General features: G+C 53.6%; 92 protein-coding genes. 73 read left to right on the top strand and 19 right to left on the bottom strand.

Annotated elements, in window-relative coordinates:
* Window positions 1–607: 607 nt before the first annotated feature.
* The 7 genes from TJ79_RS18455 to TJ79_RS18490 all read left to right on the top strand — a co-directional run bounded on the left by TJ79_RS18455 (window position 608) and on the right by TJ79_RS18490 (window position 9,944).
* Window positions 608–2,935: a xanthine dehydrogenase family protein molybdopterin-binding subunit gene (locus TJ79_RS18455; RefSeq protein ID WP_040951822.1), complete on the top strand. Its 2,328-nt coding sequence runs from the start codon at window positions 608–610 to the stop codon at window positions 2,933–2,935.
* Window positions 2,932–3,777, top strand: coding sequence for an FAD binding domain-containing protein (locus TJ79_RS18460; protein ID WP_040951823.1), 846 nt, complete (start codon window positions 2,932–2,934; stop codon window positions 3,775–3,777). The genes TJ79_RS18455 and TJ79_RS18460 overlap by 4 nt, the downstream gene beginning before the upstream one ends.
* 3 nt (window positions 3,778–3,780) lie before the next feature.
* Complete coding sequence (locus TJ79_RS18465; RefSeq protein ID WP_040951824.1) at window positions 3,781–4,266, top strand: (2Fe-2S)-binding protein; 486 nt, start codon at window positions 3,781–3,783, stop codon at window positions 4,264–4,266.
* 270 nt (window positions 4,267–4,536) lie between these two features.
* Window positions 4,537–5,031: a sigma-70 family RNA polymerase sigma factor gene (locus TJ79_RS18470; protein WP_337588956.1), complete on the top strand. Its 495-nt coding sequence runs from the start codon at window positions 4,537–4,539 to the stop codon at window positions 5,029–5,031.
* On the top strand, window positions 5,024–5,371 hold the full coding sequence (locus TJ79_RS18475; RefSeq protein WP_040951826.1) for a hypothetical protein: 348 nt from the start codon (window positions 5,024–5,026) through the stop codon (window positions 5,369–5,371). Before TJ79_RS18470 ends, TJ79_RS18475 begins: the two co-directional genes overlap by 8 nt.
* Entirely contained in the window at window positions 5,349–7,682 is a 2,334-nt protein-coding gene (locus TJ79_RS18480; protein WP_040951827.1) for a carboxypeptidase regulatory-like domain-containing protein, read from the top strand. The genes TJ79_RS18475 and TJ79_RS18480 overlap by 23 nt, the downstream gene beginning before the upstream one ends.
* A gap of 180 nt (window positions 7,683–7,862) precedes the next feature.
* Window positions 7,863–9,944, top strand: a complete 2,082-nt coding sequence (locus tag TJ79_RS18490) for a methyl-accepting chemotaxis protein (protein ID WP_081756998.1) — start codon at window positions 7,863–7,865, stop codon at window positions 9,942–9,944.
* Between the two features lie 469 nt (window positions 9,945–10,413).
* On the opposite strand, the gene TJ79_RS18495 is transcribed toward TJ79_RS18490, so the two are convergent.
* Window positions 10,414–10,740, bottom strand: a complete 327-nt coding sequence (locus tag TJ79_RS18495) for an iron-sulfur cluster biosynthesis family protein (RefSeq protein ID WP_040951830.1) — start codon at window positions 10,738–10,740, stop codon at window positions 10,414–10,416.
* Window positions 10,741–10,781: 41 nt separating this feature from the next.
* Complete coding sequence (locus TJ79_RS18500; protein WP_040951831.1) at window positions 10,782–11,636, bottom strand: AAC(3) family N-acetyltransferase; 855 nt, start codon at window positions 11,634–11,636, stop codon at window positions 10,782–10,784.
* Between the two features lie 147 nt (window positions 11,637–11,783).
* Between TJ79_RS18500 and TJ79_RS18505 the strand changes: the two genes are divergently transcribed.
* On the top strand, window positions 11,784–13,394 hold the full coding sequence (locus tag TJ79_RS18505) for a glycosyl hydrolase (protein ID WP_238323066.1): 1,611 nt from the start codon (window positions 11,784–11,786) through the stop codon (window positions 13,392–13,394).
* Window positions 13,395–13,464: 70 nt separating this feature from the next.
* Here TJ79_RS18505 and TJ79_RS18510 read toward each other — a convergent pair whose 3' ends face one another.
* Entirely contained in the window at window positions 13,465–13,893 is a 429-nt protein-coding gene (locus TJ79_RS18510; RefSeq protein ID WP_040951832.1) for a MarR family winged helix-turn-helix transcriptional regulator, read from the bottom strand.
* A 124-nt stretch (window positions 13,894–14,017) separates the two neighbouring features.
* Between TJ79_RS18510 and TJ79_RS18515 the strand changes: the two genes are divergently transcribed.
* Window positions 14,018–14,590: an NAD(P)H-dependent oxidoreductase gene (locus tag TJ79_RS18515; protein ID WP_040951833.1), complete on the top strand. Its 573-nt coding sequence runs from the start codon at window positions 14,018–14,020 to the stop codon at window positions 14,588–14,590.
* Between the two features lie 27 nt (window positions 14,591–14,617).
* Entirely contained in the window at window positions 14,618–14,824 is a 207-nt protein-coding gene (locus tag TJ79_RS18520; protein WP_040951834.1) for a hypothetical protein, read from the top strand.
* A gap of 43 nt (window positions 14,825–14,867) precedes the next feature.
* On the opposite strand, the gene TJ79_RS26835 is transcribed toward TJ79_RS18520, so the two are convergent.
* A complete protein-coding gene (locus tag TJ79_RS26835; RefSeq protein WP_272944754.1) occupies window positions 14,868–15,092 on the bottom strand; it encodes a cysteine-rich CWC family protein in 225 nt (74 codons plus the stop codon).
* 80 nt (window positions 15,093–15,172) lie between these two features.
* Window positions 15,173–16,012: an AraC family transcriptional regulator gene (locus tag TJ79_RS18525; protein WP_040951835.1), complete on the bottom strand. Its 840-nt coding sequence runs from the start codon at window positions 16,010–16,012 to the stop codon at window positions 15,173–15,175.
* A gap of 377 nt (window positions 16,013–16,389) precedes the next feature.
* Between TJ79_RS18525 and TJ79_RS18530 the strand changes: the two genes are divergently transcribed.
* The 14 genes from TJ79_RS18530 (at window position 16,390) to TJ79_RS18595 (ending at window position 35,441) form a co-directional block, all read left to right on the top strand.
* Complete coding sequence (locus tag TJ79_RS18530) at window positions 16,390–17,808, top strand: ABC transporter substrate-binding protein (RefSeq protein WP_040951836.1); 1,419 nt, start codon at window positions 16,390–16,392, stop codon at window positions 17,806–17,808.
* Between the two features lie 88 nt (window positions 17,809–17,896).
* Entirely contained in the window at window positions 17,897–18,865 is a 969-nt protein-coding gene (locus TJ79_RS18535) for a carbohydrate ABC transporter permease (protein ID WP_040951837.1), read from the top strand.
* Between the two features lies 1 nt (window position 18,866).
* Window positions 18,867–19,709, top strand: coding sequence for a carbohydrate ABC transporter permease (locus tag TJ79_RS18540; RefSeq protein ID WP_040951838.1), 843 nt, complete (start codon window positions 18,867–18,869; stop codon window positions 19,707–19,709).
* A gap of 21 nt (window positions 19,710–19,730) precedes the next feature.
* Entirely contained in the window at window positions 19,731–21,215 is a 1,485-nt protein-coding gene (locus tag TJ79_RS18545; RefSeq protein WP_155987952.1) for a glycoside hydrolase family protein, read from the top strand.
* A gap of 22 nt (window positions 21,216–21,237) precedes the next feature.
* Entirely contained in the window at window positions 21,238–22,119 is an 882-nt protein-coding gene (locus TJ79_RS18550) for a glycoside hydrolase family 43 protein (RefSeq protein ID WP_040951839.1), read from the top strand.
* Window positions 22,120–22,151: 32 nt separating this feature from the next.
* Complete coding sequence (locus TJ79_RS18555) at window positions 22,152–23,624, top strand: glycosyl hydrolase family 28 protein (protein WP_040951840.1); 1,473 nt, start codon at window positions 22,152–22,154, stop codon at window positions 23,622–23,624.
* A gap of 191 nt (window positions 23,625–23,815) precedes the next feature.
* Window positions 23,816–25,159 (top strand): response regulator, encoded by a 1,344-nt coding sequence (locus TJ79_RS18560; protein WP_040951841.1) that lies wholly within the window; start codon window positions 23,816–23,818, stop codon window positions 25,157–25,159.
* Window positions 25,156–28,044, top strand: a complete 2,889-nt coding sequence (locus tag TJ79_RS26120) for a sensor histidine kinase (protein WP_052339736.1) — start codon at window positions 25,156–25,158, stop codon at window positions 28,042–28,044. The genes TJ79_RS18560 and TJ79_RS26120 overlap by 4 nt, the downstream gene beginning before the upstream one ends.
* A 73-nt stretch (window positions 28,045–28,117) precedes the next feature.
* A complete protein-coding gene (locus TJ79_RS18570; protein WP_040951842.1) occupies window positions 28,118–29,098 on the top strand; it encodes an alpha/beta fold hydrolase in 981 nt (326 codons plus the stop codon).
* Window positions 29,099–29,334: 236 nt separating this feature from the next.
* Window positions 29,335–31,134, top strand: coding sequence for a sensor histidine kinase (locus TJ79_RS18575; RefSeq protein WP_040951843.1), 1,800 nt, complete (start codon window positions 29,335–29,337; stop codon window positions 31,132–31,134).
* On the top strand, window positions 31,127–32,236 hold the full coding sequence (locus TJ79_RS18580; protein ID WP_040951844.1) for a response regulator transcription factor: 1,110 nt from the start codon (window positions 31,127–31,129) through the stop codon (window positions 32,234–32,236). Before TJ79_RS18575 ends, TJ79_RS18580 begins: the two co-directional genes overlap by 8 nt.
* 101 nt (window positions 32,237–32,337) lie before the next feature.
* Entirely contained in the window at window positions 32,338–33,681 is a 1,344-nt protein-coding gene (locus TJ79_RS18585) for an ABC transporter substrate-binding protein (RefSeq protein ID WP_040951845.1), read from the top strand.
* Window positions 33,682–33,714: 33 nt separating this feature from the next.
* The gene (locus TJ79_RS18590; RefSeq protein ID WP_040951846.1) at window positions 33,715–34,602 is read left to right on the top strand and encodes a carbohydrate ABC transporter permease; all 888 of its coding nucleotides are present in this window, start codon (window positions 33,715–33,717) and stop codon (window positions 34,600–34,602) included.
* A complete protein-coding gene (locus TJ79_RS18595) occupies window positions 34,599–35,441 on the top strand; it encodes a carbohydrate ABC transporter permease (RefSeq protein WP_052339737.1) in 843 nt (280 codons plus the stop codon). Before TJ79_RS18590 ends, TJ79_RS18595 begins: the two co-directional genes overlap by 4 nt.
* Window positions 35,442–35,475: 34 nt before the next feature.
* On the opposite strand, the gene TJ79_RS18600 is transcribed toward TJ79_RS18595, so the two are convergent.
* The gene (locus tag TJ79_RS18600; RefSeq protein WP_040951847.1) at window positions 35,476–36,222 is read right to left on the bottom strand and encodes an AAC(3) family N-acetyltransferase; all 747 of its coding nucleotides are present in this window, start codon (window positions 36,220–36,222) and stop codon (window positions 35,476–35,478) included.
* Window positions 36,223–36,334: 112 nt separating this feature from the next.
* Between TJ79_RS18600 and TJ79_RS18605 the strand changes: the two genes are divergently transcribed.
* Window positions 36,335–37,954: a cellulase family glycosylhydrolase gene (locus TJ79_RS18605; RefSeq protein WP_238323067.1), complete on the top strand. Its 1,620-nt coding sequence runs from the start codon at window positions 36,335–36,337 to the stop codon at window positions 37,952–37,954.
* Window positions 37,955–38,343: 389 nt separating this feature from the next.
* Here the strand turns inward: TJ79_RS18605 and TJ79_RS18610 are convergent, their stop codons facing one another.
* A complete protein-coding gene (locus tag TJ79_RS18610; RefSeq protein WP_040951849.1) occupies window positions 38,344–39,684 on the bottom strand; it encodes a zinc ribbon domain-containing protein in 1,341 nt (446 codons plus the stop codon).
* Between the two features lie 118 nt (window positions 39,685–39,802).
* On the opposite strand from TJ79_RS18610, the gene TJ79_RS26840 reads away from it, so the two are divergent.
* From TJ79_RS26840 to TJ79_RS18720, 24 genes are all read left to right on the top strand, one after another.
* A complete protein-coding gene (locus tag TJ79_RS26840) occupies window positions 39,803–40,096 on the top strand; it encodes an ArsR/SmtB family transcription factor (RefSeq protein ID WP_081757001.1) in 294 nt (97 codons plus the stop codon).
* A gap of 74 nt (window positions 40,097–40,170) precedes the next feature.
* A complete protein-coding gene (locus TJ79_RS18615; protein ID WP_040951850.1) occupies window positions 40,171–41,373 on the top strand; it encodes an MFS transporter in 1,203 nt (400 codons plus the stop codon).
* A gap of 328 nt (window positions 41,374–41,701) precedes the next feature.
* Window positions 41,702–43,135 (top strand): nitrogenase cofactor biosynthesis protein NifB, encoded by a 1,434-nt coding sequence (nifB, locus tag TJ79_RS18620; RefSeq protein WP_081757002.1) that lies wholly within the window; start codon window positions 41,702–41,704, stop codon window positions 43,133–43,135.
* Between the two features lie 58 nt (window positions 43,136–43,193).
* Entirely contained in the window at window positions 43,194–44,072 is an 879-nt protein-coding gene (nifH, locus tag TJ79_RS18625) for a nitrogenase iron protein (protein ID WP_040951851.1), read from the top strand.
* 83 nt (window positions 44,073–44,155) lie between these two features.
* Window positions 44,156–45,097, top strand: coding sequence for a nitrogenase component 1 (locus tag TJ79_RS28465; RefSeq protein ID WP_272944755.1), 942 nt, complete (start codon window positions 44,156–44,158; stop codon window positions 45,095–45,097).
* A complete protein-coding gene (locus TJ79_RS28470) occupies window positions 45,030–45,587 on the top strand; it encodes a nitrogenase component 1 (RefSeq protein WP_272944756.1) in 558 nt (185 codons plus the stop codon). The genes TJ79_RS28465 and TJ79_RS28470 overlap by 68 nt, the downstream gene beginning before the upstream one ends.
* A gap of 31 nt (window positions 45,588–45,618) precedes the next feature.
* Window positions 45,619–47,145: a nitrogenase molybdenum-iron protein subunit beta gene (nifK, locus tag TJ79_RS18635; RefSeq protein WP_040951852.1), complete on the top strand. Its 1,527-nt coding sequence runs from the start codon at window positions 45,619–45,621 to the stop codon at window positions 47,143–47,145.
* Window positions 47,146–47,219: 74 nt separating this feature from the next.
* Window positions 47,220–48,593: a nitrogenase iron-molybdenum cofactor biosynthesis protein NifE gene (nifE, locus tag TJ79_RS18640; RefSeq protein ID WP_238323068.1), complete on the top strand. Its 1,374-nt coding sequence runs from the start codon at window positions 47,220–47,222 to the stop codon at window positions 48,591–48,593.
* A complete protein-coding gene (gene nifN, locus TJ79_RS18645) occupies window positions 48,571–49,929 on the top strand; it encodes a nitrogenase iron-molybdenum cofactor biosynthesis protein NifN (RefSeq protein ID WP_040951853.1) in 1,359 nt (452 codons plus the stop codon). Before nifE ends, nifN begins: the two co-directional genes overlap by 23 nt.
* Entirely contained in the window at window positions 49,922–50,320 is a 399-nt protein-coding gene (locus tag TJ79_RS18650) for a NifB/NifX family molybdenum-iron cluster-binding protein (protein WP_052339738.1), read from the top strand. Before nifN ends, TJ79_RS18650 begins: the two co-directional genes overlap by 8 nt.
* Window positions 50,313–50,795, top strand: a complete 483-nt coding sequence (locus TJ79_RS26125; protein ID WP_052339739.1) for a DUF269 domain-containing protein — start codon at window positions 50,313–50,315, stop codon at window positions 50,793–50,795. Before TJ79_RS18650 ends, TJ79_RS26125 begins: the two co-directional genes overlap by 8 nt.
* A 122-nt stretch (window positions 50,796–50,917) precedes the next feature.
* Window positions 50,918–51,244: a nitrogenase-stabilizing/protective protein NifW gene (locus tag TJ79_RS18660; RefSeq protein ID WP_040951854.1), complete on the top strand. Its 327-nt coding sequence runs from the start codon at window positions 50,918–50,920 to the stop codon at window positions 51,242–51,244.
* On the top strand, window positions 51,241–52,380 hold the full coding sequence (locus TJ79_RS18665; RefSeq protein ID WP_040951855.1) for a homocitrate synthase/isopropylmalate synthase family protein: 1,140 nt from the start codon (window positions 51,241–51,243) through the stop codon (window positions 52,378–52,380). Before TJ79_RS18660 ends, TJ79_RS18665 begins: the two co-directional genes overlap by 4 nt.
* 186 nt (window positions 52,381–52,566) lie before the next feature.
* On the top strand, window positions 52,567–53,934 hold the full coding sequence (locus TJ79_RS18670; protein ID WP_052339740.1) for a nitrogenase component 1: 1,368 nt from the start codon (window positions 52,567–52,569) through the stop codon (window positions 53,932–53,934).
* Complete coding sequence (locus TJ79_RS18675; protein ID WP_052339741.1) at window positions 53,918–55,231, top strand: nitrogenase component 1; 1,314 nt, start codon at window positions 53,918–53,920, stop codon at window positions 55,229–55,231. Before TJ79_RS18670 ends, TJ79_RS18675 begins: the two co-directional genes overlap by 17 nt.
* Window positions 55,232–55,348: 117 nt before the next feature.
* Window positions 55,349–55,666, top strand: coding sequence for a P-II family nitrogen regulator (locus tag TJ79_RS18680; RefSeq protein WP_040951856.1), 318 nt, complete (start codon window positions 55,349–55,351; stop codon window positions 55,664–55,666).
* A 19-nt stretch (window positions 55,667–55,685) separates the two neighbouring features.
* The gene (locus TJ79_RS18685; RefSeq protein ID WP_040951857.1) at window positions 55,686–56,060 is read left to right on the top strand and encodes a P-II family nitrogen regulator; all 375 of its coding nucleotides are present in this window, start codon (window positions 55,686–55,688) and stop codon (window positions 56,058–56,060) included.
* A 61-nt stretch (window positions 56,061–56,121) separates the two neighbouring features.
* Window positions 56,122–56,535: a NifB/NifX family molybdenum-iron cluster-binding protein gene (locus tag TJ79_RS26130; RefSeq protein WP_052339742.1), complete on the top strand. Its 414-nt coding sequence runs from the start codon at window positions 56,122–56,124 to the stop codon at window positions 56,533–56,535.
* Between the two features lie 427 nt (window positions 56,536–56,962).
* Window positions 56,963–57,793, top strand: coding sequence for a nitrogenase iron protein (nifH, locus tag TJ79_RS18695; protein ID WP_238323069.1), 831 nt, complete (start codon window positions 56,963–56,965; stop codon window positions 57,791–57,793).
* Between the two features lie 30 nt (window positions 57,794–57,823).
* Window positions 57,824–59,389, top strand: a complete 1,566-nt coding sequence (gene anfD, locus TJ79_RS18700; RefSeq protein ID WP_040951858.1) for a nitrogenase iron-iron protein, alpha chain — start codon at window positions 57,824–57,826, stop codon at window positions 59,387–59,389.
* Between the two features lie 13 nt (window positions 59,390–59,402).
* The gene (anfG, locus tag TJ79_RS18705) at window positions 59,403–59,825 is read left to right on the top strand and encodes a Fe-only nitrogenase subunit delta (protein ID WP_081757005.1); all 423 of its coding nucleotides are present in this window, start codon (window positions 59,403–59,405) and stop codon (window positions 59,823–59,825) included.
* Window positions 59,826–59,849: 24 nt separating this feature from the next.
* Window positions 59,850–61,238: a Fe-only nitrogenase subunit beta gene (gene anfK / locus TJ79_RS18710; protein WP_040951859.1), complete on the top strand. Its 1,389-nt coding sequence runs from the start codon at window positions 59,850–59,852 to the stop codon at window positions 61,236–61,238.
* A gap of 93 nt (window positions 61,239–61,331) precedes the next feature.
* Window positions 61,332–62,069 carry a type 1 glutamine amidotransferase gene (locus tag TJ79_RS18715; protein ID WP_040951860.1) on the top strand — a complete coding sequence of 246 codons (738 nt, stop codon included), beginning with the start codon at window positions 61,332–61,334 and terminating at the stop codon, window positions 62,067–62,069.
* Window positions 62,050–62,583: a pyridoxamine 5'-phosphate oxidase family protein gene (locus TJ79_RS18720; protein WP_040951861.1), complete on the top strand. Its 534-nt coding sequence runs from the start codon at window positions 62,050–62,052 to the stop codon at window positions 62,581–62,583. Before TJ79_RS18715 ends, TJ79_RS18720 begins: the two co-directional genes overlap by 20 nt.
* A 124-nt stretch (window positions 62,584–62,707) precedes the next feature.
* Here TJ79_RS18720 and TJ79_RS18725 read toward each other — a convergent pair whose 3' ends face one another.
* Window positions 62,708–63,616: an EamA family transporter gene (locus tag TJ79_RS18725; protein ID WP_040951901.1), complete on the bottom strand. Its 909-nt coding sequence runs from the start codon at window positions 63,614–63,616 to the stop codon at window positions 62,708–62,710.
* Between the two features lie 183 nt (window positions 63,617–63,799).
* Between TJ79_RS18725 and TJ79_RS18730 the strand changes: the two genes are divergently transcribed.
* The gene (locus tag TJ79_RS18730) at window positions 63,800–65,188 is read left to right on the top strand and encodes an MATE family efflux transporter (protein WP_040951862.1); all 1,389 of its coding nucleotides are present in this window, start codon (window positions 63,800–63,802) and stop codon (window positions 65,186–65,188) included.
* An 81-nt stretch (window positions 65,189–65,269) separates the two neighbouring features.
* Here the strand turns inward: TJ79_RS18730 and TJ79_RS26135 are convergent, their stop codons facing one another.
* The 6 genes from TJ79_RS26135 to TJ79_RS26140 all read right to left on the bottom strand — a co-directional run bounded on the left by TJ79_RS26135 (window position 65,270) and on the right by TJ79_RS26140 (window position 72,428).
* Complete coding sequence (locus tag TJ79_RS26135) at window positions 65,270–65,746, bottom strand: DinB family protein (RefSeq protein ID WP_162162972.1); 477 nt, start codon at window positions 65,744–65,746, stop codon at window positions 65,270–65,272.
* Between the two features lie 117 nt (window positions 65,747–65,863).
* Window positions 65,864–66,697 carry a carbohydrate ABC transporter permease gene (locus tag TJ79_RS18740; RefSeq protein WP_040951863.1) on the bottom strand — a complete coding sequence of 278 codons (834 nt, stop codon included), beginning with the start codon at window positions 66,695–66,697 and terminating at the stop codon, window positions 65,864–65,866.
* A gap of 2 nt (window positions 66,698–66,699) precedes the next feature.
* A complete protein-coding gene (locus TJ79_RS18745; RefSeq protein WP_040951903.1) occupies window positions 66,700–67,575 on the bottom strand; it encodes a carbohydrate ABC transporter permease in 876 nt (291 codons plus the stop codon).
* A gap of 95 nt (window positions 67,576–67,670) precedes the next feature.
* Complete coding sequence (locus TJ79_RS18750) at window positions 67,671–69,041, bottom strand: ABC transporter substrate-binding protein (RefSeq protein ID WP_040951864.1); 1,371 nt, start codon at window positions 69,039–69,041, stop codon at window positions 67,671–67,673.
* Between the two features lie 286 nt (window positions 69,042–69,327).
* A complete protein-coding gene (locus TJ79_RS18755) occupies window positions 69,328–70,356 on the bottom strand; it encodes a substrate-binding domain-containing protein (protein ID WP_040951865.1) in 1,029 nt (342 codons plus the stop codon).
* Window positions 70,357–70,643: 287 nt separating this feature from the next.
* Window positions 70,644–72,428, bottom strand: a complete 1,785-nt coding sequence (locus TJ79_RS26140) for a helix-turn-helix domain-containing protein (protein ID WP_052339744.1) — start codon at window positions 72,426–72,428, stop codon at window positions 70,644–70,646.
* A gap of 221 nt (window positions 72,429–72,649) precedes the next feature.
* On the opposite strand from TJ79_RS26140, the gene TJ79_RS18765 reads away from it, so the two are divergent.
* The 3 genes from TJ79_RS18765 (at window position 72,650) to TJ79_RS18775 (ending at window position 75,703) form a co-directional block, all read left to right on the top strand.
* Complete coding sequence (locus tag TJ79_RS18765; RefSeq protein ID WP_040951866.1) at window positions 72,650–73,417, top strand: hypothetical protein; 768 nt, start codon at window positions 72,650–72,652, stop codon at window positions 73,415–73,417.
* A gap of 65 nt (window positions 73,418–73,482) precedes the next feature.
* Window positions 73,483–74,820 (top strand): MFS transporter, encoded by a 1,338-nt coding sequence (locus tag TJ79_RS18770; protein WP_052339745.1) that lies wholly within the window; start codon window positions 73,483–73,485, stop codon window positions 74,818–74,820.
* Complete coding sequence (locus tag TJ79_RS18775; RefSeq protein WP_040951867.1) at window positions 74,792–75,703, top strand: polysaccharide deacetylase family protein; 912 nt, start codon at window positions 74,792–74,794, stop codon at window positions 75,701–75,703. The genes TJ79_RS18770 and TJ79_RS18775 overlap by 29 nt, the downstream gene beginning before the upstream one ends.
* A 730-nt stretch (window positions 75,704–76,433) precedes the next feature.
* On the opposite strand, the gene TJ79_RS18780 is transcribed toward TJ79_RS18775, so the two are convergent.
* Window positions 76,434–77,198: a hypothetical protein gene (locus TJ79_RS18780; protein ID WP_040951868.1), complete on the bottom strand. Its 765-nt coding sequence runs from the start codon at window positions 77,196–77,198 to the stop codon at window positions 76,434–76,436.
* A 44-nt stretch (window positions 77,199–77,242) separates the two neighbouring features.
* On the opposite strand from TJ79_RS18780, the gene TJ79_RS27340 reads away from it, so the two are divergent.
* Window positions 77,243–77,398: a hypothetical protein gene (locus TJ79_RS27340; protein WP_155987953.1), complete on the top strand. Its 156-nt coding sequence runs from the start codon at window positions 77,243–77,245 to the stop codon at window positions 77,396–77,398.
* A complete protein-coding gene (locus TJ79_RS18785; RefSeq protein ID WP_052339746.1) occupies window positions 77,373–78,155 on the top strand; it encodes a polysaccharide deacetylase family protein in 783 nt (260 codons plus the stop codon). Before TJ79_RS27340 ends, TJ79_RS18785 begins: the two co-directional genes overlap by 26 nt.
* A gap of 24 nt (window positions 78,156–78,179) precedes the next feature.
* Here the strand turns inward: TJ79_RS18785 and TJ79_RS18790 are convergent, their stop codons facing one another.
* Both TJ79_RS18790 and TJ79_RS18795 read right to left on the bottom strand, forming a co-directional pair.
* A complete protein-coding gene (locus tag TJ79_RS18790) occupies window positions 78,180–79,004 on the bottom strand; it encodes an RMD1 family protein (protein WP_040951870.1) in 825 nt (274 codons plus the stop codon).
* Window positions 79,005–79,013: 9 nt separating this feature from the next.
* Entirely contained in the window at window positions 79,014–79,841 is an 828-nt protein-coding gene (locus TJ79_RS18795; protein WP_040951871.1) for an RMD1 family protein, read from the bottom strand.
* Window positions 79,842–80,576: 735 nt separating this feature from the next.
* Here TJ79_RS18795 and TJ79_RS18800 point away from each other — a divergent pair.
* The 18 genes from TJ79_RS18800 (at window position 80,577) to TJ79_RS26145 (ending at window position 98,888) form a co-directional block, all read left to right on the top strand.
* Window positions 80,577–80,861, top strand: coding sequence for a hypothetical protein (locus TJ79_RS18800; protein WP_040951872.1), 285 nt, complete (start codon window positions 80,577–80,579; stop codon window positions 80,859–80,861).
* A gap of 209 nt (window positions 80,862–81,070) precedes the next feature.
* On the top strand, window positions 81,071–81,826 hold the full coding sequence (locus tag TJ79_RS18805; RefSeq protein WP_040951873.1) for a YveK family protein: 756 nt from the start codon (window positions 81,071–81,073) through the stop codon (window positions 81,824–81,826).
* Complete coding sequence (locus tag TJ79_RS18810; protein ID WP_040951874.1) at window positions 81,807–82,505, top strand: CpsD/CapB family tyrosine-protein kinase; 699 nt, start codon at window positions 81,807–81,809, stop codon at window positions 82,503–82,505. The genes TJ79_RS18805 and TJ79_RS18810 overlap by 20 nt, the downstream gene beginning before the upstream one ends.
* Window positions 82,506–83,132: 627 nt before the next feature.
* Entirely contained in the window at window positions 83,133–84,041 is a 909-nt protein-coding gene (gene galU / locus TJ79_RS18815) for a UTP--glucose-1-phosphate uridylyltransferase GalU (RefSeq protein ID WP_040951875.1), read from the top strand.
* A gap of 56 nt (window positions 84,042–84,097) precedes the next feature.
* Complete coding sequence (locus TJ79_RS18820) at window positions 84,098–84,727, top strand: sugar transferase (protein ID WP_238323070.1); 630 nt, start codon at window positions 84,098–84,100, stop codon at window positions 84,725–84,727.
* Window positions 84,728–84,766: 39 nt separating this feature from the next.
* A complete protein-coding gene (locus tag TJ79_RS18825) occupies window positions 84,767–85,909 on the top strand; it encodes a glycosyltransferase family 4 protein (protein ID WP_081757006.1) in 1,143 nt (380 codons plus the stop codon).
* Window positions 85,906–87,288, top strand: coding sequence for a hypothetical protein (locus TJ79_RS18830; protein ID WP_040951877.1), 1,383 nt, complete (start codon window positions 85,906–85,908; stop codon window positions 87,286–87,288). The genes TJ79_RS18825 and TJ79_RS18830 overlap by 4 nt, the downstream gene beginning before the upstream one ends.
* Window positions 87,285–88,454: a glycosyltransferase family 4 protein gene (locus TJ79_RS18835; protein WP_040951878.1), complete on the top strand. Its 1,170-nt coding sequence runs from the start codon at window positions 87,285–87,287 to the stop codon at window positions 88,452–88,454. Before TJ79_RS18830 ends, TJ79_RS18835 begins: the two co-directional genes overlap by 4 nt.
* Window positions 88,454–89,602, top strand: a complete 1,149-nt coding sequence (locus tag TJ79_RS18840; protein ID WP_040951879.1) for a glycosyltransferase family 4 protein — start codon at window positions 88,454–88,456, stop codon at window positions 89,600–89,602. The genes TJ79_RS18835 and TJ79_RS18840 overlap by 1 nt, the downstream gene beginning before the upstream one ends.
* On the top strand, window positions 89,599–90,171 hold the full coding sequence (locus TJ79_RS18845) for a DapH/DapD/GlmU-related protein (RefSeq protein WP_052339747.1): 573 nt from the start codon (window positions 89,599–89,601) through the stop codon (window positions 90,169–90,171). Before TJ79_RS18840 ends, TJ79_RS18845 begins: the two co-directional genes overlap by 4 nt.
* A gap of 215 nt (window positions 90,172–90,386) precedes the next feature.
* Complete coding sequence (locus tag TJ79_RS18850; RefSeq protein ID WP_040951880.1) at window positions 90,387–91,430, top strand: glycosyltransferase family 4 protein; 1,044 nt, start codon at window positions 90,387–90,389, stop codon at window positions 91,428–91,430.
* Between the two features lie 9 nt (window positions 91,431–91,439).
* Window positions 91,440–92,351, top strand: coding sequence for a glycosyltransferase (locus TJ79_RS18855; protein ID WP_040951881.1), 912 nt, complete (start codon window positions 91,440–91,442; stop codon window positions 92,349–92,351).
* A gap of 5 nt (window positions 92,352–92,356) precedes the next feature.
* The gene (locus TJ79_RS18860) at window positions 92,357–93,721 is read left to right on the top strand and encodes an oligosaccharide flippase family protein (protein ID WP_040951908.1); all 1,365 of its coding nucleotides are present in this window, start codon (window positions 92,357–92,359) and stop codon (window positions 93,719–93,721) included.
* A gap of 104 nt (window positions 93,722–93,825) precedes the next feature.
* A complete protein-coding gene (locus TJ79_RS18865) occupies window positions 93,826–94,791 on the top strand; it encodes a polysaccharide pyruvyl transferase family protein (RefSeq protein ID WP_040951909.1) in 966 nt (321 codons plus the stop codon).
* Between the two features lie 42 nt (window positions 94,792–94,833).
* Complete coding sequence (locus TJ79_RS18870) at window positions 94,834–96,228, top strand: sugar phosphate nucleotidyltransferase (RefSeq protein ID WP_040951882.1); 1,395 nt, start codon at window positions 94,834–94,836, stop codon at window positions 96,226–96,228.
* A gap of 30 nt (window positions 96,229–96,258) precedes the next feature.
* Window positions 96,259–97,593, top strand: coding sequence for a UDP-glucose dehydrogenase family protein (locus tag TJ79_RS18875; protein ID WP_040951883.1), 1,335 nt, complete (start codon window positions 96,259–96,261; stop codon window positions 97,591–97,593).
* 46 nt (window positions 97,594–97,639) lie between these two features.
* Entirely contained in the window at window positions 97,640–97,771 is a 132-nt protein-coding gene (locus TJ79_RS28475) for a hypothetical protein (RefSeq protein WP_272944757.1), read from the top strand.
* 259 nt (window positions 97,772–98,030) lie between these two features.
* Window positions 98,031–98,888, top strand: coding sequence for a hypothetical protein (locus TJ79_RS26145; protein WP_052339748.1), 858 nt, complete (start codon window positions 98,031–98,033; stop codon window positions 98,886–98,888).
* A 1-nt stretch (window position 98,889) separates the two neighbouring features.
* Here the strand turns inward: TJ79_RS26145 and TJ79_RS18890 are convergent, their stop codons facing one another.
* Together TJ79_RS18890 and TJ79_RS18895 are read right to left on the bottom strand one after the other, a co-directional pair.
* On the bottom strand, window positions 98,890–99,258 hold the full coding sequence (locus TJ79_RS18890) for a helix-turn-helix domain-containing protein (protein ID WP_040951886.1): 369 nt from the start codon (window positions 99,256–99,258) through the stop codon (window positions 98,890–98,892).
* A 122-nt stretch (window positions 99,259–99,380) separates the two neighbouring features.
* Complete coding sequence (locus TJ79_RS18895) at window positions 99,381–100,217, bottom strand: patatin-like phospholipase family protein (RefSeq protein ID WP_040951887.1); 837 nt, start codon at window positions 100,215–100,217, stop codon at window positions 99,381–99,383.
* Window positions 100,218–100,400: the final 183 nt, after the last annotated feature.

Below are 100,400 nucleotides of genomic sequence, written 5' to 3' on the forward strand. Positions count from 1 at the left end.
GATGGATAAGAGTGGTCTCAAATAAGTGCCATTAAACCGAGCAGGAAGCGAAGGGCGGTGGATGAATACCTGCAAACATACCGTTATTTCTCTTCCCGCGAGGGGGAGTTTTTGCAATACCTGTAAACTTACAGGTATTTCGAGCTCAAACTCTTCATTCATACCCTTGGGACAAAAATACCTGTACAATCACAGTTATTTCTTCAAATGGGCCAATTTTGCTGATATTACCTGCATTTTCGCAGGTATTCGCCACATCTCGCTGTCCCAAGCCCGATGCAAGATCACGTCCACATGCACCGGCTAAGCTTGTGGTTATGACTTTGGCGGGATTCCGCGAATAGGACAACGTTTTTCTCGAATAGTCTAAATAAGTTGAACGAAAGAAAGGGATGAAGGGAGCGGAGAACCCAGATTGTTCTGGAATAGCCACACATGCCGCTTGATCGTCAGGAGCGAATGTATCGGCGAAGCTGCCTGAACCCAATCATAATCAGATTTTGCAGGGACGGAATCCTTACAGTCTTAAGTTCAACATATATAGAAGGATATTAACGTCGGGTGAAGCTCGGTTTATCGGTCAAGCCGCCAAAGGGGGCGTTAACGGTTGAAGATCGTCGGAGAGGCAGTGCCAAGGCTGGAATCCCGGGATAAAGTGACCGGCTCCGCGCTGTATGCAAACGATATGGAATCTCCCCGTTATCTGCACGGCTGGCTGGTGACCAGTCCATATGCCCATGCGAAGATTGTCTCCATCGATTGCTCCGGGGCTCTTGCCGTCAGCGGTGTGCAGGCGGTGGTTACGGGGGCTGATTACCCCGTGCTAACCGGCCCGTTGCTGGCTGACCGGCCGATTCTGGCGATTGATCGGGTGCGCTATTACGGCGAACCGATCGCAGTTGTGGTGGGGGATACAGAGCGGATCGCCAGATTGGCGGCAGAACGGATTCGCGCCGAGTTTGTTCCTCTTCCGGTCGTTCTATCCCCAACGCGTGCCTTGCAATCCGATGCACCGCTCTTGCATGAGGATTTGGAACATTACCAAAGGTTCAAGAATGTGCGTCCTGTTCCCCATACCAACATTGGCAATTATATAAAAATCCGCAAAGGCGACATGCGCTTGGGTTGGGAGGCGAGCGAAGTCATCGCAGAGGGGATGTTCGCCTTCGACTCCTCCGACCACGCCGCCATGGAGCCGCGCTGCTCCATCGCGGAAGCAATGCCCGACGGGCGGATTGAGATTCAAACATCAACCCAGGATCCTTTTGGGATGAAGCGAGAGTTTGAGCGGTATTTCCATGTGGGGGAATCGCAGATCGTCATCCATGTTCCCCTCGTCGGCGGGGGGTTTGGCGGGAAAGGCTCTACCCAACTGGAGTATATCGCCTATATCGCTTCAAAAGCATGCGGCGGCCGGCCGGTCAAAATCAACAATACCCGGGAAACGGACTTGATCAGCTCGCCCTGTCATATTGGGTTGGAGGCGAAAGTGAAGCTTGGCGCAACCTGTGACGGCAGGCTGATGGCGGCGGAAATTACCTATTTTTTTAACACGGGAGGCTATACAGATACAGGTGCAACCGTTACATTGGCGGGGGCAGTCGATTGTACGGGACCTTATCGGATCGACAATGTGCATTGCGATTCCTTGTGCGTTTATACGAACCACCCTTACGCAACGGCGTTCCGGGGCTTTGGACACTCGGAGGCGCTTTTTTGCACGGAACGGACGATGGATAAGCTAGCGCGGAAGCTGGGCATGGATCCGCTGGAGCTGCGGCTGCGCAATAGCATCAAGCCGGGAGATACATCCCCCACCCAAGCACCTCTCGACAGCAGCAATATTGGCGATTTGCCGCAATGCATCGGGAAGCTGAAGGGGATGATTTCGTGGAACGGCGGGGGAAGGGTGGCCGTAGGGGGAAACAAAATCCGGGCGACAGGCGTGGCCTGCATCTGGAAAAACTCCAGTTCTAGCATCGATGCCGGCAGCGGCGCCATCATAACCTTTAACCACGACGGGACGATGAACCTCAGCGTCGGAGCCATCGAGATTGGGCAGGGTAACCGCACCGCTATGGCGCAAATCCTCGCCCAGCGCATGAATGTCCCGGTCAGCCAAGTTCATGTCAAGATAGAAGTGGACACTGGGATTACTCCCGAGCATTGGAAAACCGTAGCCAGCATCAGCACGATGATGGCCGGACGCGCCGTTTTGGATGCGGCGGAGGATGCCATTGCCGGCTTGAAACGCAATGCTTCTCTTGCATTGAATCGGTCCCCGGATGATCTGGTGGTTGGCTTCGGAAAGGTGTATGTCAAAACCGATCCGGCTATCCACTTGGAGGTTCGGCAGGTAGCTATCGGGTATACGTATCCGAACGGCAGCACGGTGGGCGAGGTCGTTATCGGCAGGGGAAGGTATTTGGCTCACGGTCTGTCCCATCTTGATCCGGAAACGGGAAAAGGCGTCACCGGCGAGCAGTGGACTCTCGGAGCCCAAGCCGTCGAAGTTGAATTCGACCTTCGGGACTGTACCTACCACATTTTGCGGGCGGCATCGGTTTTTGATGTGGGGAAAGTGATTAATGCCGGTACCGCTCGAGGACAAGTAATCGGCGGGATGAACATGGGACTCAGCTTCGCTTCCCGGGAAGCTTTTTTGTTCAACCGGGAGGGGGCCGTGCTGAATCCCCAGCTTCGCACCTATAAAATCACCCGTTTTGGAGAAACGCCGGACTATTTGGCCGGATTTGTGGAAACTCCGTTTCTGAAAGGTCCGTTTGGCGCGCGGGGAGTGGGGGAACATGGCGTCATCGGCATGCCAGCGGCGCTGGCCAATGCATTGTCGGTAGCAGCCGGAGTGGAGCTAGACGGGCTGCCTTTGACACCGGAGTTTATCTGGCGGCGCAAAGGAGGTCGAGAACGGTCATGATTTCCTTTGATTTTGCCTACTTCAAGCCAGGTACGGTGGAGGAAGCGGTGCGCCTTTTTGGGCGGGAGGAGGGAAAAGGGAACAAGCCGCTTTATTATTCCGGAGGCACGGAAATCATCTCGGCGGCCCGTTTGAACCAGGTGCGGCCCGGGGCGGTTATCGATATAAAGGGGATACCCGAATGCCAGGGGATGCATATTCGCGAAGGGGATGGGCAACTGGTCATTGGGGCAGCGGTCCCCCTTACGGCGGTGGCGGAATCGCCTTTCTTCCCGTTGCTCGGCGACACAGCTCGGAGGGTGGCGGATCATACGAACCGCAACAAAATTACTATCGGCGGCAATTTGTGCGGGCAATTTTTTTACCGGGAAGCACTGCTGCCTTTTTTGTTGACGGATAGCCAGGTTGTTTTGGCCGGTCCGGGTGGATACCGCACGGTTCCCGTTCAGCTCGCTTTCAATGGGGGGACGCGGCTTGCGAGAGGGGAACTGCTGGTGCAAATCATCAGCGACTGCCGGTATTTTCATTTGCCGTACGTGACGGTAAAGAAGACGAAAATGGAAGAGATCGATTACCCGCTGGTGCGCGTCGTTGCTTTGAAAACGGAAACCGGCATCCGTGCGGCATTTAGCGGCGTCAGTGCGGTTCCTTTTCGTTCCTTGCGGGTGGAAAAGGTATTGAATGATAGAACGCTGCCCTTGGAGCAGAGAATCGAGCGGGTGATCTTGTCGTGGCCTGTGCCGATTCTGGACGATGTGCTAGGCTCGGCGGCGTACCGCACGTTTGTGTTGCGGAACACGCTATGGGACGTGATGAACGCACTGGAAGGGGGGAGCGCGTGAAGCATGGAGATTCGCGGGATAACGAGAGATGAGATTGAGCTGAACGTGAACGGAACGCGGCGTCCTGCCGTTGTCTGTTCATCGGATACGCTGCTGCGGGTTTTGCGGGAGCAGTTAGGGCTTACGGGAGCTAAAATCGGCTGTGAAAACGGTGATTGCGGGGCATGTACCGTCATTGTCGACGGAGTGCCGATCAAATCGTGCCTGATGCTGGCCGTCGAAGCTCAAGGCTCTACCATCACGACCATCGAAGGATTGCGGGACGCCCCCATTCAACAAGCGTTCATCGAAACGTTCGCTTTTCAATGCGGCTATTGTACCCCGGGGTTTATCATGCTATCTCATGCTTTGATCAACCGCTACCCCGATGCAGACGAAAAAGTCATCCAGGAGTGGCTGCAATCCAACATTTGCCGGTGCACCAGCTATGAAGAAATTGGCGCAGCGGTCCGATCGGTGATGGGCAAGGGTGGCGGCAAAAGTGGCTAATTGGAAACGCCGGTTTGGGCTGAACTTGTTAATGGAAAAAGCGGCAGACAGGGACGAAAGGTCCTGAACTGCTGTTTTTTTTGTAATTGAAAAATGCAGCTCAAATGCCGTTCTCATTAGGGAGAGGGCATTTTTTTCGTTTTCATCTATTGGATTATCTCATTCATGCAACCGAAACGCGTCAAGCCGCATCTATAGGGCAGGAGAGGGGGAGCGGGTCTGGAGCTTTTATCGAGATTAAGTCACGGAGAAGAGGCTGCGCTGCGGGAAGTGATGGCGCAGTACGGCGATTATTTGCTGCGCACCGCTTATCTCCTGCTCAAGGATCGGCAATCGGCCGAGGAGGCGGTTCAAGACGCTTTTGTAGCGGCTTACCGCCATATTGACCAGTTGAACGACGCTGCAAAATTGAAAAGCTGGCTTACGGCCATCACCGTCAACCGCTGCCGCATGAGGATGCGCACTTGGAGCTGGCGGCATCTTATCCCCTTTGATGTTCTTTCCCGATCCGTGTCAGAGGGCAGCGAGGAAGAGCCGGAGGAGATTGTACTGCGGAAAATAGCCGGCAAAAGATTAAGCGATGCCATCCACAAGTTGGATTATCCTTATCGGGAAGCCATTGCTTTATATTATTTCAATGAATGGAGTGTCCAGGAAATCGCGGACCATCTCCATATGAATCCTAACACGGTAAAAGCGAGATTGGCGCGGGGAAGACAGCGTCTGCGGCGTATCTATGAAGAGGAGGGGAAGGGCGATGAGTGAGGAGCGAATGGAGGGGAAGAAACAGCTGGAACAGGAGTTGGCGGGGCTGCACTTTGCGTCGGAGGATGCCGTTATCGGCAGGTCTCATCCGGTGACCCGCAAGGAGCGGCTGCTCGCCTTATGGAACAAGGAACTGGAATTGCCGGCGGTACCCGTTGCGATAGCCGGTTTGCTAGTTGCCGCATTTCTCTTCATCCCCTTTACCAGCGGTTCAACGTCCTCCGTAACGCCGGAAAAGCTGGCTGCGGAGAGGCAGTGGGTGCAGGTGGCCGGCAATATTTACTGGCAGGACGTTTATGAAAGGATGGTGAACCGTTATGCGCATCCGGATCAAGGTTAAGCATTTGGTGCTGCTTGTTGCCATCGTGCTTGTTGCGGTGCCTTTGCTTCGGTTGGCCATTTATCCGGGAAATAAGGCGTTAGGCGGAATCGGAACGGTTTTGTCGCAACACGGTTCATCGGACAAAGAGGCATTGATCCGGGAGATGATCGATTCCCCTGTGGCCAAGCGATGGAAATTAATCCGTAAAAATGTGATTCTACCCGGTATGGATTCGCTGAAGCAAGGCGGTGCTTTTAATGTTTATGTAGGCTCGTCCTCTTCCCAAAGTTCGCAGGGCACTTCAGAGAATGGGGGTCCGGCGTTTACAACCGGGCAAAAGATCCCCCTTCTGGATGATTATGTACGCAATGCTCCTGTCGATGACGATTATGTGCGGGCTGTCCGCCAGTTGTCCGTTTGCTACCTGCTTCAAGGGCATATCGATTTGGCGCTGGATGCTCTGGAAACGGGCAGAGAAAGAATGGAGGGGAGGTCGCAGAGCTATCTTTTGACTCTAGTCGATTTGGATCGGGCGAGCCTTTACGTGCAAGCCGGGCGGATCGGGGAAGCGGAGAAGCTGGCGGATGAGCTCGGAGATGCAAAAGCGTCCGGGGATAACGAAACGCAGCTTCTCGCATTGCGAATTCAACTGCTTCTGAACAAAGGGGAGTGGAAGCAAGCCAAAGAGCGGTTGGAAGAGGCTTATGGAGCGAGGACTGAACGGTCGGATGCTTCGATGCCGATGGGTTCTTCAGACAGCGAGTCTTCAAAGGATGCCAAGTCTGCGCCGGCCCCTTCGGCCAGCCGGGAAGGCCCTGAGTTTCAGGGATATTCCTCCCTTATTCGTATGATCGGTAAGGCTCAGTCGAGCGGTGCAAAAGAGGCTGCCGTCTATTCCGGTACTGTCAAACGCAGTGACGGCGAGTCGGTAGCCGGTGCAGGCGTGTTTCTGCGGCTGGCGGCGGACGTTAACCACAGCGTGATTTCGAGTGAACCGTACCAGACGACGACGGATGCCGACGGCCGGTTTTCTTTTATCGGCGTGGCGCCAGGGAGCTATCAGTTGTACCTGGGACTTACTTTCGACCAGATCAGCGGATGGGTGTGGCCGGTGGATACGGACGAATGGATCGAAGTGAAAGCCGGAGACCGATTGGAGCAAACGGTTGTTTTCCAGCCGCTCATTCAATTGGACTCGCCGGTGAATCTTCAGAAAGTCACCGAACCGGTGATCGATTTTACCTGGGAGCCCGTGAAGGGAGCCGATTATTACGCGTTGGAGCTTGGAATCCAAATTGAAGGCGGCTGGATCGGATCTCCCGCTTTTTCTCATATCCGGGATACCCATTTGCAGGTGAAAGCGGAGGAGCTATACGATATTAAATTCGGCTACTCTGCTTCTTCCACTGAGCCGAATAAAGATCATGCATGGCCGGATATCGATTCGAATTCTTTGTTGGGCTTCAGTAATCCGGATAACCGGTTCTACTGGTCCGTCAAAGCCTATGACGCGGACGGCCATCTGCTGTCTAAAAGCGAAGGATATCGATTGAAGGAGGCGGAGGCCGGCAATTTGCCGCAGTTTTATTTGCGGCAGCGGACGATGACCGAGGCGGATCAACTGGTGAAGAAGCGGCGCTACGAGGAAGCCTTGGCAGCGTACAAATCGGCATATGCCGCCGATCCTGGAGATGCGCACAGCTTGAATATGATTCTCCGGCTGCTGGAGTCCCGGAATTCGTTCAGCGATGCCAAAACGGGAGAAGAGGACCGGCTCCATTACTTGGAATTGCTGACGGAGCTGCGTCCTACCCCAGAGAATTTGGCTAATCTCGCCAGTACCTATTACGAAAAAAGAGATTGGCCCATCTTTAATCGCAGCTACGGGCAATATCTCAAGATTCGGCAAATTGACGATAACGGGTATATGGATGCGATCGGCGCACAGGGTTATTTCAAGCAGAACAAGCTGCCGGAAGCGGAGGCGCAGTTTGCACGATCATTGGCGGCAGATAGAAGCCACCGGTTCATTGGGGCGTATATCGCACTTGCTCTTCGTACTGATCTTACCTTCGACAGGGCTTTGAAGCTTGCGGAGCAGTATCCGGACTACAGTTGGTCGATTGATAACGTGAACCCGCACAAGTGGCCGGAGATGCTGAAAGCCATGCGCCAAGAAGCCGGGGACGACAAGGCCTACATGACCGAGTTGGCCAACCGGATGGATGGCTTCCTCTCCGACAAGCCAGAAACCATCCGGGATTGGCAAGCGCCAAGAGGCCGCAGTGCCATGAAGGATTTTCTGGAGAAGCTGCTTGAAGTCAAATGATAGCGAGAATTGGCAGATAAGGGGCGTCCGTGGTGACGCCTCTTTTTTGCTGTCCGCTAAAACACTACAAAAAATTACTGGCGACTGTAAATTAATAAAGATGAAAGCGCTTAATATAGTGAAAGATTGCCGTAAAATGGGGATGATTCATCCAATACGAGAGATTAGGGGTCTTGTGCAATGGCAAAACCGGCAAGGGCTGCTTTGGTCAAACAACCCAGACGAGTTTCGCTTCGAGTGAAATGGATGGCGTTAATCGCGGGGGCGGTTTTCATTTCGCTGCTTGCTTTGGCGGTCATGCTGTTTGTAACGGTAAAAGCTTCGCTCTCCCATGCCTTTTCTCAGGCAAATGCCGTACAGGTGGAAAGCGCAACGCGGGAGATGCGGATGTTTTCCGAGCAGTATGAAAAACTGGCCGAGCAGATGGGGAAAGAGATCGTTGTCCTGCGCCAGTATTCGGAGAACCAGGATCAAGCCATCGATCAACTGCTCGGCGAAACGCAAGGAAAGGACTCGGCGCTGACGGCGGTTTCGTTTACTTTAGCTGCAACGGGCAAGCAGCATCGCTACCCGGCAACCGGAGATATTGGGGATGGCCGGGAGGAGGCGACATATAAGCTTGTTCAGGCAAGCCATGAGACATCCTGGACGGATGTGCATCAAGACAACGGATCGGCAGATTTGATCGTCTCGGTTGCTGTACCGGTTATGGTTGACGACAAACTGTACGGCGTCGTTGGGCTTAACATCGATTTGAAAGGGATCGGCTCCTTGCGGGAATCCAACGAGAGGTTCGGCAACAACAAGCTGGTGATTTACGACAATCAGGGTTTGATCGTCTCATCTTTCATGTCCGAGATGGAGGGGAAGAATATCGACCCCGAATCCGCCCGGAAACAAGCGGGCATACAGGACGCGATATCCGATCCGGCGAAAATGAAACGTTCCTTCGGCTGGGTCCGGACGATCATGAACGGCAAGACGGATGGAATTCCTTTTTATTGGGAGGGGAGGACCTACACCGGCGAAGTCTCCTACGTATACTCTTTGAACTGGACCGTCGTTTCCTTTGCCGATAAAAAGCAACTGACCGGCAGCCTGTTGGATTTTCTCCAAACAAGCGTTATTGCTCTTGTCATAGGCCTTGCTATCGGTGGGTTAGCGGCTTTTTATATCGCCACGAGGCTGTTAAATACCATCAGGGCATTGCGCTCGACCATTGCTAAAACGGCGGGAGGCGATCTTGTTACTCCTTTCCAATACGACGGGAATGATGAAATCGGGGACTTGGCCACCGATTACAACACCATGCTGCACAGCATACGGGCGCTGATCCGGAAAGTGGATGCCGGTGTTCGATCCGTTGAAATGTCGGCACGTGAAGTGAGTCGCATTGCCGAGGAGAATGCCGTTACCGGAATAGAGGTGGCCCGCTCCACAGAAGAGATCGCCCTGGGGGCGTCCAACACTTCCCTGGAGGTGGAAAAAAGCACGGACGCCGTGTACCGGCTGAACCGGGAAATCGGGGGGCTTAGCGAGCAGTCCAAAATCATCGAGGGGGTTTTGGCCGAATCCGGTGAGCATGTGGCACGTGGTAACGCTCAAGCCGTCAATCTGGAGGTATCGTATGGTCAGGTTGCTTTAGCCTTTGAAGAAGTGACCCGGATGGTGGCGGATTTAAACGAAAAATCGAAATCCATCTCATCGGTTATCCGTGCGATATCGGAAATTGCCAATGAGACCAATATTCTTTCCATCAATGCTTCCATCGAGGCGGCGAGGGCCGGCATCCATGGCAAAGGCTTTGCGGTAATCGCGGAGGAAGTGAGGGCTCTAGCCGGACAGGCAAGACGATCTGCCGAGCAGATCCAAGAGACGATTACCGCCGTATTGACGCAAACGGGCAAGCTGGTCGAAGTGGTTTCCCGCACCAACGCCGTAAATGGTACCCAAAAGCATGCGGTAGCTCATGTCGGAGATGCTATGAAGCAAGTAAATGCATCACTGGAGCGGATGCTGGTTGAGGTGAAAACGGAGATGACGGCCATTGCCGCCATCGAGAGTCAGAAGGAAGTTGTGGCAATAGTCATGGAGAATATCTCCTCCGTCTCCGAAGAGACTAGCGCTTCTGCGCAGGAGATTGCTTCATCGGTAGAAGAGCAGACAGACTCCCTGCAAAAAGTGTCCGGACATGCAAACCGGCTGGTGGAATTAGTGCGCGATCTGAAGGATTCTGTCTCCAAATTTCGGGTGGAGGAATAGGGAAGGCGACGGGGCGAGTCGCGGGAAGGATGAAATAGGCAGAAATAAGGTAGCCGCATCGAGCGTCACTGGTTACAGGAAACCATCGCCTCGTTGGAAGAGTCCACCACGCAAACGGGAAAGTAAAAGGAGACGCCTTGCGGCGTCTCCGACAGGGGAGAATGGTGTTGTGCCGTCTACGAATCATCGTAACGGTCAGAGGGACGGCATTTCCTGGAATTTATGCAGGATTTCTCCCCGACCTGGTGTTTACCGGATGAAATCTTGGATTCTATGTAGGATTTTGCTTGCCAATGCTGATATATAGGGGTAAATCCTACCCTTTTTCCAACATTTCTATTGTTTCCGGTGCTGCCAGCAATCAAATGACTCCTAAAATCCAACATTTTAACGATCCGGGACGCCCATTGGCGTCTTATTTTGCATTGAGGTGGGGGAACTTTTGGCGCCGTTCTTGGCTGTCAGCCGGTCAGGCTGCCGGACGGGTATCCCGTACCCGGATATTGCTGCCGTAAAAGGTACCGTCGCTGGTCAACCGGTAATCGGGATAATCGGTGTTGGCTTCCAGCTTCAGCACATCGTCGAACAAATGGGACTGTCTATTGTCGACGATGAAGGTAAATTCATCCGATTCCACCGGCAGATCGGTGGGATCGGGTTCACCCACGATGAGAACGACCATAATGCCGTTGCAGCCGCAGTCTTCGGTATCGTTATAGATTTTGAAGAAGCCTGGCCGGCTGCCAAGGCTTTCTTGAAGTTTGTCCCGGGTAAAGGTATTAAAATGTACACGCATGATGGATCCCTCCAGTAGATGATTTCGTGTTTATTGCTCCCTTAGGCCCACGCTCCGTTTTCCTGCTTCAGCCGGTGCTCGCCCAGCCATTTGACTGCAAAGTCCACTGCCGCTGCGATATCGAAAAGCTTACAGTCGGCATTGCCGACTTTTCCGCATATGACCGTGCCCTCCCGCTCAAATGCCGCCCCAATATTGGCAAAATCCTCGGAGTCGTAAGCAAAATCGGTGAACCATTTCCATACCCTCTGTCCATTTTCGAGCATCGCTGTGCCCATTTTCATGACAGGCATGTTCGGGACGAGCGCCTCGGCAAGATGAAGGCTCGTGCATGTATCGAAGCGGGCGCCCATCAGCAGGACTTTTGCCCGTTCATGATACAGCTTGCCTAATGGAGAAGCCATGCCGAACTGCGGAGTCAGCGGATGATCCGCGACGATCCGTTCCGCGTGCTTTCCGTTGGCACAGAAGGAGACTTGTGGATGCCCGGATCTGCGTGTCCCCGGCCAGGTTCGGAACATCTCGGCGATCCGGCCCATGCCCCGCGTCGGGGTGAGCGCAGGTTCATATGCCGGCATCTCCTTGTAAATAATGTCGATCCATTTGCCGGGAATCGGCGGGTTCTCCCATTTTGCCGGGTCGCTCCAGTCGCCGCTTTGCGCCGGCATGACCAGCGTACCCTCTGTATGTTCACCGGTGTGGGCACCAACGCCAACGGCTTGCATCAGTCCCTGTATAGCTGCCTGGGCGCCTCCGCATACCCAGCCCAAGCTAGAGAGGGAGGAATGGACGAGAACCGTGTCTCCCGGACGGATGCCCAACTGCCGAAGATCATGGGCTATACGCGCCACGGTAACCGGATGGGCTGTTTGATCGATGATCGTTTGTTCTTTCATTTTCATACCTCCTTCTTCCTACGTTATCCCTTATCTGCCAAATAGACAAGGCTCCGGTCAACTCCTTCTTAAAGCAGCAGGAGGAATTTGTAAATTTGTGACGAATGGATAGGATTTGCAGGCTATTTTGTCAGGAGGTTTCCATTCGTGAAGTTCCCCCGATTTCGTGTGACCCTTATCTTTACTCTATGTCTTGCCATGTTGGCGATGTCCGCAGCCGCCGCTGTACCGGCTCATGCCGCAAATGTGTGGCAGCTTTACAACGCCGCTGAGAAAGCGCGGGCGACCGGCAAACATACGGATGCCATTGCTAAATACAAAGAGGCGCTTCCGCTTTTTTTGAAAGATAAGGATTATACCAATACGGCGCTGATCTATGATAAAATGGCTGATTCCCAGGCTGCTCTCACTCTATATGACGATGCAGTAGCCAGTTGGGACCAGGAAGCCGTTTATTGGACCAAGGTGAGCAAAACCCAGGAATCCATTGCCGCCAAGCGGAAAGCCGATTGGGTGCGCAACCGTTTCGAATTGTTCGTCAAAACCGGTGAGAACGAGCCGCTCAACACGGTTTATCATCAGGCTTTGAATGAGCCGGTAAACGGAGCGCTGCTGGGCGCCTATGCGGAAATGGACAAGCAGGTGCACAATCCCAAAACCGGCAAGCCGTTTTACCTGAACGATTTTCCGAAAATGACCGAAAAGAAACACGCCTCGTACCTGCTCTATACTGAGTATGGAAAAAATTTCTTTGAAAGCTATGCAGGACACATCGAGCGGGCGAAAAAAGAAGGGGTAGCGCTGCAGGTTGCCCTGCAGCCGAGCCACGGGCTGGATGAAGTGCAGGATAACGATTACCTGCGAGGTCTCGCGCGTCAAGCGAAAGCGGCGGGGATTCCGATTTTCCTCCGTTTTGCTAATGAGATGAACGGCAATTGGGTGGTTTGGTACGAGAAGCCGCAGACGTACATCGAGAAGTTCCGCATCGTCGCCAAAGTATTCCATGAGGAAGCCCCTAACGTTGCCATCGTGTGGGCCCCGGCTTATTTTCCCGTGGATAACATCCAGGATTATTACCCCGGCGACGACTATGTGGACTGGGTCGGAGTTAGTATGTATCAAGCCTATAACGGATCGCTGGACCCGCTAAAAAAGGGCGTGGACCGTTCCAGTTACGTGGAAAAGTTCGAGAACATCTATAAGCTGTACGCGAAAAAGAAACCAGTGTTCATTTCGGAAGGCGCCGTTTCCTACACGGACCCGGTAACCAAAACGGATAAGACGGATTGGGCCGTTTACCAGATCCAACAGTTCTACGCGACGCTGCCGCTTCTATTTCCCGGTGTGAAGGCCATGTACTGGTTTGATGCATCCAAGGCCGAAAGCGGCCGGATGAACACTTATACGCTATCCGGTAATGCGAAGGTGCTGGTCGCATATAAAGAGGCGGTTGCCAATCCCTTTTTTCTGTCGAATGTAGGGGATAAGGCTAACGTTTCTTATAAGCCGCTAGGGCAATCCGTTGCCCCGAAAAAGCTGGAGCTTAGCGCCTATATCCGCACGGTGGAGCCAATTTTAGGAAAGGTAGTTTACGCGGTAGAAGGCAAAACCGTCGCGACGGTGACGAAAGTGCCCTGGACCTTCACCTGCGATTTCGTTCCTTACGCTGGCAAGACGGTCAGCCTCGATGTCATGGCGTACGATCAGAAGGGCAAGAAGGTATCCAGCAAAATGATTAAGCTCACGGTTTCAAACTAACACAAAGACGAAAAAAGCCGGCCATCGTGGCCGGCTTTTTGTCTACAAAGGGTTCAGCGGGTCTCGGCGATCAACTAAACATTTTCGCATGAAGCAGGTCGAGCGCGCGTTCGAGCTCCAGCCGTTCATCCTCTGATAAGGACTCCATGCGCCGATTGAACTGAGCTTCAATGCGCTGGAAAATGCCGTCCATCATCACTTGTCCATTTTTGGACAGTTGGATGTCCATTTTACGGCGATCTTCGGCGGTGGCAGCTTTTTCGCACAGCGCTTTTTCCTCTAATTTTTTCAGCTCGCGGCTTGTGTTGGGCATGGACATATGCATGCAATCGCTAATCTCACTGAGTGATACCGGCTGGTTGATGGCGATATATTCCAGGATTTTGTATTGTGCGGGTGTGACGGCAAGGTTGCCGGTTTCTTTGGTCATTTCATGCGTAACCTTGTGTACGGCAGCCGTAAAAGCTACGAATTTCATGAACAGGGCGTTTTCTGCCATAAGCTAAACTCACCTCTGTCTTCACAATAGCAAAATTGTTATCATAAAACAATTATCAATTGACAAGTATAAGGGATCTATGTTACCTTTTTGTTATCAAATGATAAGTAAGGAGCGGGATCGGATGAAGACTCTCATTGTCTATACGCACCCGAACCATCAGAGCTTGAACGATGGGTTTTTGCAGGCAGTGATTCGTGGATGCCAGGAAAATGCGCGGATTGAGGATATTGAAGTTCTCGATTTGTACGAGGAAAAGTTTGATCCGGCTCTTGTTTTTAACGAGGAGAAACTTAGGCGGAACATGCATGTAGATCCGGAATTGGCCAAGTACAGGGAGCAGATTATGCGTGCGGATAAGCTGGTTTTCATCTACCCCATCTGGTGGGGACGTCCGCCCGCTATGCTGCTCGGTTATATCGACCGTGTATTTGTTTCCGGTTTTGCTTATCGCGAGGGGGAAGGGCTGCTGAAAGGGAAAACAGTCGTCTGCGTCTCCAGTATGAAGGGTCCGTCCCTTTATCCGCTGCTGTGGCTGAATAATGCCCACAAAATACTGATGCGTCGGGCGCTGTTCCGCTTCGTCGGCATCCGCAAGGTGAAGTTCTTTGAGTTCGGCAGCATGGAGAGTCCGAAGGGTAAGCAAGAGAACAAGCTGAATAAAGTCTATCGGTATTTCCAGAGTGTGGCGCGGTAAAGTCGTGTGGAATAGCAAAAACCTCCAATGGGCCATGAGCGCATTGGAGGCTTTTTTGTTGAACAACAGTTACTGCTTGTTGAAATGCTTCAGGCTGAACTCAACCCGGCCCGTGTCGGCGTTGTATTTGGCATTTTTCACCGTTTGCAGGGAGCCGTCGGCGGCGATGAAGTAAACGGTGATTTTGTTTGTAATCGCTTCAAATCAAAGATACAGGAAGGAGGGACAAGCTAAAACCCTAAAAAATATAGATGTTGATGTGAGAATTATATAAGTTTCATAGTTGGGGAGATCTGCTCTGAGTTTGTTTGAAGCTGTCCAAGCAATCTTTGCATATGCATGATTTGTCTCGCAGCTCCGGCGGGACCAATTCGAAGATTTCCGGTGGGAAAGTCACTTTCATGCACCAGCAGGCTTCTTCGCTGCCAGGAGTCATCAGGCCGCATTGATTGGCTTTACCGCACAGGGGGCAGGTTGATGCGTTCTCTTGTTCGTTGCTCACGGTTTCCCTTCTTCCAATGTTGATAGATTCTGCCGTTATTGTACGATACCGCGAGGTGGAATCAAAGGCTGGGGATGTTTTCAAGATTGGATCGGAATCCAAACCTCGACCTTATAATCATCGGCATAGGTTTCGTCTCCGAAGTAGACTTCAAGGGTCGGCAGATCGGACTGCCTGTACACGCTTTGAGGAAGGAATTCACCGTAGATGCGTTTCCAGGTATCGGAGAGGGCGTGGGGGATCGGACCGATGGCTTCGAATACCAACCACTTCGATCTCGGGAACGATCTCATTTCCATGCCATCGACATGATCCAGCAGAGTTTCGATACCGACCATGTAGTCGTTTACTCCTTGTTCATTAAATCCAAAACACACCCCCAGCGTGTGAGGCTCAACACCGATCTCAATCAGTTTTTCGACTGTTCCGTCATGTTTGCACGTGTCCCAAAATTGCGGGGTAATATTGTTTTCGAGAGAGGACGTAACGATTTTTCCGGCCACTTTAAAGGGCCCCTTTTCCACGACCTGGTAATTCATTTCAACATCTCCTTTTATTGAAAGAGTAAAAGAAAGGCGCATATAGGATTTCAGTTTAGTTACCGTCTGTCGTGCCATGGTGGGTGTAACGCCATGCATTCGTTTGAAGGCGACACAGAAGGCGTCTGACGATTCATACCCGTACTTCATGGAAATATCGATCATTTTGCTGGTCGTGTTTTGGATGTCATAAGCCGCACATGTAAGCTTTCTCCTACGAATGTATTCGGATAACGAGACATCGGTTGTATGGATGAACATACGTTGGAAAAGTCCCGCAGGACATGCTGCAATACGGCTGAGTTCCTCGTAATCGATGTCGTCACATAAATGGTTTTCGATATAATCGATGGCCTGATTCATTCGTTCTACCCATTCCATTTCAGATCCCCCTCTCGAATTTCATTATAATTGGACCTGGGAAAAGTTCCCGTTATTCCGCGCACAAATGATAACGGTATGGATTGCAACTGTAAAGCATCTATTTGGCACGTTACCGCCTCCATATGGGCTTCCGGAGCAAAATAAGGGCTGTTCAAGTCCGTAAGAAATATTTCAACGTGGCGAACCCTTCTCCAGACCGCCAATAGACACCTGCGGGTGTCCTTTTCTTATAAAGGGCAAAGCTATGGATCGGATACAAGTCCTAAAGAAATGTGAAGGAATCAAAAAAGATACGACGTTGTTGCTTCCCGGTAGCGATTCTATAATTTGAAATGTAGATCTACGAACTACTTCAAACATCTAGGGGGATTTCAATGAAAAGATCGTTCTGGTCGGTTTGTTTATCTCTAGTCCTGACCTCCAGCCTTTTGCTTGGCGCATGCGGAAATGGAAATTCGGACAATAAAACGCCGGAGAGCAGCGCATCAACCGATGCCAACAAAGGAGAAGCCTCAGGAAAACCGGCATCAAGCGGAGAACAAGTCGTCATCCGCCACACCATGTACGATACCGAATTCACCAGCGAAATGGTTGCGGAATTTGAGAAGACACACCCCAATATCAAGGTGGAGCTCGTATCCGCCGATTATAACAAGCTGATGGCGATGATGGCGGCGGGCAACGGGCCGGATATCATCCGCACGAATTCTGTTACTGAGCTTCCGGGCTTTGTGTTGAAAGGGATGGCCCTTGACTTGACCTCCTATTTCAACGAGAGCAGCGTGTTTAAGACCGACGATTTTCTTCCTGTCGTGAATCAATTTAGATATGACACGGCTACCGGCGTGCATGGCACCGGTTCGTTGTACGGCTTTCCGAAAGACTGGTCGCCCGACTATACCATCTATTACAACAAGAAGATGTTCGAAGCAGCCGGCGTCCCGTTGCCCAGCAGCACGGATGCAATGACGTGGAAGCAACTGGTCGATCTGGGGGATAAGCTGACCATTAAAAACGGCAAAAAGGTGAGCCAATACGGGCTGGTTTACTTCAACGGCGGCACCGTGGCAAACCAGGACTTGTTGAACTTGCAACTGCTTCAGCAAGGCGGCAGCATGTACAGCAGCGATTTCGGCAAAGCCGACCTGACGACGCCGCAAATGAAAGATCTGCTGCAGTTCTGGGTGGATACGGCGAAATCGGGAGTCGGCCCAAGTCCCTTGCATCAGGAAACGGATTGGGGCGGCCAACTGTTCGTCGATAACAAGGCGGCGATCATTATCGCAGGCTACTGGTTCTCCGGTTTCCTGAAAACAAACGAGCTCACCAAAGACCGTCTGGCCGATTTCGGCGTGGCTCCCGCTCCTATGATGGAAGGCGGAAAGCGGATCTCTCCTACCGGCGCAGGCACCGGCGCAATCATCTACAAAAACTCGAAGCATCCGAAGGAAGCCTGGGAAGTATTCGAATGGTTCTTTGGCGGACAGCCTGCGGAAGAGCGTGCGAAAGCGGGTTACGGCTTGCCTGGTACGAAAACGCTGGCGGCAATGCTTCCTCAATCTACCGAGTTCGACAAAATGAACTATGACTTTATTCAAAATGAGCTGCAGTATACGGACGGAAGCTTGCCTTATAATCCGTACCTGAACTACCAGGCCGTGAACTCGATATTTGACAAATACTTTACTCCCGTGTATTTCGATAAGGACACCGTGGACGGTGCCTCGAAGAAAATGACAGAGGAATTGAACACCCTCATCACGGAAGGCAAACAGCTGGTCAGCCCGCAATAAGAAATGAAAAAGGGTTGCCGGAGCTCAGCTCTCCGGCGACCCTTTCTAATTCGGAGATTCACCTACGACAGAAAGCAAGGAGGCTTCCATGAGTCAAATAGAAAATACTGGCGCGACCCCTGCCGTTCCGGTAAAACGGAGCCGGTTTCGCAGCAAAAGTTTCAAAGAGGCGACGGAATTTTATCTTTTCATCTCCCCGTGGTTTATCGTTTTCGTTCTGCTCGGCCTCATCCCGCTGTTTTACGGACTATATTTAAGCTTCACCAACTATGCGGGATTCAATATGGACCGGCTTGTGTTCGTCGGGCTGGACAATTACCACAAAGTGTTTACCGATAACGATGCGATGTACTCCCTGGGCCGAACCTTGTTCATCACGGTAATCATGGTGCCGTCCAGCATCGTGCTTGGGTTTTTACTGGCGGTTTTGTTGAACCAGAACGTCAAGCGGATCGGCATTTACCGCACTTTGTTCTACATTCCCTCGATCATCCCGGTCGTCGCGGTGGGAACAATGTGGAGATCCCTGTTCGTCGACGAAGGGGTCATCAACCAGCTATTGATGCAAATCGGATTGGAACCTGTAGATTGGCTGGGATACGACTATGCCATCTATCCCCTTTTCATCATGCTTTTGTGGGGAGTGGGCGGCGGCGTTTTGATCTATTTGGCCGGACTGAAAGGGATATCCAAGGATTTGTACGAGGCGGCAGCCATCGACGGGGCCACGACGGTTCAACGCTTTACGCGTATTACGATTCCGCTGGTTACGCCGGTTCTGTTCTTTCAATTCATTATGAGCATCATCAGTTCTTTGCAAATATTCGTGCAGCCGATTCTGTTGGCGGCCAATTCCAACAGCCTGCTCTCGACGCCGATCCGGCCCAACTATGTTTATTCGGTCCACGCCTTTCAGCAAATATTCGCTTACGGCCGCTACGGCTACGGGCTTGCGCTGCTTTGGGTGCTCTTTATCATGATCTTGGTTCTGACGGTCGTGGTGTTCTCGACCAGCAAGCTGTGGGTATTCTACGAAGTCGATCAGGAGGGGAAGTAGGATGGTTAACGAAGGCGTAAAAAGAACATCTTTCCGCATTTTCATCTATACCTTGCTTGTCCTGCTTTCCCTTCTTTTCGTCACCCCGCTGTATTGGCTGATCGCCAATTCCGTCCAAGCCGTAGGCTCGTCGTCTACATTCTGGCCGACGAATTTTCGCCTTATAAACTATAAATACGCGGTAACCTTCATCGATTACTGGAACTATGCCAAAAACTCGCTCATCATTACGGCGATTTCCGTCATTATTCCAACGATTACAAGTGCCGTTGTCGGCTATGGATTCGCTCGTCTCCGGGGACCGGGGAAAAATGTACTGTTCCTGCTGATGCTCTCCACCATGATGCTGCCGGGGATCGTGACTCAGATTCCGACCTATGTCATTTTCTTTAAAATCGGCTTCATCAACACGTTCTGGCCGTGGTTTTTTTGGGCTCTCGGGGGAAGCGCGTTCAGCATCTTTTTGTACCGCCAGTTCTTTGCGACGTTTCCAAAGGATCTGGAAGAAGCGGCCCGTATCGATGGCTGCTCGACCTTCCGAATTTTTTGGAACATCTTCCTGCCGATTTCGCTGCCCGTCGTGGCAACGGTGTTGATTCTCTCTTTTAACGGGGCATGGGGAAATGACTATATCACGCCCTTCATGTTCCTGCAAAATGACAAATATCCGTTGGCAACCGCCCTGTTCTCCATCGGCTACGTATATCCCGGGCATAAGGAAATTACGATGACCCAGGTGCAGAGCGCCGGTTTGGTTCTGTTTGTATTGCCGATTATTATCGTGTTCTTTATCGGGCAGCGGTTTTTGGTAGAAGGGGTCATGTCCTCGGCCATCAAAGGATAGCGGGATGGAGGAGATGGGAATTTGACAACAGCAAGGTTCATGAAGATAAAAGGATTTCGGATAGCCGCGGCGGCACTCATGCTCTTGTACATGCTGCCGGGCTGCCAGCAACCTGCCGCTAAAGAGGTGCCTGTCGCTACGTATTCGGCGCCTGCGGATTTGCCGGTGAACTACCGATCCACGGATTTCACGGTGAAGGCGGGAGACAGCGGCATCGATCTCTACAACGGCGGAAACAACAGCTGGAATGAGCCGGTATCCTACGGATACTTCGATCTGCCGGGCAGCAGCACCATTGCGGTCACACCGAATTTTGACTATGAGACGTTTGAGATCGTGCCTCGATCATTGGGGATTAAAGGCGAACGTAAAGGCAATGCCATCACCTTCAAATTGGATCGTCCGGCCAACGTCTCTCTTGTACTGGACGGGAACTACCACGGGAAGGTACTCCATCTGTTTGCGGAAGAGCCGGAAAAAGATATTCCGGACCCGGCGGATCCGAACGTCATCTATTTTGGTCCTGGCTACCATGACCACGGGGATTACGGGGAGCCGCCGACGATGATCGGTTCCAATCAAACGCTGTATATAAGCGGCGGCGCCGTGGTCAGAGGGCGGTTCCGCGCGGATCATGCCACGGGCGTAACAGTAAGGGGCAGGGGTATCCTGCTTAACGATTACCGGTCCAATGACGAGTATGACGACATCGCATTGTCGTTAAACGGCGTGACCGATTCGACGGTAAAGGACATTATCGTGAACCGGGACACCAATAGCTGGACCTCGTCGATGTACGGCAGCAGCAATGTGCAGGTGCTGAACTACAAAGCCGTAAGTCCGAGGTACGCCAGCTCCGACGGGTTCAATATCAACAGCAGCCACGATATCGTCTTCGACGGCTCCTTCATCCATTCCGCCGACGATGCGGTGGCCATCAAGGGGTTGTCCCAGGAGGAAGATCCGGCAAAAGCCCTCCCCGTGTACAACATCACCTACAAGAACGCCCAGTTATGGTCGGATGCAAACAACGGCATCGGCATCGGAGCGGAGACAGTGGCCGCCTATTTCAAAAATATAACCTTTTCCAATATCGACATTCTTTACAACTTTGACGACCGCGATCATCCGGACGAGCTGCCGGACCGTTCCGCCATCAACATATTCGCCCTTCACGGCACGGAGATCAGCGGCATAACCTTTGAGGACATCCGCGTCGAGAAAGCGAAGAGGCTGATTAACGTGCAGATGGATACGTCGTTCTACTTCGGCGCTTTGCAGGGCAATTGGGCATGGCCGGGATCGATCAGCGGCATAACCTACAAAAATATCGTCTCCTATTCTGATGGAACAAACGAGATAAAGGTTCAGGGCTGGAGCAAGGAACGCCAAATATCGGACATCCTCTTCGAGCATATCCGGATTAACGGCAAGAAGGTAAAGGCTTTGAACGATCCGCATTTTACGATAAACGAATACGCTCACTCCCTAAAAGTGAAGCCATAGAAGCAGGAGGCAGGTGAACGCAATGCGTCTGGATGAAATCCATCTTCGCGATCCCTATGTATGGACCGAACAAGGCGAAGGCTGTTACTACTTATACGGCACAACCGGTACGACAGCGTGGGATGGCAAAGCGGCAGGCTTTGATGCCTATCGGAGCAAAGATTTGGTGGAATGGGAAGGCCCTTTCCCCGTTTTCCGGCCTGCGGCGGATTTTTGGGCGGACCGCCACTTTTGGGCTCCGGAGGTTCACCGCTACCGCGGTCGCTATTATATGTTCGCCAGCTTTAAAGCGGAGGACAGGCACCGGGCTACGCAGATTTTAACCGCAGATCATCCTTTGGGGCCTTTCGTTCCCCATGGCGATGGCCCGGCGACGCCCCGGGATTGGGAGTGCCTGGACGGCACGCTGTTCCTGGACGACGATGGTGCGCCGTGGATCGTTTTTTGCCACGAGTGGACGCAGATTCGGGACGGGGAAATTTGTGCCATGCGCTTAACGCCGGAACTGGACGGCACGCTGGGAGAGCCCGTTACGCTGTTTAAATCGTCGGACGCTTACTGGCCCGTGGAGGCCGAAGGGAAAGGCAACTTCGTTACCGACGGCCCCTTTCTCGTCCGGGCGGACGATGGCGCGCTGTTGATGATGTGGTCCAGCCACGCAAAAGAGGGCTATGCCATCGGAATGGCACGGTCCCTTTCGGGAGGCATTTTAGGCCCATGGGAACAGGAGCCGGAGCTCTTGTTTGAGAAGGACGGAGGCCACGGCATGCTATTCCGTACGCTGGAAGGGCAGCTGCTTCTGTCGATGCACAAGCCGAATCTTCACCCGCAGGAGCGGCCTGTATTTTTTCCGGTTCTCCTCAGGGACGGAAAGCTTCAAATGGGGGACGAGAAAGGCATCTGAAGAAGAATCAATCGATAGGGAGAGATAGAGACATGGCAAATCCATTTGTATATACCGAAAAAGGGACGACCGTTCGAATCGATACGGCCCCGGAGGCGATCACCTTTGCGGCAAGCGAAGAACGGCTGGAGCGGCAGGGAGGGGACGCTTTTGCGGCTGATCCCGACGGGCTAGTGCTTTCCCGGGACTGGCAGTTGTCCGTTGGAGGGCATGAAGTTCCCGTCTACGCCGCTCCCGTAACAAGCGGAGGTCCGGCTTCCTTCGCTTCTTTGTCATATGTCGGGGAGCCCGGAGAAATCACCCTTGTAGCGCGAAGCGCAAGACCAGTGCTAAGCGCCTGCGTACGACCGTTGTCGCTGGGACTGGAAGCGGAAGTAAAGGAGCAGGAAATCCTCATTCCGATAAGCGGTCCTTGTAAGCTGATCGTCGAGACCAATGAAGGGCTGGAGCGTCCGCTATTCGTAACGGTACATGCTGAAGAACGGGACGTCCCGGATGCTTCCGATCCGAAGGTCATCTATTACGGTCCGGGCTTGCATAAAGTGAGCAAATTGGAGCTTAGCAAGGGGCAAACCCTTTATATTGCCGGAGGCGCCGTTCTTCAAGCCTTCGTTCCCGAGGATGAAGTTCCGGTTGTCGAGAGCGATTGGGCCAAGAAGAAAGTCTATCAAGACTTTATCGTCGCCGACGGTGCGGAAGACATCCGGATCATCGGGCGGGGCATCATCGATCTTTCGCGGCTCGACTGGCATGCCCGCAAAGCGATGCTTATCCAAGGTAGCGAGGGTGTCCATATCGAAGGTCTTACGATTGTGGGAACTTCCCACTGGACCATCCATCTGTCCCAATCGAAGGACTGCGCCATCGAAGACATAACTTTGATCGGTTACCGGGAAAACAGCGACGGGATCGATATCGTCAACTGCCAAAAGGTATCCGTCTCTGATTGCCTGATCCGTACCGGTGACGATGCCGTGGCCGTCAAAGCGATGGCTGCCCCTCCCGTGCTAGGAGGTCGGGACATTACGGTTCGCCGCTGCACGGTATGGAATGACAAGGTCCGCTGCTTGGGCATTGCCGGCGAGACGCGAACGGATATTCACGACGTCGTATTTGAAGATTGCGACATCGTGCACAGCGTGGCCACGTGGACGGAGGAGTTGGGCTCTCTCTGCATTACCGTCGGGGATTCCGGTACCATTTCAGGAATCCGGTTCGAGAATATAAGAATTGAGGACGAGCGGCAGTACGCCATGGTCTGCCTGATTTTCAAGGACCGCTGGTCGATAGACAGCGAACCCGGCCACATCCGGGACATCGTATTCCGCAACGTTCATATTCCCCAGGGAGTACCCTCACTCTTTCACGGGTCGGATTCGGATCATCGGGTGGAGGATGTGCGGATTGAAGGGCTTTTCGCGGATGGAAAAGCGGTCAGCCGCATCGAGGAAGCAAACTTTCGCTTGAACGATTTTGTCAGCCGGATAAATCTTTCTGGGAAGTAGTGGCAGATAAGGGCGGTTTTGCAGTCGTTAAGTGCTATTCCGATTTATTGCTCTATAAAAATTTATAGTTTACCACTATAAATAGCTTTATTCCGCTACGGTAAACGTCGCTCGTCCATTTAGGTCGGCGTCAGTCGTTTATCCTTGTATAATGGTCTAAGGAAAGCCATCGTCCGGAGGGGGAATCGCGAATGTCAGGCGATCGTTACAAGCTTATGATCATCGACGATGAGTATGAAATCAGGCAAGGGCTCCGCAGCATCGATTATTCCGCCCAGCGCATCGAAGTGTCGGAGGATTGCGAGAACGGGCTTTTTGCCCTCAAAGAGTTGGATCATGAACCGGTGGACATTGTGGTGACGGACATTCGGATGCCTCTCATGGACGGGCTGGAGCTGGTGGAAAAGGTAGCCGCCCGCTACCCATTCACGAAGATCATTATTTTATCGGGATACGACGATTTTGAATACGCCAAGACGTGCATGAAGCATGGAGCACTCGACTATTTGTTGAAGCCGCTGGATTTCGAAGAATACGAGAAGATTCTGGCGAAGGCGGTCCGTCTCATCGACCAAGAGAAAGAGCAGATGGCCCGAACGGCTTCCCTTGAGCGAAAGGCGAAGCTGTCTGCCCATCATTTGCGCAAGAAGTTTCTTCGGGACATCTTGTACAGCGAGATGACGGAGGAGGCCATCGAGTTGGAAAGCGCGGCAGCTGAAGTCATGCTGGAGGAGAACGGGGAGTATGCGGTTTGCCTGCTTCGGTTTCTCGGCTATCCGGACAAGCCGCGCGGAGTAGGCGATAAGGAATGGAGCCTGATTCTTTTCACCTTGGACAATCTGCTTCAGGATTTATGGGATGAAGAAGGCATGGGTTACCATTACGTCGATGCGGATGGGCAATGCTCGCTGATCTTGACCGAGCCTGGTGCGGTTGCGGCGTTGAAGGAATACGAGATAAATCTGTCGGAACTTCTCGACGGTTTATTGAATAAATTAAAGCGTTTCCGTGGGTTGTTCAAGTCCCATCTGGCTTATGCAATCGGCCCGGTGGTGTCAAAACCGGAACGCATCCGGCTGTCGTACCGGAATGCGGAAGCGGCTTTTTTTGCGGAGACGGAAGACGTCGCTCCCGAGACGTGTTGTCCAGCTCAAGAGATCAGCATTTCCCGCAGCACGGAGCAAATCAACGGCAACCGGCTTATTCAGGAAGCAAAGCAATTCATTGAAGAGAACTACGACCGGACGATCACCTTGGATGATGTGGCGAAGCACGTCCACTTGAATGCCAGCTATTTGAGCTTTCTTTTCAAGGAGCTGACCGGTCAAAAGTATATCGATTATTTGTCGGCGTACCGGATCGAGAAGGCGAAGCATTTTTTGATGCAGACCAACCACAAGGTGCATGAGATCGGAGAAATGGTCGGTTACGAGAACCCCCGCTATTTCACCATGGTTTTCAAAAAGCATACGCAGCAAACCCCTGTGGAATTCCGCAATGCCTATTATCCTATCGATAGGAACGGATCATCATGAGGTTCCGCTACCACCGCAATCGTCTTGTATTCATTGCGCTGCTGCTGACGCTGCTGTCCGAGGCGGCATTGATCGGCATCAGCTATTGGAGCACCCGGGATATCGGTTCCGAAATCAAGCGGGCTTCCGAGCAGAATTTGACCAAGCACGTGGAAAGCCAGATCGTATCCAAGCTGAACGAAATGAATTCCCTTGCCGTGCAGCTCGAATCCCTGGATTTCATTAATTACGCGCGAACCTTTCTTAGTCTGCGCTCTCCCGAAGAAGAAAACGAGGCCAGAAGTGATTTGAATTCGCGCCTCGAGCAGTTGCACCTGCCGCCGGGGATGGTGGACCAGATTTATTTTATCGGGGAAAATGTCAACCAGATGAATTTCGGCAAGATCATCTCAAACGGTGAGCCGATTCCGAGCAGCGAAATTCCATGGATCGATGAACTGAAGAACGCAGGTTTGCTCGATTCGTTTACCCGGTATTACAATATGCCCGCGTATATACCGGTCGGCATGCTGACGGATATCCTCATGGAAAATCGGAAGATTATCCCCGATGACGCGTGGTTGAGGTTAAATGCATTCGCCAAGCGAATCGAAGGGCATCTGATCATCAACAACGGCGTAAATTACTTGAATGTTCTGTCCGTTATTGTGCTTGATGAACGTATCTTATCGGCTGAGTTGCCCTCACCTAGCATATGGGACGGTTATGTCGGCGTGTTGGACGAAAACCGGCAGACTCTTTGGTCAAACCTGCCGAATAAGGGCGCCCTGGCTGCGGCAGTTCAGCGGATCGAAGGAGGCTATTCCCAGTGGGAGCAGCAGATCGAAGGCAATTATAAAGCTAGGACGGTATCCGTCTCCCCGTACGGGCTGAACATCGTTTTTTTCGAACGGATGAAAAACGACTCGCCGTGGGGCCAGAAATCGATGAACGTATATATTGGATTTTTCGTATGTACGCTCCTGGTCAGCTTCTTGATTGCATTCAGGCTTGCCAACATAATTATGTATCCGTTCCAGATGCTGGCGAGGTATGTATGGAAGAAAGGCAATGATCTTGATTTTCTGCGCATTCCCGAAGAAAAGTTTGTGGAAGGGAAGCTATCCCGGTTTTCCATAAGGGGGAAGATCCTGTTTTTGCTCCTGTCCTCCGTGCTCATTCCCGTCCTTTTGGCTGTCGGGATGCAAGGGTACATGATGTATAAGGATGTTTTCAACAAGGCAATCGATTTATCGGTGGAATCCTCCAACCATCTCTCGGTAGAGCTTCGCGACCGGATGGAACGATACGAGAATTTGACGAACCGATTGTCAACGGACAGCCGCTTTACGAACCTGACTTCTCCCTATTCCTACATGGAGAATATGGATGATTTCAAGGTGGCCAGCTACCCCGGGTTAAGCGATATTTCCTATTTCGTTTTGTACGATATCGGGAAGGTAGCCCGCTACTCGTCGGTTTTCTACAATAACTTGACGCTATTCAAGCTGTCGTCCATCGATGCCGATCTGCTGGACGGCTTGCAGCCGGAGGAAATGATATGGGTATCCGGCCAAGAGGATGTTTACGGGCATCCCTCCCTTATGCTGATCAAGAAGCTGTCCGTTCCTTCGGCGACGCCCGGTAAAACGACGGATGCCTATCTGCAGGTTGTCCTCAAGGAAGACGCCTTCTCCTATGTCACGTCAGACCGCAAAATGAGCTTCGTCATGCTGGATGGATCGGGGCGGTTCGTCTATTCCAATACGTCATCCGACGGGTTCCGGGAAGCGGCAAGCCACCAATGGGCAGTTGGCGGCGAAAAAGCGGAGGATGCCGTAAGCGGCAAAGTGGAGGGCAGCTATCAGGTGATCGTCCATCGCCAGATCGGAATCAACGGCTGGTCGGCTTACATGTTCATGACCATCGACGACATGTACGTAAAGATGAACAGCATGTTCCTCCGGTTTATTTTGCTCATCGTCATGATTATCCTGATCATTTTGGCGCTGATGTGGAATATGCTGTCGCTATTGGTCAAACCCATCGAACGGTTGAAGAAAGCGGTGGAGAAGGAGGAATTGCTTCCCATTAAGCTGGAGCAGGGCGAAAGCCCGCGAGATGAGATTAGCCGCCTCGTGGCGAGCTTCAATCAAATGCTCGAGCAAATCCATGAGCTCATGGAAGAGAACATCAATAAGCAAATCCGCGAGAAGGTACTGATCACCTCCCGGATGAAGGCGGAGCTCGGCATGCTCCAACAGCAAATCAATCCGCATTTCCTCTATAACACCTTGGAAGCGATCAATATGCGGGCTAGGCAGTATGGCGCTACGGAGGTCAGTACGATGGTGAACTCCTTGGCAAAAATATTCCGGTTTACGATCAATACTGGCGGCGAAGTCGTGCCCCTTGCCGAGGAAATCGAACACGCCCGCAATTATTTGACCATTCAGGAGCTGCGGTTCCAGAGCAAGTTCACTGTTAGGTGGCAGTTGGACGAGTCGGCGATGCGCATCCCGGTGCTCAAGTTCATTTTGCAGCCGATCATCGAGAACGCGCTCCAGCACGGCATCGAGGACTTACATGAAAACGGCGATATTACGATAACCGCCGAAGCGGCGGACAACCGGCTGATCCTTTCCGTTGCGGATAATGGAATCGGCATGAGCGGCGAGGAGTTGGCGAAGATCAAGGAGTCGTTCCGGATGGATACCGAACCGCTGCCTACTCCCGTTAAAGGGATCGTAAAACGCTCCAGCGGCGTCGGTTTGATAAACGTGTATCAGCGCCTTCGCCTTTATTATGGCGATCCTTTGGAGCTTCGGATTGACAGCGAGGAGTTCAAGGGGACGACGGTTACCTTATGCCTTCCTATTCAGCCGGTGGTTGCGGCCGATACGTGAGTCTGCTGGCAGAGCAGGTTTGTAGGTTTGGAATTCGATCACGATCAAGCTTATACGAAAGGACGATCAGTAAATGCCGTTAGTGGACATGCCCCTGAAAGAGTTGAACGAGTATAAAGGAATAAACCCGCGTCCCGCAGATTTCGATGCTTATTGGGACCGGGCCATCAAGGAAATGCGCGCCGTCGACCCGCAGGTAGAGCTGGTGCCAAGCTCCTTCCAAACCCCGGGTATCGAATGCTTCGATCTTTATTTTACCGGCGTCCGCGGGGCACGCATCCATGCCAAGTACGCTAGGCCGAAGATCAGTACAGCTCCTCATCCGGCCGTAGTCCTGTTCCATGGCTATACGGGAAATGCGGGGGATTGGAGCGAAAAGCTGGCGTATGCATCCCTGGGCTTTTCGGTTTTGGCCATGGATTGCCGCGGCCAAGGGGGAATGTCCGAGGATACGGGCCATGTGAAAGGGAACACCCATCATGGCCATATCATTCGGGGCTTGGACGACCATCCGGACAATCTGCTGTTCCGGCATATCTATCTGGATACCGCCCAGTTGGCGGGCATCGCTCTCAGCCTGCCGGAGGTGGACCCGGAGCGGATCTATGCAGCCGGCGGTTCCCAAGGCGGCGGGCTTACCCTCGCCTGCGCGGCACTGGAGCCGCGGATCAAAAAGCTGGCCCCCGTATTTCCGTTCCTTTGCGATTACAAGCGGACCTGGGAGATGGATTTGGCAAAGGACGCTTATCAAGAGCTCCGCACGTATTTCAGGTTTTTCGATCCGCTCCATGAAAGGGAGGATGAAGTCTTCGAGAAGCTAGGCTACATTGACCTTCAATTCCTCTCAGAGAGAATTCGTGGCGACGTGCTGATGTTCGTCGGGTTGATGGATACCGTATGTCCGCCATCCACCCAGTTCGCAGCGTACAATAAGATGACCGCGCCCAAGCAGTTGGTCATCTACCCGGACTACGGCCATGAGCACATACCATGCGCCACCGACCGCACGATGCAATTCTTTTTGAGCGGATTTCCGGAAAAGCAGAAGAAATAAGCGGCCCAATCCGGACCGCTCAACAGTGGAAAAACCCGCGTCTTTCACAAGACTGCGGGTTTCTTTGTTTAGACGAGTAGACTACGGTCCAGGACGTTAAACAATTCCAGCAACAATTCCTAACGTCGTAAAAGATCAATATTGTACAATAGTGCTGATCAATAAGGTTCACTTTCGAAACTTTTAATCCGTACTATTCTAAAAGTAAGCACTCTACGAAAAAGGGATGTCGTCCTATGAAGCGAGTCAGCCTGCGGTTTCGCCTCATGCTCCTGATGATTTGCCTGACCACTCTTCCCGTCGTGATGGTGACCTGGATCGCCACGTCCAACACGCGGCAATCGGTAGAAAAAGAGTTGATCAGCGCAAATCAGTCCCGCATGCTTTGGGCGGAGCAATACTTGAACGAGCTTATCGACCAGATCGACCTGCTATTCTACACGCTGCAAATCAACCAGCAATTGATGAGCCGGCTGGACAGCGAGTTCGATGACGCCGACGTAGGTGTTCAGCTCCAGACCCATACCGCCTTGCGGGAAACACTGACCGCCTCCTTCTTCTCCTATGCTCGCAAGATCGACAAGCTGACGCTGTACAGCCATGCCAGCAAAAGGGCGATGTCGGTCAGCTATGCGGACAGTGGCACCATTTCAGAGCTGGACATTGAATCCGGAGCCTGGAGCCGGGTGAGCCGCGAGCCGATCAGCATGTATTTCAAGCAATCGGAGGATGATGTCTACGCGTTTCACAGCATCAACCGGTTTCCCGATAAAAAGCTGACCGGAGGAATAGCGGTCCGCATCAACGGGGATGTATGGAAAGAGGTCAGCCGTATCCTCAAATCGGAGCCGGAAAGTTCGGTTTTCCTGACCAATGACGAAGGGGAGCTGCTCTCCGGTTCAACGCCGCACGTCGCTTCGGATGAAGTACTGAGTCAGCTGAGGAACACGAAGCTGCCCGATTTGGGTGTGGTGTTCCGGCAAACCGATAAGTATTTGATCTTCATGGAACGTATCGGGGATGGACAACTGACAGTTGTGAAAGCGATTCCAAAGACCGTGATCGCGAAAAGCGCCTTGCCCACCATCCGCGCCGGCATCCTGACCGGCGGGCTGTTCGCCTTGGTTTCCATCGTCCTGTCCATCTGGTTCTCCTTCAGGTTCAGCCGCCCCATCATCAGCCTTGCCCGCACGATGAGAATGGCGCATATTCAAAACGCGGAAATGGAATCCGTGCAAAGCTTCGATGAAATCGGCCTGCTGCAGCATGGCTACAACTCGATGATCCAGCGCATCAAGGAATTGATCGAGCATGAATACCAGCGGGAAATCGACGTGAAAAATGCCCAGCTTCTCGCCCTGCAAGCCCAGATCAATCCGCATTTTCTGAACAATTCCCTGAATTTGATTGGCGGCATGGCGCTGGCGAAGGACGCTCCCGAGATCTACCGGATCACCCGGGTCATCGGCGATCTTCTGCGCTACTCCATCAGCACGGGAGGCGACAAGGTCACGCTGGGTGACGAGTTAGCGCATATCCGCAACTATTTGTTTATCCAGGAGCAGCGTTTTGCCGGCCGGTGCAAAACGGCAGTGTCGGTGGAGGAGGAGGCGCTAACGAGCGAGCTGCCCAAGTTCATTCTGCAGCCCCTCGTGGAAAATGCCTTCGAACACGGCTTGCAGCGAAAAGAAGGCGCATGGTACCTAACTCTTGTTATCAAAAAAATCGGGCGACTCATCGTCGTCATGATCAAGGATAACGGCGTGGGTATGCCCCTTGAGCGCTTAGATCAGGTCCGTGGAGAACTGAAAGGCAAAACGGAGAGCGGAAGCAGCAGCTTGGCCGAACCGGGCAGCGTGCCGAAACGGCATCAGGGCATCGGGTTGAAAAACGTCGACGGGCGAATCAAGCTGCAATTCGGAGAAAAGTACGGGTTGCGTCTGTTCAGCAAACCGGATTGCGGAACGCTTATGGTTTTGGCGTTTCCCGCTACAGAAAAGCGGATGATAGGAAAAGGAGGCAATCCTGATGTATAACGTACTGATTATTGACGACGAGCCGTGGTCCAGACAGGTCGTGCGCTCTCTTGGAGATTGGAAGGGGTTGGGGCTTGCCGTTGTGGGAGAGGCGGAGGACGGCCGGGAGGGATTGCGGCTTATAGAGGAGCTGCGTCCGGAAATCGTCGTTTCCGATATGAGGATGCCCGGGTTAGAGGGAGTCGAGCTGCTGCAGGCGATGAACCAACATTTTCCCACCGTCAAAATTGTCGTCATGAGCGGGTACGACGATTTCGCTTACCTCCAACAGGCGATCAAGTCCCGGGCGGTCAATTATTTGCTCAAGCCCATCGATCCGGACGAGTTGAACGCCTCGCTGGTTCAATGCGTAAGCCGGCTCGATGCCGAGGCTGCCGCCGGGCAATCCACGACCGCATCCGCGTCCCGACATACGCCTCCTGTACAGCTTGATACGGCAGTGTTGGAGCGGTATGCCGCCTATCGTAAAACGGTGTATGGCTACATGCTGGAACTGAACGCGCAGGCCATTCCTGCTCTTTTTCAATCTATGGGCACTTATTTGGAGCAGGCGCTGAAAGGAACCGATGCTTTAGCCGGAATCCCCAGCAAGATTGCCTATGACTATAAAATGCTGCTGGAGGAGTACTTGGCGTCCGTTTCTCTAACGCTGGAGCAGGTTGTGGAAGGGCACGAGGACATACAGCCGCGGATAGAAGCGCAAGCCTCTGTCCCCGAAGCGGCCCAAGAGGTTGGACGAATCCTGCAGGCGGCTCTGCTCGCCATTCAGGAGATTCGCCAGAGCAAAGCGAGACTGTCCATCTCCGAGGTGGCGGCGTATATCGACCGGCACTATCTCGAAGCGATCTCTCTGGAGACTCTTGCACACCAGTTTTCCGTAAGCAAGGAGCATTTGAGCCGCTCTTACAAGGGGGGGACAGGGGAAAACGTCTCCGACGCGATCCAGCGGAAACGGATGGAGAAAGCCCGGGACTTGATTTTGGCGGACCGGATGTCCATCAAGCATGCGGCGGAGCTGACGGGGTATGCGGATATCGCCTACTTTTACCGGGTGTTCAAGAAGCATTTCGGGTTTACTCCCGGAGAGCTGCGAAAGGACTGAACATCAATATGATGCAAAAGAAAAGGCTAATATCCTCGAATGAACCCTGCAACCGCTTTCTTTATACTGAGGGTGCAACTAAACCATAGGGGGTACCAATCATGAGGAAAGCGCTGAATCTGACATTTTTGATGATTTTGATGCTGTCGATTTTGGCGGCGTGCGGAAGCGGAAGCTCTGGGAACAAAGCGGAGAACACGGCGAAGAACACCACGGCGCCGTCAGCTACCGAAACCAAACCGGCGGCAACGGAGAAGGCGACAGCGGAACCGCCCAGGGTCGTCAAGCTCAAGGTGTTCTTGACCCTTCCCCGGTTCAAGGATCAGTTTGACAAGTATTTCGAGCAGTTTAAGGCCAAAGAGCTTGCGGAGAAGAATATCGACGTCACCATCAAGCTGGAAATGCCCAATTCGGACCAGGCCACCCAGATTCTCCAGACCCGGTTGGCTTCCAATGATGCACCCGACGTTTTCGCCATCCACGCCAACGATATTCCCACATACGAAGCGGCAGGTTATTTGAGCGATTTGTCGGATCAGCCGGCCATCGGCAAGCTGTTCGACAGCGTGAAGCAGACCGTGACTTACAACGGTAAAGTTTCGGTACTGCCACTGGAAAGCCTGTCCTGGGGCTATCTGTACAACAAGAAAATCTTCGCCGATCTGGGACTGACCCCGCCGCAAACGCTGGATGAAATGAAAACCGTCGTGGAGAAGTTGAAAGCGAACAAGATCCCGGCTTTTGAATTGGCTTTCCAGGAATCGTGGGTGCCGCAGCTGATGACGGCTCTTTCCCTCGGCGGTGTCGTGAATTCCGAACATCCGGATTGGGTGGAGAAAATGAACAAAGGCGAAGCATCCTACGCCGACGTGGCGGATATTTTCAACATCATCGACCTGATCATGAAAAACGGAAGCGCCAAGCCCTTTGAAGTGGGCAGCGCAGCCGGCTCCACCGACTTCGCTAACGGAAAGGCGGCCATGTGGGTGCAGGGCCCGTGGATGGCGGAATCGATCCAGAAGGCGAATCCGGACATGGAATTCGGCGTCGCGCCGCTGCCGGTTAGCAACGATCCCAAGGGCACGATGATCAACCTTTCTTCCTCAACCTCCCTTGCAGTCTCGCCTGCCAGCGAAAACAAGGATGTCGCTCTCGATCTGCTCAACTATATGCTGGACGACAAGGATTCGTCGGCCTTTTTCGAAGAGCTGAAATTCAATCCGATCTCCTCGATCCATACCTACAAGTCCTTCCCATGGGTCGATGAAGCGATGACCTATGTTTCCCAGGGCAAAGCTTATCAAGATTTGAAGCTGCCCAACGGCGTTACCGACGAGCAGGCGAAGCAGCTGCAAAGCTACTATGCCAAGGCGGTGAGCAAGGAGCAATTCATCAAGACAATGGATAAAACATGGGCGAACGCAGTCAAAGCGGCGGCAAAATAATAGACCGGCAACGGTTGACCGGGAGTGAAAGCTATGAGTTTGAGAAATCGAACGAAACGAACGGTCATTCTGCTCGCCTTCGTGTTCCCCGCCCTGCTTTTCTATGCCGTGTTTGTGCTGGCCCCCGCCTTTGGCGGGGTCTGGTACAGCCTGACGGATTGGAACGGAGTGAATCCCCACTATCGCATGGTGGGATTCGCTAATTATATCGAAGCGATCACGGATGACACCTACTTTCTTCAAGCGATCTGGTTTACGTTAAAATATGTCGTTTGCATGGTCGTGCTGCAAAATGTTTTGGCCATTCTTTTGGCTGTGCTGATCGAAACCCGGCGGCGGAGTAAAGCTTTCTTCCGGACCGTGTTCTTCATGCCGAACATGATCAGCTTGATTATCGGCGGTTTTATGTGGCTGTTTATCTTCACGAAAGTGCTGCCTTACATTGCCGGGCATACCGGGTTAACCTTCCTGGACCGTTCCTGGATCGGGGAGCCGTCGTCTTCTTTTATTGCCATCTTGATTTTGTCCTTATGGGCCGGCGTCGGCTATGTGATGGTCATCTACATCGCCGCCTTGCAAGGCGTTCCCGCCAATATCAAGGAGTCGGCGGCTATCGACGGTGCCAATGGGTGGCAGACATTCCGGCATGTGACGCTGCCGATGATTTATCCGGCGGTTACCATCGGTCTTTTCCTGACGCTGAACAGCTCGTTTAAGGTTTTCGAGGCGGTATTCGCGCTGACGGGGGGCGGGCCGGGGAGAGCGACTCAAGTGATTGCCCTCAACATCTATGAAGAGGCGTTTTCCATGAGCAACCGGTATGGCTATGCCAGCGCTAAAGCGATCGTCCTCTTCCTGATCGTCATGGTGATTACCCTCATTCAATTGGCCGTCATGAAGAAGCGGGAGGTGGAAGCATGAGCCGGGCAAAGCTTAGCAGTCGGTTCACATCGGCCTGCATCTTCCTCTTTCTATTGGCCGGCGCGGTCTTCACCTTGTTCCCCATCTATATGGGCGTGCTCAATTCCTTGAAGACCGAAGGCGCCATGCTCAACAATATTCTCGCGATTCCGTCGCGCTTTGAATTCGGCAACTATGGCGATGCTTTCCATAAGATCGCTTTCTGGCGCAGCCTGCGGAATACGGCAGCTATCGCGGGTATTGGGCTCACGGGTATTATCCTGTTTGCGGCGATGGCCGGTTACAAGCTGTCCCGGACGCCGGGGAAACTAAGCAGCTTTCTCTTCGGACTGTTCGTCTTGTCCATGCTCATTCCGTTCCACTCGGTCATGATCACGTTGACCAAGATCGCCAAAGAGCTGTCCATTCAAGGCTCTCTTGTCGGACTCGGCCTGATTTACATCGGGCTTGGGGTTTCCTTCGCCATCTTCCTGTACCACGGGTTCGTCAAATCCATCCCGCGGGACCTGGACGAAGCGGCGGTCATCGACGGCTGCGGGGAGTTCCGGCTGTTTTTCGCCGTTATTTTTCCGCTACTGCTGCCGATTACGGCGACGACGGCGATTCTGAACTTGCTCTGGATGTGGAACGACTTCCTGCTGCCGCTTCTGATGCTGACGGACAGCGATTCGTACACGCTGCTGCTGTCCATCAACATGCTGTTCGGCCAGTATGGGAATAACGATTGGGCTGCCATTCTTTCCTCTCTCGTTATGGCGATGCTGCCCGTCATTGTGTTTTATCTGCTTTTGCAGAAGTATATCTTGAATGGCATTGCGGAAGGCGCCGTGAAGGGATAGGGATGGAAAGAGGGCAAAGGTAAAAGCGAGGCTGTTATTTTAAACCATACAGCTCAAAGGGGTTAATCTGTAAGGCCTGGCGGTAAAGTCCAATAACAGGCCGAACCTTGAGAAGCATACATTTCGCATCACCGATTCGTCCATCCGTTATGAACCCCTTTTCGTACGCGGTCTCTTGGATGGTGTACCATGGCTTCACATCGGGCTGCCATGCTTCAATAAACCACCGGTTTTCCGGATAGCGAATGCGGGCTTCAGGGGAAGGCTGAAACTTCCCGCGTATGGCATCGGGCAAGATATCTTCTACGTAATGCATGCTCGATAACCTGTATATATCCACTCCCAGAAGAAGCGCCCAACCATCATGATCAATGAGGTGCTGGAAACCGGAGGAAGAGTGCTTGTCCGCATCTTTACCCCAAGCTGATACGCGAAAAATCCCTTCTCCTGTCCGTACATCGGATCTTTTTCGGAAGGTATCGGAAACGACGCCCATGCCGCTTTCTTCTTCATCTTCATCGAGAATCCGTATTTTGACCGTTAAGCCAAGCTTTCTGTCCTCTTCGGTAAGCTGCAGATCTTTTGAAAGGCGGAAAGAGGGCATGACAATGGCCCCTTCGTTTCCGACGGATTGCATGAGGGCATCTATTAAAGCTTCCGCACCACCTTCGAGATGACCAAAGCTCTGCAAAGAACTGTGGACTTCCAGAGTCATTCCCGGCCGAATGCCTAATTGCCGTAAACCATTTTCGACATCGGATTGCGTAAGTGCAGATTTCATGAACATCCCCCTTAACGAGAAGCATCCCTCTTATATGACGGTGCTTGCATTATAACGAACCGCCACGGAGGCGGCAACCAAAATATGACAATAGGATATGAGGAGGATACGCTTGGACAGCAGGAGAGAAAGGGACGTAGACGGTTTTCTTAGGGCAGATGGCCGCAAGCTGGTAAATGGCAGCGGGCGGGAGATTTTGCTGCGCGGAGTAGGCTTGGGAAGCTGGCTGCTGCCCGAAGGCTACATGTGGCGGTTCCCGGACGCGGGAGACCGTCCTCGCCGGATTGAGGCGATGATCCGGGAGCTGATCGGTGAGGACAAAGATGTAGCTTTTTGGGAGACGTATTACGATGCCTATATCGCGGAGCCGGATATCCAGCGCATGGCCGAGGAAGGGTTCAACTCCGTGCGGGTGCCGATCAATTTCCGCTTTTTATATGGTGGCGAATCGGGACGGTATCATGAAGGGCATCTCGCTATTCTCGACCGTCTCATCGGCTGGTGCCGGACGTATAAGCTGTACGTCGTGCTTGATCTGCACGGAGCACCCGGAGGGCAGACCGGCACGAATATCGACGATTCCCGGGACAATCAGCCGGAGCTGTTCTTGGATGAGGCCTATCGGCGGCAAACGGTCGAGCTTTGGCGTATGCTGGCTGAACGATATAAGGACGAATGGATCGTTGCCGGCTACGACCTACTGAACGAGCCGCTGCCAGAATGGTTTTCCATGTACAATGACCGGGTAATGCCCCTGTACAAGGACATCGTCCGGGCTATCCGCGAGGTGGATGACCGTCATATGATCATACTGGAAGGCGTGCACTGGGCGACAGATTGGTCTATTTTCGACGAAAAAATCGACGACAACCTGATGCTCCAATTCCATAAGTACTGGAACAGTCCGGACACGGAGAGCATTCAAAAATACCTGGACAAGCGGGACGAGTGGAACGTGCCCATCTTTATGGGCGAAGGCGGAGAGAACAACATCGAATGGTACTTGGGAGCCTTCCGGCTGTATGAGGATCACGACATCCACTGGAATTTTTGGACATGGAAAAAGCTCGCTACGGTCAACTCGCCCTGCTCCGTCGCCATGCCGGACGGTTGGTACAAGCTGGTCGACTATCTGGAGGGCGGAGAGAAACCTGGCGAAGCGGAAGCGGAGCGGATTCTGGCCGACTATTTGCACAATTTAAAATTCGAAAACTGCACCTATCATCCCCAGGTTGTGAACGCTTTGATGTTCAGGCCGCCTGTGCGGATTCCCGCCGTTTTTTACGGCTATCATGGCGAAGGAGTTAGCTACGGTGTGGGCAGCAAAGGAAGAAGCGGTTTAGGGTTTCGGGAGCAGGACGGCACGGACATCCGGTTTACGGATAGCAAAAGAGAGAAAGCCAACTTTCAGCATGGCCGGGGCGAAGGGTGGCAGCCGGATGAATGGATGCATGTGCGACTGGAGACGGGAGATTGGCTGGCGTACGAAGTGAAGCCGGACTCGGGCGGTATTGGATTGCGGCGGGTAACGTTGCGGGTCTGGGCTCCTGACGGAAATGCGGTGGTGGAAATTGCGGCCGGGGAACGGGGAGAGACACGGATTGAAGTGACCGGTGCTGCCTGGCAAACCGTTTCTGCCGTGGTGAGCGCCACATTGCCGCCCGGTCCCTGCCGGACCTTTGTCAAGGCCGCTGCCGGCCCCCTGGCTTTGGAGTGGATCGCCGTCGAATAGCGGACAGAGAGGAAAAAGAAGCCCGGGGTCTTTATTGACCTCGGGCTTAGCTTTTAATGGAGGTTCCGTGCCGAAATGCTGGATTTTATGCATCATTTGATCGTTGGCTGCCCTCGAAAGCACCTAATGTTGGATAAAGGGCATAATTATAGGCTTGCAGTCGCCTTCGAGGAGAAGAATCCTGCACGATATCCAACATTTTCCCCATTCAACCCTTCGTAGTAAGAGAAATCCCGCATGAAATCCATCATTTCCTCGAAAACGTTCCGCCCCCAGATCCCTCTGCGGGAATGGCCGAGGCCTTTTCGCTAATCTGAACCCGGGGCCATTCCTCGCAAAAAAAGGCCAGAGAGCAACTCCCGGATGGAGTGCTTCTGGCCCGTTTCATGCTAAGCCTGTTTGACGTTCGCCCAGCGCTTCAATTTGGGGAACTGTTCCTTCATGGCAGCTCGTGCGCTTTCCGCGTTTGGAAACGGATTGTTGTTGGATACGTGGGGGATGCACGACTCGATCATCTGCTCCATGGTCTCCTCGGTTGTGAAGGCTCCCTCGCTCCAGCAATAATGGCAGTAATCTCCGTTTACGGAACCGTCGGCGTTTTTCCCATGATCCTCAGGTTTGGTTAGGGGCATACCGCAGCTTTGGCATACTTTCATTTCTTGACTCATCTTCTCATTCACTCTCCTCATTGGAATGTCTTTAGTATAGACATCCATAGAGGACAACAGTCTGTCCGGTTCCTCTGCATAGCGGGAAAAGATTTTGACGGCTTCGGTTTTGATCCGTTCCCGCAAGGACTCGGGCGAGATGACGACAAGCTCGGAACCGAAGGTGAGCAGGGTGGAAAAGACCCATTCGCCCAACGGCCAGCTGCTTTTCACCTCCACTTCGCCGCCCGGCAGAGTGCTGATCTCTTCGGGATCAAAAAGGTCCCAAATGCGGGAGCGGGTGGAGGTGGAAGGGTGGAACAGCAAATGAAGCGATGGGGCGCCAGAGTCGTACCGCAGAGGGTTGGTAACCGGCTGCGACGCGGTAGTGTTTGGGGTGGTTGCAGCGGCAGGAGCCGGCGTCATGGCTGGCGGAAACACATTCGGGAAATCGTCCGGCTTGTCTTTCCGGCGGTCGAAGATTTCCTTCTGCACTTCGAGAGAGGCCATCCGGGATAGACGGAACAGCCGGTAATCGCCGCGTTCGTGGCACCAACCCCACAGATACCAGGAGCTTCCCCGGTACAATAGTATCATGGGCTCCACCAATCGGCCTTCGGTTGAGCCATCCATTCCATAATAATCGAAGCGGATCAGCCTGCGCTGCCAGATGGCATCCCGCAGTTCGACGAAGATTTGGCTGGTCCGGCGGCTGCCCCAGCCACCGAGATCGACCCGGAGCCATTCCTCCCGGGGACTCGGGCCGAACAGGGCGCTCAGCTTCGTTAATATTCCGGCTGTTCCGATGTCCTGGGAGTGTGAGAGATTGGACAGCAGAGTCAATAGCAACCCCCGCTCTTCTTCACTCAAATAGATTCGGGACAAGGCATACCCTTCCATCAGGCCGATCCCGCCGCCGGCGCCTTGGGATGTGAAGATGGGGATGCCAGCCAGCGACAAGTCCTCCATGTCCCGCCGAATCGTTCGAGGCGACACTTCGAATTTTCCCGCCAATTCCTGCGCGGTCGTTCGTCCGTAGGTCAGCAAATGCAGCAGGATGCCGAGCTGACGGTTGATCTTCATGGTTTTTCCTCCAACCCGTGTTCCAAAATGTTGCCTCTTTTCTATCATACCGTCAGCATCTGGAGCTGCCCAGATAATCTTTACTTGATTTTACCATTTTATTTAGTACAATGGTTTTATGACTACTGAAAAAGAAGCGTTAAATCATGAGCAACGGGTCAAAATTTTCAAGGCATTAGCCGATGAAACCAGATTGGAAATTATACGAACGTTATACATTAATAAAAAAGAGATGAACTGCGGAGAAGTGGGGCACATTTGCGATACTTCAAAATCAAATACTTCTTATCACTTTCGTACGTTAAGGGAGGCGAAATTAATAAAGGTACGAAAAGAAGCACAAACGAAGTACATGACTATCGATTTGGAAACCTTTCAAACCTATTTGCCCGGATTTCTGGATACATTGTAGAAGGAAATCCCTTTTTTTTATTCATTAGTTCAATAATTGTCGAACTATAAAACTAAGATCAGAGGTGACGGAAAATGAACAAAGTAGCGGGATTATTTTTCCTGATTATGTTTGTTATCGGTACGGATACTTTTTTGATTTCGCCGCTCATTCCCACTCTTCAAAGCCTGTTTCATATTTCGACCAAATTTTCCGGTTGGATGATAGGGGCCTATGCTTTAGGTTATGCCGTCTTCGCATTGGTTGCCGGGCCGCTTTCGGATGGATGGGATCGAAAAAAGGTAATGCTTTACGGCATGGTTTGCTTCTCGGTATCAACCATTTTATGCGGGTTTGCCACAGGTTTTTGGTCGATGTTCTTGTTCCGCTTTTTAGCCGGTGTTAGCGCAGCGTTTACATCCCCGCAAGTTTGGGCCGCCATCCCTGCTCTCTTTCCTGCCCCGAAGATCACAAAAATATTGGGGATCGCGTCCGCCGGCCTGGCCGTTTCTCAAGCGCTTGGGGTGCCTATTGGAAGCTTACTTGCTGCAACCCATTGGTCGTACCCATTTTTTGCAATTGGCGGGTGCTCGTTGTTGTTGGCGATAGCGATCTTTACTGTCATGCCCGATATGAAACCGGATCAAGATCAAAGGTCCAGGCCTTTACTATTTAAAAGATACGCTCCATTGCTCACAAGCGGTAAAGCAAAGAAAGCTTTCTCGGCTTATTTCATCTTTCAACTCGGGAATTTTGCTGCCTTTGCTTTTATTGGAAAATGGATGACGGACCGCTTTCACCTTTCCATTGACCAAGTAGGGTACGTGATGATTTTTCTGGGGCTGGGAAATTTGGTCGGGAGCATGAGCAGTGCGTACGTGATCCAAAAGCTGAATGTCTTCCGTACAATGGCTGTGAGTATTCCTGTTCTTATTGCGGGGTTTATCGTGTTGCCTCATTTGCCGGCGGTTTCGGCTGTTGCAGGCACCTACTTTCTAATCTTTGCCGTTTTGGGCATCGCCTTTCCGCTTATGATGGGACGTCTGACTTCTTTGAATCCGGCGATCCGGGGGACGATTTCAAGCTTGGCCAATTCTGTTATGTACGCTGCAACCACACTCGGATCTTGGATCGCAGGCTTGCTTTATGCGGCATTTAACGGGTTTTCGGCTGTGGGAATATTTACGGCCATATGTTTTGCAGGCTCGTTGGCCGTTTTCATCATAAGCGGTGTTTTGACCATTCCTGGACAAACCAAAAAGGAACTTGCAGATAACGCGATGCATATCCGAAATTAACGTCTGGCCTCGATTGTGAGAGGGGAGAAGACGATTTTGCGCATTCCATAATCGCCACATGTTGATGCCCCGAAGCAAAAGCTTCCGGGGTTTTTTTTCGTGGAAGGGCGAGTACGGAGGTGAAAATAAGGAGGGGAAACAGAAAAGTAAACGATAACATGTGAGACTAATGTTACAAAACATAACACCTAATATGGCTATTCTGTTAAACAGGGAAAGTAAACCCTTACAATTATTGACTGTTTTTCTTGTGCGACAGTATGATAGGGCTAAATATAAGATGTTTTGTCAGGTTATATGACACAAATAAAGGAGGTGACCCTGACCGATGACTCTGACCCACTCATTCGCAGTTTCCGCGAATAAACGTTCTGCAGGCGGCGCCGCTGTGCCGAATCGGCATCCTTGTTACGGGGAAGAGGCTCAGCACGTTTACGCCAGAATGCATCTTGCGGTCGCCCCCAAGTGCAATATCAGCTGCAATTACTGCTATCGCAAGTACGATTGTGCCAACGAAAGCCGACCGGGCGTCACCAGCGAGGTGCTTAAGCCCTGCGATGCCGTGAGGCACGTTGCCGAATCGGCCGCACGGCTGCCCCAACTATCGGTCATCGGCATCGCCGGACCGGGAGATCCTCTTGCCAATCCCGAGCGGACTTTCGAAACATTCCGCGGCGCAGCCGAGGCACTGCCGGACGCCCACCTTTGCCTCAGTACCAACGGTTTGGCGCTCCTCGACCATCTTGATGAAATCATCGCTTCCGGCGTCAGTCACCTGACCGTGACCATCAACGCTATAGACCCGGAAATCGGTCAACACATCTATCACCGGGTATTTTGGAACGGCGTGTCCTACCGGGGCCGCCGGGCTGCCGAACTGCTGATTTTCCGCCAACTGGAAGGCTTGAAAGCTGCCGTCGCTTCCGGGATTACCTGCAAGGTCAATACCGTGCTCATCCCCGGCGTGAACGACACCCATGTTCCCGAGATTTCCGCGGTGGTGCGCAAGCTGGGCGCAGTGCTGCATAACGTGATGCCGCATATTCCCGTCGAAGGCTCTCGCTTTACGAAGTTGGGTATCGGAGCCCCTTCCGACGAAATGTTGCAGAAGACCCGCCGCTTGTGCGGGGAGCGGATCTCCGTTATGACTCATTGCCGACAGTGCCGCGCCGATGCCGTCGGACTGTTGACCGACTCCGATCCCGGCAGCGGTAAAGACGCGCAGCACGCGAAAGGGTTCGTGAAAGCAGGGGGCGCCTGCCCGACCGTCAGCTGCTCCAGCAAGAAGGGGATTGCCGCTGACACAGACAGCCATCATGCAGCGGAGGCGAGCCCTTTGCCGCCGCAAATCGGCGGGGTACAGCCGCAAGCAGAAAAGCCTTCCGCAACCGGCGTCCGCGCGGCGGTATGCTCCGAGGGCGGCAACACCGTCAACCGCCACTTTGGCCACGCCAGCCAGTTTTACATCTTTGAGCTGCTCGGCGGCAAGGCGCAACTGATCGAGATGCGGGAGAGCGAGCCGTACTGCAACGGCCGATCGGATTGCGCTCCCGACAAGGAGGAACTCCTCGCCTCCCTGGTTCGCCTCCTTCACGACTGTACCCTACTATTCAGTTCCGGCATTGGCGATGCGCCGGGGCGGGAGTTGAAAGCCGCCGGTATCGTCCCGGTTACAGTCAAGCGGGGAACATCCATCGACCGGCTTACTGAGGAATACGCGCGTTATGCAGCATTTTTGTCGCCGTCGGAAGTGGCCTATTGAGAGCAAAATTTTTATCATTTTTATCTTCCTATTTTAATTTACGAAAGGATGATTACTCATGGCATTGAGACAAATCGCGTTCTACGGCAAAGGCGGTATCGGCAAATCCACGACTTCGCAAAACACGCTAGCCCAACTGGCTACCAAATTCGGCCAAAAAATCATGATCGTCGGCTGCGACCCGAAAGCAGACTCCACCCGCCTCATTTTGAACACGAAGGCCCAACAAACGGTTCTGCACAAGGCGGCGGAACTGGGCAGCGTCGAAGAACTGGAGTTGGAGGACGTAGTGGCTACCGGGTTTGGTGGGATCAAGTGCGTGGAATCCGGCGGACCTGAACCGGGTGTCGGCTGCGCCGGCCGCGGCATCATCACCTCGATCAACTTCCTGGAGGATAACGGCGCTTACGAAGATTTGGATTTCGTATCCTATGACGTTCTCGGCGACGTCGTATGCGGCGGATTCGCCATGCCGATCCGGGAGAATAAAGCAAAGGAAATTTACATCGTCTGCTCTGGTGAAATGATGGCGATGTATGCGGCGAACAATATCGCCCGGGGGATTCTGAAGTACGCCACCAGCGGCGGCGTCCGCTTGGGCGGCCTCATTTGCAATAGCCGCAATACTGACCGGGAAGATGAACTGATCATGGCTCTGGCCAAACGGCTAAATACGCAAATGATCCACTTCATGCCGCGAAACAACGTCGTGCAGCACGCTGAGTTGCGGAAAATGACAGTTGCCCAATACAACCCCGAACACGCACAGGCAAAAGAATACGAAACCCTTGCGGGCAACATTTTGCATAACGACATGTTCACGATTCCGACTCCCATCGAGATGGAGGAGCTGGAGGATCTGTTGATGGAATTCGGCGTCATTGAGGACGAAGAAACGGCCATCAAGAAGCTAGAGGCTCAAGAAGCGGCCAGCTGAACCACCAATCCAGTCGTACATCCGTCGATGCGCAAAGGGCCGGTCAGCCCGGACCGCCATCATTTAAAGGAGGTTTCGTGTTCATGAGTGTAGTTATCCCATCCCCCGGCAAAGTGATCGAGGAGTTGCTCGAAGCCTATCCGGAAAAAACGCGAAAGCAGCGCGCCAAACATTTTGAAGTGAACGATGCGGAGAAACAGGCGACAGGCAAGTGCGCGATCAAATCGAACATCAAATCCCGGCCTGGCGTCATGACCGTTCGCGGTTGCGCCTACGCCGGATCGAAGGGCGTCGTTTGGGGTCCGATCAAGGATATGATTCACATCAGCCACGGTCCTATAGGCTGCGGTCAATACAGCTGGGCAACCCGGCGCAACTACCAGAACGGGGTGCTGGGCGTGAGCTCCTTTGGCGCCATGCAAATCACCAGCGATTTTCAAGAGACGGACATCGTCTTCGGTGGCGACAAGAAGCTGGAGCAAATCTGCCGCGAAATCGTCGAGCTATTCCCTTTGGTCAAAGGGATCTCGATTCAGTCGGAGTGCCCCGTCGGCTTGATCGGCGACGACATTGACGCCGTTGCCAAGAAAATGACCAAGGAGCTGGGTATCCCCGTGGTCCCGGTGGCCTGTGAAGGCTTCCGTGGCGTGAGCCAATCCCTCGGCCACCACATCGCCAACGACGCCATCCGCGATCATGTCATGGGCAAGGGCGATTTGCCGGAGTCGGGACCGTATGACGTTTCCATCATCGGTGATTACAACATCGGCGGCGACGCTTGGGCTTCCCGCATTTTATTGGAAGAAATGGGCCTGCGGGTCATCTCCCAATGGTCGGGCGACGGCACCTTGAACGAGTTGATGATCGGCCACCGGTCGCGCTTGAACCTGATCCACTGCTACCGTTCCATGAACTATATCTGCACGACGATGGAAGAGCAATACGGCATTCCCTGGTATGGAGTACAACTTTTTCGGTCCCTCCAAAACCATCGCCAGCCTGCGCGCCATTGCCGCCCGCTTTGACCAAACGATTCAAGATAATTGCGAAAAAGTTATCACCCGTTATATGGAAGAGATTAATCCGATCATCGAAAAATACCGCCCCCGCTTGGAAGGCAAAAAGGTGCTGCTGGCCATCGGCGGTTTGCGCCCGCGCCACGTAATCGGAGCCTATGAGGACCTGGGCATGGAAATCGTCGCCACCGGCTATGAATTTGCCCACAAGGACGACTACGAGCGGACTTTCACCGATCTGAAGGAAGGTACCATCGTCTACGACGACCCTACCGCCTACGATCTCGAATATTTGGCAGGCGCACTGCGGCCTGATTTGGTGGGAGCGGGAGTTAAGGAAAAATACGTCTATCACAAAATGGGCGTCCCGTTCCGGCAAATGCATTCCTGGGATTACAGTGGACCCTACCACGGCTTCGACGGTTTCAAGGTATTCGCCCGCGACATGGATATGGCGATCAACAGCCCGGTGTGGTCGCTGCTGAAATCGCCGTTCTGAGCGGCGGATAAAGGGGAGAGGAGTGGGGAACATGGCGAATCGTTTGCCGATTAAGGATCACAATACGCTGTTCCAGCAAGAGAAGTACAAGCGCCAGGCGGAGAACAAGAAGCAGTTTGAGCTGGCCTGTCCAACGGATAAAGTGGAAGAGGTCCGCGCCTATACGGCGACGGAGGAATACAAGGAGAAGAACTTTGCCCGTTCTAGCGTGGTCATCAACCCGGCGAAGGCCTGCCAGCCTTTAGGTGCGGTGCTGGCCGGTCTCGGTTTTGAAAAGACACTGCCCTTCGTTCAGGGCTCCCAAGGCTGCGTCGCCTATTTTCGCAGCCATCTGGCCCGCCATTTCAAGGAGCCGGTGCCGGCCGTCTCCTCCTCGATGACTGAGGACGGAGCTGTATTCGGCGGCATGCGCAACCTGATCGACGGACTGCAAAACAGTACGGCGCTGTATAAGCCGGAGATGATCGCTATGAGCACCACATGCATGGCGGAGGTTATCGGCGATGACTTGCAGGCGTTCATCCGGAATGCCCGAGGCGAAGGGGCGATCAGCCAGGAATTCCCTGTGGCTTACGCTAATACGCCGAGCTTCATCGGCTCGCACATCACCGGGTACGACGCGATGATGAAGGGCATCTTGAGCTGTTTGAGCGAACGTAATCCGGAAGCGGCAAAAACCCCTTCTGGCAAAATCAATTTCATCGCCGGCTTCGATACGTACACGGGGAATTTCGCCGAATTGAAGCGGCTCCTGGCGTTGATGGATGTGGACTACACCATCCTCGGCGATTACAGTGACAATCTGGATTCCCCCGCCAACGGGGAGTACAACTACTACTACGGCGGGACAAAGCTGGCGGATGTGGAGCAAGCTCCGGCAGCTGCGGCGACCATTGCCCTGCAAAAGTACTCCACCAGCAAGACCATGAAATACGTGGGGGCGAGCTGGGGCCACCAAACGGCTGCCTTCTCCGCCCCCATTGGCATCGGCGCCACCGACCGGCTGGTTTCCCTCATCAGTGGGATCAGCGGCAAGCCGGTGCCAGCCGAGCTCATCAAGGAGCGGGGCCGCGTTGTCGACGCCATGGCGGACTCCCACCCGTATCTGCACGGCAAGCGTGTGGCCATGGCCGGAGATCCGGACATGCTTCTCGGTCTCATCGGTTTTTGCCTGGAGGTCGGGATTGAGCCGGTGCACATTGTCTGCACCAACGGCGACTCCGATTTTGAAGAGGAGGCCAAGGCCCTTCTCGCCGCCAGCCCTTACGGACTCGAAGGCAAGGTTTACGTAGGCAAGGACCTGTGGCACATGCGATCCCTGCTCTTGACCGAGCCGGTGGACTTCGCCATCGGTAGCACCTATCTGAAATACGCCGCCAAAGACGCGGGCATACCGCTCGTGCGCTTCGGTTTTCCGATCTTCGACCGCCACCACCTGCACCGTTTCCCGATCATCGGCTATCAAGGAGCGCTGCAAGTGCTGGTTCACATTGTCAACTCCCTGCTGGACAATCTGGACGACGAGGCACCGGATCACAGTTTCGACGCGGTTCGCTGACAGCGGTCTCGGTCCATTGGAGCGAGAATGGTAGGAAGCTTTCAAGTACACGCATGTTCAAGGAGGGATGGGGCGTGCTGCTAAATGAAAAAATGATGACTCAGGGCGAGTGCCTGCAAAATCAGAAAAAGCCGCCGTCCTGCCCCCGTCCGAAGCCGGGCGAGGCGGCAGGCGGATGCACCTTCGACGGGGCGCAGATCACGTTGCTTCCCATCGCCGATGCCGCCCATCTCGTACACGGTCCGATCGGTTGTTCCGGAAACAGCTGGGAATGGAGGGGGAGCCTGTCCTCGGGCCCCTTTCTTTCCCGTTTCGGCATGACGACTGATCTGGGTGAACAGGACATCATCTTCGGCGGTGAGAAAAAGCTGCGCCGGGCCATCGGCGAGATCATCGAGCGCTACTCGCCTCCGGCCGTGTTCGTTTACGCCACCTGTGTCACCGCCCTCATCGGCGACGATCTGGAGGCGGTGTGCAAGAGCGAAAGCCAGCGCTGGTCCATCCCCGTCATTCCCGTCAACAGCCCGGGGTTTCTCGGCAACAAAAACCTCGGCAACCGCTTGGCCGGCGATGCGCTGTTCGAGCATGTCATCGGCACGGCGGAACCGGAGGAGCCGCTCACCCCGTACGATATCAACCTGATCGGCGAATATAACATTGCCGGAGAGCTGTGGGATATCAACGAGCTGTTCGGGCAAGTGGGCATTCGCGTTCTCTCCCGCATCACCGGCGACGGCCGTTTTCAGGAAGTCCGCTATGCCCACCGGGCCAAGGTCAATATGGTCGTGTGCAGCCGGGCGATGATCGGCTTGGCGAAGAATATGCGAGACAAGTACGGCATTCCCTTTTTTGAAGGCTCCTTTTATGGGGCGCGGGAGACGGCGTTTTCCTTGCGGCAAATCGCCTATCTGTTGGGCGACCGGGCGCTGGAAATTCGCGTCGAGCAGTTGATCAAGCGAGAGGAGCGGCGGCTGGAGCGGGAATTGGCCGAGGCCAAGTCCGTGCTGCGCGGCAAACGCGTTGTGCTGTATACCGGCGGCGTGAAAAGCTGGTCCGTTATCACCGCCTTACAGGAGCTGGGCATCAAGGTCGTCGGCGTCGGGACGAACAAGAGCAGCCGCGAGGACGTGTCCCGCATCAAGGAGCGGGTAACCGCCGACACGGTGCTCATCGACGAAGGCGGCGCGGCACGGATCTTGAAGACCGTCCGGGACAAGAAGGCCGATATGATCATCGCCGGCGGCCGCAACATGTTTGTCGCCCTCAAGGAGCAGATTCCTTATTTGGATATCAATCAGGAGCGGCACACCGCCTATGCCGGCTACAAGGGGTTGACGCGGCTAGCCAACCATCTGGTGGAGTCGCTGACCCATCCGGTGTGGGAGGCGGCCAAGCGCCGTCCTCCGTGGGAAGGAGTGCCGCCTTATGGCCATTATGCAGGCAAATAAAGCCGCCGTCATCAATCCACTCAAGCTGGGCCAGCCACTGGGGGGCATCATCGCCATGCAGGGCTTTTACCGCTCCTTGTCCATTGTTCACGGTGGTCAAGGCTGCGCCGCTTTCATCCGCCAGTTGATCACCGGCCACTACCGGGAGCCTTGCGCCATGCAAACCTCGGCTCTCCAGGAGATGAACGTCATCTTCGGCTCCGGCCGCAACCTGACCGAGGCTCTCGATGCGGTGATCGCCAAGCACCGTCCCGATATCGTAACCGTGTTGTCCACGGCCCTGACCGAGTTGGCCGGCGGCGACGATTTGAAGGCGGAAATCCGCCAATACATGCGGCAGAGAGACGTGAAGGACACCCTTGTCGTTCCCGTTTCCGTTCCCGATTTCACCGGCTCGTTGGAATCGGGTTATGCCCGAACAGTGGAGGCGGTGATCGAAGCCGTATTGGATAAGGCCAAGCGCAATCAGACTGCTGCGGGGGCGGCAGGGGCAACCGGCGGAACTGCCGGCATCTTGCGGCCGAGGCCGGTGAAAGGCCGCATCGTCCTTTTGCCCGGTGCGCACTTGACCCCGGGAGACGTGACGGAGCTCAAGGATCTCATCGCCTCCTTCGGGCTGGAGGTGATTGCGCTGCCCGATCTCTCCACGTCGCTATCCGGTCATCTGCTCACCGGGCACACGCCCCTCAGCCGGGGCGGCCAGCCTCTCGACGTCGTCGAACAGATGCTGACCGCCGAGGCGGTCATCGCCATCGGCAGTCATATGGAGCGGGCCGCCTGCAAGCTTCAGGCAGTTGGCATTCCCGTCCGGGTATTCCCCCGCAGCTTCGGCCTTGCGGCAACGGACGAGTTGATCGAGCATTTGCAGCAGTTGGCGCGCATGACGCTGCCTTCCCGTTATATTTGGCAGCGGGAAAACCTGGTGGACTGCATGCTGGATGCCCACTTCACCTATTTGGGGAGGCGAGCGGTGGTTGCCCTGGAACCCGACCACTTACTTGATATGGCTGGCTGGCTGCAGGAAATGGGTGTGAAGCGGAAGGGATTGGTTTCTCCCGTTCCCTCGCCTGCGCTGGAAAAGCTGGATGAAACGGTTTGGGTAGGCGATCTGGACGATCTCGAACGGATGGCCGGGCACGGCGACCTTTGGATCAGCAATTCCCACGGCAAGCAGGGAGCTGACAGGGTTGGGGCGCATTTTGTGCCTTGCGGTTTTCCGGTGCTTCACCGGATCGGAGCCGGTCTGACCGTGTCGGTGGGATACAGGGGGGCGATCGAGCTGACGATGCGCTGCGGAAATCTTTTGTTGGAAAGAGAGGTTGGAGCCCATGATTAAAATTGCCTTTGCCACTACGGACGGCCGAACGGTCAACGCCCATTTCGGACTGTGCGACGCCTTCACCGTCTACGAGTTGGATGCCAACCGCTACGAAGAACTGCCGGAACGCAGCGTCGTGGCTCCCCTCGGGATCGACTCCGGCGATAACAGCCGGATTGAGCAGCGGGTGACCGCCATCCGGGACTGCACGCTGGTTTACATCAATCAGATCGGGGCCGCTGCCGCCGCCCGCGTTACGCGCAGCCGAATCATGCCGGTGAAAGTGGATGAAGGCTCCTCCATCCAGACACATGTGGAAAAGCTGATGGAAGTACTGCGGGGCAAACCGCCGATTTGGCTGGCGAAAGCGATGGCGGGAAAGAAGGAGGTGGAGACAGCGGATGAGTGAGCTTGCAGTTGCGACAAACGACGGTTTGGTGAATTCCGGCTTGTTTCTCGATTGTCTGAACCAGGTCATCCATGCGGCGCAGCCTTGGGGCACGCCGGCGAAGCTGACTCCGCAGCAAAAGGCGGAACGAGTGTTTTTCCTCCGCTCAGGTCCGGCGAAAAACGCGGTCGTCCCCAATTGTTTCGGACTGCCCGATATTGGCCAGTGGCATGACCAGTTGGATTTGTTTTTTCGCGCGGTCTCCATCGCCATCGAACGGCAGAGAGGTCTCCCGGTCTGTAGCCTGGTGGATTTGAATCACGAAGGCTTCGGGCGCGGCCTGGTCTATGCGGGCCGGCTGGTTCTGGTCGTCAAAAGCCTGCGGGGCGGCAATCCCCTCTTCACCACCTTGGAGCAAGCGGCGAAGACCGGCGAGATTTGGGTGCAGCAAGGTTTGGAATGGCTGGACCGCTACCCGGAGATTGCAAAAGTGTGAGCGACGCTGAAACTGCCGGTGCGTCAAGCTGAGGAATCAAGCTGGTTAATCCGTTAGAACGAATAGAAATGGCAGATCCAATAGAAACCTTAACGTCAATGCGAAACAAGGAGTGGGGGACCATGAACGGAAAAAGCATGACATTGGATGCTGTGGACAGTCTGTTTGAGCAATTTTGCGTCGCCTATGATCCGTCCCGTCTGAAGGGCGGCAGATTGCCTTTCTTGCTCCGCTTCCGCCGCTATCTGGAGGAAGCGGGGCTGACCGAGCTGGCTGCGGCGGAAAGCGCCGCCTGGTGTCGGCAGCGGGAGCTCCTGGAGTTGGCGTATCAAGAGGCCATTATGCCGCCCGCATTTGAGGGCGGCTGCGGCGGCGAGGAGGACCTCCGAGCGCCGCTGTTCCGCACCGGCTGCGCCGCTTGCATGGAGAAGGGCGGGTGCAGCCCATGAGCGGCAAACTGCTGCATGTTTGCGACACGACGCTGCGCGACGGGGAACAAGCCGCCGGGGTGAGCTTCACCGCTGCGGAGAAACGTCTACTCGCCCGTCTATTGACGGAGGCGGGCGTGGAGATGATCGAGGCGGGTATCCCGGCCTCGGGGGCTGAAGAAAGAGCCGCAATCCGCTCCATCGTCGAGCTTGGGTTGCCGGCTGTGGTATCCACCTGGAACCGCGCCGTTGCCTCCGATATCGACTATAGCCTGGAAACGGGCTCTCCTTGGGCCCACATCTCCCTGCCCGCCTCCGATTTGCATCTCCGCTCCAAGCTGGGCATCGAGCGGACGGAGGCAGAGACGCGCATACGCCGCACCGTTCTCTATGCGCTGGAGCGGGGGCTCGCCGTGTCGGTGGGCTTCGAGGATGCCAGCCGCGCCGATCTTGCCTGGCTCGGCGGACTGATGCGGCGGCTCAAGGCGGATGGCATCCGCCGGTTTCGCTACGCGGATACCGTCTCGGTGCTGAACCCGTCCTCTGCCGCCCTGGCGGTCCGCTACTTGCTGGACGCCTGCGGCCACGACACAGAGCTGGACATCCACTGCCACAACGATTTTGGCCTTGCCACCGCCAACACGCTGGCCGCGCTGGAAGCTGGCGCCGGCTGGGCGAGCACGACGGTGGCCGGACTCGGTGAACGGGCGGGGAACGCGGCTATGGAGGAAGTGGCCATGGCTTGGCGGCACCTCTACGGCGGCGAAACCGGTATATCGCCTCTGCATTTGCAGAAAGTCGCCGAGGCGGTGGCGGCGGCTTCCGGCAGAAGGCTCCCGGAGGCGAAGCCGATGGTCGGCGGTTTGGTTTTCGCCCATGAATCGGGCATTCACGTCGACGGCCTGCTGAAGAATCCATCGCTCTACCAAAGCTTCGATCCAGCGGAATTGGGGCGAAGCCATCTGTTTCTCCTGGGCAAGCATTCCGGCGGTCACGCCTTGCGGCATATTCTCCACAAGGAGGGCCTGGCCGTTCCTCCGCAAAAGGAACCGGTGCTGCTGGAGCTGGTGAAAGCCCGTTCCATCCGCACCAAGCGGCCGGTGGAAGGGGCCGAGCTGGAGGCGCTGGTACGGGAGGTCACCGCCATGGAGGGGTGATCAGGCTTGCCTGCAGCCGTTAGGTTCAAGCGGCCGGAATAAGCATGCGTGTTTTAGTTGAAAGGGAGGGAACGAAGGAGCGGTCGGAGCAAGCGGGTATGGGGGTATCCGTGGGCTCCGCGCCGCAAAGTGTTCCGATTCGCGGATAGGCAGCAGTTGAAGGCTGGTTGCGGGGAGGAAACTTTCATGCCTGAGGAATGGGAAGAGGCGCTCTTTACAGAACCTGCATGCGAGCATAACAACCATCATCAAAAAGGCTGTGCCGGACCGCGGCCGGGGGAGCTGACAAAGGGCTGCGCCTTTCACGGCTCACACTTGTTTTTGCTACCGGTCCCCGGAGCGCTGCATCTCATCCATGGGACGCCGGGCTGCTTGTTTAACAGTGCCGGTTACCTTGGGGCGGTCAACGGGTACGAGCCGGAGGACTTTCCGGTTTTCTCCACCCATCTTTCCCGGGAAGAAATCATGGCCGGCAGCGAAGCGAACCTGGCTGCGTCGATTGACGGGCTTGTCGATACGTACCGGCCGACCTGCGTTTTTGTATACGCAACATGCATTACCTTGCTCACCATGGATAAAGTCGACGCCGTTTGCGAAGCGGCGGAACGGAAGCACGCTCTGCCGGTGCTGGTGGTCCACAGCCAGGGCTTTGCCGGCAATCGGCAAATGGGGACGCGGCAGGCGGGAGAGATCCTGTTCCGGCGGATCATCTGTGCGGAAACGGCGGTTCCGCAGCGTCTCACCTCGTTCGATATCAACTTGATCGGGGAGTATGAGTTTTGCGGCAGCGGCGAAGAAATCGAAGACATACTCGGTAAAATCGGCATTCGCGTCTTGTCCAAGATCGCCGGCGGTCGGTCTTTTCAGGATTTGCCCGCTGCCGCTAGCGCGAGGGTGAATGTGTTGGCCGGAGGGCGCGCGCTCCTCGCTCTGTCCCGCAACATGCGGGATGCTTACGGCACCCCTTTTATTGAGGCGTCCTTTTACGGCAGCAAGGAAATCCGCTTTTCTCTGCGCCAGCTTGCCTTTCACTTCCAAAACGATTGGCTCGATCGCAAGATTCATCGCTACATCCGCAAGGAAGAAGAGAGCCTTCGCAAGGATACCCTTGCAGACTGCAAAGAACTGAAGGGGCGCAGGGTTGTTCTGTTCACCGACGGGGCAGACAGCTGGCTGTTTCTTTCCGCTTTGCAGGAGCTGGGGCTTAAGGTTGCGGCTATCGGCACCAACCGCAACGCCCAGGAGGATTATTCGCGGATCCGGGAGCGGGCGGGAGACGCCATTCTGGTCAAGGATTGCAGCGAGAAGAAAATTCTCGGTCTGTACCGGGAACGCAAGGCGGAGCTGATGATCGTCGGCGGCCGGAATGCCTATGTTCCTTTGAAGGAGATGATCCCGTTTCTCAACCTTGACGAGGAGCGGTGCGGCTATATCGGTTACCGCGGCGTGCGGCGGCTGGCGCGGGATTTAGTAGAAGTGATCAAGCAGCCGGTATGGGAGGTTGTGCGCCGTCCGGCACCCTGGGAGGGCGGGACCTATGCAGACGGGGGATGAACGTGCAGTTCGGCACCTGTCCGCCCGAGCCTATGGCGTCAACCAGGCAGTGGGCGGCATTCTGGCGATGCAGGGCGTCTATCAATCGGCCTCGGCGATTCACGGTTCCCAAGGCTGTGTGGAGTCGATTCAGGCGGTGTTGTCCGGCCATTACCGGGAGCCGGTGACCATCCACAATATTGCCATCCACGAGTACAATTTGATTTCCGGCGGGGGGAAAAGTATTCACGAGGCGCTTCGGCTGATTCTTTCCCGGCACAATCCCGACGTGGTCGCGGTGATCGGCACAACGTTGACGGAGTCCGTCGGCGAGGATTTGGAGCAAACGGTGCAATCTTTTCAAGAGGAAAACCGCGCTTATCTTAGGGACAAAATGCTCATCGCCGTCCATCTTCCCGATTGCGAAGGTTCTTTGGAAGCCGGCTACGGAAAAATGGTTTACTCGGTTGTGAAGGAGGTGATTCATCAATCATCCGGCGTCATCCGGAAAAAGCGGAAAGACCGGATCAACCTGCTGCCAGGCGCTCACCTGAGTCCCGGAGATGTGATGGAGCTGAAGGAAATCATCGCCTCCTTCGGGCTGGAGGTGATCGTGCTGCCGGACTTGTCGTCCTCTCTTACGGGGCATCTGATGAAAGGCTACACGCCGCTGTCCCAGGGAGGGATTCCTCTTGACTACTTGCGGGAGCTGAGCGCATCGGTCTATACCATCGCCATCGGGCTGGCGATGGAACCGGCGGCGCAGCTTCTCCGGGAGTATTTACATATTCCGTATTGCCTTTTCAAGAGCGTGACCGGGCTGAGGGAAACGGACGCCTTTTTTGCCTTTTTGCAGCAGCTCAGCCGCAGTGAAACCCAGGTGAAATACCGCTGGCAGCGTCAATTTCTGCTCGATACCATGCTGGATGCCCGATCGGTGTACCGGGGTAAGCGGGTTGCGGTCCTTCTGGAGGAGGACCAGCGGACGTCTCTCCTGCAAATGCTGGCGGAGATGGGCGTGGAGCCTGCCAAGCTGCCGCAGGGGTTGGCGGCTCCCGCCGAAGATTGCCGAATGCTGGAGGGGGGCGATGCCGTCGCCGATTTCTGGATCGGCAATTCGTTTGCGCAGCAAAGGGCGGCCTCTGTAGGCATTCGGTATATTCTCGCGGGTTTTCCCGTTTTCAACCGGCTGGGGACGCCCTTTACACTGAGCGTGGGATACAGAGGGACGGCGGAGCGGTTGCGCGATTATGGGAATTCCTTGTTAAATGCCGGCCCGGCAAAAGGAAGCGGTACGGAAGGGAAGCACTGGGGCTGATTTTTTTTACAGAGAAGCGGCAGGAGAAGCTGAAAGGCTGGCTTTCGGGTCCGTGGAACGGATTGTGGTTTTACACGCTAATTGGCGTTTTATTTCATGTGGAAGGGGTTTTCTAGGATGAAGATGATTCGCGCGATCGTAAGGCCGGAAAAAACGGAGGAGGTCGTCGACGGACTGGCGGAAGTCGGGTTTTTCTCCCTGACCAAGCTGAATGTTGTCGGACGCGGGAAGCAAAAGGGGATCACCATCGGAACTGCCCACTATGATGAGCTGCCCAAGGTGATGCTGCTGATGGTCGTCGAGGATGAAAGTGTCGAGCAGGCCCTCGGCATCATCACGGAAAAAGCGTTCACGGGCAATTTCGGCGACGGCAAGTTGTTCGTCAGTCCGGTAGAGTCGGCTTATACGATCCGGACGGGAGAAAAGGCTCTATAAAGGGCGGGAGGGATCAAAGATGAAAGAACTGATTGTCATTATCCGGCCCAACAAAATATCCAAAACGAAGGATGCGTTGGAGTCCCTCGGTTATCCGGCGATGACTGCATCCTCTGTTCTGGGCAGAGGCAAGCAAAAAGGGCTGTCCGGCGAAGTAAAGCTGACGCAAGGAAATGAACCGCCGGTTGACCGGGGAAACGTAGGAGAAATGAAGTACATCCCCAAGCGCTTTTTGAACGTGGTTGTGCATGATGAAGACGTCGAAGCGGTGATCGCGGCCGTCATCGAGGTCAACCGGACCGGGGATATCGGCGACGGACGCATCTTTGTCCTGCCCATTGAGGAAGCGGTCCGGGTGAGAACTGGCGAAACCGGCCGAGCGGCGATCAGCTAGAGAAGCTGGGAGAACAATGCGCCGACCCGTTGCGGCTCGCTTTCGTTATGGGGGTGGTTCCATGAAGGTGGCTTTTGCTTCCATGCGCGGCAAGCAATTGGATGGCCACTTTGGGCAATGCCGGTCCTTTTCGGTTTTTGTCCTCGACCCAGGGGGGTATAGGTGGCTGGAACACCGGGCGGCGCCTGAGCCGCTGGCAGGGGAGACGGACGAGGAACGGATCGCGCGCAAGCTGAGCGTCATTGACGATTGCGAGCTGCTGTTTGTGAGCCGTATGGGGCTGGGAGCCGTCGAGAACGCCCTCGCCAGAGGGATCATGGTTCTGCAGCAGGAGGCAGGCGCTGAGGTGATCCCCTTGGCAGAGGGTCTGGTCCGACTGCTCCGGGGCGATCCGCCGCTGTGGCTGAAGAAGGCACTGGATCGGGCGAGGCTGCGGGAGAACAGACGGACCGCGGCGGCTAACAGCGAGGAATAGAACCTAACAGGGAGAAGCTGCTCTTCGTTTTGGATTAACTTTCGTTTTTCGCGCAAAGGCGTGGAGAACGAAGGTTTTTTCTTTTTCGGGACCGGAGAGAGCAATTTTGCTGTATTTTGAAAGCGGTATGAAAAGGAGAGAAAGGCTGCAAAAAAAGAGGTTGTGTAAGATAATCTAACATTAAATAAGGCAGTATTGTTGAATCGTGAAATATATGGGCTAATTTCGTTGACGTTCGGCCGATTTCACAGCTATTATGGCACTGTGAACACCGAGAAGATGAACATAATGTTATGTATTCTAACATCTCGAACGAAACACGACAGCAAAGATGAGCGTCGGCGGCAGATGGGGGACATGAGGCGGATTGGAGTCATCACGAGATAAATAGACCGAATATTCAAACAAATGAGAGGAGAGAAACAAGATGAGCATCAGAAAAATCGCGATTTACGGCAAGGGTGGAATCGGCAAGTCCACGACGCAGCAAAACACGGCGGCGGCGATGGCGCATTTTTACGACAAGAAGGTGTTTATCCACGGCTGCGATCCGAAGGCGGACTCCACCCGGATGATCCTCGGCGGGATGAACCAAAAGACGCTGATGGATATGCTGCGGGACGAAGGCGCAGAGAACATCACCACCGAGAAGGTTGTCAAGGACGGGTTTCTCGGCATCCGCTGTGTGGAATCCGGCGGTCCCGAACCGGGCGTCGGCTGCGCCGGCCGCGGGGTCATCACCGCTATCGACCTGATGGAAGCAAACGGCGCGTACACCGATGATTTGGATTTCGTGTTTTTCGATGTACTCGGCGACGTCGTCTGCGGTGGTTTCGCCATGCCGATCCGCGACGGCAAGGCCCAGGAGGTGTACATCGTCGCTTCCGGCGAGATGATGGCGATCTACGCCGCCAACAACATTTGCAAGGGCTTGGTGAAGTACGCGAAGCAAAGCGGCGTCCGCTTGGGCGGTATCATTTGCAACAGCCGCAACGTCGACCGGGAGCGGGAGTTCCTGGAGGAATTCACGGCGGCCATTGGTACCCAAATGATTCACTTCATGCCCCGGGACAACATCGTGCAAAAGGCCGAGTTCAACAAGAAGACCGTCGTCGAATACGAGCCGGATTGCCAACAAGCCCATGAATACGGCGAACTGGCCCGCAAGATTATCGAGAATGAAAATTTCGTCATTCCGAAACCCCTCGCCATGGAGGAGCTGGAAGCGATGGTCGTCAAATACGGTCTTGTCGATTAGTCGGCAGACAAGGAAAGGAGGAGCGTTTTTATGCCCTACCATAAGTTCAAATGCAGCGAGTGCATCCCGGAGCGTGAAAAGCACGCTGTAACGAAAGGCTGCGGAGAGGACCTGACGTCAGCCCTCCCCTTAGGCTATCTCAACACCATTCCCGGCTCCATCTCCGAACGGGGCTGCGCTTACTGCGGTGCCAAGCATGTCATCGGCACGCCAATGAAGGATGTCATCCACATCAGCCACGGCCCTGTCGGCTGCACCTACGATACATGGCAGACCAAGCGGTATATCAGCGACAATAACAATTTTCAGCTTAAATACACCTTTGCCACGGATGTGAAGGAGAAGCATATCGTCTTCGGCGCCGAAAAGCTGCTGAAGCAAAACATCATTGAAGCCTTCAAGGCCTGTCCGGACATCAAACGGATGACGATCTACTCCACCTGCGCCACGGCGCTCATCGGTGACGATATCAATGCCATCGCCGCGGAAGTGATGGAAGAGATGCCCGAGGTCGACATCTTCGTCTGTAACTCTCCCGGGTTTGCCGGTCCAAGCCAATCCGGCGGCCACCACAAAATCAACATCGCCTGGATCAATGACAAGGTGGGCACCGTCGAGCCGAAGATCACCAGCGACTATGTGATCAATTATGTCGGGGAATACAACATTCAGGGCGACCAGGAGGTCATGCAAGACTATTTCAAGCGGATGGGCATTCAGGTGCTCTCCACCTTCACCGGCAACGGTTCCTATGACGATCTGCGGGCGATGCATAAGGCGCACTTGAATGTGCTGGAATGCGCCCGCTCGGCGGAGTATATCTGCAACGAGCTGCGGGTGCGCTATGGCATTCCCCGGCTGGATATCGACGGCTTCGGCTTTGAGCCGCTATCCGCTTCCCTGCTGAAGATCGGCATGTTCTTCGGCATCGAAGACAGGGCAAGAGCCATTATCGAGGAAGAAACCGCCCGCTGGAAGCCGGAGCTGGACTGGTACAAAGAGCGGTTGAAGGGCAAGCGGGTCTGCCTATGGCCCGGCGGCTCAAAGCTGTGGCACTGGGCCAACGCCATTCACGAGGAAATGGGCGTCCAGGTCGTCTCGGTTTACACGAAATTCGGCCACCAAGGGGATATGGAGAAAGGCATCGCCCGCTGCGAGGAGGGCGCTCTTGCCATCGACGATCCGAACGAGCTGGAAGGGTTGGAGGCGATGGAAAAGCTGAAGCCGGACGTTATTTTTACCGGAAAACGGCCGGGAGAAGTGGCGAAAAAGATACGGGTTCCCTACCTCAACGCCCACGCCTACCACAACGGTCCTTACAAGGGTTATGAAGGCTGGGTGCGATTCGCCCGGGACATTTACAACGCCATTTACTCGCCGATTCACCAGCTGTCCGGTCTAGACATCAGCAAAGATGAAGTTCCGACGGAAAGGGGCTTTGTCACCCAACAGATGATGTCCGACGCGATCTTAAGCGACGAGGTGAAGAACTCGGCGGTGCTGCGGGAATACACCGGAGAATACGATTCGCTGGCCCGGCTGAAAAAGAGAGATTATCCCGTATTCGAGAGCCGGCTTACCGGATCCCATGAATAAGGAGGGAGTCGCCATGGAACCAAATGCGGAGATTCAGGAGTTGCAAGCCGCCGAATTAACCGATACAGCCAGTACCGCCGACACGGAAGAAGCGGTCAGAAAGCAGCGCGTTACCCAACTGGAAGACCATATTATGAAAAAATGCCTGTGGCAGTTTCACTCTCGCGCCTGGGACCGGTGGAAGCAGAACGAGGGGGTTCTGGGCAAAACGACGCAGATTCTCTGCGGTGAATCGGTAGAGACCTCGACTCCTGCGGATCGCTGTTATTGGGTGGATGCCGTCGTCCTGGCCGACGCGTTCCGCAGCCGTTTTTCCTGGCTTGCCGGGCTGGACACCGATGAAATTAAGGGGATCATGCAGGGGTTGAAGGAGCGTATAGACTTCGTCACCATCACCGGCTCGCTCAATGAAGAGCTGACGGTGAAGCAATATTAGCAAGAGGGAAGGAGGGTATCGCCTATGAGCTGCGAAGTCATACAAAAATCTCGGAGCGGCGTCATCAATCCGATTTTCACGTGTCAGCCCGCCGGCGCCCAATACGCCAGCATCGGCATTAAAGACTGCATCGGCATCGTCCACGGCGGCCAAGGCTGCGTCATGTTCGTCCGGCTGTTGTTCTCCCAGCATTTCAAGGAAAACTTTATCCTCGCGTCATCCTCTCTCCATGAGGACGGGGCGGTATTCGGCGCTTTGAACCGGGTAGAGCAGGCTGTTGATGTGCTGCTGATGCGTTATCCCGATGTGAAGGTGGTGCCGATCATCACCACCTGTTCGACGGAGGTCATCGGGGACGATATCGACGGGGTCATTTTAAAATTAAACAGAGGGCTGCTGCAGGAAAAATACGCGGACCGGGATGTGCGGTTGATCCCCATCCACACCCCTAGCTTCATCGGCAGTCAGGTGAGCGGATACGATGTGGCGGTGGAGGCCTTCGTTACCTATTTCGCCAAGAAGGGTCAGCCTAACGGCAAGCTGAACCTGATCACCGGCTGGGTCAATCCGGGAGACGTCACCACCCTCAAGCATCTGCTGGCGGAGATGGACGTGGACGCTACGGTGCTTTTTGAAATCGAGAGCTTCGATTCGCCGATCATGCCGGACAAAAGCGGCGAGTCCCACGGCAACACGACTATCGAGGATCTGGAAGGGACGGGGAGCGCCATCGGCACCCTTGCCCTCAACCGATATGAAGGCGGCAAAGCGGCCAAGTATTTGGAGAACGAGTTCGAGGTTCCGGCGATCATCGGCCCGACGCCTATCGGCATCCGCAACACGGATACGTTTCTGCAAAACGTAAAGAAGCTGACCGGCAAGCCGATCCCGGCATCTCTCGTCCGCGAACGGGGAATAGCCATCGACGCCTTGGCCGATCTGGTTCACATGTTTTTGGCCGACAAGAAGGTGGCGATTTACGGCCATCCCGATCTTGTTATCGGCCTAGCGGAATTCTGCCTCGACCTGGAGATGAAGCCCGTGCTCCTGCTGCTCGGGGACGACAATATCACCTACAAGAACGACCCCCGGATCAAGGCGCTGCAAAAGGACGTTCCGTTTAAAATGGAAGTGGTGCTGAACGCTGATTTGATGGAGTTGGAGAGCCGGATCAAAAGCAAGGAGATCGAGCTGGACCTGATCCTCGGTCACTCCAAAGGCCGGTTTACTGCCATCGACAACAACATCCCGATGGTGCGGGTCGGGTTCCCCACCTACGACCGGGCGGGGCTGCACCGCCATCCAGTAGTCGGCTATGCCGGGGCGATCTGGCTGGCGGAGGAAATGGCCAACACGCTGTTTACCGACATGGAGTACAAGAAAAAGAAGGAATGGATTCTGAATGTGTGGTAAAATTTCGAAAAATACGAGAGAAGATACGTGGGCGACAGCGCTGCCTTGAGGGGTTGCTTTCGCCCCGTCTTCTTTGAGGAGGAGAGTCGGACGATGAGGCTTCATTATGTGCAGCACATTCAGATGGAAGATCCGGGGAGCATTTTGATTTGGGCCAAGGAGAAAGATCATCCTGTCACCCGAACGCTGCAGTTCGAGAACGATCCGCTACCGGCTTTGGAAGCCTTCGATATGCTGGTTATCATGGGCGGCCCGATGAATATTTACGAGGAGGAGCATTTTCCCTATTTGGCGGCGGAAAAAGCATTTATCCGCGAATCTGTCAAAGCTGGCAAGATCGTCCTCGGCATCTGCCTCGGCAGTCAGCTTATTGCCGATGCCATCGGCGGCAAGGTGACAACCAATCCTCAGCCGGAAATCGGCTGGCTGCCGATTGCGTGGACCGATGAGGCTTTGGCCGACCCGCTGTTTTCCTTCTTCCCCCAAGACCCCGTTGTTTTCCAATGGCATTACGACACCTTCAGCGAGCTGCCTGAGGATGCCAAGGTACTGGCGTCTAGCGTAGCATGCCGACATCAAGCCTTTGTTTACAAGGAGAAGGTTTTCGGATTCCAGTTCCACTTGGAGATGACCCATGGGCTGGTAGATGTTCTGACCAAGGAATTTGCGGCCGAACTGGTGCCGGCGGCGTATGTCCAGTCTCCGCAGCAGATTATGGCATATCCGGACCGATTCACCCAAAACAACGCCTGGATGACGGAATTTCTCAATCGTTTGGAAGAACGGATACAGACGGAAGCGGGGTGCCGGGATGGAGCCTGTCAGCTATAAGCGGAGAGATTGCCAAGACCGGGAGAAGATCGAAGATTTTCTCGCCCATGCACGCATCGGCGTCATCGGTATTGCCGGGGACGAATATCCTTATACGGTTCCCGTCAACTTCGTCTGGCACCGCGGCTGCATTTACCTGCACGGCATGGGCTCTGGGAAGAAGGTGCGGCTTTTGGCGGACAATCCCGCCGTCAGCTTCACGGTCTACCAGGAGCAGGGGACCGTCACCGATCCCGTTCCCTGCCATGCGGACACGGCCTACATGAGCGTGATGATCTTCGGCGTTGCCCGCAAGGTGGACGATCACGCCGAGGCGGCGGAAGCGCTGCAGATGGTGATGGATAAATACACCCCCGGTTTTTACAAGACGAAGATGTCGGCGGCGATGGTGGAACGCTACCGTTCGGCCATGGACGGCAATGCCGTGGCGGTATTCAGGATCACGCCCAAGCATTTGACGGCAAAAGAAAACAGTGCGGAGCCCGACGCCTTGTTCCTACATAAGAATTTATAAGTTTGCCACCATAAATAGGCTTATTCCGCTACGGTAAACGTCGCTCGTCCATTAAGGACAGCGTAAGCCGTTTATTCTTGGGCCATCCGGGACATCCGCACCGTTCGTAATGAGGCTATTGTGATTACAGCTCGTCCGCCAGCCCCAGAAGCGCGATTCCGAGGATGACGATGATAATGACGGCATACTGCACCTTGCCCTGCTTTTCCTTGAGGAAGATACGGGACAAGATTACCGAGAAGATGCTGTACGAAGCGATAAGCGGCGCGGCGATGACTGCATTGCTGCTCATGGCGAATACATAGAAGAACTGTCCGGCTGTCTCCAGAATGGCGGCAGTTCCCTTGCTGCGTTCCCGGAGCGGGTTGAACGAAGTCTTCTTCACGAACCGGAGATACAAATAGCAAACGGCTGCACAAATGAAAAAGGTATATTCGTATGCCAAGAGAGCCGCATCTTCGCTGATCAGCTTCAGCTCATCGAGATAGATGCCATCGGCAAAGGTGCCGAGACCGTCCAGCAGGCAGTACAGCAGCGGGAAGATAATGGCGATGACGCCGATTTGATATTTTTTGTCGATAGGGGTGGAGCTGGCGCGGAGAGCGGCGGTTTCGTCCCTTTTTTCCAGTGCGGCCAGACTGACCACACCCAAGGTAATCGCGACGATACCCAATACTTCAATAGCGCTCAAATGATGGGAAAAGAAAATCACCAGCAGAATGGTGGTAACGGCGCCGGATGAATTTTGCACGGGTGATGAGATGGACAGGTCGAGATAGCGCAGCCCGACATACCCTATGGTCATGGATAAGATGTAAAGGGCCGAAACCGGCAGGTATCGGATCATATCGAAAGGTTCGAAGGATAGCCCTTGAACAAGCAAATAAACAGTGGCGTGGATGCCCATCACCAAGCCGACCATGATGACGATTTTAATATGACTCAACGGGTCTCCGCTATCCGATCCCTTCTTATAAAACAGATCGGCCCCACCCCAGGCGAAGGCGGTCAGTAAGGCGAACAGAAACCACATGGCGGCAATATCTCCTTTTTTGGAAAAAATATAAATAACGCTGGCGCGCATGCTTCACTTTACCAGATGGGGATTGTGGCTGTCCAGTGAACAAACCGAAGGATAATTGGGGGATTTTGTTGTTTATTGGCCCATGCAACTATGTTATGATCAGGTCTGAATCTATGAAAAGAATGTGATGACTTGAGACAGCTTCGGGTATTTGTTCGGATAAAGGAGCTTTTGGAAAAGCATTTTTCCGGAGAGTCGATGGATTACCGGCAAATGATCTCGCTGTTTATTCCGATTCTGATCGACCAAGCGTTTATCATCGGCTTGAATCTATTGAATACGGCCATGATCAGTTCATCGGGAGTAGCGGCGGTCAGCGCGGTCAGCACCATCGATTCCCTCAACGTATTTTTGATCAACGTCTTTGTCGCCGTCGCTACCGGGGGGACGGTGGTGGTGGCGCAGTATAAAGGCAGCGGCAATGATTCGATGGTGTCCCGGGCAGTATCCAGCTCGGTAACGTCCGTGTCGATGCTTTCTCTCGCTATCGGGCTGCTGGTGATCGCCCTGCACACACCGGCCATAAACTTGTTATGCGGATCGGCGGCGGCGGATGTCGTCTCTCACGCCAACGTCTATTTGATCGGAAGCTGCATCTCGTACCTGGGCATAGGCATCGTACAGGCGGTATGCGGCGCGATGCGGGGTGTCGGGAAGTCCCGGGTGTCGCTGATGCTTTCCTTGATCATGAACCTGTTATATGTTCTGCTGAATGTCGTATTCATCAACTTCATGCATATGGGCGTTCTGGGCATGACCATCGCCATTAATATCGCCCGCTACGCCGCCGCCCTTTGCGCTTTGATCTATTTGTTCAAGCTGGACGCGACTCTTCATTTAAGGTTTCGCCAGTTATTCCAGGTTCCGTGGTTTATGCTGAAAAAAATCCTTTTCATCGGCCTGCCCTTTGCGGCGGAGCAGATGTTCTTTAATGGAGGGAAGATGCTGACCCAGGTATTCATTGTCAGCCTCGGTACCTACGCCATCGCCACCAATGCCATCAGCGGCACGATTGCCGGGGTGTTCCAAATTCCCGCCAGCGCCTTGTCGCTTACCATCGTCACGGTTGTCGGCCAGTGCATGGGAAGGCGCAATATCGCCGATGCCCGAAAGTTCATCAAGTCCTTTCTGTGGCTGGCGTCCTTCTCTCTCATCTTGATGATGGCGATCCTGATGCCCTTGTTCTACCCGCTGGTCAGTATGTTCAATCCTCCCAGGGAAATCATCGACGATATTTTCTGGGTAGTGCTCGTAAACGCTTTGGCGCAAATTCCGCTATGGGCGATCAGCTTCATCTTGCCCTCCGGGCTCCGGGCGGCGGGAGACTCCCGTTTTACATCGATTGCGTCGATGCTGACCATGTGGCTTTTCCGGGTGGCATTCGGCTATGTCCTGGGTATCGTGCTGAACATGGGGATACTCGGGGTATGGATTGCGATGAACAGCGAGTGGGCCATTCGCGGAATCATCTTCCTGAAGCGCTTCAAGGGCAAGAAGTGGTATGAGCATCAACTGATTTAGGCTGGGTATCGATAGTCTCATAGCCTGAAATAAAGAAAAACGCTCCGTGTTTCGGAGCGTTTTTTTATGTGGGCTTGAGTGTTACCCAACGATGGCGGAGGTCGATTCGATCGCATCTCGGATGCGTTTCATCCATTCCAAGTGATGCTGTTCCTCGCGAAGATGAAAGCGGAACATGCCGTGCAAGTATTTGACTCGCAAAAAGGGCTTGGCAATCAGATTGTTCATTTTACCGCCGGAAGCGGTAATGATTCCATCGGCTTGAGTTCTTAAAAAGTGAATCAATTCATCGTAAGCTGGCGGTTCTTCCGTCCACGAGCTTGGCCGGGTTCCTTTGCGGAACAGCTCTAAATAGGATTGGGGCAGCCGGGTGTTTTCTTTGATTTGCGGGAAAATTCCATAGTCCCAGGCTACAAGGATATGCCCCAAATTCCAGCGAATGCTGTTGTTGAAGCCTGCCGGCACGATATCGATCATTTCCGGGGCAATGGATTCTGCAAATGCAAGAGTTTGCCTGCGCAACTCGCGAAAATGAACGAACAGTTTGGTTTCTTGCAAACGGGATCCCTCCAGTCGAGTCAGTACAAACTTTTTCGCCACCTCCGCCTTACTTCCTTTTCAACCGTAAAAATAAAGAAAAGCTCGAACCGGAATCAAGTCCCGGTTCGGGCTTCTTTATTTGACCGCGCCTTGGGTAAAGCCGTTGTAAATGTATTTTTGCAAGGCGATGAAGGCCGCGGCGGTTGGGACGATGATCAGCATGACCGCTGCGCAAATCGTCTCCCAGTGGGAGCCGAAGGGGCCTTTAAAGGCGAAGAGCGAAGTGGAAATGGTGCGCAGCGCTGGGTCCGGCATGTACAAGTAGGGAATGTAGAAGTCGTTGTATATCCCAACCCCCTTGATAATCATCATCGTAACGACGGCAGGCATCAGCAGCGGGAAAATGATCCTGGTAAAGATCGTAAAGTAGGATGCGCCGTCTAGCATAGCCGATTCGTCAAGCTGATTCGAGATGTTATCCATGAATTGGATGAAGATATAGATGCCGATAATATCCGTACCCATGTACAGCAGAATAGCGGCTCCCATCGTGTTGAACAAGTGGAGAGCGTTGATGATTTTAAAGGTGATAACTTGAGTCGTCACACCCGGAATGAGTGCAGCGAAAAGGAACAAGGACATGATAACTCCGCGCCCTCTGAAGGCAAAACGCTGGAGCACATAGGCGATCATTGCGCCGACGAACATGTTGCCGACCAGGGCGACTGCCATGATAATCACCGTGTTTTTAAAGCCTGTCAGCATATGCCCTTTTACAAAAGCGGTGCGGTAGTTTTCAAAATTGAACCAATTGTCAGGCGGCGTCAATGCGCCGGAATTGTGATACTCCATGGACGTCTTGAAGGAAGCGAAGACAACGACGACTAGAGGAATGAGTGCGACCAATGCACCAAGGATCAAGGTGAGATATTTGAATGCGGCCGCCGGTGTAAATTTAGCTTTTGACATTCTTATTTCTCCTCCTTGATAAAGATTTTTTGGATGAGCGTTACGAGAATGACAATCAAGAAGAGGACGACTGCCATAGCCGAGCCCATACCGTATTTATTGTATTTGAATGTGGCGTTGACGGTGGCGATAACGAAGGTGTTACTGCCGTTGGAACCGCCCGTCATGATGAAAGGAATTTCGAATGGCGCAACCGAGCCGCTGATAGAAAGAATCAAGGTGACGGTGACAATTCTACGAATGCTTGGCAAAATGATATATCTGAACTGGTGCCATTTATTGGCCCCATCAATTTCCGCAGCTTCATATAGATCGGCAGGAACCGACGAGATCGCTCCAAGCAACAGAATAAAGTTAAATCCCATGTATCTCCAGATGGATGCACCGACCAGGGACACGTTGATAATATTCGGATTAAGTAACCATTGTGGCGGATTTGCTACCCCGAAAAAGCCAAGGAAGGTATCAAGGGTTCCTTCCGGACGGAAGAAGAACAAAAAGATCAAGCCTACAGCAACGCTGTTAATCATACTCGGGAAGAATAAGATCCCTTTAAAAAGGTTTTTCGCTCGAACTCTAAAGCTCAGTACCGTTGCAAAGTATAAGGCAATCGCGATTTGTACGAAGCTGCCCGCAAAATAGTAAATACTGTTGACGAAGCCTTCGTAATACTTTTTTTCAGTGAAAATCTCTTTGAAATTATCAAAGCCTACCCAGTGATAGTCCGGGGAAAAACCATTCCAGTCCGTAAAGGCGTATTTGAACATCCCGAGAACAGGGAGATATCCGAACACGGCCAGCAGGGCGAGCGGAATAAACGAAAAGGAAAGAATGATGATGACTCGTTGCGCTCGGTAAGAAAGATTCGACATTCCCATACCTCCATCTCTATCCGTTTCAATGAAAAAGTTCAAAGACTTAGGGGAAAGCACGCAAGCACTTTCCCCTAAGCAAACTTCTTCATTAAAATCTATTATTTCTTATAGTTTGCCGGGATCAGCTTCTCCCAGGATTTGTTCCATCTCTTATCGAGATCGTTCATGATGTCGTCGTAGGATTCCTTGGTGTTGCCGATAGCTGCTTCGATGATGCGTTTCTTGAAGTCAGGGTTATGGATACCGACTTCGGAATCGTTATCGATCTTGGTGTTGAAACCGTCCAGATCTTTCGGGCCCGGAACGGATACTTCCATCGTAACGCCAAGATCTTGGAAGCCCTTCAGCAGATCCGGAACGACCATCGGCAGCTTCGCGCTGAATCCGCCTTGATACTTGGAGGCGTAGTCGGATACGTCTACAACCCAGTGAATGAAGGCATTAGCAGCTTCCTTGTTCTTGCTGTGAACGTTGATCGCCCATTGATAGTCGGCGCCCAAAGGAGCAGACAATTTGGAAGCGTTGGTTGGGAACGGCATGTAGCCGATATCGTCCGGGTTCGGGCCGGCGCCTTGCATTTGCGTAATCGCCCAGGAACCGAGAACCATCGTTCCGATTTCGCCGCGGTTGATCATCCCTTTAGAGGATTCCCAGTCCGTGGTGGTCGGATCTTTTTCGATCAAGCCTTCTTTAGCGACGTCATACATAATTTTGAAGATGTCGTAAAAGGGCTTGCCTTTTTGCCACGGATGAGGATCTTGCAGGAAGCCCAGGTTCGGATAGTTTGGATCCCCGGAAGCCGGTTGCAGGAAGTCGGCCCATTGACTCAGGGTCCAATCGTCCTTGTAGTTCGTGTAAAGTGGAATGGCTTTGGTGTTGTCCTTGATTTTGTGCATGGCTGCGATGAAGTCAGCCGGGGTTTTCGGAATATCGGTAATGCCAGCTTCTTTAAATACCTTCTTGTTGTACACGATACCCAAGGTATTGATCGCACTCGGAATGCCATAGTACTTATCTTCATAACGCTTCTGGTCGATTTGGGAATACTTTTCTTTATCCTTGTCGTATTCGCCCAACGGTTCGAAGAAGTTCGGGAAGTCCTTCGCATCAATGTTGTTCGGGATGAGCAGAACGTCGCCGTAATCATTGGTGTTCAAGCGGATCTTGGCGTTGTCATCATATTTGTCCAAAGCTTCCCATTTGACCTTGATGTTCGGGTAAACTTTGTTGAACTCGGCGGTGAATTCGCCTTGCAGCGTGTCGACGATGTCTGTCCGCTGGGTCAATACGGTGAGGCTGGCGCTTAAATTGCTGGCATCGGTTGTCGGCGCAGTTGTAGCTGCGTTGGCAGAATCCTTAGGAGAAGCGCTTGGGCTGCTGCTGGAGCTGGAGCTGCCGCCACCGCATCCGGCAAGTAGGCCGGTTAAAAGGACAAGTGATAATGAAGAGCCAATAACTGCTTTTTTCACTTCGTGAACCCCCTTAATTTAGCTTATCGATTAAGTTACGGTTCAAGTATAGTATGGCATCGCTTTCAAGTCAACGTGATTATTGCATTTTGTTATTAAATTTAGCTAAAAGATATAACAAAAAAATGAACTTTGTTAGGTAAAATTAGAGTAATTTTCCGAAACATTTAAGTAAAAACAAAAAAAGCGCGGAATGAAAACCTCGGTTTTCCCGGGTTTTCATTCCGCGCAAGGATATGATGATGCCGATTTCTCCATTTGTACTTATCGTTTTTTCGCTATTGGATCAAACCGTAATGGTTTCAGGGTTGTGCAAATCTTTGACCGAGTTGCGGTAAATGATTTTTCCTTTCACAGTGACGCGGCCATAGCTGATATTTGGGTTTTTTACTTTTTTGACGATGAGGGAGACAACGGATTTGGCCATTTCGGTTATATTTACTTCCACCGTCGTTAGGCCGGGCTCCGTCAAGGTGGCGAAAATCCCGTTATCGAAACCGACGACCGAGCAATCCTCGGGTACGCGGTAACCTTTCTTCTGCAAGAGCGTCACAAGGTGGTAGGCGATTTGATCGCAGATGCAGACAAAAGCGGTAGGTATCTGTTCAGGGAGCTGCAGGTCGATGAATTGCCCCTGGTCGTCCCGATCGCTTATGACGTAATCGTTCGGAACCGGTATCCCGTGTTCCAACATGGACTTGTAGTAGCCCAGATAACGGTCCAGAATGCTGCTCGTGGAGTGAATATTGCCGACATAAGCGATGTCTTGATGCCCTCTTTTTACCAAATAGTTGGTCAAATCGTACATCCCGTAGAAATTGTCCATAATGACGCAGTCCACGTCGGGGCAATCGGTATAGAAATCCAGGAAGACGAGAGGGGTGTCGGTCTCCAAAAACATATCCAGATAGCGGTGGTCCAGTTGGCCTAGAATGATGAACGCGTCTACCTTTCGCTCATGGTAGATCCGCGGAAGAACGAGCTGATCCTCATCCTCCAGGCTTAAAATATGCAAGATGCCCGAATAGTGGTTCTCGTCCAAGACCTTGGCCAGCACTTGATAGAACTGCATATAGAAAGTTTGCGTGATGTCCGTGAATCGTTCGGAAACAATGATGCCGATATTGTAGGACAATCCCTCTTTCATCGATTTGGCCAACGCGTTGAACCGGTAGCCGGTTTCCTCGGCAATCGTTTTCACTTTTTTGCGCAGTTCATCGCTCACACCGTCTTTATCATTGATGGCCTTGGATACCGTGACGACGCTCACGCCTAGCTTGTCTGCAATATCGCGCATGGTGACGTTCTGTTTCATAAAATCACTCCTGAATGACATCTGAGTAATCGATAACTTAAAAGCCGTCAACGGGGGATTTTCTTTACGAAGAAGGCTTTTATTCGATAGTTAGTTTTACAATATTTAAGTTAATTGGCTTATTGGTAGCTTAACATGAGCAAAACAGTTAGGCAAAATGTTATTTTTGTGTTCTGAGGCAAAAGACCGAATAGAAAGCCAAAAAGGTCCGCAAAAAAGGAAAAGAGCCAGCGCAACCTACATGACGGCAGGGTTGCAAAGGCTCCTATTTTGGTGGCAAGTAAGCGTTAGCGTAGACTCTCCAGAACGCGCCGGGCTAGTTCGTCTCCTCGGTGCTCCAAGCGAATCACTTCGGCAAGCAGTTCCCCTTGCGTGCGGCGCTGGTCACCGGTCCAAGCCAGCTTAGCGCTTGGGGCTGTTTTGGCTGAGGCGTCGTCGGGCATATTCGCATAGAAACGTGCCAGCCTGCCGTGCATGTCCGAGTACACCTCAGTCAGTTCTGTGGCGGCCTGATGGGCCGCGCTTCCTTCCCATAGCGGCAGCGAGTCTCGAAGGTAGGTGGCGGCGCACCGGCGGGCATCCGTCAAGGCGGTCATCATGAAATGGTTGACGCTTAGCCTGTGAGCGAAGCGGGGTTCCTTCGCTTTCAAGTACCATTCTTCATCCAGCAGATCGTTCCGCCAAGACTCCAGCGCCGGATAGCCCAGCTTATAGCCCCGATTTTCCGTTTTGCTCATGGAATCGAGCTTGACCTGCAACGAACGGAGATAGCCGTCGCGTGCTGGAAGCGGGGAGCCTTGTTCGCCGAAACGTACCATGGCAAAAGGCCATTGATCCACGTACAGGTAGCCTTTGGTCTGGGCCATATCCGTTTGGAATTCCGCGTCGTCCTTCAAGTTTTCGAAGGTTTCTTCGTCAAAATACGATCGGCATACCAATGTGCCGCCATTGTTCAAATAGCCGGTAATCACGCCCCATTCAGGGGCTACCCGCAGATTGATGGCAACGGGTAGCCGTCCCTTGCGAATGCTGGCCATCACTTGTTCCTTTTCCAGTTTGCGTTCCTTCGGTCCGATCCGGTCAGCCCAATGGGGATGAATCCCGTAAGCGGTAAATGCAGGAGCGGCATAATCATAGGCGACCAAAGCGTCAACCGAGCTGTAATCCCATGCCGGGGTGAAAGCGATGCGCCAGCAGGCGCCGGATACTCCCATGAGCGTTTCATAGCAGGTTTCGATGCCCATCGTTTTCAGGCTAAGCACCATCGCGCCGCCCCAGGAACAGTCCATCCCCATGCCAAAGCCGAGGCGTTCGACCCCTTCCACGATACAGCTCCCGTTGTCTTCCTCGCAGCGGGTGAGCCGAGTTCGGTCGGGGCAGACTATCATCCTTTCTCCTTCCAGACAGCTGACGGCATGCAGTCCTTCGCTGTTTTGATAGATCAGGAACAGGTGATCCGGCCCTTCATTGTCGATCAGGCTGGGAAAAAGCTCATGGTTCGCGGTAAAGGAATCCCAATGGTAGCTGATGATGTTTCGCAGCTTTTTCCGCACATCACGATGGTTTTGTTCGTTGCCGTAAGCGGCGTATAGAATCTCTAATTCACCTATTGTCCCGGTATGACTCACGGATTCAGCATCGAGCTTTAGCGTCTCCCCGTTCATTGCATAATCCCAATAGATACCCGATGGCGTCTCATATTTGACCAGCAGTGCCTTGTTCCGGTTGCTATTTATGGTAAAAGGGAGCGTATGCTCGCTTACGGGGATAGTCAATCGGCTGCCGACGACAAAAGAATTGATAAACAGCGTGACATCGTGGAAATCTTGTCCGTCCGTGTAAAGGGCAGAAAGGACGACCAGCTCCTGGGGCATCAGGATGCTGTCGAGGGATTGGCCGAGCGCTTTGGAGAGCTGGGGAAGGATGGCGGTTTCGGGCAGCGATTTGCCCGTTTCCCATTTGGAGACCGCCTGGGAACTGACCTGCAACCGTTCGGCCAGTTGCTCTTGGGAAAGCTTTTTTTCTTTGCGCAGCATGGCGATGCGCTTGCCTATTTTTTCCGTACTGATCATAGTTATGACTCCCGAATCCAGATTACGACGTCGTTATCTTTTATTATAGTAATTGACCAGGGAAAGACCATTTCTTTCTGGATGGGGTTAAGGAGATTTTATCCAACTGGCGGTTGAATGGAAAATAATAACAATGATAAAATGATAGAGAAGCTAGTGTCGAGATGCGTTGACCGTAAGGGGACTTGCACGATTGTTGGATGAACGATGGGGGGATGCGTATGCTCAAAAAGCCTGAACTTGACGAGATCTGTCATCGAATTCTGTTGCTTCCTGCCGAGGAAGTCATCCCGTTTGTGGAAGGGAGAGATTTGGCCGAAGAGGAGAAGTTCCAACTGTACTCCAGCGTCCAGCACCGGCTTTATCGAAAGCATGGGGAAGCGGGAACGTTGGCGGCCTATGCTGCAATCATCCTAGACATAGCCAATCAATATGAGAAAAAGGCTCGTGAAGCCGATGAAGCCGGCGCTCGGCTGCTGCTCCAATCCGCCAATGTGTTGCTCTACAATCTGTCGGCGGATATGGCGGAATGCTGGCGGGACGAGGGCATCGCTAAAGATCGGCGCTGCTTCGAGACGGGGCTGGCGGCGGCGTCGACCTGCATCGATCTGAGAAAGCGGCTGAACAAGGATACGGGATCATTCTCCATCGCTTATTGGGCAAAGGGCATGCATCAGCTTTCTTTGGGAGCCTGCCCATCGGCTATCGAAAGTTTTACACGGGCTTTTCAGTTCAGCATTGCGCCTTTGGCGATTCACGATGCCGACGATTTAACGAAGGAAAACGCCTTTAACGACATCCTTTGCGCAGGATACCTGGGCATTGCTAAATGGGTGCTGGGCGATCTGTCAGGTAAAAGCCGATTTGAGCAGGCGATTGCCTTATTTTCGGAGCAAGTGGAGCATGGAGAGGATGCGGAGCAGAGAAGCGACGCCGCCTTCGGAATCAAACAGCTCGATTATGTACGCGGCTTGTTCATCAAAGAATAAGGGTCTGTCTTGTTGAATATGTAATTGGAGCAGGAGGCGGTTATTGAATCATAGGAGGGGTTCCCGTGAAACGGAGTTGGATCAATTCGCCATACAGCTTTGCTCTTGGGATGTTTGCCATGATGGTTCCCAGCCAGACGTTCAGCACCTTTTACACCTACTACTATTCGGAAAAGCTAGGCTTGGCTCTCGGTCTTGTCGCCCTCGCCCGGACGATTTTTCTCATTTGGGATGCGGTAAATAATCCGCTGTTCGGCTACTGGTCGGATCGGACCAAAACTCGCCACGGAAGGCGCCGGCCTTGGGTGATCGGGACGATTCCTTTTTTTATGCTGACCTTTATCCTCGTATTCTCTCCTCCGGCCCATCTTGCAGGTTACGGCTTGTTCGCTTGGTTCCTCGCTCTGCTCATTTTGTATGAGACGGCGGCTACGATCTTGTGGGTGAACTACGGGGCGTTGTTTCCGGAGGTTTTCCAAGGGGACCGTCAGCGGGCAAAGGCATCCGCCATTCAGCAGGGCTACCAGGTCATGGCTTTGTTGATTGCAACGGCGGTAAGCCCGCTGTTGTTCAAAGCGGTAGGCTATTCCTGGACAACGGTTCTATATGCTTGTTTGTTTGCCATCGCGATGTTGGCATGCATGAGGTCCGTCCGGGAAAAAGAAGAGTGGAGCGCAGGCGAGCCACTTCGGCTGACAGCCGCGTTTCGAGAGACGCTGCGGAACAAGAAGTTCTGGGTGTTCAATCTCTCCAATTCTTTCGCCCAGACGGTAAACGGGCTGCTCAGCTCAACCATTCCCTTTTACGCGAAATATGTTTTGAAAATCCCAGAGGGACAAGTGTCTATATTGCTGGCCTCGATCTTCGTCTCTGTTATTCCGCTGGTTTTTGTGTGGTACTGGATCATCCGCAAAATGGACGGGGTGAAGGCATGGAGATGGTCGCTTGCGGTGTACGGGCTATCCGCCATTCCGCTCTGGTTCGGATATGATTTGCTGAGCGGTGTTGTGGCGGGGATTGCCGTAGGTTTCGGGCTGGCTGGTTTTTTGGTGACTCCGGCTATAGTGGGCGGCAAAATCATCGACGAGGACGCGGAAAAAACGGGTTTGCGGCGGGAGGGCATCTATACAGCGGTCAGCGGATTCATTACCCGCTCCAGTGGACTCATTTCGGCGCTGGCCTTTTATATCGTGGGTATCATCTTTGGGTACGAGAGCGGAGATCACCCCGGCCCCAATCCGGACGACACCTTCCGCTATTTGATCTGCGTGGTTCCGGTTATTTTGCTGACGGTAGCATTTTTACTGTCCTTTGCGACGAAATTGGAGTTTATGCCAAGCGGAGTGGAGAAGGGGAAAGGGGGAAGGAGCGCCAATGGGGAAACGCTTGATCATCAATTGTGATGATTTCGGCCAGAGTTCGGCGATCAACAAGGCCGTGATCCATCTTTTGGAGGAAAAGAAGGTTTCATCCGCTACGATCATGACCGTTGCTCCAGGGTTCGAGGAAGCGGCGGAATGGGCGGTGCGCAAGAGGCAGAAAAACATCGGGCTGCATTTGACAATGAACAGCGAGTTCGACGCCATCCGCTGGAGCAGCTTGACCGGAGACCCCTCCCTTCACGATGCAGGAGGGCACCAGTTCAAAACGGTAAAGGAGTTTGAGCTTACCGCGAAGACCGGTGCCGTACTGAAGGAGATGAATGCACAATATAAGCGGGCGACGAAAGCCGGGTTGATCCTCAGCCATCTCGATAATCATATGGGCAGCTTGTACGGAATCGAGACGGGGAGAAGCCTGCTGCCGCAGACTCTGTGGAAGGCGTCTCGTTGGAAGCTGCCTTTTCGCTTTTTTCACAATGTGCACAAGGAAGATCCGATTCTCGGCAGTCTGACGAATATCGATCGCTCGGTGGCCCGCGGTGCAGCTTTGGCGGACGCACTTGGGGTGCCGATCCTGGATTATTTGCTGCAGCATCCTTTTCATTTACAGCCGGGTGAAACCTACGCCAGCTTCAAAAAGTCGATCCTCGACAAGCTGTACCGTTTGCCGGAAGGGGTTAGCGAGACCTTTTTTCACCCCGGGGTGGAGGACAAATGGATGAGGGCGAATATCCCCGATTGGGAGAAGCGGGAATGGGAGTTCCGGCTGCTTACAGATGCCGACTTTGCCTATGCGATGAAGGATGCCAAGGTGATTTTGACGGATTATCACTACGTGCGGACCCGTCTGAAACGGCCGCGTATCTCCGGCGTGTTTCGGTTGTTGCGGGAGCTTTTGCGGTAGCGCAGGCGGGCGACGGGCGGTGGGCGGTGGCAGTTACGGTGGTAATTGGGGTGACTGCAGCATGGATGGTGGCGGTTCGGTTGTTAAGTGAGCAGTTGCGGTAGCGTTGGCATTGGTGGGAGTAGGCCGATGACAGTGGCGGTAGCAGGGGTGGCAGTTCAGTTGTTAAGTGAGCAGTTGCGGTAGCGTTGACATTGGCGGGGGGGGGAAGGCTGATGGCAGTGGCATTAGCAGGGGAGCGTTTTGGTTGTTGCGTGAACTGATGCGGTGGTGTGGGTGGTATTTCGATTGTTGCGTTAGCTGCTGGGGCGGAGTTTCCAGCGTGCTTTCCATGGCTGATTTCGCAAATTGATTGCAGAAAGTGCAACTGATTTCCCTATTAGTGGCAATATCGTGTGTTCTCGTTGTAAAAAGTACAGGAGAACCGGATAAAACTTGCCTTGGTTCGGTCAAATAGACCATTCTCCTGTAAATAGTGCAACCGGAATAAGAAAATGGGGGTTAGAAGCCGAATTCTCCTGTATAAAATACAATCGCCACCGTCAGAAAGGGGCTAGCATTCCTTGAAACCCCGATGAAAATCATGCCATACTCAACCCACGTCAAAATTGCAGATGTTTATTCCGTCCCCTGTCAATTGCTACTCCAAAGCCGCTCCAAAGCCGCTCCAAATCCCGTCCAAAGCAACTAATCCGTCCAAAGCAACTCCAAATCCAGCCCAAAGCCCCTCTTACTCCGATGTCTGCTGCTCCTTGGGCTCTTCCCAGTGTGTCCAGGTGAACGTCTTTTCTCCCGTTTCCTTGAAGGCCGAACCGACGGAGATTTCATCCCAATCCTTTGTTTGAAACGTATATTCGAATTCAATCCGGTAAGGGAGTGCGGCGTTTTCTTTTCCACTGAGGGTGTCAACTGCCTGTAAAATCTGATCCAAATAGGCGTTCAATTCGGCTTGGGAGTGCAGGGATCGGCTGTACGTTTTGATGCTGGCACGCATAGAGTTAGAGTCTATAAACGTTTCTCCCCCGAATAAATCCCCCTTCCTCGGATCGTGGCCGTCATTCAGGCTGTACACCGCAGGTATAAAAAAATTGGCCATCCCGCCTGGATCGGCATACATGGCTTCTATGCGAAAGGAAGGAGCCCAAAGATAAGGAAACTGTGAAGCCTTAACGATAGCGACGAAATACGTATTGCTCCCGATTTTAACCACCTGATAGCGGCGCCCTTCATCACCGTTTTGCGGCGGGCTCCAATAAAAGTAACTGTCCTTCGCCTTAGCCGCAGCGAAAGCCGGATCCTTTTCCATCTGCGTCAATAGTTGTTCCTTCCTATTCCAATCAGAATAGGCCATCCCCACAAGAACAAGCACCAGCAGCAGATAAACGGCAAAAAAACCGCGTTTAAGCGGCTGCGGACAGCCATTGGAACGCAGAGCAGTATACAGGCCTACACTGGATCCGACAAGCAAGAATGTGGCAATGAGATTATAGTTCATACGTCGTCCATCCAACCGGTTTGCGCATTTTTGGGGCAGGAGCCATGACCAAATCCGCGCGAAGTGTTTTGTTTGCGGCCATCAGCCGCTTCACCTCCATAACGGGAGTTCCGGCCTATGTCCTGACGGTTCGCGGGATAATCGGAGCCTGCCCGACCCATACTAAACCAATCAATGGCGAAAAACGGGCGGAGGGGTAGCGTGTCGGCATGGAAGCGTATCGTTTCGGTTTTGCTCAGTCTCATCGTTCTTAGCGGGTTCGCGTATCCGGCGCAAAAGCATGATCGTACTTTTTATGAAAAAACGGGAGAGATTATTTGGGAGGTACCGCAACAGGAGAAGAAAATTGCGCTCACCTTCGATGATGGACCCTCTGAGGAGACGACGGGGCAAATTCTCGATCTGCTCAAGGAGTATCATGCCAAGGCGACGTTTTTTGTCGTGGGCAACCGGGTGATGGAATATCCGGATATGGTGAAGCGGGAATTGTCCGAGGGGCATGAGATTGGCAATCATACCTTTTCGCATTATTACTTACGGAATTCGACAAAGAGTTTAACCTTTCAAAACGAAATCCTTAATACCGAGAAGGTGCTCGTCGAACTGACGGGGATGAAACCGCACCTGTTCCGCCCGCCCGGTGGCTACTATAACGAGCAGATGGTCCACGATACAAAAAAGCTGGGCTACACCACCATCCTTTGGTCGTGGCATCAGGATACCAACGACTGGAGAAGGCCGGGAGTCCGCAGCATTTCCAAAAAAGTGATCACAAATGCCCGCAACGGCGATATTGTCCTGCTCCATGATTACGTGCCGGGCTCGAACCAGACGGTCAAGGCGCTGAAGGTCATTTTGCCGGAGTTAACCAAGGAAGGCTTCCAGTTTGTCACGGTGTCCGAGCTGATCTCTTCCAAGCAGGAAGAGGGGGCGCGGAACCAGATTCCCCTTTACTAAAGAATCCTGCGTATCCGCGAACCGTCAGTGCAGAATGAGTCGGATCAACCCGGCGATGGGGAACATCACCAGCAAAAACACTTCAAACCAATATAACCGGTTTTCATTTCTTCGGTAGCTTAGGGAGTTGTAGCTCTTCATCGTCCCCCGCAAGCTGCCGATTTTGCTTTGCAGCACATCGAAGCGGTCATTCAGCTCGTAATAGTCGGCAAATGCGTCGTACAGCTCGCGGCTGTCAATGCTGTCGTTGTCCATGACAGACCTGTCGTAAATCCGCAAGGTACGAATGCTGGCGTATTCGAACTTTAAAAAGTTGGAGATGACCACGGACAGCGCTTTTTTGTTGAATTGCAGCTTTCCCCGTCGCAGATACTCGATATATTGCCCCGAATCATCCAGGTTGGCGTCAACATCGACTTCGATTTTGTTCAGCGCCGACGATTTGGACAGCAGAATGGCGATGATCGGAATGACGTAAGGCCCGAATGCACAGGTGCGTCGGCTTTCCTTCCAGGGCCGAAAGGAGCCGTCCTCACCCACCTCGATCAAATGGCTTTCCGAGTAGCGGGCCACCATCGCGTAATCGATGGCATCGACCATGCCCGCGAGAAATTCGAGAAAAACCGAGATATCCGCCTCCTCGAAGTTGACGAAGGTGATGCAGCCGTACTCGAAGAGATAGACCTGCATGCCTTCGCACTGCTGCTTCAGCACGCTTATGAGATGCCGCTCCTCCAGAACGAGGTACTCTCTCCATTTGTTGGAGCGCTGGATGCGAAAAAATGCGGCGGGTTTTTCCAGAGGGATGCTGGCGCCGATCATGCAGCTTTTGAAATGATAGGTTTTCATAGGCTTCGGTTACCTCAGGATTTCCACAAGCATCAGAAGCACTTCAGCTACGATGAGGATGACGATGACCCACTCGACAAACATCCCTCGGATGGAGTGGCTGATGGTGGAAAAGCCGTCCATCATGTTCGTGAGAATCTCCGTCTTGTGCTTCAAAATTTCATACCGGTCATTCAGCTCGAAGAACTCCGACATCCGATCGTAAAAATCCCCCGCCGTACTGTTGGCCCAGGTAATGTCCGGCTTATCCAAGATCATGATGTAGGCGATGGTGTTGTACTCGTGGCGGACGATTTTGGCTGTGGTGCTGGCCAGTTCCTTATCGCTTACGCGCAGGTTGCCTTTTTCCAGCCGGTCGATCATCGTTTCCAGCCGGTCGAGGATTTTGCCAAGCTGCTCTTCCGTTCTTTCGAGGGCGACGGATTTGGCGATTACCGTAGAGATCAGCTCCGGATAAAAGACTTCGAATTCCGGCACCACCACGTATTCGTCGGTCAGCACAATGCTGTCGTTTTCCCCCACATGAAGGCTATAATCGTCGGTGTATCGGCCTGCCTCGGCTATGACGATGGACGGTTCAAAGGAACGGATATAGTTCAGGAAAGTGGTGATTTCATCCTGCTGCCGGTGGTTGATAAAGACGATGCTGCCGAAGGAGAATACCAGCACCTTCTGCAATTCCGCCAGTTCCTTGTGGAGAATCGCCTCGAGAATCTCGTCTTGCAGGACAAGCGGTTCTTCCCAGGTGTATTTTTTGGGAATGCCGCAATCGCTGGCGATTTTATTCAGGTCGATCTCATGGGTGACGGCAAAGGCTTTAAACGTCATAGCATTCATAATCCAACATCCTTTGTAAAATGGTGAAAGCATTCGGCAAGGGGCGCCTGCGACATTAATATAGACATATTCAGACGACAGCATGGAACATGCCAGTATTCGGATCATTCGGAAAATCTACAAATTCATTATATAAAACAGTCTGCCAAATTGAAAATTGAAGCGTTTTCCGATCTGGGACCATTCTCCCCATTTGATTCGTCCGGATAGCCGCGAGAACGCGGTAAAGGGCAACTAAGGGAGGCCGGTATCATCGGGTTTTGAATTTTTTTTGTAAATATCGACTGAAAATTAAAAATTCTTGCGAACTTTTTTAAAGATTAGGGCTGAGACAAAAAGGTACAACCCCTTTTTAAGTCCTATTTTTCCGGGAAGGCGGCCATAAGTCCTTAATTTGCCCGAGAACGGAGCACTTGCGGCAAAGGCGGTCAGCCTTTCTTTAGGCAAATTCCACAGAAAAAGCCTGCTACCATAGGGAAAGGAGAGGTTTGGGTTACGATTGTCGGGAAAAAGGATGCCGTATTCCGGAGGAACGATATGAAACGCTTACACTTAAACGTTTTCGGACGTATTGACTGGATATCTGGAGAAACACTGAGACCTTTTTAACAAAAATTAGGAACCCGCGACCATGTCCTTTTTCACTCAAGAAACGCCGAAAAGTATGTCATACTTGTTTACAAGCTCCATTATTCATACGAAGGACCGCTAGCCGGATGAATGGAGGATGAAATGATGGGTATTTCCAATCAGGAGCAGAAGCGCGTAAGGCTGAAGCATTTTTTGAAAATACTGTCGGAAGATCCTTCTTTGTCGAATCAAATCGGACCGGGGGAGCTGCCGCCTTTGTCCGAATTGGTCAGGGTCTCGGGTTACCAGCCGGAAAATACCCCTGTCGATATGGCCGAGTTGGTATCGCTGCTTTTAAAAAAGCGGGGACTCAATGCAGGCTCCGAGGATATGATGGAGTACGTGATGAATGGCGGGACCGTTGGGGATTTCGTGAATACGAGATATTGACGAATGTCTGTGCCTGAAAGTTCGCAAAATGAATAAAAATAATGATTTTCATTCAAACAGAATAATACGCCCGTAGAACCAGCCTTAGAGCGGAATTGCTCTATGGTGAGGAATCTGCGGGTAGATCATGCCAAGATGTTCTCGTTTCGAATAATATCATATAAATAATTATTCAAATTGAACATTAACCATTTTTCGGAGGTGACATTTTGGAGCTGAAACAATATTGGCTAATTGTCAAAAGAAGGCTGCTGCTCATCGTTTTGATCATGGCAGTAAGCTGTCTGTCCATCGGAATTTACTCTTATTACTTCATCAAGCCCCAGTATGCGGCTTCCGCCAAGGTCATTGTCAACCAGTACAAGGACAGCAGTGCCTTGTTGTCCAGCATTGACGTAGGCGCGATCAATTCCACCATCGGGCTGATCAAAACCTATAAAGAAATCATCAAAACGCCCCGAATGATGAAGCTTGTCGTTGATGAGCATCCCGAGCTTAAAGCCAGCTATGGCGAGCTCATCGGCAAAGTCAGCGTTAGCTCCGTGAATGAGACGCAGGTCATGTCCATTACCGTCCGGGACGATTCCTACGAAAGGGCGGCCAATATCGCTAACGCCGTGGCTCTCGTCTTCCAGAAGACCATTCCGGAGCTGATGAAGGTTGATAACATCTCCGTCCTGGATACGGCCGATCCTCATGAGCTGCACGGACCCATTGCTCCCAATCCGAAGCTGAATATTTTGGTGGCCTTCATTCTGGCGCTGCTTTTCGGAATCGGACTCAGCTTCCTGCTGGACTATCTGGACGACACCATCAAGACCGAGGAAGACGTGGAAAGCGCGCTGCGGGTTCCGGTGCTGACTTCCATTCCGCGAGTGAGAGAAAGCGACATGACGGAGAAGGGGAACAAAAATTCCTTTCCCGCATCGGTAAGGGGGAAAAGCAATGTCTCGATTGATGCCTAAGCCTAAACGGAACTTGATCACGGAAAGCAATCCGAAGTCCCCCATCTCCGAAGGCTACCGGATGCTGCGCACCAATATTGAGTTTTCCACCGTCGACGACAAGCTGCAGATCATCATGGTCACGTCCTCCAAGCCGGGAGAAGGGAAGAGCACAACCAGCGCCAATCTGGCCGTGGCTTTTGCTCAGGCCAACAAGAAGGTGCTGCTCATCGATGCCGACCTGCGCAAGCCGTCGCTGCACCGGATTTTCCAGAAGTCAAACCGGCTTGGTCTCACTACGGCGCTGTTCAAGCAGAAGGAGCTGGCCGACGTGATCATGGTGTCCGACACGGAAAATTTGTTCTTGGTCCCTGCCGGACCGACGCCGCCAAACCCGTCCGAGCTGCTTTCGTCCAAGCAGATGCACGCGCTCTTGGAGGCTATCCGGGACGCGTACGATGTGGTCATCATCGATACGCCGCCGATCTTGTCCGTCACCGACGCTCAAATCGTCGCCACCCAAAGCGACGGGGTTGTGCTGGTGGTGGACTCGGGCAAGGTGAAGAAGGACATGGCGCTGAAGGCGAAGGCTTCGCTGGAGCATGTAAACGCCCGGCTGATCGGCGTGGTGCTTAACAACATCAACCGGAAACAGTCGGACTCCTATTACTACTACTACGGGGAACGGGAAGAAGCTTAGCGGGCTGGGCGGCGTGAAATGTACGGTGAACGCGCGAAGGCGCGGCCGGCGGACGCGGAGATCGGGCTAACCATCTGCTCCTGTGAGTGCCGACTGCTCTAGCAAGTGCCGGCTCTCACGTCCGATTATCGCGGATTGCCACCCTTCAGGACTGTGCGGGGGTCAGTAACCTGCAAAAGTGCAGATTTAGCTCCGGGATCCTCCCGTTGGCGAGGAAATAACTGCAAAAGTGCAGGTGTTGGCCCCGGGACTTCCGCCCGGTGAGCAAATAACTGCAAAAGTGCAGGCTTTTCCCGGCAAAAACCCATTCTCCCTTTCTTAAACCTGAAATACCTGCACTTTTGCAGGTATTTCAGAAATCACCCGGTTCTCTGGGTAAATACCTGCACTTTTGCAGGTATTGATACCCTAGTGTTCGCTGTCAGCGAACAGCTTGCCGGGCTTCGTTTCACCGCCGTCAAACGGACGGCTGCAACAAGGTAATGTCTCCTGCACCTATATCACTGGAGGCACTCGGTCATGCTGTGGGTCCTACGGACCTTAGACGCCGGTCGTCAAAGGTGTGATGTGAGGCGGGGTTCGATGCCCTACTGCAAGACCAAATTATGAAGGATAGGGTGATAGCGAATGAGAAAAGTGACCAAAGCCATTATTCCCGCCGCCGGGCTGGGAACCCGCTTTCTCCCGGCCACCAAAGCGATGCCGAAAGAGATGCTTCCCATCGTCGATAAGCCCACTATCCAATACATTGTCGAGGAAGCCATCGATTCGGGCGTTGAAGAGATCATCGTTGTTACCGGCAAAGGCAAGCGGGCTATCGAGGATCACTTCGATGTGGCGTTTGAGCTGGAACACGTTTTGGAGGAAAAGGGTAAGCTGGACATCCTGGAAAAAGTGAGGAAGTCCTCCCACGTCAACCTACACTATATCCGCCAAAAGAGAGCTTTCGGACTGGGACACGCCGTCTGGTGCGCCCGCAACTTCATCGGCAACGAGCCCTTCGCCGTTCTGCTAGGCGACGACATCGTGGAAGCTCAGGTGCCCTGCACGAAACAGCTTATTCAGCAGTATGAGCGGACGGGACGCTCGGTCATCGGCGTACAATCGGTGGACCCGGACCAAACCCACCGCTACGGCATCGTCGATCCCAGAACGAAAATGGACCACCTGTACGAGGTGAACCGTTTCGTGGAGAAGCCCGTGAAGGGACAAGCTCCCTCCAACTTGGCGATTATGGGCCGTTACGTACTCACGCCGGATATTTTCAACTACTTGGAAAAACACGAAGTCGGCGCGGGTGGCGAAATTCAGCTCACCGACGCAATCCAAAAGTTGAACGAGGACAAAGGCGTATACGCCTACGATTTTCAAGGGACGCGCTACGATGTGGGCGAGCAGCTCGGTTTTATCATGACGAACATCGATTTTGCCTTGCGGAATGCGGATCTGAGGCAGGGGCTGATCACCGGACTTGAGGAGATCATGGAACGGGAGTTGGGCAAGGAATTGATCGCAGGATGGAGTGGTCGTCGATGAAAGCCTCTCATTATCGGGATGAAGCGGTGTTTGGCGCTGCGGAGTATTTCGCTTTTATGCGTGAAAGGCAGGAAGGCATTACCCTTTATTCGATTTTGAAGCGGGCTATGGACTTCGTCGGCGCATTATGCGGGCTAATCATCATCAGCCCGATCATTCTTTTGGCCGCTATATGCATCAAATGGGAGGACCCGACGGGGCCTGTTTTCTTTTACCAGACGAGGGTCGGCAAGAACGAGCGGCTGTTCCGCATGTACAAGCTGCGGTCCATGTACACCGACGCGGAGGAGAGACTGAAGGAGCTACTGGATCAAAACGAGATCAGGGGTGCCATGTTCAAAATGAAGGACGATCCCCGGGTGACGAAGGTGGGCAAGTTTTTGCGGAAAACGAGCTTGGACGAGCTGCCTCAACTGTTCAACGTGCTGCGGGGCGAGATGTCCCTTGTAGGTCCGCGGCCGCCCCTGACAAGGGAAGTAGCGGAGTACACCGAGCACGATAAAAAACGGTTGGCCGTCACCCCGGGCTGCACCGGGCTTTGGCAGGTCAGTGGCCGCAGCACCTTGAGCTTCAAAGAAATGGTCGACCTGGATCTCCAGTACATCGAAAAGCGCTGCCTTCTGTTTGACGTGCGGATTCTGTTCCGCACCTTCCGGGCGGTTATCGCTTCCCGGGATGCTTTTTAACGCGAATATGCATGTTCATACTTAGATGGAGGGGAGAGAATGGCAAAAGTCCTGCACCTGTCAGAGTTCACCAAGGGCGGCATTGAAACCCACTTGAATGAAGTACTGAAGTATCAGGCCGATCACCATGACGTCTATCTGATGGCTGCCGAGCAGATTTCCAATCCCGGCACCCTTGAGATCCCTCCGGAGCGTTTGGTTTTATATCCATACCGCAGAAATCCCAAGTATATTCTCAAGACAATGGCCGCCATCAACCGGGCGCTTCGCCAAGTGAAACCGGATATCGTGCATGTCCACGGGACGTTCGCGGGTTTGTTCCTGCGGACGTTGCTTTTTTTCAAGCGGAAGCGGCCGGTTGTTGTCTACTGTGCCCATGGCTGGGCGTTCCTGATGGATACTGGGCGATGGAAGCGGAGCGTTTTTGCCCGGGTGGAAAAGCTGCTGTCGCTTAAGACCGACGTGATCATCAGCATCTCGCAGCATGAGCATCAAGCGGCGCTCGACCGCGGCATTTCCTCCCGGAAAGCTGTCGCAGTGTACAACGGAGTGTCGGATGCGCGGCTGCCGTCTACTCTTTCACCCTATGAAGTGAACGATGAAAAGATCAATTTACTCTATGTCGGCCGCTTCGACCGGCAAAAGGGCTTCGACCGGCTGCTCACGCTGTTCAACGAGCATTCCTTTGCGAATGTCGTTTTACACTTGGTCGGCGATACTGTGTTGAAACATCAGGAATATGCATTTCCGGACAACACCGTACGGCTTGGGTGGGTGGATAACGCGGAGATCGACCGGTATATGCAAGCTTGCGACGCTGTCATCGTGCCTTCCCGCTGGGAGGGCTTCGGCATCGTCGCCATCGAGGCGCTGCGCAACGGTAAACCGGTCATCGTCAGCAACCGCGGAGCGCTGCCGGAAATCGTCCAGCATGGGGTTAACGGGTATGTCTTTGATTTTGACAAGCTGGATGAATGGGCTGCCATTATTGAGGGGTTGGATAAGATCAAGCTTGCGGCTATGGGGAAGGCCGGCAGGAAAATCTTCGAGGAGAAGTTTCATGCGGACCGCATGAACCGGCAGATCGAGCGGATCTACGAGCAGGCGCTGCTCCATTCGGACGGGGAATATCAAGGCAGCGTGCAAAGCCTCCCGAAGCTTACAGGAGTTGACCGGCGATGAGCGTAGGCTTGAAGCTCGTCCGACCGCTGGCTCCGGCAAAGCCTGCCATCGGCTTGGAGCGGCTGGCGCTCGCCCTTTACGCCTGTCTGCTGCTGGCCGTCACCGTCTATCAGGATTTCCCCCTGGCCAACTCCATCGGTGAAATCGGCCGGTCGCCCATGGTGCTGTTCACCCCGCTGTTCGTTTTTTGCGAAATTGCCATGCTGTCCAAACACAAGCGGGTACTGCACGTCTCCAAGCTGCAGAAATACTTATTCGGCTTCATCCTGTATCTGCTCTTTGTCAGCATGGCGTATGTCCTTGTCCAATTTTTGCAAGGAAGCTACAGCTTCGGTTCGGAAAATCTGCTGGGTAAAGCAGTGAAAGTGCTTTTCTACTTCACGCTGATCTTGCTCTATGTGCGGCATGTGCAGCTTGTGATCGCGAAGCTGGGGAGCTTCCGGCTTTTATACGGGTGTTTCTTATCCGTGGTGACCCTGCTGCTGGTTATCATGATCCTGGAGATGGCCAGCATGCCGAACGCCCTTCCCTTTCTCCATGCCGGCAGCGGTCCATACTGGCGGGTCCGGCTGCTGACGTCGGAGAGCAGCACGACGGGGACTATCGTTGTCGTGTACACGGGTATCCTCGTTTATTTGAGCCGTTACTTGAGCAGCTTCGCGAAGGTGCTGTCCATGTTATACGTAGCGGGCTTCTTTGTCTTTTACCTGTCGGTAACCGGCTCGAAAGGGTTTTTGATCGTCTTTTTGCTGACTTTGATCGCGGCGATGCTGAAGTTTCTCGATTTCCGCAAAAAGAAGAACTTTCTGCTCTTGATCGTCGCCGTTGCGGCCATGTACTACATGATTGCCTCCTTTGCCGCCGGTGTGCTGACTTCCTTCAATAACGATATTCAGAATTACACCTCCTCCGTTACGCGGATGGGTACCATTGTCATTGCCATCGTTACGGTGCTCCATCATCCGTTCGGCGTCGGCACGGGAGCGTATTTGATCTATTTTGAACGGTATTTAAGTGATTCCATCAGCTTCATGACCAAGTTCTATTACAACGTTTTCGGCTTAAGCCAGATCAACGCGAGCGAGCTGATGCAGTATTCCGGTTCCGATAAAAACCTCGGCGTCAAATCGGGGTTGTTCCAATGGATCATGTTCGGCGGAATCCCTGCGGTGGCGTTCTTTTATCTCATGACGAAGCATTTGATCGGTAAAGTGAAATCGAGTCTCATCCTGTTTATGGCGCTTGTTTTCACGCTGCTATCGCTCTTGTTCGTCGTTCTTGAAATCAAATATGAAATTTGGCTGTTGTTTGCCTTTATCAGTGCATTGTCGGGCAACCATGAAGCCGATCATTCCAAAGCATCGGGGGAAGACTCATGAAGATTCTTGTAGCTTGCAGTGATTTTCCCTACCCCGCTGATCATGGAGCCCGGGTGGACACATGGGGACGAATAAAGACCATGGCGGAGCTGGGGTGGACGGTGCATCTTGTGGTTTGCGGTAAGGAAATCCCGTCCGAGGAAGCCCTCGGCATCGTCTCCCGGTATGTGAAAAAAATCATGTTGTGTCCTCGCCGCCGAAGCCTAACGGATATGCTGCACCGCCTGCCGATGCAGGTGAAGTCCCGCAAAGAGTTGAGGGCCGTGAACATCGACGAGGATTACAATTACGTGCTGCTGGAGGGAGATTATGTCTATCCCATTCTCGACAACCCGAACCGGAAGCAGGCGGTTCCCGTTTTGCGGGTACACAACGACGAGGCCGCCTATTTCAAGGCGTTGGGACGAAGCGCCAAGAGTCCGCTGCATCGGCTCTACTATCGGATGGAGAGTGGCAAGTTCACGGTGCTGCAAAAGAAAATGCGGCGAAGAGTGAACCATTACTGGTTTATCTCCAGCAAGGAATACGACGGCTTCCGCAAGATGCACCCCGAGGCTGTGAGTCGGTTTTTGCCGCCTCCAGTAACGAAAGAGAACTTCAAGACGGGGACCTTCGGGCACAAGCGGGTCGTGTTTATCGGTTCCCTGTTTATGCCCAATAACCGGGAAGCCATCGTTTGGTATTTGCGGCATGTCCATCCGCATCTGCTGGCAGATCCGGACTACTCCTTCGTCGTGGCGGGGAACAGCCGAAAGATGGGACTTTCCTGGCTGGAGGAGTACGATTTGGCCCGGGTGACCGTACACGATACACCGGAAAAACTGGACGACATTTATGCCGGCGGCTATCTTTTCGTCAACCCGATGCGCAATGGTGCTGGGGTCAAGCTGAAGACCATCGAAGCCATTCAAAACGGGCTGCCGGTGATCTCCACTTCCATCGGCTGCGAGGGTACCGGGCTTGTTCCCGGGGAGCAAATTCTGGTCGCTGACGATCCGGAGGATTTTTCCCAAAAGATTAAACTGCTCCTGGATCAGCCGGTGAAAGCCCGGGCGCTTTTGGAAGCCTCCCAGCGGTTCATCCGCAAAAACTATAACCAAAAAGAGTCGCTGGTACAGTTCATGGATGAGATGAATGCCGGCTACCCGATGAAGCAGGTGTTGTGATGGAGACCCCAAATATCCATTTAACGAGAAAAACCCATATCCTGTTTATCACCCACGCGGTCAAAAAAGGAGGCGCCGAGCAGAGCCTGATCCACCTCATCAATTACCTGGATCCGTCCGCCTTTCGGATTTCTTTGCTGGCACCTCCGGATGCGAATTTTTTGCAGGAAATCCGGGCTGATTATGAGCACTTTCCTTTGCGGCTGAACAGCATCAAGAAGAAACTGGGCTTTGGCTACCTGAATACGGTCATGCAGATTCAGCGATTTGTGAAGGAACGGGAAGTGGATATCGTCCATGCCAACGGCTGGAGGGCTCCCTGGTACGCCGCGCCGCTAAAATTCACGGCGAAATGCAAGCTGGTGTGGCATCACCGGGATCATACCCATCTGCTTATGTTCAACCGGGTATTGCCTCGTTTTTTTCACCAAGTGATCTGCATTTCCCGGTTTGTCGCGGATTCCCTGCATACCCAAAACAAAACGGTCATCTACAACGGCATCGACCCAACGCTTGCTCCGGTAAAAACGCGCCGGTTCAAGGAAGACGGGACACTGGTTGTCGGCACCTTCGGGCGGATCGTCGAGTGGAAACGGTACGATCTGGTGATCGAAGCGGTCAAGCGTCTGGCCGATGTCGGGAAAACCCGCTGGAGGCTGCTGATCGTCGGCGACGCTTCCGTTGACGGCTCGGATCGGTATTACGACGATATGATAGCGAAAGTGAAGGAGTACGGGCTGGAGCGGAACGTCATCTTTTACGGCTATTCACCAAAGCCTCTCGAGGTGATGGGGGAATGCGATGTGACGGTGAATTTTTCCCGGAACGAACCCTTCGGCCGGGTGATCATCGAGTCGCTGCTGGCCGGGACCCCGGTTATCGTTTCCGATTCCGGCGGAGCTCCGGAGATTATACAACAAGCGGGCGGCGGCTTCATCGTGAAGGATGGGGACGTGAAGGAGCTGAGCCGGGTGCTTGCCGGATTTTACGACAGGCAAGTGGAGTATGACCGGCTGGCCCAGGAAGGGTTTCACCATGTGATGACGGATTTCAACATGAGCGCCATCGCCCGCAAGGTGGAGGAACTCTACCGGCAATTGCTGGCGGAGCCGGTGCAGGCCAAAGCGGTCGGGGAGCTTAGCCGATGAGCGAGTTAACGGTTCCGCGTCGCATCGGCAAGCTGCCGGCCGTTCTGAAGGGAGCGGCCGTTTTGCGCCTTCGCGCTAAGCCTGCCGGGTGGCTGGGGCGGATCACGGGGCGGCTCTCTATTCGCAACAAGGGCGAGTTCAATATCGGCCGTAATGTCTCCTTTTACGGCAAGCCGTTCCCTTCTTCCATCACCGTCGAAAAAGGGGCCAGGCTGCAGGTGGGTGACAGCGTGTTTTTCAATTACGGGCTGGACATCGGCTGTACCCGGTCCATCTGCATCGGCAGCCATACCATTGTCGGGCCGATGGTCAACATCATGGATTCCAACTTCCATCCGGTGGACGCCGACGACTGCACCGCCAGCAAAGAGATCGTTATCGGAGACAACGTCTGGATCGGCCGGGGCGCGGTGATCCTGCCGGGGGTGACCGTCGGCGACAATACGGTGATCGCGGCAGGAAGTGTCGTGACCCGCAGCATCCCGGCGAATGTGCTGGCCGGCGGCACGCCCGCCAAGGTCATCCGGGACATCCGGGTGCCGGAAGGCTGGATTCGCCGGTACGAATGAGCGCGGCTTGTGGCAAGTAAACGGCTATCAAAAGCAGAAACGGAGGAAATTTGGACTGAAGGAGCGTTAGCGTTCGCCTTTGTTTTCGGATTTCATCCTTTATAAGCGACTCTAATCGAGAAATCCGAAAACAACAGCGACCGTAAGTCTAAATTGTCCGCAGTTTCGGCGGTTAGACAGCACATACAAGAAATTCATCAAGGGAGAGTTGTGGGATGAAAGTATGGATGTGGCCGAAGTCCAGCGACTTAAACCTGTACAACGATTTGCTAACGGGCTCCTTAAGCGAGGCCGGGCTTGAGATTGAAGATCTACATCACGGACGGCTGTTTTTGCAAGTTGGGCAAGCTCGGCCCGGAGATATCGTGCATATCCACTGGATGCATCACGCTTATCAGCATGAGAATCTGCTCGTGTTTCTCGTAAAATCGGCCCTATTTCTCTTGACGCTGACTTACTTGAAACTGCGCAACATTGAACTGGTGTGGACGATCCATAATCTTTATCCGCATCACGTCAAGTATCCGCGTCTGGAAAAGTTCATGCGAAAGCTGATCTGCCGGTTTTGCAGCAAGCTGATCGTAGCCTCCGCGTCCATCAAAATGACGGTGATGAGGGAGTTCGGCGTTCCGGCGTCAAAGCTTTTTGTGGTCAAGCATGGCCATTACCGGGATGTGTACAAGCGGCTGGGCCATGATGTCCGACAGTCCTACGGCATTGGCAAGGATGCCGATGTGTATCTTTTTCTCGGCTCCATCAAGGCGTACAAGGGAGTCGAGGATTTGGTGGAAGCCTTTCGCAAGGTGTGTTCCACCACGAGATCGGGTTCCCCTTACCTGATCGTCGCCGGCAAAGCCGACTCAGAGATGCAATCATATTTGCGAGGGCGATCCGATACGGCGGGGCTTATTTTGGAGCTGCGCTTTATTCCCAATGAGGAAGTCGCTGACCTCCTGGACGCTGCCGACGTGATGGTTATGCCCTATAAGGAAATCACCACTTCGGGCTCGGCGATATTGGGGCTGTCTTTTAAAAAGCGGATCGTCATGCCGGAAAACGATTTTATTCGGGAATATTCATCCGAGGATATGGTCGTCGCCTACGATCCAACTGATCAAGAAGGACTCGCCGAGGCGATGATTCGGGCGATGGAGATGAAGCGTGCCAAAAAACGGCCCCGCTACGAGGAACTGCTGAAAGAACTGGAGTGGAGTAACATCGCGCAGCAAACGAAAGATGTCTATCTGGGCTGGAGGTGATTGAAGGGCATGAAAGCAACGGTTGCGATATGCACCCATAACCGGGGAAAGGACACGGGCGAGGCGGTTGAGAGCGTGATGCGGCAAAGCTATCCCGCTGCAGAGATTGAAATCGTCGTGGTCGACAACGGCTCGACGGACGATACCCCCGAGGTGGTGCAAAGCCTGCAAAAGCAATATGGCCCGCGCATCCGTTATATCCGGGAAGACCGGCTGGGCTTGTCCGTCGCCCGCAACCGGGCGATCGGCGAAGCCCGGGGTGAGATCATCCTGTTTCTCGACGATGACGCTATCGCCTCCAGGGATTGGGTGCGGCATATCGTGGAGGTGTTCGAACAGGATGCGGCCATCGGCTGCGTCGGCGGCAGAATCGACCCCATCTGGGAAGGCGGGGAACCGGATTGGGTCCCTGAGGAGCATAGATCGGTGTTCACCGTCCTGGATTACGCGGACGAGGTGACCGAAATGCCTCCGCCACACATTCCGTATGGAGCCAATGTCGCCTTCCGGCTCAGCGTGTTCAGGCAGATTCAGCCCTTTCGCGAGGACTTGGGCCGGGTAGGCCGGAAGCTTTTGTCCAGCGAGGAAAGCGAGCTGATCGCCCGCATGCGCGAGCATTATAAAGTCTATTACACGCCGTGTGGCGCAGTCAGCCATAAAGTCTCCCGGGAGCGGACGACAAAAAAATGGTTCCTGAAGCGGATGTTCTGGCAGGGGGTAGGCGATGCCGTGCGGAGTCAGGACCACAGTTATGTGGCCGTACTCAAACATTCGGTTCGCATGCTGCAGGCGGTGGGAGCGTCTCTTATCTCCATTTTCTACTTTAAAAGCTTTAAAAGCTTCATCCGCCAGATCGTGAAAATCTGTTACCGCAACGGATCGCTTGTCGGCATCCTGCGTTACAGCGGCAAGGGTGGTTGATGGGCATGGAACAAGTTGCGGTAAAGGCTGGTAGCGGATGGAAAAGCAAAGGGCTCGTGCAGACGATCATGCGCACAAGCGCAGCCAATTTGCTGGTGATGGTTATCAGCACCTTGACCTCCATCGTCACCGCCCGCATGTTCGGGGTTGCCGGGAAAGGGGAGTTTTCCGCTATCCTGTTTTGGCCGACTCTTTTGGCCGGATTGGTCGGGTTCGGGCTGCCGACCTCGCTGATCTACAACATGAAAAACAACAAAGACGCCGGTATTGGCGCGGACTTCGTCAGAGCCGGCTTCCTTTTTCAAATCCCGGTGAGCGTGGTAGTGGGCGTTGTTTCCTGGACCTTTCTCCCGCATTGGTTGGGGAATTACCCGGACGCCGTCGTCAATACGGCCAGATGGTACACGGTGACGATGCTGCCGGTGTTGCTTGCGGTCAACCTGATTTCGGCTCTCGCCCAAAGCACAGGCAGATTCAATATTTACAACGGCGTGCGGCTGTACATTCCGCTGTTCAATCTGGTGGGACTTCTGGTTCTCTGGCTGGCCGGCAATCTGAATTTGCATCTTGCTTCCGGCGTTTTTCTGGTGACAAGCGTTGCGGTGATCGTGTGGTCGCTGTACAGCATCCGGGATTCCTTAAAGATTCCGTGGTTCCGGGGATTGGGAAACCGGGTGGCGGCGAAGGCGCTGTTCGGCTACGGCAGCAAAGTGTTCGGAGTGGAGCTGCTCGGTACTCTGTACGGGCAGTTCGACAAGCTGATGATCCTGTCGCTTTTGACGGCAAGGGACTTGGGCTTGTACACCGTGGTCTACGCGCTGTCCCGGGTATTTAACGTCGTGCAGACGGCTATCGCCAACGTCATTTTTCCCCAGGTTACAGGGATGGACAAGGATAAGATCATCGCAACGGTTGGCCGGGCCTTCCGGCTGTCGATGATCCTGATGACCATCGTCGTCATTCCGTGCATGTTCATCGGCCGCTTTCTGATGGGCGTGCTCTTTGGCGCGCCGTTTTTGGAAGCGAGCACGGCCTTTTACCTGCTGTCCATCGAATGCATATTGGGCGGTGGATCGTGGATTTTGGCATCCGCCTTTAACGCCATGGGACGTCCCGATTTGGTGCTGGTCCGGCAGTTGATCGCCCTGGCGGCGACCATCGGCTTGTTCTTCCTGCTGACTCCCCTCTACGGGTTGAACGGCATAGCTCTTGCCTTGATCATCGGCGCCGTCATTCGTTTGGCGGTAACGCTGACGTCCATGCGCATGGTCTTTCAGGTGAGGCTGCGAAGCTTGATGTTTGCGGGAGATGATTTCCGCTTTTTGCTGGACCGCGTGAATGCCAAGCTGAAAAGACGAGACAAACGATAACGGCGCTAGAGGCGCTGTTTTTTTGAACATGAAAGAGGTGAGGAAGGGTGCTGGCGGAAAGAGAGCTGCTAGGAGAGATACCGGTTGGACCGGAGATTCACCCGATGGAAGGATTGAAGCGCCGGCTGGATGGCATTTTGCAGGCCATTCCTCCGGGCTCTAGCATTTACTATGTGGATTATCCCGTTTATAACAACGGCGGGGACTTGTTGATCATGAAGGGAGCGGAGGCGTTTTTCCGGGACCATCATATTCAGGTGCAAGCCCGTTACAGCGCCTTGAATTTTCCCGACAAGCTGAGCATCCCCAAAGGAACGATTATCGTCCTTCAGGGCGGCGGCAATTTCGGCGATCTTTACCCCGTTCATCAAATGCTGCGGGAAAAGATTGTGGCCGACTATACCGGGCACCGGATCGTCATTCTGCCGCAGACGATTTTTTACCGTAAGGAATCGGAGCTCAACTATACGGCCAGCATCTTCAACCGGCATCCCGATGTACATCTCTTCGTCCGCGATACTTTATCCTATGAACTAGCCTCTGAGCGGTTTCACTCGTGCCATATTAGGCTTTCGCCGGACATGGCGCACCAGCTATGGCCGATAAAGCCGATGGCTAGACCGCAGAAGGACCTTTTGTTGTTCCTGCGCACGGATATCGAAAAAGCCGGGGGAGAAGGGTGCGCGGAAGAACCGAACAATCGGGCTGGCGGCGGGGATTTCCTGGATTGGGCGACTCTTTACAACCGGCTGGAGCGAAAAGGAATCAACGTCATCGGACGCTTGATGAAAAAAGGCAGTGCGACTGCTCTGCTGGACGCCATCTGGGGAAAATACAGCGATTATCTCGTGAATAAAGCAATCCGGCGCTTCAGCGGCTACCGCAGCGTGGAGACGTCTCGGCTGCACGGCCATATTTTATCGTGTTTGCTGGATAAGCCGAATACGTTATTAGACAACTCCTACGGCAAAAACTCCGGCTATTTCCACACCTGGACACGTGGCGTCGAGTCCGCTCGGTTGGTGTCGGAGAGCGTTCCACCGCAGCTAGAATCACAGCGTTCGGTTTAGGCGCATGTAACGTTTTAACTAATTCCAGCAGGAGGTGGCAAGATGAAATTGGTGATTCTGTCGGGAGGTTCGGGAAAACGGTTGTGGCCGCTTTCCAACGAATCCCGCTCGAAGCAATTTTTGAAGGTGTTGGAAAACGATAATGGCGAACTGGAATCCATGGTGCAGCGGGTGTGGCAGCAGCTTGACCGATCCGGTCTTCGCCGAGATGCTTACATTGCCACCGGCGAAGGCCAGGTAGAGATGATGTACAGCCAATTGGGCAGCGAAATCGAGATCATCACCGAGCCGGAGCGGCGGGACACTTATCCGGCCATTGCCTTGGCCGCCGTTTATCTCTACTCCGTCGTCGGCGCGAGCTTAGACGAGACCATCGTCGTCATGCCCGTCGATCCTTATGTGGAAGATACTTTTTTCGAGAAAACGAAGGAATTGGAACGGGTGCTGGCCGCTTCCGGCGCTGATCTGGCGCTGATGGGTGTGAAGCCCACGTATCCGTCGGAAAAATACGGCTATATCGTTCCCGTAGCACCGTCTGATGGAGGAATGGCGAAGACAGTAGAAGGCAACGAAGATTTTTTCACCGTCCATAGCTTTAAAGAAAAACCCCGCAAGGAAGAAGCAGAAGCCATGATCGAACAGGCGGCGCTTTGGAATTGCGGCGTTTTTGCTTTTCGGCTGGATTTCCTCATCAACCTCTTGATTGTAGGCGGTCACCCTATCCAATACGAGGAGATGGCGAAGAAGTACAGCACGCTGCCGAAAACGAGCTTTGACTATGAAATCGTCGAGCGGGCGAGCCGAATCGTCGCGCTGCCTTACGAAGGGGAATGGAAGGACCTCGGGACGTGGAACACCCTTACGGAGCAGATGGATACTCCGGTCATCGGCAAAGGAATCATCGGAGGTGTTTCCAGTAATACCCACGTGGTGAACGAGCTGGACATCCCCATTACCCTGTTGGGGTTATCTGATGTGGTTGTGGCGGCAAGCCCTGACGGGATTTTGGTGGCGGACAAGTCAGCCAGCCCGATGATCAAGGAAGTGATGAAGCATGACGACCAGCGTCCGATGTACGAGGAGCGCCGGTGGGGCAGCTATCGGGTGCTGGACTACTTGAAATATCCCGACGGCCGGCAGGTGCTGACCAAACGGATCTGCGTCGCATCCGGCCAAAATCTCAGCTACCAATACCATCAACTGCGGGATGAGGTGTGGACGGTGATTTCCGGTCATGGCGAGATGGTGATGAACGGCGACTTCCGGACGGTGCGGACAGGAGACGTTTTGGTTATTTCCCGCAACAACCGGCACAGCCTGCGGGCGGTGACGGAAATGGAAATCATCGAGGTGCAAACGGGAACCAAGCTGGTGGAAGAGGATATTGTCCGGCTTGCTTTTGATTGGAACGAAATTATTCAGCTTCGCCATGCATAAACGGCGCAGCGAGCGAAGGAGCGCGAAACTATGAACATAACAGTAATCGGAACCGGATATGTCGGACTTGTTTCAGGCGTTTGCTTCGCCGAACTGGGCAACCGGGTTATCTGCGTGGACAAAGATTCCAGCAAAATCGAGGTGCTCAATGCGGGTGGCTGCCCGATCTACGAACCGGGGTTGAAGGAATTGGCCGTTTCCAACCGGGCGGCGGGGCGGCTCAGCTTCACCTCCGACTTGGCGGATGCGGTACGCCAGTCGGAAGTGGTTATTCTGGCGGTGGGCACTCCGCCGTTGCCGAGCGGCGAAGCGAATCTGGCCTATATCCAGGAAGCGGCGCAGGAAGTGGCGGCGGCCATGAACGGCCGTAAGATTATCGTAATCAAAAGCACGGTGCCTGTCGGCACCAACGAACGGATCGCTGAGGTTATTCGTTCCCGTACGAAGCAGCCTTTCGACAGCATCTCGCTGCCGGAATTTTTGCGGGAGGGCTCGGCGATCAAGGACACGATGGCTCCCGACCGGATCGTCATCGGCGCGGATAACCCCGAGGCGGCGGAGATCATGGTCCAGCTGCATAAGCCGTTGACGGAAAAAATCGTCGTCACGGATATCCGCAGCGCGGAGATGATCAAGTACGCCTCCAACGCCTTCCTCGCCACGAAAATTTCGTTCATCAACGAGATCGCGAATATCTGCGAGAAGGTCGGCGCCGACGTCACCCAGGTGGCGGGTGGCATGGGCTTTGACAAACGCATCGGCCCCTCGTTTTTGAACGCGGGAATCGGCTACGGCGGCTCGTGCTTCCCGAAGGACACGCGGGCGCTGATCCAAATCGCCGGCAACTACGACTATCAGTTCAAGCTGCTGCGCTCCGTCGTGGAGGTGAACCAAGACCAGCGGTTCAACGTCATCCGCAAGCTGAACACGGTGTTCGACGGGGAGTTTGTGGGCAAAACCGTGGCGGTATGGGGGCTTTCCTTCAAACCCAACACCGATGACGTGCGGGATTCACCGGCACTGGACATCATCGGCGAGCTTTTGGACTTCGGGGTGAGAGTAAAGGCCTATGACCCGATAGCCATGGACAGCTTCCGCGAACTGTTCGGTCGAAGCGGAGTCGAATGGTGCGGCAGTGCAATGGAAGCCGCCCAAGGCGCGGATGCCCTTTGCCTCTTGACGGAGTGGGAGGAATTTGCCAAGGTGGACCTGTTCCAGTTGCAGCGGGTTTTGCAGCGTCCCATTTTGATCGACGGGCGCAACGTTTTCGACGAGAAGCATTTGCTCGGAACGGACTTCGTCTACTACTCCGTCGGCCGGCCCAGCTTGAACCAGGGCGTCAAGGAACGGGTGCCGGTTTTGTGACGCCAAGCACCGCACGAAGCTCCAAGCGCACGGTGCTTGGCGTCACTTGACGGTGGTCAATCACATTCGTTTCGACGGGCTGGCAGAGCGCCATAACCGGACGGAATCGCGCGTTTTGTCCGTGCGGCTGCTAACCGGTTTGGGTGAGACCACGTACTGCCGATATGGCAACCGTTAACCGATCCGGACAGGACCGCACTTCGCCTTATCGCTGTTGCAGAATCTGCAACGGAATTTCCAAATAATAGTTGAATTGCTCATCCCCATTGTAAAAAGTGCAGGAGAATGCGCGAACGTTGCTGTATTTTGCAGTCATCGCCCCATTCTCTTGTACAAAATACAATGGAAACAGCGGGAATAGGTGAGACTCCCCGATTCTCCTGTACAAAATGCAATAGCGACAAAGCGCAAATGGTACAGAAAGAGGTGAACAAACAATGGGAAGACACCGCATTCGCAAGAAACGCAGACGCCGGTTTACGAAAGAATCGGCCGTCAATACGGCATTAGCCGCTCTTACGGTCATTTTGATTTTGGTGTGGGCGGGGTTATATTGGCGGAATTCGCAGGATAAAACGTTGTCTGCTCCTCCTTCATCGACAACGGCAGGTGATACCTTGGATACAAGAGAGCTTTTGCAGCTGGGGGATGATACGAAGCTTCCACTTTCAAGCGGCGATTCCGGGGGTGAAGCGGGGGCAATGGCCGGCGGTGATACCGGGGATGCTGGCGGTTCAGACGTTGGTGCGGGAGCTACGAGCGCACCAGGTGAGGCAGCCGTGGAAACGGGAACAACGGGAGCCGGGGCGAACGGAGCAGGAGTGCATGGGGAAAATGCCTCTGCAACTGGCGCGGTTGAAGCAACGAAAACGCCGGGAACAGCAGAAACACCAAACGCAGCGGGAGCGGGCCATTCGGCAGGCACAGGATCAAATCCGCAAGCAGGTGCTGCTAGCGCAGCCGTAAAAACGGAAGATTACAATCAAGAAATCGCAAAGGTGCAAACAAGCTGCATGGAGGATACGGCGAAGATCGTAAGCGGGGTTGAATCAAGCTTCAAGCAGTTGAACCGGCAGGACCCGGTAGCGCTGAAAAAATGGAACGATCAAGTGCGATCTGAGTTTGCCGCCGCGGAATCAGCCTGCGACGCAGCTTTTACGAAGCAGATCGCCCTGGCTGAGGGAGATGGTGTACCGGAAAAAACGATAAAGGAATGGAAGCAAGCTTATGCGGTCGCCAAGCTGAAGCAGCAACAGGAAACAGAGGACCGGTTGGTGCAAATCGTGCAGAGGTAGGTTACTGTTCTTTTGATGTCCCGGCTCCGGGCTCCCGGTCGCGCAACACCCGTTCCAGCATGATACGGATCAGGTCGATATCGTCTTTTTCCAAAGGGACTCCGTCCCAGTGCAATTGCTCGTAACTTAAATATTCTTTGGCGTTGTGATTCATTTCCGCCGGTGGTTCCGGATAGTCGGTCAGTCCCAGCAAGTAATCGGAAGACGTGCGCAGCTTGCGGGCGATCGTCTGAATGGATTCCAGCGTCGGCTCGCGGTATCCCGATTCGTAGCCGGCGTAGGTACTTTTGGCCACGCCTACATAATCGGCCACTTCCTGCATGGTCAATTTTCTCTTTTTCCGCAACTCCTTTAGCCGTTTCGCGAACATCCTCTTGCCCCCGTATTCAATCCTAGTCCATAGTATCCATATTGTAGCATGTCGCCCAGTTGTTTGCACAAAAACGGACATGGAAAATATAGCATCTCGGCCCGGAATGATGGCGGGCGGCGTTATTGAAACAGTCCGTGGATGCTCGCCATCTTTTCCATCGCTTGGTCGTAGCCTTCCTGACAGTTGGCTCTCAGGTTGTCCAAATCTTTTTCAAAGCTGTTCAAATTCCCCTGGGGGCGAAGAATGACGGCCCGGCCTTCCCTCTCCAATTCCTCGCAAAATTCCACCGTTTCGTTGTATTTGGCGTATCTCGTCACGAGAACCTTCTCCAAGTGGGGGTATTTGCGCCTAAGCAGCTTGCCTACCATTTCGTTCCGCTTGCTGTACACCTTCCTGTACCCTTTGGGTTGGGTCAACACGATGAGGTGCTTCTCGTTCCCGTCCTCAATGGCTTTGTGGATAGGAATCGGGTCGCAGATGCCCCCGTCGTAATAGTCATTGTCGCCTATTTGAATCGCGGGAAAATAGATGGGCAGGGCGCAGGTGGCGCGCAGCATCATATACCGTTCATCCGCTTCCAAACCGTCGATGTACTCCGGCTGGCCGGTCTTCGCATTGGTGACCCCGACGAGCAAGCGCCCCTCGTACCTTTTAAAAGTGTCCGTGTCGAAAGGAATCAAGCGGCCGGGAACCTCCCCGAAAATAAAATCCAGTCCGAACAAGCTCCGGCACCGAAAAAAATTACGCACCCCGATATAGCGGTTGTCGTGGCGGTATTTTTCGAGAATCTCCAGGTTGCGCCTTTTCTGCTTGGAGATGTAGGAATAGCCGTTGCTGATCCCCGCAGATACTCCAATACAATAAGGAAACATTAAGTCTTCGTCCAAAAGGGCGTCCATCACGCCGGCGCTGAAGATCGCGCGCAGCGTGCCCCCTTCCAATATCAAGCTGGGCATTCTCTTCACCCCCGGATCATCGTCTATTCGTAAAAAGAATCCTAAACCATAGTCTAGCGAAGCAGCCGGACATAAGCAACCTCTTGGACATATGGGAATTGGCAAACAAAAAGAGCCCCCTAGCAAGATGGCTGCAAGAACATCATATCGCAGTCATCTTGCTGCGCAAGTGGCTCAAGAAAA

Origin of the sequence: Gorillibacterium massiliense (assembly GCF_000455485.1) — a bacterium.
Classification (GTDB): domain Bacteria; phylum Bacillota; class Bacilli; order Paenibacillales; family NBRC-103111; genus Gorillibacterium; species Gorillibacterium massiliense.

Excerpts from the sequence above, each read along its gene's own strand:
- TJ79_RS28465 (WP_272944755.1), top strand. The coding sequence starts at position 44,156 with ATGAGTGTAGTTATCCCATCCCCCGGCAAAGTGATCGAGGAGTTGCTC.
- TJ79_RS18555 (WP_040951840.1), top strand. The coding sequence starts at position 22,152 with ATGGCAAATCCATTTGTATATACCGAAAAAGGGACGACCGTTCGAATC.
- TJ79_RS18525 (WP_040951835.1), bottom strand. The coding sequence starts at position 16,012 with ATGGAATGGGTAGAACGAATGAATCAGGCCATCGATTATATCGAAAAC.
- TJ79_RS18855 (WP_040951881.1), top strand. The coding sequence starts at position 91,440 with ATGAAAGCAACGGTTGCGATATGCACCCATAACCGGGGAAAGGACACG.
- TJ79_RS26130 (WP_052339742.1), top strand. The coding sequence starts at position 56,122 with ATGAAGGTGGCTTTTGCTTCCATGCGCGGCAAGCAATTGGATGGCCAC.
- TJ79_RS18590 (WP_040951846.1), top strand. The coding sequence starts at position 33,715 with ATGAGTTTGAGAAATCGAACGAAACGAACGGTCATTCTGCTCGCCTTC.
- TJ79_RS18460 (WP_040951823.1), top strand. The coding sequence starts at position 2,932 with ATGATTTCCTTTGATTTTGCCTACTTCAAGCCAGGTACGGTGGAGGAA.
- TJ79_RS18860 (WP_040951908.1), top strand. The coding sequence starts at position 92,357 with ATGGAACAAGTTGCGGTAAAGGCTGGTAGCGGATGGAAAAGCAAAGGG.
- TJ79_RS18510 (WP_040951832.1), bottom strand. The coding sequence starts at position 13,893 with ATGGCAGAAAACGCCCTGTTCATGAAATTCGTAGCTTTTACGGCTGCC.
- TJ79_RS18820 (WP_238323070.1), top strand. The coding sequence starts at position 84,098 with ATGCGTGAAAGGCAGGAAGGCATTACCCTTTATTCGATTTTGAAGCGG.
- TJ79_RS18790 (WP_040951870.1), bottom strand. The coding sequence starts at position 79,004 with ATGAAAACCTATCATTTCAAAAGCTGCATGATCGGCGCCAGCATCCCT.
- TJ79_RS18580 (WP_040951844.1), top strand. The coding sequence starts at position 31,127 with ATGTATAACGTACTGATTATTGACGACGAGCCGTGGTCCAGACAGGTC.
- TJ79_RS18745 (WP_040951903.1), bottom strand. The coding sequence starts at position 67,575 with ATGGGAATGTCGAATCTTTCTTACCGAGCGCAACGAGTCATCATCATT.
- TJ79_RS18765 (WP_040951866.1), top strand. The coding sequence starts at position 72,650 with ATGCTCAAAAAGCCTGAACTTGACGAGATCTGTCATCGAATTCTGTTG.
- TJ79_RS18475 (WP_040951826.1), top strand. The coding sequence starts at position 5,024 with ATGAGTGAGGAGCGAATGGAGGGGAAGAAACAGCTGGAACAGGAGTTG.
- TJ79_RS18585 (WP_040951845.1), top strand. The coding sequence starts at position 32,338 with ATGAGGAAAGCGCTGAATCTGACATTTTTGATGATTTTGATGCTGTCG.
- TJ79_RS18785 (WP_052339746.1), top strand. The coding sequence starts at position 77,373 with ATGGCGAAAAACGGGCGGAGGGGTAGCGTGTCGGCATGGAAGCGTATC.
- TJ79_RS18575 (WP_040951843.1), top strand. The coding sequence starts at position 29,335 with ATGAAGCGAGTCAGCCTGCGGTTTCGCCTCATGCTCCTGATGATTTGC.
- TJ79_RS26840 (WP_081757001.1), top strand. The coding sequence starts at position 39,803 with ATGACTACTGAAAAAGAAGCGTTAAATCATGAGCAACGGGTCAAAATT.
- TJ79_RS26145 (WP_052339748.1), top strand. The coding sequence starts at position 98,031 with ATGGGAAGACACCGCATTCGCAAGAAACGCAGACGCCGGTTTACGAAA.
- TJ79_RS18515 (WP_040951833.1), top strand. The coding sequence starts at position 14,018 with ATGAAGACTCTCATTGTCTATACGCACCCGAACCATCAGAGCTTGAAC.
- TJ79_RS18780 (WP_040951868.1), bottom strand. The coding sequence starts at position 77,198 with ATGAACTATAATCTCATTGCCACATTCTTGCTTGTCGGATCCAGTGTA.
- TJ79_RS18465 (WP_040951824.1), top strand. The coding sequence starts at position 3,781 with ATGGAGATTCGCGGGATAACGAGAGATGAGATTGAGCTGAACGTGAAC.
- TJ79_RS18810 (WP_040951874.1), top strand. The coding sequence starts at position 81,807 with ATGTCTCGATTGATGCCTAAGCCTAAACGGAACTTGATCACGGAAAGC.
- galU (WP_040951875.1), top strand. The coding sequence starts at position 83,133 with ATGAGAAAAGTGACCAAAGCCATTATTCCCGCCGCCGGGCTGGGAACC.
- nifH (WP_040951851.1), top strand. The coding sequence starts at position 43,194 with ATGGCATTGAGACAAATCGCGTTCTACGGCAAAGGCGGTATCGGCAAA.
- TJ79_RS26140 (WP_052339744.1), bottom strand. The coding sequence starts at position 72,428 with ATGATCAGTACGGAAAAAATAGGCAAGCGCATCGCCATGCTGCGCAAA.
- TJ79_RS18600 (WP_040951847.1), bottom strand. The coding sequence starts at position 36,222 with ATGAAATCTGCACTTACGCAATCCGATGTCGAAAATGGTTTACGGCAA.
- TJ79_RS18520 (WP_040951834.1), top strand. The coding sequence starts at position 14,618 with ATGGGCCATGAGCGCATTGGAGGCTTTTTTGTTGAACAACAGTTACTG.
- TJ79_RS18800 (WP_040951872.1), top strand. The coding sequence starts at position 80,577 with ATGGGTATTTCCAATCAGGAGCAGAAGCGCGTAAGGCTGAAGCATTTT.
- TJ79_RS18495 (WP_040951830.1), bottom strand. The coding sequence starts at position 10,740 with ATGCGTGTACATTTTAATACCTTTACCCGGGACAAACTTCAAGAAAGC.
- TJ79_RS18680 (WP_040951856.1), top strand. The coding sequence starts at position 55,349 with ATGAAGATGATTCGCGCGATCGTAAGGCCGGAAAAAACGGAGGAGGTC.
- TJ79_RS18595 (WP_052339737.1), top strand. The coding sequence starts at position 34,599 with ATGAGCCGGGCAAAGCTTAGCAGTCGGTTCACATCGGCCTGCATCTTC.
- TJ79_RS18550 (WP_040951839.1), top strand. The coding sequence starts at position 21,238 with ATGCGTCTGGATGAAATCCATCTTCGCGATCCCTATGTATGGACCGAA.
- TJ79_RS18715 (WP_040951860.1), top strand. The coding sequence starts at position 61,332 with ATGAGGCTTCATTATGTGCAGCACATTCAGATGGAAGATCCGGGGAGC.
- TJ79_RS18875 (WP_040951883.1), top strand. The coding sequence starts at position 96,259 with ATGAACATAACAGTAATCGGAACCGGATATGTCGGACTTGTTTCAGGC.
- nifN (WP_040951853.1), top strand. The coding sequence starts at position 48,571 with ATGGCCATTATGCAGGCAAATAAAGCCGCCGTCATCAATCCACTCAAG.
- anfK (WP_040951859.1), top strand. The coding sequence starts at position 59,850 with ATGAGCTGCGAAGTCATACAAAAATCTCGGAGCGGCGTCATCAATCCG.
- TJ79_RS18895 (WP_040951887.1), bottom strand. The coding sequence starts at position 100,217 with ATGCCCAGCTTGATATTGGAAGGGGGCACGCTGCGCGCGATCTTCAGC.
- TJ79_RS18610 (WP_040951849.1), bottom strand. The coding sequence starts at position 39,684 with ATGAAGATCAACCGTCAGCTCGGCATCCTGCTGCATTTGCTGACCTAC.
- TJ79_RS18500 (WP_040951831.1), bottom strand. The coding sequence starts at position 11,636 with ATGAAAGAACAAACGATCATCGATCAAACAGCCCATCCGGTTACCGTG.
- TJ79_RS18865 (WP_040951909.1), top strand. The coding sequence starts at position 93,826 with ATGGAAGGATTGAAGCGCCGGCTGGATGGCATTTTGCAGGCCATTCCT.
- TJ79_RS18535 (WP_040951837.1), top strand. The coding sequence starts at position 17,897 with ATGAGTCAAATAGAAAATACTGGCGCGACCCCTGCCGTTCCGGTAAAA.
- TJ79_RS18560 (WP_040951841.1), top strand. The coding sequence starts at position 23,816 with ATGTCAGGCGATCGTTACAAGCTTATGATCATCGACGATGAGTATGAA.
- anfD (WP_040951858.1), top strand. The coding sequence starts at position 57,824 with ATGCCCTACCATAAGTTCAAATGCAGCGAGTGCATCCCGGAGCGTGAA.
- TJ79_RS18845 (WP_052339747.1), top strand. The coding sequence starts at position 89,599 with ATGAGCGAGTTAACGGTTCCGCGTCGCATCGGCAAGCTGCCGGCCGTT.
- anfG (WP_081757005.1), top strand. The coding sequence starts at position 59,403 with ATGGAACCAAATGCGGAGATTCAGGAGTTGCAAGCCGCCGAATTAACC.
- TJ79_RS18685 (WP_040951857.1), top strand. The coding sequence starts at position 55,686 with ATGAAAGAACTGATTGTCATTATCCGGCCCAACAAAATATCCAAAACG.
- TJ79_RS18840 (WP_040951879.1), top strand. The coding sequence starts at position 88,454 with ATGGAGACCCCAAATATCCATTTAACGAGAAAAACCCATATCCTGTTT.
- TJ79_RS26120 (WP_052339736.1), top strand. The coding sequence starts at position 25,156 with ATGAGGTTCCGCTACCACCGCAATCGTCTTGTATTCATTGCGCTGCTG.
- TJ79_RS18870 (WP_040951882.1), top strand. The coding sequence starts at position 94,834 with ATGAAATTGGTGATTCTGTCGGGAGGTTCGGGAAAACGGTTGTGGCCG.
- nifK (WP_040951852.1), top strand. The coding sequence starts at position 45,619 with ATGGCGAATCGTTTGCCGATTAAGGATCACAATACGCTGTTCCAGCAA.
- TJ79_RS18825 (WP_081757006.1), top strand. The coding sequence starts at position 84,767 with ATGGCAAAAGTCCTGCACCTGTCAGAGTTCACCAAGGGCGGCATTGAA.
- TJ79_RS18480 (WP_040951827.1), top strand. The coding sequence starts at position 5,349 with ATGCGCATCCGGATCAAGGTTAAGCATTTGGTGCTGCTTGTTGCCATC.
- TJ79_RS28470 (WP_272944756.1), top strand. The coding sequence starts at position 45,030 with ATGGAGTACAACTTTTTCGGTCCCTCCAAAACCATCGCCAGCCTGCGC.
- TJ79_RS18755 (WP_040951865.1), bottom strand. The coding sequence starts at position 70,356 with ATGAAACAGAACGTCACCATGCGCGATATTGCAGACAAGCTAGGCGTG.
- TJ79_RS18670 (WP_052339740.1), top strand. The coding sequence starts at position 52,567 with ATGCCTGAGGAATGGGAAGAGGCGCTCTTTACAGAACCTGCATGCGAG.
- TJ79_RS18890 (WP_040951886.1), bottom strand. The coding sequence starts at position 99,258 with ATGTTCGCGAAACGGCTAAAGGAGTTGCGGAAAAAGAGAAAATTGACC.
- TJ79_RS18615 (WP_040951850.1), top strand. The coding sequence starts at position 40,171 with ATGAACAAAGTAGCGGGATTATTTTTCCTGATTATGTTTGTTATCGGT.
- TJ79_RS26125 (WP_052339739.1), top strand. The coding sequence starts at position 50,313 with ATGAGTGAGCTTGCAGTTGCGACAAACGACGGTTTGGTGAATTCCGGC.
- TJ79_RS18850 (WP_040951880.1), top strand. The coding sequence starts at position 90,387 with ATGAAAGTATGGATGTGGCCGAAGTCCAGCGACTTAAACCTGTACAAC.
- TJ79_RS18650 (WP_052339738.1), top strand. The coding sequence starts at position 49,922 with ATGATTAAAATTGCCTTTGCCACTACGGACGGCCGAACGGTCAACGCC.
- TJ79_RS18570 (WP_040951842.1), top strand. The coding sequence starts at position 28,118 with ATGCCGTTAGTGGACATGCCCCTGAAAGAGTTGAACGAGTATAAAGGA.
- TJ79_RS18775 (WP_040951867.1), top strand. The coding sequence starts at position 74,792 with ATGGGGAAACGCTTGATCATCAATTGTGATGATTTCGGCCAGAGTTCG.
- TJ79_RS18490 (WP_081756998.1), top strand. The coding sequence starts at position 7,863 with ATGGCAAAACCGGCAAGGGCTGCTTTGGTCAAACAACCCAGACGAGTT.
- nifH (WP_238323069.1), top strand. The coding sequence starts at position 56,963 with ATGAGCATCAGAAAAATCGCGATTTACGGCAAGGGTGGAATCGGCAAG.
- TJ79_RS18665 (WP_040951855.1), top strand. The coding sequence starts at position 51,241 with ATGAGCGGCAAACTGCTGCATGTTTGCGACACGACGCTGCGCGACGGG.
- TJ79_RS18835 (WP_040951878.1), top strand. The coding sequence starts at position 87,285 with ATGAAGATTCTTGTAGCTTGCAGTGATTTTCCCTACCCCGCTGATCAT.
- TJ79_RS18740 (WP_040951863.1), bottom strand. The coding sequence starts at position 66,697 with ATGTCAAAAGCTAAATTTACACCGGCGGCCGCATTCAAATATCTCACC.
- TJ79_RS18725 (WP_040951901.1), bottom strand. The coding sequence starts at position 63,616 with ATGTGGTTTCTGTTCGCCTTACTGACCGCCTTCGCCTGGGGTGGGGCC.
- TJ79_RS18675 (WP_052339741.1), top strand. The coding sequence starts at position 53,918 with ATGCAGACGGGGGATGAACGTGCAGTTCGGCACCTGTCCGCCCGAGCC.
- TJ79_RS18720 (WP_040951861.1), top strand. The coding sequence starts at position 62,050 with ATGGAGCCTGTCAGCTATAAGCGGAGAGATTGCCAAGACCGGGAGAAG.
- nifB (WP_081757002.1), top strand. The coding sequence starts at position 41,702 with ATGACTCTGACCCACTCATTCGCAGTTTCCGCGAATAAACGTTCTGCA.
- TJ79_RS18830 (WP_040951877.1), top strand. The coding sequence starts at position 85,906 with ATGAGCGTAGGCTTGAAGCTCGTCCGACCGCTGGCTCCGGCAAAGCCT.
- TJ79_RS27340 (WP_155987953.1), top strand. The coding sequence starts at position 77,243 with ATGACCAAATCCGCGCGAAGTGTTTTGTTTGCGGCCATCAGCCGCTTC.
- TJ79_RS18795 (WP_040951871.1), bottom strand. The coding sequence starts at position 79,841 with ATGAATGCTATGACGTTTAAAGCCTTTGCCGTCACCCATGAGATCGAC.
- TJ79_RS18660 (WP_040951854.1), top strand. The coding sequence starts at position 50,918 with ATGAACGGAAAAAGCATGACATTGGATGCTGTGGACAGTCTGTTTGAG.
- TJ79_RS18530 (WP_040951836.1), top strand. The coding sequence starts at position 16,390 with ATGAAAAGATCGTTCTGGTCGGTTTGTTTATCTCTAGTCCTGACCTCC.
- TJ79_RS18540 (WP_040951838.1), top strand. The coding sequence starts at position 18,867 with ATGGTTAACGAAGGCGTAAAAAGAACATCTTTCCGCATTTTCATCTAT.